Raw genomic sequence first — 115343 nt, 5'->3', positions numbered from 1 at the left:
TTCTGCATGTGCTCGCGGCCCGCACCGCCGAAGGTGCGCAGGGCCTGCGGCAGCTCGGGCACATCGGCCGTGAGGTCGCTCACGATGTGCGCGACGCGTGCACGCGTGCGCGGCCGGTCGTCCCAGTGCGACTTGAGCGCGCCGGCCTGCATCTGCTCGAAGCCCAGTGCCAGCACGCAGTCGGCGTCGCCCAGCGCCACGGCCTGGCGCGCCAGGTAGAGCGCGGTCGATCCGGTCGAGCAGTTGTTGTTGACGTTGACGACCGGAATGCCGGTGAGCCCGACTTCGTACAGCGCCGTCTGCCCGCAGGTCGAGTCGCCGTACACGTAGCCCACGTACGCTTGCTGCACCAGCTCGTAGCCGATGCCGGCATCGGCCAGCGCGCGGCGCACTGCATCGGCCCCCATGTCGGTGTAGCTCGGGCTCGCGCCAGGTTTGGAAAACGGGATCATGCCGACACCGCCGACCAGGACTTTTTCACTCATGGTTTCTCCAGTTCAGTAAAGGGGAAAGAAGGAAGGAAAGTTGCAGGCAGCTCGGTGCCTACAGCTTGCGTGCGATGAGGTCGCGCATGACCTCGTTGGCGCCGCCCACCACGCGCGAGACGCGGTAGTCGGTGAAGGCGCGTGCAATCGGGTACTCCAGCATGTAGCCGTAGCCGCCGTGCAGCTGCACCATGTCGTCCAGGCACTTCCACAGGGCCTCGGTGGCGTACATCTTGGCAATGGCCGCCTCCTGCACGCTGAGCTTGCGGCGCAGGTGTTCGCCCAGGTAGTAGTCGACCAGCGTGCGCACGGCCACCGACTGGGCCTTGACGTCGGCCAGCTTGAACTTCGTGTTCTGGAAATCCCACACGGTCTGGTTGAAGGCGCGGCGGTCCTTCACGTATTCGAGGGTGATGCCGAGCAGGCGCTCCAGCGCAACCGCTGCGTACAGGGCGATGATCAAACGCTCCTGCGCCAGCTCCTGCATCAGGTAGGCAAAGCCCTGGTTCTCTTCGCCCAAACGATTGGCAACCGGAACGCGGACGTTGTCGAAGAACAGCTCGGCGGTATCAGCCGCGGGCTGGCCCACCTTGTCGAGCTTGCGGCCGCGGCGAAAGCCCGCGCGGTCGGCCTCGACCATGACCAGGCTCACGCCCTTGGCGCCGGCGGCCGGATCGGTCTTGCACACCAGCAGCAGCAGGTCGCAACTCAGGCCGTTGCTGATGAAGATCTTGCTGCCGTTGATGACGTAGTCGTCGCCGTCGCGCACGGCGGTGGTGCGGATCGCCTTCACGTCCGATCCGCCGCCCGGCTCGGTGATCGCCACCGCCAGGATCTTCTCGCCACGGCAGATGCCCGGCAGCCACTGCTGCTTTTGCGCCTCGGTGCCAAGCCGCACGATGTAGGGCGCGACGATGTCGGAGTGCAGCGAGAAGCCGGCACCCGACACACCCGCGCGGTGCACTTCTTCGAGCACGACGGCCGCGTGGCCGAAGTCGCCGCCACCGCCGCCGTATTCGGTGGGCACGGTCACGCAAAGCAGGCCTTCGCGGCCGGCCTTGAGCCAGGTCTCGCGGTCGATTTTTCCGGCCCTGTCCCACGCGGCCTGGTGGGGCACGCACTCGCGTTCAAAGAAGCGCTGCGCGCTGGGCCGCAGCATTTCGTGGTCTTCGCGAAAGACCGTGCGATTCACATCCACTGGAGGCTCCTCTCGATGCGTCTGTTGACGGAACTGCGGCTTCGAAAAAATCCTGCCGCCTTGAGGTTCATGATCGCGAGCCAGGCTGGGTAAATCACTAGCCGTATTGGCGAGTCGAGCGGGTGCAGGCGTTCTTTTCTTGATGGCGGCGCGCGCTCAATCCAACTTCGCGCCCGAGATGCGGACCAGCTTCTCGATGAGCGGCCCGCTGTCCTCGAAACCCTGGCGCGCCTCCCTGGCGCTGTTCCCGACACCGATGAGGCCGAAGACCTGGAAGCGCGCCTTCAACTGCGCGCTCTGGATCGCGGCGCGCGCCTCCTGTTCGAGGCGGGCCAGCACGGGCGGCGGCGTGCCGGCGGGCACCATCATGGTCAGCCCGCCGATGATCCGAAACTCCGGGTCGGGAAAGCCGGCCTCGGCCAGCGTCGGCACGTCGGGCAGGTCATCGAGCCGATGCTCACCCACCACAGCCAATGGCCGCAGCCGGCCGCTGCTGACATGCGGCAACAAGGAGCCCGCCGTGGCAAGCGCCCACGGGATATGTCCGCCCACCAGCTCCTGGATCATCGGAGCCTCTCCCTTGTAGGGAACATGGGACATGCCGAGTTGCCGCGATTCGCTGAGGTGTGCGCTCATCAGGTGCCCGGCCGAGCCCACCCCGTAGGAACCGTAGCTGAGCTTGCCCTTGTTGCCCTTGGCCCATGCGATGAACTCCTTCATGTTCCTGGCGGGAATGTCCCTGTGCACCGCCAGCACCAGCGTCGCATCGCAGATGTGCGTCACGAATGCGAGATCGCGGCGCACGTCGTAGGGCACCTTCGAGAACATGTGGTGCGCGTAGTAGATGGGCGTGGTGTGCGTCACCAGCACAGTGTGGCCATCGGCGGGGGCACGGGCCACCGCCTGCGTGGCCAGCATGCCCGACGCACCGGGCTTGTTGTCGACGATGACGACCTGGCCCAGCGCCTTGCCCATGGTCTCGGCGAGCGATCGCGCGATCGCATCGGAAGCGCCTCCGGCCGGCGCGGGCACGACCATGGTGATGGGCCGCGTGGGATAGCCCTGGGCGAAGCCCAGCGCGCTCCAGGCGAAGGCAACGGCGAGCACGAATGTCCGGATGCGGTTCATGGCGGGTTCCTTGCCTGGTCAATGGACCCGAATGGGGCCAGGCGGTTGGCGGATGCGAAACGATCGGACGCGAGAAGAAGCGGCCGTGCTACTCCGGCTGAAGACCCGAGGTGGTGATGTAGTGCTTCCACCGCGCCTGGTCTTCCAGGATGGCTTTCGCGAACTCGGCCGATGCGGCCGGGTAAGCAGCGGTGCCGCGCCGCGTGAAATGCAGGGTGGCTTCGGGCGAAGCCGCGAACTCCACGGCCAGCTTCGAGAGCTTGTCCACGATGGCGCGCGGCGTGCCGGCCGGCGCGAACAGGCCCAGCCAGCTCGTCAGCGTGGCGTCGCCCAGACCCAGCTCGTTCAGCGTGGGTACGTCGGGCAGCGCGGGAACGCGCACCGGGCTCGACACCGCCAGCGCACGCAGCTTGCCGCCCTCCACCTGCGGCACGGCCTGCGACACCTCCAGCATCGCGTAGTCGAGGGTGCCGGAGATCAGGTCGGGCAGCAGCGCGGTCGAGCTCTTGTAGGGAATCTCCAGCGCGCGCACCCGCGCGAGCCCGTTGATCGCGGCCACCATCACCTTGTAGCCGGTGGTGCTCGTGCCGTAGCTGAGCTTGCCGGGCTGGGCGCGCGCGGCGGCCATCAAGGCATCCAGGCTGCGGTACGGCGAGGTGGCCGGCACCATCACCACGATGGGCACCACGGACATGCGAGCGATCGGCACCAGGTCCTTGTTGGCGTCGTAGGGCAGCTTCTTGTAGAGGTAGGGGTTCGCCGTGATCGCGCTGGCCGCGGTCAGCAGCAACGTGTAGCCGTCCGGCGCGGCCTTGGAGACGTGGTCGGACGCCAGGATGCTGTTGGCGCCGGGCCGGTTCTCCACATAGAAGTTCTGGCCGGTCTTCTGGCTCAGGTAGCCTGCCGCCAGCCGCGTGAAGTCGTCGACGCCGGTGCCCGCGCCGCTGACCGACACGATGCGCACCGGGTGCGCGGGGTAAGACGCCGGCTGCGCTATCGCCGGCACGGACAAGCCCAGCCAGGTGCAGCAAATGCCGGCCAGCAGGCACCGTCGATGCCGGGCAGTGAAATCTTTGGGGGTCTTGCGCATGGCCTTGTCTCCTGTTGTTCTGAAAGAAATCAATGCTTGCCGTACAGCGTGACCACGCAGGCGCCGCCCAGGCCCAGGTTGTGCTGTAGCGCCAGCCGCGCACCCTCGACCTGCCGCTTGTCCGCCGTGCCGCGCAGCTGGTGCGTCAACTCGTAGCACTGGGCCAGGCCGGTGGCGCCCAGCGGATGGCCTTTGCACAGCAGGCCGCCGGAAGGATTGGTGACGACGCGGCCGCCATAGGTGTTGTCGCCGTCCAGCACGAACTGCTCGGCGCCACCTTCGGGGCACAGGCCCAGCGATTCGTAGCTCAGCAGTTCGTTGTGCGCAAAGCAGTCGTGCAGCTCGACCACCGGGATGTCCCGCGGATCGACGCCGGCCTGTTCGTAGACCGCGTGCGAAGCGCGCTGCGCCATGTAGCTGCCGACGAAGCCTTTCATGGTCGGCGGCTCGAAGGATTCCTCCGGGTCCGTGACCATGGCCTGCGCCAGGATGGCGACATCGGTGCGCAGGCCATGCCGCCGTGCGAACGCGGGCGAGCAGACGACCGCTGCAGCCGCACCGCAGGTGGGCGGGCAGGCCATCATGCGGGTCATCACGCCTTCCCACATGATCGGGTCGTTCATGACGTCTTCGGTCGTCACGATCTTCCTGAACAGCGCCAACGGGTTGTTTGCCGCATGGCGGCTGGCCTTGGCGCGGATCGCTGCGAAGGTGGACATGCGGGTGCCGTACTGGCGCATGTGCTCGCGGCCGGCGCCGCCGAAGGTCACCAGGTTGCGCGGGATCTCGCCGGCATCGCCGCACAGCGCGTCCTGTATCGGCAGCACGTCGCCGCGCGGGATCGGGCGATCCGGAAAGTTGGAGCGCGTGGCGCCCGGCTGCATCTGCTCGAAGCCCAGCGCCAGCGCGCACTCGACCTGCCCGCTCTGCACCGCCGCACGCGCCAGGTAGAGCGCGCTGGAGCCGGTGGCGCAGGCGTTGTTGACGTTGAACACCGGAATGGCCGTACGGCCCACGCGGTACAGCACGCCCTGCCCGCAACTGGTGTCGCCATAGACATAGCCGGCGAAGGCCATCTGCAACTGCCCGTAGCCGATGCCGGCATCGGCCAATGCCAGGCGCACGGCATCGCTGCCCATCTCGAGATAGCTGGGACCGGCGCCGGGCTTGGTGAAGGGCACCATGCCGACGCCGGCGACCAGAACGTTTTCAGTCATGCGCTTGTTCCTTTTTGCAATTCAGGAGGTGGGCCGCGCGGCGGCCAGGCGGTCCCAGTCGTAGCGGAAGGCGCCGTCGCGCGCGAAGTCGGCCACGGCCTGGGCGTGGTAAGGCGTTTGCATGGCAACGGCTTGCGCGCTGGCCTCGGCCATGAACATCGCGGCGCAGTCGGTCTCGAAGCTCTTGTTGACCAGGTTCTTGGTCATGCCGGCCGCTTCGCGCGGGCCTGCGCACAGGCGCTGCGCAAACGCCCTCGCCTCGGTTGGCAGCGCATCGTCCGCATGGACCGCATGCACGAGGCCCCAGGCCAGCGCTTCTTCTGCCCCCAGGCGACGCGCCGTCAGCATCAGCTCCTTCGCGCGGGACAGGCCCACGATGCGCGGCAGCGTGTGCAGCAGGCCGAAGTCGGGCACGGCACCCAGGCGCGCGAATGAAGCGCAGAACACGGCGCGCGTCGATGCGAGCACGAAGTCGGCCTGCAACGCCAGGCCGAAGCCCGCGCCGTAGGCCGGCCCGTCGACTGCGGCAACGACCGGCACCTCCAGCTCGCGCAAGCGGGTCAGCCACTGGTGCGCCTTGCGCAGCCGGCTCCGCATGTAGTCCGCCGTCGCCACGCTCGGGTCGGTCAGCCGCTCGCGCATGAACTTGACGTCGCCACCGGCCGAGAAGCTGCCGCCCGAGCCGGTGATCAGCAGCACGCGGATCTCGCGGTCGCCCTCGACGCGCGCGATGACGTCGACGTAATCCATCTGCAGTTCGGTGGACAGCGCGTTGCGCAGCGCCGGGCGCTGGTGGCTGAGTTCGGCAATGCCGCCCTCGATGCGCAACTGCGACGCGCGCAGGGTTTCGGTGCTGGTGTCGTTCATGTCCGGGTCTCCTTGTTCGGTTCGGCCTTGGCATAGCGCTCGCGCAGCGCGCGCTTGTAGAGTTTTCCGGTGGGAAGGCGCGGCATCTCGTCGATGAAGTCCACCGAGCGCGGCAGCATGTAGCTCGCGACCTTGCCGCGAAGGAAGGCGATGAGCGCTTCGGCCAATGCCGGCGTGGGCGCCACGCCGGGCGCGGGCTCGATGACGGCCTTCACGGCCTCGCCCATCTCGGCGTCGGGCACGCCGATCACGGCGGCGTCCTGCACGCTGGGGTGCAGGGCCAGCGCATCTTCGATGGCCTGCGGGTAGATGTTCACCCCGCCCGAGATGATCATGTGAAAGAGCCGGTCGGTCAGATACAGGTAGCCGTCCGCGTCCACGTGGCCGATGTCGCCGATCGTGGTCCAGCCCGGGTGCCGCGGGTGCTGGGCCGCACGGGTCTTGCCGGGGTCGCGGTGATAGTGAAAAGGCAGGCTGTCGCGCTCGAAATAGATCAGCCCGTCCTGGCCCGCCGCGAGTTCGTTGCCATCGTCGTCGCAGATGCGCAGCACGCCCAGCACTGCGCGGCCCACCGAGCCGGGATGCGCGAGCGCTTCCCCGCTGTCGATGGAAGTGAGGCCGTTGCCTTCGCTGCCGCCGTAGTACTCGCGCACGATCGGGCCCCACCAATCGATCATGCGGCGCTTGACCTCGACGGGGCACGGCGCCGCGGCATGGATGGCCACGCGGTGGCTGGACAAGTCGAAGGCCTCGCGGGATGCGTCCGGCAGCTTCAGCAGGCGGATGAACATGGTCGGCACCCACTGGCTGTGGGTGACGCGGTAGCGCTCGATCAGCGCCAGCGACCCGAGCGCGTCGAACTTGGGCATGAACACCACGGTGCCGCCCAGGAACTGCGTGTTGGTCGCATAGGACAGCGGGGCCGCGTGGTACAGCGGCGCGGTGGACAGGTAGACCGAATCGGCATCGAACGCGTACCTGTGCATCATCGTCAGGCGCGGGTCTGCCACGTCGTCGTCGAAGCGCGCACGGGCCACCGCGCGCACGATGCCCTTGGGCCGGCCCGTCGTACCCGAGCTGTACAGCAGCGTGCCACCCACCCACTCCTCGGCCAGCCGCTGCGCCGGTGCGGCGGCCACGGCCTGCTCGTAGGACTCCCAGCCGGGGATGGTGCCGTCCATCATCAGCCGGCGCGCGCAGTGCGGCGTGGTGCCGACGAGTTCCGCCGCGACGCCGGCCATCGCCAACGAAGAGATCAACACCTGCGCGCCGCTGTCCTCCACGATGTAGGCCACCTCCCCCGCCGTCAGGTACCGGTTGACCGCCGTCAGCAGCAGCCCCGAGCGGAAGGCGGCCCAGGCCACCTCGAAGCAACGCATGTGGTTCTCCAGCAGCATCGCGATGCGATCGCCGCGGCGCAGGCCCTGGGCGTACAGCACCTGCGCGAGCCGGTTGGAGCGTTCATCCAGTTCGCGGTAGCTGAGGCTCTCGCCGCTGCTGCCGTTGATGACGGCGGGCTTGTCCGGCGTCAGGGCGGCAAAGTCGCCGAGGTAGTTCGCCTTTTTCATGCGGTGCCTCCTGACGCGGACCGGTGTCCACAGTCCTTGTCCATGTCACGCGTTCGACGGGTTCAACTGGCCGCTCAGGTCGGCGTTCGGCGCCGCGCGCGCGACCAGGCCGGGCAGCACCTCGCCCAGCTCGGCGGCGGTCCAGCGGCTGTCTTTCTGCACATGGGGGCCGGCGCGCCAGCCTTCGGCCACCGTGATACGCCCGCCCTTGGCGCCGAACACTCGGCCGGTGACGGCGCTTGAATGCACGCTGCCCAGCCACACGACCAGCGGCGCCACGTTGGCCGCATCCAGCGGATCGAACCCGGCGGCGCCGGCGGGTGCCTTGGGGTTGAGCTGGCCGCTCTTGAAAAGGTCTTCCGTCAGGCGGCTCATCGCGGTCGGGTAGATCGCATTGACGGTCGCGCCATAGCGTTCCAGCTCGCGCGACGCCACGATGGTCATGTTGGCGATGCCGGCCTTGGCCGCGCCGTAGTTGGTCTGCCCCACGATGCCGTACAGGCCGGACGACGAACTGGTGTTGACCACGCGCGCCACGCGCGGGCGCCCGGCCTTGGCCTCTTCGCGCCAGTACGCGGCGGCGTGGCGCATCGGCGCGAAAGTGCCGCGCAGGTGGACGCGGATCACGGCGTCGAAATCGTCGATGTCCATGTTCACCAGCGTCTTGTCGCGCAGGATGCCGGCGTTGTTGACCAGCACGTCGAGCCCGCCGAACGCGGTGATCGCGGTCTGGATCAGCCGCTTTGCGCCCTCCCAGTCGGACACGTCGTCGGTGTTGGCCACGGCCTCGCCGCCCATTGCGCGGATCTCGGCCACCACTTCCTGCGCGGGGCCGTTCATGGCGCCCGTGCCGTCGGGCCTGGCGCCCAGGTCGTTGACGACCACCTTCGCGCCCTGCCGCGCGAACTCCAATGCGTATTCGCGGCCGAGGCCGCGGCCCGCGCCGGTGATGACGGCCACGCGGTCCTTGCACAGTTGCTGCATCTGCATTCCTTTCGTTTCGCTGGGATCGATGTGCCGGACCGGGCGGTCCGCAGCGGCGGTTGCCACACAGGCAATGCCGCATGCATCGATGATGCGAAGCCGAAGGCCGCGAGCCACTAGCCGCGATGGCTAGCCGGCGTTCAGCGCGGCTTGGGGGTTTCCCGCAGCAGCGAGAGATCGCGCATGCGCGCAACCGCTTCGTCGCGCTCGGCGACGCCCAGCTTGCTGTAGATCTTGCGCAGATGCCACTTCACGGTGTGGGGCGTGACGCCCAGCACGCGGGCGATCTTCTTGTTGGGCATGGCCTGTGCCACGAGGTCGAGCACCTCGCGCTCGCGCTCGTTGAGCAGGTCGACAGCAACGCCTTCGGCCGCCGCGCTTGCTGCCACGCCGGCGCCCGCGCGTGCGCGTCGCGTGGTTGCGGCCGCATCCACCAGCCGCTGCGCATAGAACGCGAGCACCGGGTCGAGTGCCGCGTCCGCCAGCAGCGCATCGAGCAGCGACGGCACGTTCGCCGACACGTCCAGCAGGCTGCGCACCAGCCCGAGCCGATGGCCCAGCCGCAAGGCTTCAATCGCCTGCTGGCGCGCGGGCCGCCGGTTGCCGCGCCCCGCCTCCGCGATGGCCAGTTGCAGCCGAAGCGCGGCCAGGATGCGCAACCGGCCGGCCGCCGCGGTGCACTCGATGAGGGGCTTCAGGCAATCGACGGCGCCATCGAAGTCGTTCCAGTGCAGGCACATGTCGGCGCGCGCACGTTCGGTGATGCGCCAGGTTTCGGCGGCCGTGCCCTTGTCCGCATCGGCATGGCGCGCATTCAGCACCTTGATGCGCTCGAACACCTGGTCGGCCTGCGCGGTCTCGCCTTGCTTCAAGTACAGGCGCATGCGCAGGACCAGCGCGTGCGCGAGCAAGCGGTCCAGGCCGTTGCGTACGGCATAGTCTTCCAGGTGGTCGAGGTGGTCCAGCGCTTCGAGGCGCCGGCCCGCCAGCCAGTGTGCGCATGCCAGGACGACGAAGGCACGCAGCACCGCATCGGGAATCGAGGCGCGCTCCAGCACTTCGATGCGGGGCGCCAGCAGGCTGCAGGCGGCTTCGAGTTCGTTCCACTCGTAGAGCACGTCGCTTTGCAGGCCCGCGGCCATGCTGGCCGCGCCGATGCGGGCGGCGCCGTGCCCTTGCGCTTCCTGCAGGACCTCGCGGAACAGGTGCTCCGCCTCGGTCATGCGGCCTTCGAGCGCGTAACTCATGCCCGCGAGGCAGCGCCCGACCAGGCCGCGCCCGGTCGAGGGGGCGTACTGCTGCGCGGCATCTTCCAGCAGCGTGCGGGCCTCGGCGTAGGCGTCGCGGTACATGTGCATCCAGGCCAGCAGGTGGTTGCGCCCGGCGAAGATGGCCTGCGCGTCGTCTGGAATGGCTTCGAGCTGCGGTGCGATCGCCAGCAGGGTCTCGGTGTCGTCGCGCTGAAGCGCCAGGCCGCCGCGCAGCAGCGTGAGGCCCCGGCGCTGCAATGCATCCAGCGTGTCGAACTCCGCTTCGAATTGCGCGATGCTGCCTTCGAGCGCTTCGATGTCGCGCGCATACAGGCGCAGGTACGCGGCCACGAGCCGAAGCCCGAAGCGTGCCTGCACCTGCGTCGCGGGCAGGCGTCGCATGAGGCCGCCCAATGAGGCCAGCTCGCCCCCGGCCAGCAGGTCGAACGCACAGGCCTCCACGATGTCGGCGGCTGCGTGCGCGTCGCCCGCCAGCACCGCATGGCGCACGGCCTCGTCGAAGTGCCCGTGCGCCTCGAACCATCGCCAGGCCGCGCCGTGCAGTGCGCGGCGTTCGTCGCCCGGCAGCCTTTCCAGGCGGGCCAGCAGGATCTCGCGCAGGAGTGGATGCACGCGATACCAGATCTCGCGGTCGTGGCTGCTGACCTGGCTGATGAACAGGTTCTCGCTGTCCATCCGTGCCAGCCGCAACGCCATGCCCACACCCGCGCCGGCATGCGGCAGCGCCAGCAACGCGGCGCACAGGGAGGCGCAGAAACGGTTGCAGACGGCCAGCCGCGTGAGCAGCGCAAGCTCTTCGGGCGGCAGGTGCGCCAGCACCTCGCCTTCGAAGTAGCTGGCGAAGGCCTGCGCATCGCGCACCTGAACCCGGGCATAGGCGGCGCCCTGCTTGGCCTGCATGTCGACCACGAACAGTTGCAGGCCGGCCACCCAGCCATCGGTGAGTTCGTGCAGCACCTGCACATCGCGCTTGTCGATGCTGCCCAGTTGCTCGCGCAGGAAGTGCTCGGTTTCTTCAGCGGTGAAGCGCAGGTCGCGCAGGTCGAACTCGCTCACGAGGCCTTGCGAGCGCAGCCGTGCGAAGGACAGCGGCAAGGCGTTGCGCGAAGCAAAGGCCAGGTGCAGTTTCGGCGGTGCGTAGTCGAGCAGCCATTGCAGCACCTGGAAGATGCGCGCGTCCTCCAGGTGCTGCAGGTCGTCGAGCATCAGCACCAGCTCGCGCGGGCGGGACGAGATGGCCTGCACGACGGTGATCACGGCGTGCTCGAGCGCCGACTCGTCGCTGTCCCGCCCCATCAGGAGCGCCGCCTCGCGCACCGCGTCCGGGTCGACCTCGCCGATGCTGGCCAGCAGGCAGTCGAAGAAGCGCGTGGGCTCGCAGTCTTCGGCGGACAGCGACAGCCAGGCAACGTCGAAGTCCAGCGCCAGCAGTGCCTGCCGCCACGCCACCAGCGTGCTGGTCTTGCCGCTGCCTGCCGGGCCCTGCACGACCACGCAACGCTGGCGCCGGGCCTCCAGCAGCCGCGCCTGCAATGCATCGCGCGGCACCAGCCGGCGCGACGGACGCGGCGGAAGCAGCTTGGTGCTGGCCACCGGCTCGATCCTGCGGTCTGACGCCACCGCTAGGCTGTTGTTCAGGGATTCATCCATGGACACGAAGGAAGAGATTCCTCGCAGTATGGAGCGTCGATGCGCAAATCAGTTTCGCGCGGTGCGCCATTCAGCGGCGATGGTGGGGAGATCGGCGTCCGGCAATTCCTGCGGTGCTCGGGGTATGTCCGGCACGGTGCGGCTGAAGCGCGGCGCCGGGGCCGGCTGCACCACGCCATCGACCTCGACGAAGGTGCCGCGCGCTTTCATGTGCGCATGCTGCGGCGCCTCTGCGAACGACAGCACCGGCGCAAAGCAGACATCGCTGCCTTCGAGCAGGTCGCACCACTGCTGTCGCGTGCGCGACTTGAAGCGCTGCGCGATCTGCACCTTGGCCTGCGCCCATGCGCCGCGGTCGTGCTGGCTGCCGAGCGCTTCGGCATCGAGGTCCAGCTTCTGCAGAAGCTGCGCATAGAAGCGCGCCTCGATCGGGCCGACCGAGATCCATCCGCCGTCCTGGCATTCGTAAACCTCGTAGAAAGGCGCGCCGGAGTCCAGGATGTTGGTGCCGCGCCGTTCGTCCCACAGCCCTGCCGCATGCAGGCCGTAGAAAGAGGTGGCCAGCGAAGCCGCGCCGTCGACGATGGCGGCATCGACGACCTGGCCCTTGCCGGAGCTGCGTGCTTCCAGCAGCGCCGCGAGCACGCCCATCACCAGGTAGAGCGCGCCGCCGCCCATGTCGCCGGCCAGGGCCAGTGGAATCGAAGGCGCCTGGTCTTTGCGGCCGATGGCGTTCAGGGCGCCGGTCAGCGCGAGGTAGTTCACGTCGTGGCCGGCGGCGTGCGCGAGCGGGCCGGTCTGGCCCCAACCGGTCATGCGGCCGTACACGAGGCGTTCGTTGCGCGCCAGGCAGGTCTCAGGCCCGAGCCCGAGACGCTCCGCCACCCCGGGCCTGAACCCCTCGATCAGCACATCGGCGTTCTCCACGAGTTCCAGCACCTGCTCGATGGCCGCGGGCTGCTTCAGGTCGAGCGTTGCGCATCGGCGGTTGCGCAGCAGCAGGTTGTATTTGGCCGGGCGCTTGACGCCCAGGTCGGCCGCTTCGGTGCGGTCGATGCGCAGCACCGTCGCACCCAGGTCGGCCAGCAGCATGCAGGCCATGGGGCCCGGGCCGATGCCGGCAAGCTCCACGATCCTGATTCCTTGCAGGGGTCCCATTCGCTTGTCTCCTTCGATGCGTGGCCACTGCAGGCCACGCTGATTGGTCAAAACTCAGGCAAAGGCCGGCGCAGACAAGCGCAGCCGGACGAAATCGAACAACCCGTCGGGCTGCTCCAGCAGGGCCTGGCCCAGCTGGCGCGCGCATTGCGTCTCGGTGCCCGGCGCGGCCCGCCATTCATGCAGGCGGCGCGTGTACAGGCCGAGCACATGCTCCTCGGTGATGCCGATGGCTCCGAACACGGCGTGGGCGATGGCGCAGGCGCTGCGTGCCGCCTCGCAGGCCCGCAGCTTCGCGGTGGCCGCCAGCAGCGGATCGGGTTGTATGCCCGCCGTGCTGCAGCCCAGGCGTGCGGCCAGCGTGGCCGAATGCGCCTGCTCGCCCAGCACGCTGAGTTCCTGCTGCACGGCCTGGAACTGCGCGATGGGTCGGCCGAACTGCTTGCGGTCGCGCGCGTAGTCGGTCACCAGTTGAAGCACGCGTTCCATCGCGCCCGCCATGCCTGTGGCGTGCAGCGCGTTGCAAAGCGCGACGGCGTCGGCGGTGCCCGCATCGAAACGCATCACCGCAAGATCGGGCGTGTGCCATTGCAAGGTGACCGAGGCCTGCGGGCGCCACGCACCCGGCGTTGCAGCTGCACGCTCGCGCGGCAACAGAAGCCATTCGCCTTGCCAGCTCACGAGCACATGCTGCGCCAGCGCACCGCCGGGCACATCGCGGCAAACGATGGCGCCTGCATCGCCGGGGGAGCCCGGTGCGATCGCGATGGGACCAGCGCCGCGCCGCTCGCCATGACCCGCCGCGGCCAGCAGTGCGCGAGCAACGGCGGTCTCGCCGAAGGGAAGTCCGAGCCCGGCCTTGCCTGCCGCGAACACGAGCGCGAACAGCTCGCGCAGCGACAGGCCCGCACCGCCCTGCTCTTGCGCCACGAGTGCATCGGTGTAGCCGAGCGCGTCGATGGCCTGCCACAGTGCATCGGTGGGCGCGCCGGCTTCGATGGCGCGCAAGCTGTCGTCGGTGCACAGCGCGCGCAGCGGGCGTTCGAAATCGTCAAGGAGTGTGTCGTTCATCAGATGTCCTTGTTTGTGCCGCGCTATCAGCGAACGCCCAGCCCGCGAGCGATGATGCCGCGCATGATCTGGCGCGTGCCGCCGCGCAGAGAAAAACTGGGCGCCAGTTGCGTCACGTAGGCCAGGGTTTGCAACAGGCCGGCCGATGGCACTGGATGGCCGGGTGCGTCGAAGGCCTCCTCGATCCATCCGGGTATCGCCTGTTCGAACTCGGTGCCCAAGTCTTTCACCAGCGAGGCCTCGAACGCGGGATCGAGCCCACGGCCCAATTGCTCCGCCACGGCCATCGACATCGCGCGCAGCACCGCCATGCGACCAGCGATACGCCCCGCGATGACCTGCACGCCGGCAGCCGGCGCCGGGCCCTGGCGCAATTCGGCGAGCCACGCTTCGGCAAGCACCAGGCTGGAGTAGATGCGCTCGGGTCCGCTGCGCTCGAAAGCCAGTTCGGCGGTCACCTGTTGCCAGCCCGCGCCCTCTTCGCCGATCAGTGCATCGGCCGGCAGCTCGACGTCTTCAAAAAGTACTTCGCAGAAATGCCCGTCGCCGCTGAGATCGCGGATCGGCCGCACCGTGATGCCGGGCAGCGACAGGTCGACCAGCAACTGCGACAGGCCCTTGTGCCGGTCTTCAGGCATGCCCGAGGTGCGCACCAGGGTGCACATGTAGTGCGCGCGGTGCGCATTGGTCGTCCAGATCTTGCGGCCGTTCAGGCGCCAGCCGGTGGCGCTGGGAACGGCCCGCGAGCGGACGCCGGCCAGGTCGGAGCCGGTGTTGGGCTCGCTCATGCCGATGCTGGTGAAGAGCTCGCCGCGCGCGATGCGAGGCACGAAGAACGCGCGCTGCGCTTCGGTGCCGTAGCGCAGGATCAGCGGCGCGGTCTGCCGATCCGCGATCCAGTGGGCCGACACGGGTGCGCCCGCCGCGAGCAACTCTTCGAGCAGCACGAAGCGCGCAAAGCTGCTGCGCCCCGCGCCGCCATAGGCCGTGGGCAGCGTCAGGCCGATCCAGCCCTGGCGCCCGAGCGCGCGGCTGAAGTCAGCGTCGAAGCCCATCCAGGAGCGCGCCCGTACGGCCGGCGGCACGCCATGCAGCGCTGATTGCAGGAAGGCGCGAACCGGCGCGCGCAAGGCTTCGTCCTCCGGTGGAATCGCGACCAGCGAGAAAGATTGCAGAGTGTTCAATGGTGTGTCCTCACAGATGCTTCATCGGGTTTTGCCCGCTTCGGGCGATGGATGCGGGCGCCATAATCCGTGTGGCTCCTGCACCGTTCGGCAGCCGCAGCGGGCCACCCGTCACTGCCGCAATCACCGAGACATTCGCCCCCATGGAGCTTCGCCAGTTGCGACAGGTCATCGTCCTGTCGGAGACGCTCAACTTTCACCGTGCCGCGGAACGGCTGCACATGGCGCAGCCGCCGTTGTCCACCTCGATCAAGAAGCTCGAGGAAGAGCTGGGCGTGCTCCTGTTCGACCGGCTCTCCACCGGCCTGCGGCTCACGGCCGCCGGCGAAGCCGTGCTGCAGAACGCCAAGCGCGCGCTGTTCTTCGTCGACGAGGTTCGCCGCGCGGCCCGTGACGGCGTGGCCGGCGAAGAAGGCCTGCTGCGCATCGGCTTCGTCGGCTCGGCCACCTATTCGCTGATGCCGCAGATCGTGCGCAGCTTTCACCGCCAGTACCCGCGCGTGGACCTGGAGATCGAGGAATCGACCACCACCGAACTGCTGCGGCGCATCGAAGACCACTCGCTCGACCTTGCGCTGGTGCGCCACCCCGTGTTGACCCCGACCGCCGCGCAGCTCACGCTGCTGCAGGTTGACCACCTGGTGCTGGCCGTGAGCGCCGATTCGCCCTTCGCGCAGCGCAGCGAGATCGCCATTGCCGAGCTGGAGGGCGAGCCCTTCGTCGCGTACTCGCGCACGCTGGTGCCCACCATGCACGTGCTGACCATGCAGGTGTTCCAGGATGCCGGCGTGCAGCCGCGCATCACCCAAGAGGCGGTGCAGGTTCAAACGATCCTCGGCCTGGTGGAAAGTGGCCTCGGCATGGCGCTGGTGCCGGCAGTGGTGCAGCGGTACGCCAGCAGCGGCGTGCGCCTGATCCCGCTGACCGACATGCCGTCCAAGTACACCGTGGGCATCGCCATGGCCTCGCTGCCCGATGCCCTGACGCCGGCCGCACGCAATTTCATCGCGGTGGCGCATGCGGCCGTTCATCCGTCTGCAACGCAGCCACCGGATCAATCTTCATAGCCGATGTTGGCGGTCTTCACGATGCGCCGGGTCTTCTCGATCTCAGCGCGCTGGAACTCGCCGAAGGCTTGCGGTGCGCCGTAGAACACCGCCCCGCCCTGCAGGGTGATGAAGGCCTTGGCTTCGTCGCTTTCCATCAGCTCTTTGATGGCCTGCGATGCCCGGGCGAGCACGGGCTCGGGCACCCCCGCGGGAAAGAACACACCGGTCCAGGCATACGACTCGTAGCCGGGCGTGCCGCTCTCGCCTACGGTCGGCACCTGCGGCAGTTCCTTGATGCGCTCGTTGGCGGCGACGGCCAGCGCACGCACCTTGCCGCCGCGCACCAGCGGCATCACCGCACTGACCTCGGCCATCGTGTAGTCGATGTTGCCGCCGGCCAAGTCGGTCATGGCGGCCGATGTGCCCTTGTAGGGAACGGCCGTGGCCTTGATCTGGTTGCGTTCGTGCAGCAGCTCCAACGCGACGCGATAGGTGGCGGTGCCGCTGCCGAAGTTGAGCTTGCCCGGCGCCAGGCGCGCGGCGGCCACCAGGTCCTGCAGGGTCTTGAAGGGCGAATTGGCGGGCACGACCAGCACCATCGGAAAACGGGCGATGCGCGCCAGCGGCTGGAAGTCTTTCACCGCGTCGTAGGGCAACTGCCGGAACACGGCCACGTTGGTCACCATCGGCGAGTTGCTGGCAACGAACATGGTGTAGCCGTCGGCCGGTGCGGTGGCCACGGCGCGCGCGGCGATGAAGCTGTCGGCGCCGGGCCGGTTGTCCACGAGGAAAGGCTGGCCGAGCTTTTCGCTCAGGTGCCTGGCCAGGAAGCGCGCGGTGGTGTCGGCGCCGCTGCCGGGCGGCAGCGACACGATGATCTTGACGGGCTTGTCCGGGTAGCCGGCCGCGGCCGCCAAGGTGGCGGCGCAGCCCAATGAAAGCGCCAGCAGCCAGCGCGCGAGCAAAGAGGTCTTCATGTCTCTGGTTCCTTGTAGTTCTTGGCCGGCCCGTTGATTACGGGTCCGTTGTGTCTGTCTTCTTACTCCGCCTCGATGCCCGCGGCCTGCACTGCCCCGGCCCAGCGCTTGAGTTCCGCGCGCAGGTAGGTGCCGAACTGCTCGGGCGACGAAGACTGGAGCATCACGCCCTGCGGCTCGAACTGGCTGCGCAGGCCCGGGTCGGCCACCGCCTTGTTGACGGCGTCATTGAGCGCCTTGACGATGGCCGACGGCGTGCCCCTGGGCACCAGCAGACCGTGCCAGGTGGGTGCGTCGAAGCCCGGAATCAGCGACTCGCCCAGCGCCGGCACGCCGGGCAGCACGCCGATGCGCGTCTTGCCGGCCACGGCCAGCGCGCGCACACGGCCGTCGCGGATGAACGGCAGCGACGAGTTCACGGCGTCGAGCAGAAACTGGGTCTGCCCGCTCATCAGGTCGGCCATGGCGGGTGCGGTGCCCTTGTACGGCACATGCACCGCATCGAGCTTCAGCGCCTGAAGGAACAGCGCGACACCCAGGTGCGTGACGTTGCCCTGCCCGCCCGAGCCGTAGCTGAGCTTGCCGGGCCGCGCCTTCATGTACTGCACGAACTCCTCGATGTTGGCGACGGGCAGGCTCGGGCTTGCCATGAGCACGGTCGGGATCAGCGCGGGCAGCGCCACCGGCACGAGGTCGCGCAGCGTGTCGTAGGGCAGGTTCTTGTGCAGCGCCGGGCTGATGGCCAGGCCTGACGAGTGGTACAGCACGGTGTAGCCGTCCGGCGCCGAGCGCGCCACGAACTCGGTCGCGATGTTGCCGCTGGCACCGGTGCGGTTGTCGACGACTACCGGTTGCCCCAGCAGCTGCGAGAGCCTGAACCCGATGGCGCGCGCCACGACGTCGGTGGGCCCGCCCGCGGCGTAAGGCAGCACCAGCCGGATCGACTTCTGTGGCCAGGCGTTCGGATCGCTGGCTGCGCGGGCCAGCGGCATCGCGGCAAGCGCGCCCGCTGCGGCAAGGATGCGGCGTCGTTGAAAGGACATCTTCATTTCCCCGTATCAGCCACGCGCAGCGGCACGGGCCGCCGCAGCATCGAGAAAGGCATCGAGCGCGGCTTCGTGCGCGGCGGTGTGGTGGGCCAGCGCCTGGAAGCCCGCCGACATCTCCAGCACCGTGTCGAGCCGCGCATGCTGTGCTTCGCGCAGCAGCCGCTTGGTCATGCGCAGGGCATGCGACGGATTGCTGGCGATGCGCTGTGCGAGCCGCAACGCGGTGGGCATCAACGCATCGGGCTCGACCACATCGGAGACCAGCCCCCATTGCAGGGCCTGCGTGGCATCGATGGGATCGCCGGTGAAGGCCATCTCGCAGGCGCGCGACATGCCGACCGCGCGCGGCAGCAGCCACGCGCCGCCGTCGCCCGGAATCAGACCGAGCTTGACGAAGCTCTCGGCGAACACGGCCATGCGAGAGGCGATGCGGATGTCGCACATGCAGGCCAGGTCGCTGCCCGCGCCATAGGCCGGACCGTTGACGGCCGCGATGGTCGGCACTTCGAGGTTGCACAGCGCCAGTGGCAGACGCTGGATACCGTCGCGGTAGGCGTAGCGGCTGTGCACAGACTCGCCCAACCCGCTGCCGACGGTGTCGCGCAAGGTCTTCAGGTTGCCACCCGACGAGAACGCCGTGCCGGCACCGGTCAGCACCACGGCGCGCACAGACAGGTCGCGGTTGACGGTGTCGCAGAGCGCGATCAGCGACTCGACGGCGTCCGCGTCGGACAGTGCGTTGCGGGTCTGCGGACGGTTCATCGTCACCACGGCGACACCGCCGTCGCGCTCGATCCTGAGGAAGTCTTCCATGTCAGTGCGCTTTCGTTTCGTCTGCCGGCTTCATGCGCATCATGCGCAGCGGCGTGTAGGTCAGGACGGTCTGGCCGTGCTGGTTGAGGACCGCATTACGGGTGCGCACGAGGCCGCGCCCCGGCTTGGCGGTCGGGCGACGCTCGATCACTTCGCACTCGACATGGATCGTGTCGCCCACGAAGGTCGGCGCGGCGATGTCGAGTTCGGCATTCAGGAACGCGAGGCCCGTGCCCTGCATGGACGGCGTGATCAGTCCTTCGGCGAAGGCATAGATCAGTGCGCCCGGCACCACCCGGCCCGGAATCGCCATGTGCGCCCGGTCGCTGGTGTCGGTGAACAGCTCCTCGTTCAGCCAGCTCAGGTTGATGAAGTTCACGAGGTCTGCCTCGGTCACGGTGCGGGCGCGGGAACGAAAGCGCATGCCCAATGAGAGGTCGTCAAAATGGAAACCGGTGTTCAGCTGGATCAAGCGGTTGCTCCGTTCGGGTCAAAGGGTCCACATCGCGAGGCTTCAGCTCGCCTCGGAAATCAGTTCGGCGGGCAACAGCGTGGCGCCTTGCGCGGCAAGCGCTTCGATCTGCGCCGTGCTGTAGCCGGCCTCGGCGAGCACCTCGGCGCTGTGCTCGCCGAGCCGGGGCGCCTGGCGCGACACCGCCGGTGGCGAGTCGGACCACCGCGTGGGGATCGCCATGGCACGCAGGCGCCCTTCGCTGGGGTGCTCGACGGTCTCGAAGAAACCCACGGCTTCGAGATGTGGGTCTTGCATCAGCGACTCGAGGGTGTGCATCGGCATGACCGGGATGTCGGCGGCTTCGAACCGTGCGGTCCAGTCGGCCGATGTGCGGGTCTTCATCACCTGGCCGACCAGTTGATACAGCTCGCCGATGTTCTCGGTGCGCCGGCCGATGGTGCTGAAACGCGGATCGGCCTCCATCTCCTGTGCCTTGCCGATCAGGCCGAAGAAGGTCTTCCACTGCTTGTCGTTGTAGATCAGCACGCACAGGTGGCCGTCCAGCGTGGCATAGGGACGGCGGTGCTCGTTGAGCAGCCGCGCATAGCCGGCAGGGCCGATCGGCGGCTCGAAGGTCTGGCCGCCCATGTGGTCGCCGAGAACGAACTGCGCCATGGTCTCGAACATGGGCACGTCGATCGATTGCCCCCTGCCCGTGCGCTCGCGGTGGAACAGGCCCGCCGACACCGCATTGGCCGCGCTCATGCCCACGATGCGGTCGACCATCGCACTGGGAACATAGCGCGGCACGTCGGCGCCCGCGCGCACGCTCAAGGTGGGGATCGCTGTCGCGCCCTGGATCAGGTCGTCATAGGCGGGCTTGGCCGCATAGGGCCCGTCTTGCCCATAGCCGTACACACCGACATACAGGATGCGTGGATTGACGGCGGCAATGGCCGCGTAGTCCAACCCCAGGCGCGCCATGGCCTGCGGCCGGACGTTGTAGATGAGCACGTCGGCATCGGCGGCGAGCCGCAACAGCGCCTCGCGGCCGTCGGGTTGCTTGAGATCCAGCACCACGCTGCGCTTGCTGCGATTGGCGTGCAGGAAGATGCCGCCCATGCCGGGGTTCCGGCCGGGGCCGATGCCGCGAACGGTGTCGCCCCCGGGTGACTCAATCTTGATGACGTCGGCGCCCAGATCCCCGAGGATCTGGGTGGCATAAGGGCCCATCAGCACCGCCGTCATGTCGACGATGCGCACACCTTCGAGCGGCCCGCTCATGGGGAAACCCGGCTTTCCGGCGTCGGCGTTTCAGTGTGAAGAAGGAAGCGATTCACCGCTTTCGGCTTGGTATCCATTCGGTCTCCCGTATCGTTGGAACGATGCTAGGGGAACGGATGTTCGCCGTGAAATACCGTCTTCATGTCGGGCGATACGCGTGGCGTATCGGGTGTTTGCTGCAATGCGCCATGGATCGCGAAGGGCCGCGCAGCAGGCATGCGCGCGTGCGAGGGACGTGCGCGTTGCGCGCTTTCATCGCAGATTCGGCGGGCTCCTTCAATGCAAGTGGTCTCGATCGACTCGCATCATTTCGTGCCCGCACTCATGGCGAAGGCCGTGTGAAACGGCCTCGACGAGGAGTCATGCGGCCTTGCGCAAGAAACCCTGGTTGCCGCCGTTGCGGTTCGGTGCGAAACCGTTGGCCAACAGCGATTCTTCGGTGGTCTTGTAGAACACACCGATCTTCGAGATCTCGCGCGCCTGCTGCGCTGTCGCAATCGGCCGGCCGAACTCGCGCGCGATGCGCACCAGTTGCTCGATCTGCGCGACGGTGCCGATCTTCGCGGTGCGCGTCTGGTTCCACAGCACGTCCTCGGTGCCGCAGCGCACGTGCAGGCCCATGGCTACGCCGAACATGTTCACGGGCAGCACGTTGCGCACCGAGCTTTCGAGCGTGAGCACCGCGCCGTCGGGCACGGCGCGCACGAAGTTCGACAGGTTGTAGATGTTGGGCGCATCCATGCCACCGCTGATGGCCACCCAGTTCATGACCAGCGGGCCCTTGTAGATCCCGCGGCGCATGAGCCGCTCCACCGACTCGAAGCTGTTGATGTTGTAGCACTGGAACGCACTCTGGATGCCTGCCGCGGTGAGGCGGCGGATGTGCTCCTCGACCCAGCCGGGCTGGGCCGGCACCGTCATCTCCTTGTAGGCCTCGAAGATGGCGGGGTTCTCGCGCGAGGTGCCCTTGAAGTCGGCCAGCTCGGCGTGCTCCGTCACGTTCATCTGCGAAGTGTTGACGGTCACCGTGACCTGGTCGGGCGTGGGCTCCAGCTCGGCCAGCATGTGGCGCGTATCGTCGCTCAGCCACTTGGCGGCGGCGCCTTCGCTCTCCGGTGCGAAGCTGATCGACCCACCCACCTGGATGATCATCTCGGGCACGGCCTTGCGCACACCGGCGATGAGCTCGTTGAATTTCGACAGCCGCTTGCTGCCCTTGCCGTCGAGCTCGCGCACATGCAGATGCAGCACGGTGGCACCGGCGTTGTAGCAGTCGACCGCCTTCTGGATCTGCTCGTCCATCGTGACCGGGATTTCCCCCGGAAAGTCGGAAGGCAGCCAACCCGGCGCATAAGGGGCGGCAGTGATGATCAGGGGCTGCTGGTTTTCCGGGAACAGGTGGCCGTCGAGGAAGTTCATGTCGTTGCGTCTCAAAAATGGGATACGTGCGATGTGGATGCCTGAAAAGGCGCGCGTTCAGTACGGCACGTCGCCGACGATGCCGGCGCGCTCCATCTTTCGCGGCGCCGGCCAGTAGTCGTTCAGCGCGTAGTGCTGCGTGCTGCGGTTGTCCCAGACCACCACGTCGCCGGGCTGCCACGACCAGCGCACCTGGTATTCGGGAATGGTGGCGCGGCTCAGCAGGTAGTTCAGCAGCAGTGCAGCGCCCGGTGTCTTGTCGATGCCGTGGCGCACGTTGTCGGGCGTGCTGTAGTTCGCAAAGTGCGTGGTGAAGCTGCCGACGTACAGCACTTTCTCTTTGGTCTCGGGGTGCGTGCGCACCACGGGGTGCTCTACGGGCGGATGGTCTTGCCCCAGCTTCCTGCGTGCCTCGGGCGCCATCACGGCACCGAACGAATGTTCGATGCTGGCCTTGGCGCGCAGGTTGGCGATCTTCTGCTTGATCTCTTCGGGCAGCTCTTCATGCGCCTGCACCATGTTCACCCAGATGGTGTCGCCGCCGATCTCGGGGCACTCGATGCAGCGCAACACCGCACCCATTGCGGGTGCCTGGCGCCACAGGCCATCGCAGTGGTAGGTGTTCTCGTAGCTGTGCTTGTTGTCGCTGCGGTAGATGCGCACGAGGCCCGGATGCTCGGGGTCGCTGCCGACCACGGGGTGGTCTTCCAGCGGGCCGAAGCAGGTAGCGAAGGCGACATGCTCGGCACGTGTGATGTCCTGTCCGCGGAAGAACAGCACTTTGTGCTTGAGCAGCGCGGCGTGGATCTGCGCGAAGGTGTCGGGGTTGCGCGCGGCCTCGCCGAGATGCACGTCCGAAACTTGCGCGCCGATGGCGGGCGTGACGGGGCGGATGTTCATGATTCAGTTCGCCTGGATGTGGTACTTCTTGACGATGGCCGCGTTGCGCTCCGACAGCGTGCGCGTCTCGGCCATCAGCGCGGGCGTGTCGACGCTGACTTCGGGCTCCAGCCCCACGTCGACGAGCTTCTGTTGCACGAGCTGCGACCTTGCCGCCTTGTCGATCGTGGCGTGCAGCCTTGCCATCACGTCGGGCGGCAGCTTGCTGGAGCCGATCACACCGACCCAGCCGCGGAACTGCAGATCAGGAAAGCCGAGTTCGGTGGTGGTCGGAATATCGGGCAGGTAGCGCGAGCGCACGTTGCCGGTGAAGGCATAGGGGCGCAGCTTGCCGCCGCGGATCAGCGGCATCGAGGTCACCATGCCGTCGAACATGATGTCGACCTGGCCGCCCAGGATGTCCTGCAGCGCAGGCGGAGAGCCCGCATAGCCCACGTGCTGCAGATCGAGGCCGGCGCGATCGCTCAGGATCAGCCCCGCGTACTGCGACGTGGTGCCGGGGCTGTAGCTCGCAAAGCTCGACTTGCCCTTGCGTGCCTTCAGTTGCGCGACCAGGCTGGCGAAGTCCTTGGCCGGATAAGAGGCGGCCGTCACGAGCACGATGCCCGAGCGCGCGAGCGATGCGATGGGCACCACGTCCTTCAGCGGATCGAACGGCATCTTCACGATCTGCGGCGTTTCGGCCAGCACGTTGCTCGCTGCGAGCACGATGGTGTTGCCGTCGGGGGCCGCCTGCAGCATGGCCTGCAAGCCGATCGATCCCCCGGCGCCGGGGCGGTTCTCGACGATCACGGGGCGCCCGATGTCGATGGACATCTGTTGGCCGAGCACACGGGCGACGATGTCCATCGTGCCGCCCGGCGGTGCGGGCACGATGAGCCGCATGGGCTTTTCGCCGAAAGCCCACACGCTCAGCGCCAACGACCATCCGGCCAGCGCCAGCGTGGCGCGCAAAAACTGCTTGATCTTCATTTCTGTCTCCGGTTCTTGTGGTGTCGCACCGATGTGCGGACGCCCTCAGTATCTGGCGCGAGGACCGGTGGCGACTTGCTTATCGGGGACAGCAAATTGCCTTTGCGAGACAGCCCATCGTTGCTGCCATGGTCGCCGCGCGGTGCCAGAATCGCGCCCATGACCGAGCCCGCGAGACCGATCTCCCGACTGATGCGCAGCGCCTCCCTGGGTGGCTACGTCGAGCTGGTGGCGTCGCTCGGGCGAGACCCTCACGTGTTCATGCGAACCGTGGGGCTGCACGCGAGGTTTCTGGAAGACCCCGAGACGCTGATCCCCCGCGATGCCGCACGCGAGCTGCTGGAAATCACGGCCCGCGCCACGCAAACGGAAGACCTGGCGCTGCGCCTTGCGGCAAGGCGCAAGCTCTCGGCCCTCGGGCCCATCAGCCTCGTGCTGAGGGAAGAGCCCACGCCCAGGGCCGCCCTGGACACGCTGTGCCGCTACCTGAAGCTGGTGAACACCTCGCTCATCATCCGGGTGGAAGACGCTGGCAGCGTGGTTGTGATCCGGGAAGACTTGCTGCCCAGCCCTGGGCTCGCCATGCGGCAGTCGGTGGAACTGGCCGTGGGCACCCTGTTTCGCATGCTGGGCGACCTGATCGGGCCGCACTGGCAGCCGCTCGACGTGTGCTTCACGCACCGACCGCCCAAGGACGCCTCCGCGCATCGCGCGTTCTTCGGACGCAGCGTCAAGTTCAATCAGGAATTCAATGGCCTGGTCTGCAGGGCGAGCGACTTGTCACGCCCGCGCGAGTCCGCGGACCAGGTGTCGGCGGGTTTCGCGCGCAAGTACCTGGATGCGGCCATGAAGGACCGCACCGAAAGCGCGCAGGAAAGCTGCCGCCAGATCATCCTGGCATTGCTGCCCGGCGGCGCCTGCAGCGCACAGGAAGTCGCGCGCCTTCTGCATGTCGATCGCCGCACGCTGCATCGCCAGCTCGATGCGGAGGGACTCAGCTTCAGCCGCCTGCTCGACGACGTGCGATCGGACCTGGTCAAGCGCCATCTGCGCGAGAGCGACCTGCCGCTGGGCGAAGTGGCCGAGCGGCTGGGCTTCGCCAGGCTCAGCAGCTTCAGCCACTGGTTTCACAACCTCTTCGGCTGCAGCGCCTCGCAGTGGCGCAAGCAGGCCGCCGAGGGGCCGGGATCAACAGTCCGGTAAGAGGCCCTCAGACCGGCTTGCGCAGAAAGCCCTGGTTGCCGCCGTTGCGGTTGGGTGCGAAGCCGTTGGCTTGCAGCGTCTCTTCGGTCGTTTCGTAGAAGACGCCGATCTTCATGATCTCGCGTGCCTGCTGCGCCGTCGCGATGGGGCGACCGAACTCGGTCGAGATGCGCACCAACTGCCTGATCTGCTCGACGGAACTCGCCTTGCCCGTGCGCGTCTGGTTCCAGAGCACGTCTTCGATGCCGCAGCGCACATGCAGGCCCAGCGCGATACCGATCATGTTCACGGGCAGCACGTTCAGCACCGAGCTTTCCACCGTGACCACCGAACCGTCGGGCGCGGCGCGCAGGAAGTTGGCCAGGTTGTAGATGTTCGCCTGGTCCATGCCACCGCTGATGGCGACCCAGTTCATGACCAACGGGCCCTTGTAGATGCCGCGGCGGATCATCCGCTCGATCGTCTCGAAGCTGTTGATGTTGTAGCACTGGAACTCGCTCTGGATGCCGGCGGCCGTCAGACGCCGTATGTGCTCTTCGACCCAGCTCGGATTCGAGGGCACGATCATGTCCTTGTAGGTCGAGTACAGGCGCGGGTCTCCGCGCGACACGCCCTTGAAGTCGTCGATGCCGGCATGCTCCGTCACGTTCATCTGCGTGGTGTTGACGGTGACCGTGACCTGGTCGGGCTTGGGCGTGAGTTCGGCGAGCATGTGCCGCGTGTCGTCGCTCAGCCATTTGGCTGCAGCGCCATCGTCCTCGGGCGCGAAGCTGATGGAGCCCCCCACCTGGATGATCATTTCCGGCACACGTGCACGCACGCCGGCAATCAGCTCGTTGAACATCGACAGGCGCTTGCTGCCCTTGCCGTTGGCCTCGCGCACATGCAGGTGCAGCACCGTGGCGCCGGCCTCGTAGCAGTCCACGGCCTTCTGGATCTGCTCTTCCATCGTGACCGGGATGTCTTCCGGAAAGTCCGAGGGAATCCAGCCCGGCGCGTAAGGCGCGGCGGTGATGATCAGGGGTTGCTGGTTCTCCGGGTAGAGGTGGCCGTCGAGGAAGTTCATGGTGATGGGGCTGCGGGTTGAAAGTTGATGTCGAGCGGGGTTGCGCGACTTCGAAATTCAGTATCCGGTGCACCTTCGCACGAGGCTTGCCAATTTGGGATGTGTATTTGTCAATTTGGGGCAGTGGCCGCCCACCGGCGCATGCAGCTGCATGCATGACGGCGCGTGTCGCGCAAGGCCGGGTGCATCAGGGCTTGTCAGCGCTATTTCCGCAGCCGCGTCGATGGAGCAACTGCGCCAGATACCCGAGGCCACCACGGCCCACAATAAGGCCGTCATCGAGAAACTGAAACTGAAGATCGGCCCCGAATGAAATGCGTGGGGCGCGCCAATGCCCCCATGAAACCTGTCGGCCGATTGATACGCAGCGCCAGCCTCAGCGGCTATGTCGAGCTTGTGAAGTCGCTCGGGCGCGACCCCTACGCCTTCATGCGAACCGTCGGGCTGCGCGCCAGGCTGCTCGAAGAGCCCGAGACCATGATCCCGGAAGACGCGGTGCGCGAGCTGCTGGAGATCACCGCACGCGCCACGCGCACTGAAGACTTTGCGCTGCGCCTGGCGGCACAACGCAAGCTCTCGCACCTCGGCCCGATCAGCCTCGTGCTGCGCGAAGAGCCCACGCCGCGCGACGCGCTCGACACGCTGTGCCGCTACCTCAAGCTCGTGAATGCCTCGCTCATCACGCGCGTGGAAGACACGGGCAGCGTGGTCGTCATCCGCGAAGACCTGCTGCCCAGTCCCGGCCTGCCGATGCGCCAGGCGGTGGAGCTGGCCGTGGGCATCATCTTTCGCATGCTGCGCGAGCTGATCGATCCGCAATGGCGGCCGCTGCAGGTGTGCTTCACGCACCGCGCTCCATCGGACGTATCGCGGCACCGCGCATTCTTCGGCCGCAACGTGAAGTTCAACGAGGAATTCAACGGGCTTGTCTGCTCGGCCACCGACCTGGCCAAGCCGCGCGAACTCATCGATGAAGGCTCTGCCCGGCTGGCGCGCAAATACCTCGAAGCAGGCCTGCGCGACCGCGGCGAGACCATGCAGGAAACCTGCCGCGAGCTCATCCTCGCGTTGCTGCCCGGGGGCGCGTGCACGGTGCAGGAAGTGGCTCGGCACCTTCGCATCGACCGCCGCACGCTGCACCGCCGGCTCGACGCCGAAGGGCTCACCTTCAGCCGCATGCTCGACCAGGTGCGCGGCGACATCGTCAAGCGCCATCTGCGCGACAGCGATCTGCCGTTGGGCGAGGTGGCCGAGCTGCTGGGCTTTTCGGGGCCGAGCAGCTTCAGCCACTGGTTTCGCAAGCAGTTCGGATGCAGTGCGTCCGAGTGGCGTTGATCGATGGCGCCCTCCTCCTTGCTTATCGGGGACATTGATTTGCTGATGCGGGACATCGCGAAGCCCGCGCTTCCCGTCCCGGCGGCACCTCGCAAGAATCCTGTCTTCCTATGCATTCCTCAGGAGACAGATCGTGACCAAGGCCATCCGCTTCTACGAGACCGGCGGTCCGGAGGTTCTGAAGCTCGAAGACGTCGAAGTCGATGAGCCCGGCCCCGGGCAGGCACGCGTGCGCCACAGCCTCATCGCCGTCAACTTCATCGACATCTACTTTCGCACCGGCCGCTATCCGCTGGCGTTGCCCAACGGGTTGGGCTCCGATGCAGTTGGTGTGGTCGAAGCCATCGGACCGGACGTGACCGACATCCGCGTGGGCGACCGCGTGGGCTATCTCATCGGACCGCAGGGCGCGTACTCGCAGGTGCGGGTGATGCCGGCTGACGTGCTGATCCCGCTGCCCGACGGCATCAACGACCGCACGGCAGCCACGCTGATGATGAAGGGCATGACGGCGCAGTACCTGTTCCGTCAGGTCTATCCGCTCCAGGGCGGCGAGACCATCCTGTATCACGCGGCAGCGGGTGGTGTCGGCTTGATCGCCTGCCAGTGGGCACGCGCAATGGGCGTGACGATGATCGGCACCGTCAGCACCGACGAGAAGGCGGCCGTCGCCAAGGCCAACGGCTGTGCCCACACCATCGTCACGTCGCGCGAGAACATTGCGCAGCGTGTGAAAGAGATCACCGACGGCAAGGGCGTGCCCGTGGTCTTCGACTCGGTGGGCAAGGACACGCTCGAAGCCTCGCTCGACTGCCTGCAGCCGCGCGGCTCGCTGGTGAGCAACGGCACCTCGTCGGGGGCCGTGGTCATCGACACCAAGGTGCTCGCGGGCAAGGGTTCGATCTGGCTCACGCGGCCGGCAATGATCCATTACATCCACCCGCGCCCGCACATGCTCGACATGGCGCGCGAGCTGTTCGACCACGTGCTGGCAGGCCGCATCGTGAGCGAGCCGCAGCAGATCTTCGCGCTCGCCGATGCGGCCGAGGCGCACCGCGCGCTCGAAGGCCGCAAGACCACCGGTGCAACGGTGCTCGTGCCGTGAAGCACGCTCAGAACGCGTGTCGGATGCCGACGTCGTAGCCCATCGAACTGCGGGGCTGGAACCCGCCCGTGTTGGTGAAGCCCGGCTGCGGAAAGATCGCGGGCAGGCTCACCACCAGCGGCGTCACGCCCATCACGGTGGGGTTGTTGTGTCCGTCCCGGATGCTGATCCGGGCCACTGACGCATACAGCGCCGTTCGCTTCGACAGGTTGTGCACATAGCTGATCGCGAGCTTGTTGGTGCTGGCATCCGAGTTCGGCACAGCCGCACCGCTGTCGAACTTCACTTTGGCATAGGACACGCGAACCAGGCCCACGCCAACCGGCACCGTGATGCCTATCAAGGCACCGTTGTACCTGTCGCTGACGCGGGCACCCAGCGACGCAGCCCTGTCGTCCTTCACGCGGGACAGTTCGCCAAACAGCTTCGACCACACGAGATCGTAGGACGCACCGAAGTTGATCGTCTTGATCCGCTCCTTGTTGAGCGACGTGTCGGCCAGCGTGCTTTCGCCGTAGGCCAGCGCCACGTCGATGGGGCCATTGGACCATCCGGCCCGTGCGCCCGCATAGCGCCCGCGTTGAGCCGTTGCGGCAGGCGTGGCGGCGCCATCGACCTTGACGTTCTCCGGAAACGCGTACTGCACCTGCCCGTAGAAGCCGGCCAGGTCCTGCGGCAGAAAGTAGCTGATCGCGTTGCTGGTGCGCAGGTAGCTGTCGGTTCCGGCGGAAAGGCCGCCGTTCAGCAAGCCACCCGTGGCCAATGCGCGCGAAGCCGCGATGTTGCTGTTGACGACAGCGATCAGGTTCGTACCCACACCGTTGACGGCCATCGGGTCGAACACCGCGTCATTCCAGAACGATGCGGTGTAGTCGCGGCCCAGGCGCACTTCCCCGAAAGGCCCGCTCAGGCTGAGCGTCGAGCGGCGCCCGAAGTTCAAGGTTCCACCGCCCGTGTCGTTGCTCAACGGCGCCTCGAGCCAGAAGCTCGCGGCCAGGCCACCGCCCAGGTCTTCGGTCCCACGGAACCCCAGGCGGCTCGAACTCAATCCCGAGGGCGAGAGCACCGTCTGACTCTGGCGCATCGTGCGCGTGCCGAACGCCGCGGCGGGGCCATAGGTCGAACTCTTCGTCGAATAGTGGCTGACCCCGGCATCGACGACGCCGAACACGGTCAATGAGGACTGGGCCCCTGCGCTGGCGGCGCAAAGGGACCCCGCAACAAGAACGAAACGTTGGATGAGCATGCCCGGTGTCTCCGATGGCTGTGGATGAAATTTTTCTTGTGGGAACGGGCCCGTGCGCGGCCCGGCGGACCGGCGACTCGATCAGCCGAGTTCGCGAATCAAGGCGTCGGCACCCGGCCAGTCGCCGAACCCCGCTTGCGGGTTCAGGTGCCCGACGGCGCCCAGTTCGACGAGGCGGCTGCCCCACGACCGCGCCAACTCGCGCGCACGCTCGAGCCGCGCAAGCGGATCGTTGCTGCTCGCGGCCACGATGCTCGGGAACGGCAGCGGTGCGCGTGGAATCGGCAACCAGCCGTTGTCCTTCAGCATGTCGATGGCCGGGTAGCCCGCGGGCAAAGGCGTTTCGAGGTCCGCCGGCGTGGCCAGCAGCGCGCCGCGGATGTCGCGCGCAGGATGCGTCGCCGCCCAGTGCGCGACCATGATCGCGCCAGCGCTGTGCGCCACGATGACCACCGGTCCATCGATGCCCTGCAGGGCTCGGTCGATGGCGCCGACGCGCGCCGCGCAGCTCAGCTTGTCGTGTTCGAGCGGGGGCACGCTGCGCACCCGTGGAAGCCGGGCCGCCAGCAGTGTCTGCCAATGGTCGGGCACGTGGTCGCGAAGGCCGGGCACGATGAGAACGGTGGAAGGGATCGAGGTATTCATGGCAGCTGTTCAACGGGGTCGGTCGCCGGCAATGGCCGTGCGTTGCATTCGTCGCGTGCAAGGCGGGCCGTACATCGCGATGCCCCGGATTCTGGTGACGGCCGTGTTCTCCCGATTGACATTGCGCGCCAGCCACTTACCCTTCGGTGCCACTTCAGTGCTCAGGCTTTCGATGTCTTCCCTGGTCCGCGCGGCAAGTCTTACCAACTACAGCGAGGTCGCCCGCGCCAGTGGCCTCGATCCGGTGCGCATGCTCCTGGATGCAGGCCTGAGCCCCAGCGTTCTGCACGAACCCGACCTGATGATTCCGGTCGAGAACGTCGCGTCGCTGCTCCAGTCGTCGGCCACCAGTTCGGGCAATGAGAGCTTCGGCCTGTGCATGGCGGAATCGCGGCGCCTGTCGAATCTTGGGGCGGTTGGCCTGCTGATCCGCGACCAGGCGACCTTGCGGGATTCGCTCGATGTGCTGATCCGCTACCAGTCGCTGCTGAACAGCTCGCTCTCGCTGATGCTCGAAGAGTTCGACCATGTGGTGGTCATCCGCGAGGAAGTCCGGCCCGGCAAGGGGAACCAGGCCACGCGACAACGCATCGAGCTTGCGCTGGGTGTGTTGCTGCGCCTGATGCGCCAGTTTCTCGGCGCGGACTGGCAGCCCCGGCGCGTGTGCTTCGCGCACTCCGCACCGCGAGACCTTCGCACCCATCAACGGTTGATCGGCCGCGTGGTCGAGTTCGATAACGACTTCAACTGCATCGTCTGCGCCAGGGAAGACCTGGCCATGCGCAACCCGTCGGCAGACCCGGCCATGGCGCGCTACGCGCAGCAACTGCTGGACGCATCGGCCAAGCTGCCCACGGACACCATGCTCGACGACGTGCGGCGCACCATCTTGCTGCTGCTCCCCAGCGGGCGCTGCACGATCGAGCAGGTGTCGGACCATCTGGGCGTGGTGTGCCGAACGATCCAGCGCCGCCTGGCGGACGAAGGGCAGACCTTCTCTTCGATCGTCAACGACGTGCGCACGGAGCTCGCCACGCGCCATGTCCTTGAAAGCGACCGTCCGCTGGCCGAGGTTGCGACCTTGCTCGGCTTCTCCGCACCCAGCGGGCTGTCGCGCTGGTTCCATGCGCAATTCGGTTGCAGCGCCAAGGAGAGCCGGGCAAGGCGCAGCGCGGGGCGCCGCCGGGCGGCCTCCCCGCTTGCCGGTGATTGACGCGGAGAATCGGCCCAGCCCCTTCCACGGACACGTACCCTTGGCGACCTTCTCGACGACCGGCTTGACCGGCGCCCCGCGCGACCTTCTGCTCAAAGTGACACCGCCGCGCGTGCCGCGCCACCTGGTGTCGCGCGCCCGCCTCTTGTCGAGCGCCGAAGCGCTGCGGGACTGCGCGGTTCTCGTGGTGCAGGCGCCATCGGGGTTCGGCAAGACATCGCTGCTGGCGCAATGGCGACTGGAGTACCTGAGCTTGGGTCTGCCGGTCGCCTGGGTCTCGGCGCAGAGCCATGACGATCCGGGCCGGCTGGTGCAGAGCCTGGCGCTGGCACTGCGCGCCGCCATGGGGCGCCCTGCCTTCGGCCGTGGCGTGCTTGAGGACGACAGGCCGGGCAACCTCGCCAGCGTCACTGCCCTGCTCTGCGAACTGACGCAGGCGGCCTTGAATGTGGTGCTGGTCATCGACGAGGCCGACCGGCTGCCGGCGGCATCGCGCGAAGCCCTGGCCTACCTGCTGCGCAATGCGCCGCCCAATGTGCGCAGGTTGATCGCGGCGCGACCCGACGGCCGGCTGGACATCGAAGACCTGGTCGCATACGGCCAGTGCGTGGAGATCGGCCCGGCGCAGCTGAAGTTCAGCCTCGACGAAACGCTGCAGCTCGTGCAGGCCCGCTTCGGCGCGCGCGTCGATCGCAACATGGCCGCGCGGCTGCATGAGCTGACGGAGGGATGGCCGCTGGGCTTGCAGCTGGCCATGACGATCATTTCGCGCGGCGCCGATGCCCACGCCGCACTCTCAGACATGACGGCGGCGGCCGGCGAGCTGAAAGGCGAACTCGTGCGGCTGCTGCTGCTTAACCTGGACCCGGACGATCGCGATTTCCTGGTTTGCATCGCTGCGCTCGACCTGCTGCACCCGGATCTCTGTCGGGCTGTGTCAGGTACCGAAGACGCCGCGGCGCGGCTGGCCCGGCTGAACAACGACACGCCGGTCTTCGCCGCCGCAGAAGGCGGCGATTGGCTGCGCATGCACGCCCTGGCGCGCGACGTGCTGCGCCAGCGCTTCACCGCGCTCGATGCCGCCGAGCAGGTCGCGGTGCATGCGCGCGCAGCGCAGTGGCTGGCAGCGCACGACCTGCTCGACGAAGCGGCCAAGCATGCGCTGAGTGCGGGCCAGCACCAGACAGCCTATGAGTTGGCGGAGCGCAGCCTGTACGAGTCCCTCATGCGGCGCGGCCGGCAGGCGGCCGTGATCGAATGGCTCGCGCAGTTGCCCGCCGATGAACTCGACCGCCGCCCGCGCCTGATGCTGGCGGCGGCATGGACGCTTGCCTCCAGCGAGCGGCATGAAGAAGCCCAGCGCTTCGTGGCGCGCATCCTGGTGCAGCCCGACGCCGGCGACGCGCTGCGCTGCGAATGCGCACTCATCCTCGGCGGTGCCGCCGTGTTCGCGGACGACCCCGACCACTTCGTCGCGTTGCATGCGCCGTGGGCCGGCACGGTTCCGCTGACCGAACCGCTGCTGCTCCAGTCGCATGCCAACCGCATGGCGTATCGCGCGCTGCTCGAGGGCGAGCCGGCCCTGGCGCGCTTGCGCCAGCAACAGGCCCCGCGCGGACATTCCGGCCATGGCATCAACTACATCCGGCGCTGGAGTGAACTGGTCATCGGCCTCAGCTATGTCTGGGAGGGGCAGGTCTTGCTGGCCGAGCAACTCCTGCGGCCTGCCGTGGCGAGCGCCGAAGCTGAACTGGGGCGGCGCCATCGCTTCAGCTGCAACCTGGCCGCGCTGCTCGCCGCGGTGGCCTGGGAGCGCGACCTGCCGGGCGACGCCGCGACGCTGCTGGCCGACCGTCTCGACGTGCTCGAACACAGTGGCATGCCCGAATCGCTGCTGCTGGCCTACCGCACAGCGGCCCGCATCGCGGCAGCCGAAGGCGCCGAACACCGCGCGCTGGCGTTGCTGAACGCGTTGGATGCAGCAGGTACCGCGCGGCGCCTGCCTCGGTTGCGCATTGCCAGCCTCGCCGAGCAGGTGCGCCTGCATGCGCGGCACCGTCGCGCCCAGACCTGCCGCGAACTGTGCGAGCGGATCGACGCGCAGTTGGCCGACCCCGCGCTGCCGCAAGGGCCGCTGTGGCGGCGCAGCGTGGAAGCGCTACGCGATGAAGCACACGCCCAGGCGGCCATGGCGGCTGGAGACTGGCCGGACGCCCTGGCGCACCTGATGCGGGCCGATGACCGGGCGCGGCAGCTCAAGCAGGGTGGCCTGCACATCGAGCTGCTCGGGCTGCGCGCCCTTGCGCTCGAACGCAGCGGCCAGGCGTCACAGGCGCTTATCCGCGAAGCGATGGACCTGGCACGTGCCTACGGGCTGCAGCGCGTCTTCTCCGACGCGCACCCCGATCTCGGGGCCTGGGTGGGCACGCTCTCGGCCGAGAGCGCGCAACCCGAGATCACCGTGGCCGTCACCGCCCCGGCGCCGCAGCCGATGCCCGCACCGAGCGCAACGCACGGCACCGTGCTCACGCCCAAGGAAGGCGAGGTGCTGACGCTGCTGGCCCGCAACCTGTCGAACAAGGAAATCGGACGCGCCATGCAGGTGAGCGAAACCACCATCAAGTGGCACGTCAAGAACCTCTTCGCCAAGCTCGATGCGGGCACCCGCGCGCAAGTGGTGCAGCGCGCGCGCATCCTGGGACTGCTCGCCCTCGAGCGCTGAATCAGGGTTACCCCTCCCCTCTCGGCACCCCGCCCCCTCCTGCGAGGAGGGGGCGCCGGAGAGGGGCACGACCTACTCTTCTTGTCAGCACAGGGCATCGCCAACGCGCGGTGTCACACGATCGGCAAAGGAGACAAAAAATGGGTTCGACGAACCAGCCAGCGCCCCCGAACGGGGCACTCGCCGTCCTGACACGCGGCATCGAGGTTCACCCGGTGACCTGCGCCATCGGCGCCGAGTTGCGTCACGTGTCGCTTGCCGATGCGTCGCGCGATGCCGGCCTGGCCGCCGAGATCCGCGCGCTGCTGGTGCAGCACAAGGTGCTGTTCTTTCGCCAGCAGGCGCTCACGCGCAGCGAGCACGTTGCCTTCGCCCGCCACTACGGCGAGCTCGAAGACCACCCGGTGATCGGCAGCGACCCCGAGCATCCCGGCCTGGTGCGCATCTACAAGAACCCCGAGACGCCGGTCGACCGCTACGAGAACAGCTGGCACACCGACGCCACCTGGCGCGAGAAGCCGCCCTTCGGCTGCGTGCTGCGCTGCGTGGAATGCCCACCGGTGGGCGGCGACACCATGTGGGCCAACATGGCGCTGGCCTACGAGAAGCTGCCGGTGCACATCCAACAGCAGATCGCCGGCCTGCGCGCGCGCCACAGCATCGAGGCCACCTTCGGCGCCGCCATGCCGATCGAGAAGCGCCTGGCCCTGAAGGCGCAGTTTCCCGATGCCGAACATCCGGTGGTGCGCACGCACCCCGACACGGGCGAGAAGATTCTTTTCGTCAACGGCTTCACGACGCACTTCACCAATTTCCATACGCCGGCCAACGTGCGCTACGGGCAGGACTACCAACCGGGCGCCGCGATGCTGCTCGCGTACCTCGTGAGCCAGGTCCAGATCCCCGAGTACCAGTTGCGCTGGCGCTGGCAGCCGGGCGACGTGGCCATGTGGGACAACCGTTCGACCCAGCATTACGCGGTCATGGACTACCCGCCCTGCCATCGAAAGATGGAGCGGGCCGGCATCGTCGGCGAAGCGGTCTTCTGAGCGGGCCCCGCCCTGCACTTTCCTTCTCTTTCCCTCTTTTACTTTCTACCGAGGTATCTGCCATGAATTTTCTCGACGGCCATCTGTTCCCCGAAAACCAGCAGCCGCTGATCATTACCGCCGCGCCGTACGCGCCGTCATGGGTGCCCTCCGACTTCCCCGAAGACATCCCGGTCACGATGGAAGACCAGATCCAGAAAGCGGTGGATTGCTACAACGCCGGCGCCACGGTGCTGCACCTGCACGTGCGCGAACTCGATGGCCGGGGCAGCAAGCGCCTGTCGAAGTTCAACGAGCTGATCGCCGGCGTGCGTGCCCGCGTGCCGGAGATGATCATCCAGGTGGGCGGCTCGATCAGCTTCGCGCCCGAGACCGATGGCGCGGCCGCCAAATGGCTGAGCGACGACACGCGCCACATGCTGGCCGACCTCGACCCCAAGCCCGACCAGGTGACGGTGACGATCAACACGTCGCAGATGAATGTGCTGGAACAGTTCGACGTCCGCGACATCAAGGGCACCTCGATGGAAGACCCCGCTGTCTTCAACGCCTACAAGGAGATGACGGTGCCGGCCCAGCCGGGCTGGGCCGAGGAGCACATCCGTCGCCTGACCAAGGCCGGCATCCAGAGCGCCTTCCAGTGCTACAACATCAACAGCTTCGAGTCCGTCGAGCGATTGATCCGGCGCGGGATCTACAAGGGGCCGCTGGTGATGAACTGGGTGGCCATCGGCGGCGGCATGGATGCGCCCAACATCTACAACCTGGCCAACATGACGCGTGCCGTGCCCGACGGTGCGGTGCTCACGGTGGAAAGCTCGGTGCTCAACGTGTTGCCCGTCAACATGATCGGCATTGCCATGGGCCTGCACGTGCGCACCGGCACCGAAGACAACCTCTGGAACCAGTCGCGCACCGCGAAGATCGGCACCGTGGCGCAGATCGAGCAGCTGGTGGCCATCTCGCGCCAGTTCGGCCGCCCGATCGCGACGGCCGCACAGGCGCGCGAGATCTCCAAGATCGGCGTCTTCTACGACACGGTGGAAGAGACGCTGCTCGCCAACGGCTTCGCGCCCAACCGCAACGGTGGCCAGCAGGGATTCCTGCGCAAGGCGGCCTGAGCCGGCCCTGCCCGCCCCTCCCCCACCTCACAGGAAACGCACCATGACCAAGGCCATCCGCTTCTACGAGACCGGCGGTCCGGAGGTTCTGAGGCTCGAAGACGTCGAGGTCGGCGAGCCCGGCCCGGGCCAAGCCCGTGTGCGCCATAGCTACATCGCCGTCAACTTCATCGACATCTACTTTCGCACCGGCCGCTATCCTCTGGCATTGCCTAACGGGTTGGGCTCCGATGCAGTTGGTGTGGTTGAAGCCATCGGACCGGACGTGACCGACATTCGCGTGGGCGACCGCGTGGGTTATCTCATCGGACCCCAGGGCGCGTACTCGCAGGTACGGGTGATGCCAGCCGACGTGCTGATCCCGCTGCCCGACGGCATCTCCGACCGCACCGCCGCCACGCTCATGATGAAGGGCATGACGGCGCAGTACCTGTTCCGCCAGGTCTATCCGCTCCAGGGCGGCGAGACCATCCTGTATCACGCGGCAGCGGGCGGCGTGGGCCTCATCGCCTGCCAGTGGGCACGCGCCATGGGCGTGACGATGATCGGCACCGTCAGCACCGACGAAAAGGCAGCCATCGCCAAGGCCAACGGCTGTGCCCACACCATCGTGACCTCGCGCGAGAACATCGCGCAGCGCGTGCGCGAGCTGACCGACGGCAAGGGCGTACCGGTGGTCTACGACTCGGTGGGAAAGGACACGCTGCAGGCCTCGCTCGATTGCCTGCAGCCGCGCGGTTCCCTGGTCAGCAATGGCACCTCGTCGGGCTCGGTGGTCGTCGACTCGCAAGTGCTCGCTGCCAAAGGCTCGATCTGGCTCACGCGGCCGGCAATGATCCATTACATCCAGCCGCGTTCGCACATGCTCGACATGGCGCGCGAACTGTTCGATCACGTGCTGGCTGGCCGTATCGTGAACGAGCCGCAGCAGAGCTTTGCGCTCGCCGATGCGGCCGAGGCGCATCGCGCGCTCGAAGGGCGCAGGACCACGGGCGCCACTGTCCTCGTACCTTGAACCGCGAGAGACCATCATGACCATGCACCTGCATACACGCCACCAGGGACAGGCCGATGCCGATGGCTACCTGATCGGACCTCGCCAGGCCTGGTTCGCCTTCGGCATGACCGCCGCCCTGATGCTGTTCGACTACATCGACCGCCAGGTGATCGTGTCGCTCTTTCCCCATCTGAAGGAAGCCTGGAGCCTTTCGGACAAGCAACTGGGCGGACTGGCTTCGGCCGTTTCAGTGACCGTGGCCCTGGCCGGCATTCCGGTGGCGCTGGCGGCCGATCGCTTCAGCCGCGTCAAAAGCATCGTGGTCATGGCGTTGGTCTGGAGCCTTGCGTCCATCTCCTGCATGTTCACGGGAAGCTACGGCCAGTTGCTGGCCGCCCGCGCGGTGGTCGGGCTTGGCGAAGCGGGCTATGGCTCGGTCGGTGCGGTGCTGATCGCCAGCCACTTTCCGTCCCGCATGCGCGGCATGCTGATGGCCGCCTTCTTTGCCTGCGCATCGATTGGCTCGGTCCTGGGTGTTCTGCTCGGTGGCGTCATCGCAGCCCACTGGGGGTGGCGCGCCGCGTTCGGAGCCGTGGGTGTTCCGGGGCTGCTGCTAGCGCTGCTGTACCTGAAGGTGCGGGACTACCCCACGGTTTCGCTCACGCCACGGCTGGATCAGGCGGTGCGCTCCCCGCAAGGAACGTTGAGCGCCATCGTCCGGCGGTTGATGGATTCGCGCACGCTGCTCTGGGTGTGCCTGGCGGCACCGGCGCAGGTGATCCTGATCTCTTCGGTCTGGTCCTGGCTGCCGAGCTACCTCAACCGCATGCACGGCCTGGCAACCGACCAGGCCGCCATCCGCGCCGCCATCGTCGTGCTGTGCGGCGCCGCAGGAAGCGTGGTCTGGGGCGCTGTCGCCGACCGCGCGGGTCAATCGCGTCCGCGCGCAAAACTGCAAGTGACGGCGCTGCTGTGCGCGGTCTCCGCGGTGGTGCTGGGCTTTGCATTCGGTGCCCCGTACCTGGGCGTGGTGCTCACCCCGCAGGCGCAGTTCGCGTGGATTGCCGTCGGAGGCTTCTTCATGGCGTGCCTCTCGGGCGTGGTCGTCGCAGTGACCATCGACGTCATCCATCACAGCATCCAGGCCACGGGTGCCTCGGTGCTTTCCTTGTTCCAGAACCTGCTGGGCCTGGCTGCGGGGCCGTTCATCGCCGGCCTGCTGTCCGATGCGTGGTCGCTCCAGATCGCCATGGCGGTGATGCCGGTCTTCGGCCTGTTGTCGGCCGGCCTCTTCGTGGTCGCATCTCGCAGCTACGAGAAGGACTTGCAGCGCGCCAGTGTGTGGGCCACGGACGATGCGGGAAGTGCGCCAACGGTCACGCCCCAAGCGGCTGCGGCCTGAGGCGGGTCAGTGAACCGTGGCGATCGTGAGCTTGATCCGGTCGGCGAAGCTCAATGGACACAAGCATGCATGCCCCAACGACATCCGCCGGCCAGTGCGCCGGAATGTTGTTGCCGCATCGCTGGTTGCCGTTGCCAACCTAGGTCTGGGACAGAAAGGCGTCGGCATCCCCAGCCTCGCACTTCCAATCCGCGAACACGCCGACCAGGTGGCAGCTCGCACATCGGCAGCCGATGTAGTACCAGCGAACGTCGTTGCTGTCCGCGTACAACGCGATGCCCGACAACAGTTCAAACGCCTCCGCATCGCAGATGCACTCGTGGCGTTCAACCTGCGCTTCACTTGCGTACTCGGCGCTGTCTCCCATGAAATGAATGACGCCGCAACGAACACAAGTTCGCCTTGCCACGCCTTCATCTTCATCGGACTCGAGCTTGAACAAGCTGCTGCCGCACGCGCATGCCGAGAGCGAGAACTTGACGGCCGTGTACCCGTTGGCCTTGCTGTAGGCGATGACTTCGGCCTCGATGTCCTGAGGGGTTGAGCCGTACCAGTACTTGCCCTTTTTCTGCAGTGTCATGGCTGGGGTGCCGGGAAGCGGTCCGGCGTTTCGACTTCTGACAACACTACGGTGTATTGCAGGACATCGTGGCGTCGACGTAGTGCTTGCCGTTCGACAGCGGCTTCTCGAATGTCACCTTGAATGATCCAGCGACAGGCTGACCCTTGTAGTTCTTGCTGCAGTTCGACTCCAGGGTGACTTGCGCCTTGGCGACCGCGTCGCTACGAGAGGCCCCTTCTGCCGTTCCACTGACGACAACGGTTTCCGCGAGAGCCACCTGGCTGCCAGCAGATGCGATGAGGGCTACAGCGATGAAACGCAACTTCATGCGAACAAACTCCCTGAGGTTGTGGTGTGTGAATAGCATAGCCACGGAACCCGGCACGGAAGGTAATTGCCTGTAAGTGCCTTGGCTCTTGCCAATGCTGAATGCTGTTGCCGGGGCCTCACGCCAGGCGTGCTGCTGGCTCCCGTGACTCAAGGGATGACGCGGATGGTGGTGCGCGGACGCACGTCGGCCGACGGTACGGTGACGCCCTTGGCTTCGCTGCCGTCGGTCTTCCAGACCAAGGTAGCGCCAGGAAACTCTTCCTTGCGCGTCATTGCATCGGCCTTCTCGGCCAGCACCGCGATGCTGCCCTTTGCTTCGGGGTTCCAGGCCAGTACCTTGACGGCGCCGTACCAGACCACCGGCATCTCGGCATCGAGGCGGCGGTCGGGACACAGGATCACATCGTTCTTGAGCAGCACACGAAGCGCATCGACCTTGACTGCGCGCACACCGGGCGTGGTGCGTTCCTTGGAATGGCCAGGGCAGATGGCCGACGAACGTTCAAGCGTGGCCTCGTAGGTGGTGGTGTCGCTTTGTGCATAGGCGGTGCCTGTGAGAACCAGAGTGGCGGTCAAAGCGAGACGAGACCAAGAGTGGCGATGGGGCATCGATGCGTCCTTCCTGAATGCTTGTTGTGCGCGAATGCCGCAGCAGTATTGCAAAAGCCGCCTCCCGCCATGTCAGTCTGGTACTTACGGCGTTGTCAGTCGGTGCCTCGCGCTGCGGCCACACGTCACAAGCGGCCGCACTCGATCATCTTGAAGAGCTCTCGACAAAACGAAGCCGGCCGGCGGTCATCGTTCGCCGCCCTGCGAGCTTGATTGTCAAGTTTCGTTTGCGAGTGCATCAATCCATTGAGGACTACTGGTCTGCCAATCAAAGTCCTAGGATCAAGCGCAATTTTTCGCAAGGAGCGATTTCATGAGCGACAACAACATCGATGGCAAGGTCGTCGTCATCACCGGCGCGAGCAGCGGACTGGGCGAGGCTACGGCGAGGCACCTCGTGGCACAGGGTGCGCGTGTCGTCCTGGGCGCGCGCCGCATCGACCGGCTGCAGGCCATGGTCGAGGAAATGAAGGCGAACGGTGGCCAGGCGATCGCGGTCGAAACGGACGTCTCCGACAAGGCGCAGGTCCAGCATCTCGTCGATGCGGCGATCACGGCCTTCGGCCGCATCGACGTCTTGATCAACAACGCGGGCCTGATGCCGCATTCGCCGCTCGAACGCCTGAAGGTGGATGACTGGGATCGCATGATCGACGTCAACCTAAAGGGCGTGCTGTACGGCATTGCGGCCGTGTTGCCGCACATGCAGCGTCAGAAGTCGGGGCACATCATCAACGTCTCGTCCGTTGCCGGCCACAAGGTCTCGCCCAACGGCGCCGTGTATGCGGCCACGAAGCACGCAGTGCGCGCGCTGTCCGAGGGGCTGCGCCAGGAGGTGAAGCCCTGGAACATCCGCACGACGGTGATCTCTCCCGGTGCCGTGGCCACCGAGCTGCCCGCCAGTGCGACCGAGCCGGACATCGCCGACGGCATGAAGGCGTTCTACGACGCCACAGCGATCCCGGCGGATTCGTTTGCTCGCTGTGTGGCGTTCGCGCTCAGCCAGCCCGACGACATGGACGTCAATGAAATCCTGTTCAGGCCGACCCGGCAGGCGTACTGAGTAGCCGCGCAGTCACTTATTCCCATCAGGAGCGGAAAGCCTCGAGGCCGCCACGTGGGCCCGGACGCTCATCAGTCGCTGATACCTCATCGTCGCGCGGCTGAAGCCGGCAGCGCGTCATCTTGGGCTCATGGCAAGCCCGTCGAATACGCCGTGCGCGCCGCGGCATGAAACCTCTCATGAAAAAACTGTTGCTGCCATTGGCGTTGGCCGTTGTCTCGATTTCGGGGTGGACTCAATCGACGACTGCGTCGGAGCGAAGCGCTTCTTCGATGAAGAGCGGGACGTCGTCCGCTCCGGTCGACGTGAACGTGTCGCATCGCGAAGACCGCGCCTCGTTCGACGGCGCGCCCGAGCGATTCACCGGACGCGTGCATGTCGAGATGCTGTTCGACCCCAGCGCACCTGCACGTGCCACCGCCGGATCGGTCACCTTCGCGCCCGGCGCGCGCACCGCCTGGCATACACATCCACTGGGCCAGACGCTGGTCATCACCTCCGGCATTGGTCGCGTGCAGTTCTGGGGCGGTCCGGTGCGAGATGTTCACCCGGGCGATGTCGTCTGGATTCCGCCAGGCGTGAAGCACTCGCACGGCGCCTCTTCGACCATGTCCATGACGCACATCGCGATCAGCGAGCAAGCCGACGGCAAGACGGTCACCTGGCTGGAGCAGGTTCAGGACGAACATCCCTCACAGGCCCGCTCGGATCTTGCCGCGATGAACACGGCTGCGCCTGCCGCGGAAGCCTCGGCGGCGCAGAAGCTGTTTGGCGACGTTGCGCCCGGTCTTGCGCAATTGACGGATGACGTGCTCTATGCCGACGTCTGGAATCGTCCCGGCTTGTCCAAGCGCGACCGCAGCCTTGTCACGGTCAGCGCGCTGGTCGCGATGAATCGTCCGGACCAACTGCGCTCGCATCTCGCGCTGGCCCAGCAGAACGGGGTGTCGCAGCAGGAGCTTTTCGAGGCGATCACGCATCTGGCGTTCTATGCCGGATGGCCGAGCGCCGTGACGGCAGCAACGACCGCGAAGGATGTGTTCGCGCGGCAGCGCTCCACCGGTGCGCTCCGCTGAAACGCAGGTCCTTCGCTTTTATTTTTCGAACTTCTTGACTTGTACCAACCGGGAATTTTCAGCTGACAACGGCGGTTGCGCACCGTGCCTGGAACGTTCGAGAACGGAAGAAGAGACGTCACTCAATATAGGTATGGGGGGGTATGCTATTCTTCATCGCATGACGCACACGATCTACGAAAAGCAGAAGCTCATGGCGCGGGTTCGCCGCATCCGCGGCCAGGTCGAGGCCATCGAGCGGGCCCTCGAAAGCGAGGCGGGCTGCGAACAGGTGCTGCATCGGATCGCGGGTGTGCGTGGCGCGATGGCCGGGCTCATGGCTGAAGTGGTCGAAGAGCACATCCGCACCCACCTGGTCGATGCGGAGAAATATCCCGGCGCCCTCGACCCCGACGCTACCGAGCAACTGCTCGAGGTCGTCCGCTCCTACCTCAAGTAAGGCCCCTCATGGCCAGCCTTGCGGACACTGCGGCGCCCCTCGAGCATTCCCACAACTTCCTCGGTGCCACGCATGCAACGAGCGAGCGCAAGACCTGGATGGTCATATGGATCTGCGGCGCCATGATGGCCGCCGAGATCGTCGGTGGCCTGGCGTTCGGTTCCATTGCGCTGGTGGCCGACGGCTTGCACATGAGTACGCATGCGGGCGCCCTGCTTCTTGCCGCGCTTGCCTACACCTACGCTCGCAAACACGCCGGAGACCGGCGCTTCACGTTCGGAACCGGCAAGCTCGGCGACCTCGCGGGTTTCACCAGCGCCATCGTGCTGGCGATGATCGCGCTGCTGATCGCCTACGAGTCGGTCCTGCGCCTGCTCGCGCCGGTGCCGATTCACTTTGCCGAGGCACTACCGATTGCCATCCTGGGCCTGGGCGTGAACGTCGTCAGCGCCTGGCTGCTGAGTGGCGGAGACCATCACCATGGGCATGGCCACGGCACAGCCGACAACGGGCACGGCCATGAAGAAGAAGCGCACGCGATCATGACCAGTGCCGGCCTCATGACCCTGTCGATCTTCGAGGACGGCGTACCCCCGCGCTTCCGGCTGCATGCGGAAACCGGCCCCGCCCCGGCGGCAAGATCGGTCCACATCGAAACGGTGCGCCCCGGCGGTGCACGCCAACGGTTCACCTTGGCCAACCGCGGAAGCTACCTCGAATCGGCCGAGGAGATTCCCGAACCCCATGCCTTCACCGCGCAGCTCCATCTTGGCGAAAGCGAAAGCCACGCGGTCGTGTTCGAGGAGCCCGAGGGTGAGCACGCGCATGGCGCGGCGCACCGGGACAACAACATGCGCGCCGCGGTGGTCCACGTGATCGCCGACGCGGCCGTCTCGGTGCTGGTCATCGTCGGCCTGTTGCTTGCCCGCGCCTTCGGCTGGCTCTGGATGGACCCACTGGCCGGCATCATTGGGGCCTGCGTCATCGCGAGCTGGTCTTACGGGTTGATCCGTGATACCGGTGCGATCCTGCTCGACATGAACCCAGACAGCCGCCTTGCAGACAAACTGCGGCAAACCATCGAGCGCGACGGCGACACGCTGTCGGACCTGCATCTCTGGCGTCTGGGCCCTGGTCACTTGGGTGCGATCGTGTCGGTGCGCACTGCGCGAGGACGCAGCGCCGACTACTACCGAGACCGGCTGGCAGCGTTTTCGTCGCTCTCGCACCTGACCGTCGAGGTGCAAGGCTGAGCCCGCTTCACGTGCAGCACAATCTGGCGATGCCACAGACGCTCCTTCGCCCCACCATGCAACAAACTCAAGCCGCCGATGCGATCGCAACGGCACCGGTCGCAATCCGCACACCTTCGAGCGCCCAGCGTTTGCGCCACGCCAAGCCCGCGCGAAAGTTCGGCCGCCGGCGTCCGAAGGTGTCGGGCTATCGCTTCCTCATGCTGGTCGTGTTCGCGGGCATCGTCATGGTCGACAGCTGGTTCGACCAGCATCTGTCGTCGGTGGTGAGTGCCGATGTCGTCGGCCCGATCTCCATCGTCGTCTGGATCCTCATCCTGCTCGGATCGTTCGATCTCGGCCCCTTCGCCGAAATCAAGAAAGCGATGCGCTGACGCGGCCTCAAGAAGGATTGGGCGTCAACTGAGATGCCAAACGGCGTAGCCCGCGAAGACTAGAGCGTAGATAGCTTTCGATCAGGAGCGCGCGGCCGTTGCGGCCGCACGCTCCCGCCGACAACAACCGCACTCGACTCAGGCGAGGTCGAACCTGTCGAGGTTCATCACCTTGGTCCACGCAGCCACGAAGTCGTCAACAAACTTCTGCTGGCCGTCCGAGCCTGCATAGACCTCCGCGATGGCGCGCAATTGTGCGTTGGAGCCGAAGACCAGATCGACGCGCGTGCCAGTCCACTTGAGCGCGCCCGTCTTGCGGTCGCGCCCTTCGAACAGGTCCCGGGTGTCCGAGGTGGCCTTCCACTCCGTACCCATGTCGAGCAGGTTGGCGAAGAAATCGTTGCTCAGCGTGCCGGGCTTGGCGGTCAGAACGCCGTGCTTTGTCTGTCCGACATTGGCATCGAGCGCGCGCAGGCCGCCCACGAGCACTGTCATTTCGGGCGCCGTCAGCGTCAACAGTTGCGCCTTGTCGATGAGCAGTGCTTCCGCAGCCACGCTGTAGCGAGCCTTCGCGTAGTTGCGGAAACCATCGGCGACCGGCTCCAGCGGCGCGAAGGACTCCACATCGGTCTGCGCCTGCGAAGCGTCCGCGCGTCCCGGTGCGAAGGGAACCTTGACCTCGCGGCCGGCGAGTCGGGCGGCTTGCTCCACGCCTGCGCCACCAGCCAGGACGATCAGGTCGGCGAGTGAAATCTTCTTGCCGCCCGTCTGCGCAGCGTTGAACTCACTGCGGATGCCCTCGAGCACCTGGAGGACCTTGGCCAGTTGCTCCGGCTGGTTGGCCGCCCAATCCTTTTGCGGCGCCAATCGAATCCGGGCACCGTTCGCGCCGCCTCGCTTGTCGGAGCCACGGAACGTGGACGCCGATGCCCAGGCCGTCGAGACGAGCTGCGCCGGGGTGAGGCCCGACGCGAGCACCTTCTTTGTCAAAGACGCGACGTCTTGCGCATCGACCAGCGGATGGTCGACAGCGGGGATCGGGTCTTGCCAGATGAGTTCTTCGGCAGGCACTTCCGGCCCCAGGTAGCGTGCGCGCGGCCCCATGTCGCGGTGAGTGAGCTTGAACCACGCGCGTGCAAAGGCGTCGGCAAGCTGGTCGGGGTTCGCGAGGAAGCGGCGCGAAATCTTCTCGTAGGCGGGGTCCATGCGCAACGACAGGTCGGTGGTGAGCATCGTCGGTGCATGGCGCTTGGACGGATCGTGCGCGTCGGGAATGGTGCCTGCACCGGCGCCACCCTTGGCCACCCACTGATGCGCGCCGGCGGGGCTCTTCGTCAGCTCCCATTCGTAGCCGAACAGGTTCTCGAAGAAGTTGTTGCTCCACTTCGTCGGCGTGGTGGTCCAGGTGACTTCCAGTCCGCTGGTGATCGCATCGCCTCCCTTGCCGGTGCCGAAGCTGTTCTTCCAGCCCAGGCCCTGCTCTTCGAGGCCAGCGGATTCGGGCTCGTGCGAGACGTGCGATGCCGCGGCAGCGCCATGGGTCTTGCCAAAGCTGTGGCCACCGGCGATCAGTGCCACGGTCTCTTCGTCGTCCATGGCCATGCGCGCAAAAGTGTCGCGGATGTCGTGGGCCGCGGCGACCGGATCGGGGTTGCCGTCCGGACCTTCGGGGTTCACGTAGATCAAGCCCATCTGCACTGCGCCAAGAGGGTTCTCCAGGTTGCGCGTGTGCGCGTCGCCGTCGGCCTTGTCGTCGGACGCCAGCACCGCGCCGCTCTTCTCGACACCCTCCGAGCCGTGGGCATAGCGCAGGTCACCGCCGAGCCAGGTCTTCTCGCGGCCCCAGTACACGTCCTGGTCCGGCTCCCACACGTCGGCGCGACCGCCGGCAAAGCCGAAGGTCTTGAACCCCATGGTTTCCAACGCAACGTTGCCCGTGAGAATCAGCAAGTCGGCCCACGAAATCTTCTGGCCGTACTTCTGCTTGATCGGCCAGAGAAGCCGCCGCGCCTTGTCCAGGCTCACGTTGTCGGGCCAGCTGTTGAGCGGCGCGAAGCGCTGCTGGCCGCGGCCGGCGCCACCGCGTCCGTCACCGATTCGGTAGGTGCCGGCGCTGTGCCATGCCATGCGGATGAAGAGCGGCCCGTAGTGGCCGAAGTCAGCGGGCCACCAATCCTGCGAGTCGGTCATCAAGGCGGCGAGGTCTTTCTTCACCGCGTTCAGATCGAGGCTCTTGAACGCCTTGGCGTAGTCGAAATCCTTACCCATGGGATCGGATTTCGATGAATGTTGATGGAGCAGATCGAGACGCAACTCCTTCGGCCACCAGTCGCGGTTCGTGGTGCCGGCACCTGTGGCCTGATTGAACGGGCACTTCGCTTCGGACTTGTCACTACTCTTCATGTGGGGCTCCTGGTTTCTGCAATGCGGGGGGACTTGAATTCTGTGGCAGAAACCTCTTCGGCGGGAATAGAAGCCTCTTATGCCGACGATAGTTCGCACCTGCAGCCGTGCGCGAATTTCGCGCAGCCTGGCAGTTGCATACCGAAGTTCGCGGGAGCTGTCCTGACCGTCAGGCCGACTACAAACTGCGACAGCTTTCTTTCGTGAGACGGGTATAAGCGCGAAACCCTTTGTCCTCCCTCCCCATTGGCCGAAAGAACCCACCATGTCCAGACATCTGCTCAAGCTTCAGCACCTCTTTGCCAAGTTGCAGACCCGGTACGGAGAGAACGACGAGGCTGTGCGCGAGCTCGGTGCCCAACTCGCGGCTTTGGAAATGATCGAAGCCAAGGGCGAAGAACTGCAGGTCGATTCGCACACGCCGCAGGTGGCCGGCAGATTCAGGTCAGGCGCGATCGCTGCCTCGCAGGCAGCCCGACTTCTATAGAAGGGTTGCGCGGCCGAGCATCACGCTCGGTTGCGGGCCCCCACGCCGGGCCCGTCTGAAGCCCTCGTGTGTCGCCTCAGCGATTGCGCCGCAGCGCACTTGCACCGATGCTGCCGCATGACCTCATCGACGACCCCCTTCAGCGCCTCCCCTGCCCTCTGCGGCCCGCTGCGCAAGCCGCGCCAGATGCTCAACGACCAGAGCTACGACGGCCACAAATCCATCCACGACGACAGCATGGCCGAGGGCTTGGGCCTTCGCGCCGGCCCCATCGAAGGGCCGACGCACTTCAGCCAGTTTGATCCGCTGCTGTTCGACATCTTCGGCAAGGCCTGGTTCGAAACCGGCTGTATCAGCGCGCACTACCAGAACATGGTCGTCGAAGGCGAAGAGGTGCGCGCCTTCGTGCAGCGCCCCGCGCCCGGCGAGCGCTTCGTGCGCCTGTGGGCCGAGAAGCGCGACGGCACGCCGGTGCTCACGGGCTCGGCGTCGGTGGGCGATGCGGCCGGCCTGCCGCATGAACTCGAGCAGCGCATCGCCAAGCTGCGCCCGGCCACCGGCCTGGTCATCAACCGCGACCTGAAGGTCGGCCAGCGCGGCGCCGTGACCGAGAAGGTGCGCATGGGCTTCGATCAGCACATGGGCAACTACTACCCCTTCAGCCTTGCCGACAAGCTGCAGGTCATCACCGAGCCAAGCCCGTGGTACATGCCCGAAGGGGCCGCCGGCTCGCCGTGGGGCCGCGCCATCATTCCGTTCGAGATGATCTCCGTGCTGCTGGGCAGCACCGTTGGCGAGGCCGGCTTCAAGGGGCGCGGGCCGGCCGTGGGCCTGTTCGCGGGGCAGCAGATCCGCCTGCTGAAGGGCCCGCTGTTCGTCGATCATCCGTACGAGCTGGAGCGCGAAATCATCGCGTTGAGCGAGAGCGCTCGCACCGAGTCGTGCTGGGTGCGCACCCGCGTCTATGACGGCCAGCCCGGCGCAGCACGCGAGCCGCTGGCCGAGATGATCCTCAATGGCGCGGTGCTGAAAGCGTCTTACGGGAACTACGAGACCGAGGCACGCGAACTGGGCCTTGTTGCCTGACGGCATATTTCAACTAGCTGCAACGCGCAGCTCAGCCGCGCTTGTTACCCGTGGTGCTCTTCCTTCCGATGAGGAGGCTCGCCGTGTGCGTGCGGCGCTGGTGGGTGGTCCACATGCGGATGCGGGGCGGGCTTCGGGTGTTCCTTGGGCGCCGGCGCCGGCCGTTGCGCGTGCAGCGCCTTCTGCTCGTTCGCTCGGCGTGCCGCATCGGCCTGCTGCTCTCGCGCAACCAATGCGGGATCGACCGGCGGCGGACGATGCTCCTGTTCGTTGATCGCAGGTGCTTCCCTTCGGGGTGCTTCAGCACTCGCCTGCACAGGTGCCGGGTGCGGCACCGCGGGCTCTGCTCCCTTGGCCGCGACTGGCGACAAGAGGGGCTGCGGATGCGCCTGAGCCGATGCCGTCGGTACCTGCGGTGGCACCGCGGCCGCTGGCCGTACAGCCTCGGCGGATCGGGGTGCAGCGGACGGATGCCCCGGCATGAACGCCGCGACCGGCTTCGCGCTGGCGGGTACCGGGGCCATGGCATGCACGACAGGCGGCAGTGCAGCCGCAAGATGCGCGCTCGCCGGCACCGCTGCTTCGAATGGCCGGCCACTGGCCGTTGCACTGGCAGGTGCCACCACCGTCACCGTGCGCGTGTTGTTGATGTTCGTGATGTTGGTGACGTTCGTCGTCGTGTTGTTCGTCACGTTGTTGATCGTCGTGTTCTGCACCCGCATGCCGACGTTGGTGACCGGCGGTGCGCTGACGACCACTGCGGGCGGCGTGCCGATGGGCGCCGGCACGATCAGGCCGAGCCGCGAACCAGGTGGCGCAGGAACGAATACGCCCTGCGGTCCGATGGGTGCGAGCCCGGCCACCACGCCGACTGCTGCAACGGACACCGCCAGGCTCAAGCCCAGCGGCGGCGGAATGAATGCGACGCCCGGCGCCGACCAATGTCCGGTGATGAAGACCACGGTGCTGTCGCGATGTTCGTAGTAGGGCTGGACCCATGCGTAACCCGGTTGGGGGGGCGCGGCCCAGCGGCCTGCGGCCCACACCCAGCTGCCCTGCCACGTCCAATAGCCACCGGTCCAGATCGCGCCCTGAAATGGCAGGGGCGTAGGTACCTCCACCAGCATCGGTGGCGGCGCCCACGCCACGGCAATCGGCGGAGGCTGGTACAGCGGCGGATCGACATACACGCTGACCACAGGCGGGGCAACGGCTACTGCAGGCGCGGGCTGAACGGCGACATAGCGCACCGGCTGTGGCTGGACGACGCAGCCTGCGGCCAGGAGCGTCAGGGCCATGCCCGCGAGCTGGGCGACGGAACGTGAAGATGGTTTGTTCATTCAGTCTTTCGATTCGCGTGCGCTGCTGCGCGGAAAGGACCTAACGGGCCGTGAAAAATTGGCGATGACAGAAACGAGGAGAATTTCTCGCCGCCGCAAGTTTTCCTTCTTCGGTCGCAAGCCGTCAGGTCGTGCTCAGGCGATCTCTTCCAAGCGAACTCGGGGCGTCGTCAAACGGATGTGGCGTGCACGGCGAACCCGCCACCAGCGCGGCTGGTGCCTACATGAATCAAGCGCAAAGCACTTCGCGCAGATGCTCGACGAAAGCGCGCGCCGCGTCGGGCAGGCGCCGGCCCGCCATGCTCTGAACCTCGAAATGCCGCTCGTTCATCTCGCGGTCGCGCAAGGGGAGCGCAACGATCGTGTGGTTCTCGAGTTGCTGGCGCAGCGCGAGATCGCCGCAGAAGGTCACGGCCTGGCCGTGGGCTGCGTAGTGCACGAGCGGATAGAGGTGGTCGCTGGTCAAGGCCGCCTCGAGCGGCAGGCTCTGGCGGGCGCAGCTGATGTTGAGCAACTGGCGCAGCGTCGACGTGCTGGCCGGCAGCGCGAGCGGGTAATGCACCACCTGCGCGAGCGACACCTGCCGCCGCGTGGCCAAAGGATGAGACGGCGCCATGATCGCGCGCACGGGCGATGGGTAGCGGATCTCGACGTCCAGTCCTTGCTCCGAACCCAGGCTCACCGTCACGCCGAGGTCGACCAGGCCTTCGCGCACACGGCGTGCCACTTCGCGCTGCACGCACATGTCGAGCGAAAAGCGGATGCCCGGACAGCGCGCCTGAAACGCCGCCACCAGGGCCGGCAAGAACTCGTAGGCAAAGCCCTCGGTCGCAGCCAGGCGCACCTCGCCCTTGCGCAGGCCACGCAGCGCGAGGATGTCGTCGGTCACGCGTTCGATGTCGAGCCATGCGCGACGCGCGTGCGCCGCCAGCAGCTCGCCCGCTGAATTGAGCGCCATGCCACGGGCGCGCCGCTCGAACAGGAGGGTGTCGAGTTCGCGCTCCAGCCTGCCGATCTGGCGGCTCACGGCCGAAGGTGCCACGTTCAATCGCGCGGCCGCTTCGGTGACCGAACCGACGCGCGTCACCTCCAGGAAGTAGCGCATCGACTCCTCCTGCAGCACGCGCTGGTTGATCGTGCGCTTCGCGCGTGCGCCGGCGTTCTTGGAGGCTGAAGGCTTGGAGATGGAGGGTTTCATCGGCGTTCTCTGCATTGCGTTTGCGGCAACGCAACCTTCCAATCATTGTGCTTGCTACACGGCAGGGCGTGCTCCAGCATTTCCCCTCTTCCCTCTACAGAAGGATCTGTCCATGAACACTCCCCATCCGCAAGCGCTGAACCGACGATGGTGCGGTGCCGTCCTCGCAGGCTTGGTCGCATCTCTCGGCACGGCCATGCCCGCCCTGGCGCAGCCGGCCTACCCGGTGCGCCCTGTCACGCTGGTGGTGCCGTATCCGCCGGGCGGCAGCGCGGACACGGTGGGGCGCCTGGTCGGCCAGCGCCTGTCGGTGGAGTTGGGGCAGCCGGTGCTCATCGACAACCGGCCCGGTGCCGGCACCGCGGTCGGCGCGGCCTTCGCGGCAAAGGCGGCACCCGACGGCTACACCCTGCTGCTCGGCTCGGGCTCGACGTTCACGATGAACCCGGCGATCCGCCCGAACCTGCCCTACGACGCCCTCGGGAGCTTCGACCCGATCGCGATCGTCGCGCGCATCCCGCTGATCCTGCTGGCCAACAGGAACGTGCCCATCGGCAACGTCAAGGAGTTCGCCGCGGCGGTGCGCGCAACGCCGGACAAGTACTCGTACGCCTCGTTTGGCACGGGCACTTCGTCGCACTTCACGGGCGAGATCATCCTGCAGGCGGTGGGCGCGAAGATCATGCACGTGCCCTACCGGGGCAGCGCGCCAGCCATGACGGACCTGATCGGCGGACAGGTGCCGTTCTCGGTCGACACCGTCACTGCCGCCCTTCCCCAACTCAAGGGCGGCAAGGTCAAGGCGATCGCCGTGACCACCGCTCAGCGCTCCTCCCAGTTGCCGCAGGTCCCGACCTTCGCCGAGGCCGGCTACCCCGACGTCGATGCCGATACCTGGATCATGTTCGTGGCGCCGAAGGGCACGCCCGCGCCGGTGCGCGAGCGGCTGGAAAAAGCGCTCGCCAAGATCGTCGCCACGCCCGAGGCCAAGGCCGCGCTGCAGGCCCAGGGCGTGGAGCCCGCCTTTGGCGGGGCCGCCGCCTCGGTCGCGCAGATCGAGCGCGAACTGCCGCTCATGCGTGCCGTTGCCCGGCGCGCCAACATCCAGCCCGATTGATCGCGGGACATCACTGAACCCATGACCCATTTCTCTTCTTCCTCTTCCTCCGGGCTTGTCGAGCTCTCCGCAGTCGAGCTGCGGCGGTTGATTGGCACGCGCGCCCTTTCACCGGTCGAACTGCTCGAGGCATGCATCGCGCGCATCGAGCAGCTCAACCCCTTCGTCAACGCCGTGACCGCCACGTGCTACGAGCGCGCCCACACCGAGGCCCGCGCCGCCGAACAGGCCGTGATGCGCGGCGAGCCGCTCGGCCTGCTGCATGGCCTGCCATTGGGCGTGAAAGACCTTGAGCCGACGGCCGGGTTGCTGTCCACCATGGGCACGCCCACCCTGCGCAACCACGTGCCGTCGAAAGACATCGAACTGGTGCGCCGACTGCGCGCGGCCGGCGCGATCGTGGTGGGCAAGACCAACGTGCCCGAGATGGGCGCGGGTGCCAACAGCCGCAATCCGGTATGGGGTGCCACGGGCAACCCCTTCAACCCCAACCTCAATGCCGGCGGCTCATCGGGCGGTTCGGCCGCGGCACTCGCGCTGGACATGCTGCCGCTGTGCACCGGCTCCGACACCGGCGGCTCGCTGCGCATCCCGGCTGCCAAGTGCGGCGTGGTGGGCCTGCGGCCTTCGCCGGGCATCGTGCCCAGCGTGCGCAGAACCTTGGGCTGGTCGCCGATCTCGGTGGTCGGCCCGATGGGGCGGGACGTGGCCGACGCGTGCCTCCAGCTCGCGGCCACGGCGGGCCCGCATCCGGGCGACCCCTTGAGCTATCCGCTGGACGCGGCCGCCTTTCTTCGGCCGGAGCCGCAGGATCTGTCGCGCCTTCGCGTGGCCTGGACCACGGACTTCGGACACTGCGACGTCGACCCTTCGATCCGCCGCACGATGCGCGATCGCATGGGCGCCATGCGCGGGCTCTTCGCGGCCTGCGACGAGGCGGACTTCGACCTGGGCGATGTGCACCGCTGCTTCGACGTGCTGCGCGCGGAGGCCTTCGTCGCCAGCATGCGCGAAGCCTACGAACGCGCACCCGAGAGCCTTGGGCCGAACCCGCGCAGCAACTATGAGATGGGCGCGCGCATGAGCCTGCAGGACGTGGCCTGGGCACAGGCGGAGCAGACGCGCATCCTCCAGCGCTTCCAGAAAGTGTTCGAGAACTACGACCTCGTGCTGTCGCCCACGACGCCGGTGTCGCCCTTTCCCTGGACGCAGCCGCATGCGGCGCAGGTCGACGGCCGGCAGCAGGAGAACTACTACCGCTGGCTCGCCCTGACCTACGTGGTGACGCTGACCACGCACCCTGCGATCACCCTGCCCTGCGGGACCGACGAGGCTGGCATGCCGTTCGGCTTGCAGGCCGTGGGGCGTTTTCGTGGTGACCTTGCGCTGCTGTCGGCCGCGCAGGCGATGGAGCAGGCCTTCGCACCCGATGCACGGCTGCGTCGGCCGCGCCCTGATCTCGCGCGCCTGCGCAAGGCCGAGCCCGCACTCGATTCGATCGTGACCGCGCCGCCCGATGATCGATGTGCCAGCGTGCCTACCGACGGTGCGGCCGCACCGGTCGTCTGACGCCCTCTCGCTGCGCCGTTGCGCGGGGCCATGCGCGGCTGTGCACGGCCCGCTGATCCAACGCGATTCAGGCGTTCGAGGGTCGCGCAAACTCGATCGGCAAATCCTTGAACTGCTTGCGCAAACCCGGCGCAGGCGCCCCGCCCACCACGATGCGCGCAAACGCATCGAGTGGGCTGAAGAAGGCGGGCCGCAGGCGATTGAGCTTGCTTTCATCGACGATCAGAAAGCTCTGCGACGCGCTGCGGATCGCCGCCTGCTTCACCGGCACCTCGTGAAAGTTGGAGCAGCTCACGCCCCGCTCCAGGTCCAGCCCGCCGGCTGAAATGAAGGCCTTGTTCACGCCCAATCGGTTGAGATATTGCAGCCCCTCGTCGGAAAAGAAGGTGGCCGACGACGCGTGGTACAGCCCGCCCAGCAGCATCAGCTGCGTGTTCGGCCGGCGGCTCAGGATCGATGCGATGTTCGTGGAGTAACACACCACGCTCAGCGGCATGTCGGGCGGCAAGGCCTCCGCGAAATGGACCATGGTGGTGCCGCAATCGATGAACAGGCTGTCGTGCGCCTGCACCCACGTTGCGGCGCGTTCGCAGGCCACGCGCTTGTGCGCCGCATGCTGGTCGCTGGCCTCGTCGAGCGAGTACCTGTCGGCGCCCGGCAGCGTGGTCGCAAGCACGTAGCCGCCGAGGGCCGCGAGCGGTGAATCGGCGGCCGACAGGTCGCGGCGGATCGTCATTTCCGTCACGTCCAGCCGCTGGGCGGCCTGCTTGATCGGCAACGGCCCGCCCGCTTCGACGAGCTCCTGCATCTTTGCAAGGCGCAAGGCCCGGGCCTCGGCGCCGGCGGTCTTTCGCATGTTCTGGTTCCTCTGGTCCACAAGCTCGAGTATCGGGCATCGAAAATGTTATTTCAAAAACATCTTGCGCAGTTAAATGTTATTGAAATAACATTCAAGCCAAGACGCCGCCGGCCCTGCACGACGGTATGCACAACGACCGGAGACAAAGAGACATGCCCCTTGCCTGCCTGCCGCTCACGCGGCGCTTGCGCGCCCTGGCGCCCTTCACTCCATGACCTCCACTTCCCTCGTTCGCGCCAGCGGCGCAGTGCGTTCGCGCCCCGTCCCGTCCGCCGCGCCTGCATCGCCCCCGGCTGCTGTCGCCAGCGCCGCCGCGACGGCGCCCGACACCAAGCCGCACCCCATCGCACGCAACACCGCGCAACCCTTCGACTCCGGCTGGTTCGACAACCTCCGCGTCAATCTCTCGGCGGCCGAGCGCCGCGTGGCCACGCTGCCCGGCCGCCGCTCGGTCAAGAAAGATGCGCAGGCCGGCTGGCTGCTCAAGGCCATCAGCTGCATCGACCTGACCACGCTCAACGGCGACGACACGGCCGAGCGCGTGCGCAGGCTCTGCGCCAAGGCCGTGACGCCGGTGCGCCCCGACCTGCTGGCCGCGCTGGGCTTTGCAGACCGCGCGCTGCACACCGGCGCGGTCTGCGTCTATCACCGCTTCGTGGCCACGGCCGTCGATGCGCTCGCGGGCACCGGCATTCCGGTGGCGGCGGTGTCGACGGGCTTTCCGGCCGGGCTGATTCCGCGTGAGCTCAAGCTCAAGGAGATCGAAGCCTCGGTGCGCGATGGCGCGGCCGAGATCGACATCGTCATCACGCGCGAACACGTGCTCACCGGGCAGTGGCAAAAGCTGTACGACGAGATGCGCGACTTTCGCCTGGCCGCGGGCGATGCGCATGTGAAAGCCATCCTTGCGACCGGCGAACTGAAGACGCTGCGCAACGTGGCCAAGGCCTCGATGGTCTGCATGATGGCCGGTGCCGATTTCATCAAGACCTCCACCGGCAAGGAAGGCGTGAACGCCACGCCGCTGGTCACGCTGGTGATGCTGCGCATGATCCGCGCGTACGAAGCCCGCACGGGTTTTCGCGTGGGCTACAAGCCGGCAGGCGGCGTGTCCACCGCCAAGACCGCGCTCGACTACCAGGTGCTCATGAAGGAAGAGCTGGGCCGCGCCTGGCTCGAGCCCGACCTGTTCCGCATCGGTGCCTCCACGCTGCTGGCCGACATCGAACGCCAACTGGAGCACCACGTCACGGGCCGCTACTCGGCCTTTCACCGCCACCCGATCGGATGACCCGATGAGCAGCAGCCAGAACAACAACAGCAGCAGCGTCGCACGCTATTTCGACACCATGGACTACGGCCCCGCGCCAGAGAGCGACACCGACGCCCGCCAATGGCTCGCGCGCCATGCCGAGGGCTTCGGCCACTTTATCAACGGGCGCTTCACCGCTGCATCGGCCGGCCCGCGGTTCGACACGGCCGAGCCGGCCACGGGCCAGCGCCTCGCCGGCATTGCACAAGGCTCCGCGCAGGATGTGGACGCGGCCGTTGCCGCGGCACGCGCCGCGCAGCCCGGCTGGCTGGCACTCGGCGGCCATGGCCGCGCACGGCATCTGTACGCCCTGGCGCGCATGGTGCAGCGCCATGCACGCCTGCTCGCGGTGGTCGAGGCGCTGGACAACGGCAAGCCGATCCGCGAGACCCGCGACCTCGACGTGCCGCTGGTGGCGCGCCACTTCTATCACCACGCTGGCTGGGCGCAGCTGCAGGAGCGCGAGTTCGCCGACCAGGTGCCGCTGGGCGTGATCGGCCAGATCATTCCCTGGAACTTCCCGCTGCTCATGCTGGCCTGGAAGATCGCGCCCGCGCTGGCGCTGGGCAACACGGTGGTGCTCAAGCCGGCCGAGTTCACGCCGCTGAGCGCGCTGCTCTTCGCCGAGCTGGCAGCGCAGGCCGGCCTGCCCGCCGGTGTGCTGAACGTGGTGACAGGCGACGGCGCCACGGGCGCGGCGCTGGTCGCGCATGAAGGCGTCGACAAGATCGCCTTCACCGGCTCGACCGACGTGGGCCGACTGATCCGCGAGGCCACCGCGGGCTCGGGCAAGTCGCTCACGCTGGAGCTGGGCGGCAAGTCGCCCTTCATCGTGTTCGACGACGCCGACATCGATGCCGCTGTCGAAGGCGTGGTCGATGCCATCTGGTTCAACCAGGGCCAGGTGTGCTGCGCCGGCTCGCGGCTGCTGCTGCAGGAAGGCATTGCGGCCGACTTCATCGAACGCCTCAAGCGCCGCATGCAGAGCCTGCGCGTGGGCCCGCCGTTGGACAAGGCGATCGACATCGGCAGCCTGATCGACCCTTCGCAACTCGAACGCGTGCGTTCGCTGGTGGCCACCGGCGTGCGCGAAGGCGCAGCCTGCTACCAGCCGCCGGGCGCGTTGCCCGCGGGCGGCAGCTTCTTTCCGCCCACGCTGCTGACGGGTGTGCACCCCGCCTCCACCGTGGCGACCGAAGAAATCTTCGGGCCGGTGCTGGTGACCATGACCTTCCGCACGCCCGACGAAGCCGTGGCACTGGCCAACAACACGCGCTACGGGCTCGCGGCTAGCGTGTGGAGCGAGACCATCGGCCTTGCCTTGGGCATCGCGCCGCAGCTGCAGGCCGGCGTGGTGTGGGTCAACGCCACCAACCTGTTCGACGCGGGCGTGGGCTTCGGCGGCTATCGCGAATCGGGCTATGGCCGCGAAGGCGGACGCGAGGGCTGCTACGAATACCTGAAGCCGCGTGCATGGGCTGAGCGCAAGCCGCGTTCGGCAACTGCGTCGCTTCAAGCCGCGAACGAGGCAGACAAGGCACCGGCCGCTGCCGGGCTCCCGGTCATCGACCGCACGGCCAAGCTGTTCATCGGCGGCAAGCAGGTGCGCCCCGACGGAGAGTTGTCGTACCCCGTGTTCTCTTCCACCGGCCAACGGCTCGGCGAGGTGGGCAGCGGCAATCGCAAGGACATCCGCAATGCCGTGGCCGCTGCGCGCGCCGCCGCAAGCTGGTCGACTGCCACACCGCACCGCCGCGCGCAGGCTCTGTACTACCTCGCTGAAAACCTCTCGGCACGCGCCGATGAATTCGCCGCGCGCATCGCCAGCCTGACCGGCGTGGCCGCACGCGCCGCGCACGCGGAGGTCGATGCCTCGGTGAGCCGCCTCTTCGCCTACGGCGCATGGGCCGACAAGTACGAAGGCACGGTGCACGTGCCGCCGTTGCGCGGCGTGGCGCTGGCCACTGTCGAAGCCATCGGCGTGGTCGGCGTGGTGTGCCCCGACGAGGCGCCGCTGCTGTCCTTCGTGAGCCTGCTCGCACCGCTGCTCGCCATGGGTAACCGCACGGTGATCGTGCCGGGCGAAAAGCACGCGCTGGTCGCGACCGACTTCTATCAGGTGCTCGAAACCTCCGACCTGCCGGCCGGCGTGGTCAACCTCGTGACCGGCCCTGCCGCGGGCCTTGCGCAGACGCTGGCCGAGCACGACGACGTCGATGCGCTCTGGGTCTTCGGCGCGAAGGAACTGTCGCGCACCGCCGAGCGGCTGTCGATCGGCAACCTCAAGCGCACGCTGGTCGACCATGGCCTGGCCACGGACTGGCACGACGGCGCGGCCGCCGAGGGCCCGCTGTTCCTGCGGCATGCCACGCAGATCAAGAACATCTGGATTCCCTATGGCGAATGAACGTGGCGTGCACACCGAAACCAAGGGAAACCCCCGAATAGCAAACGTTTGCGCAAACGTTTTCCTTAACTAAGAATTGCGACCACAAGAACAGTTCCATTTGCAGGAGACAACATGCTGAAGTCCATCCATCCACTGCTCAACGCCGACGTGCTGTACGCCTTGCGTGCCATGGGCCACGGCGACGAACTGGTGCTGTGCGATGCCAACTTTCCGGCCGACTCGGTGGCGCGCCAGACCACGCTGGGCCGGCTGCTGCGCATCGACGGCGTGGGCACCACCGAGGCGGCGCGCGCCATCCTGTCGGTGCTGCCGCTCGACGAGGCGGTGGACGACCCGGCACGCCGCATGGAAATCATGGGCCAGCCGCACGAGATCCCACCGGTGCAGCAGGAGATGCAGCGCGAGATCGACGCGGCCGAGGGGCGCGTGCGCCCGCTGGGCTCCATCGAACGCTTCGCCTTCTACGAAGCCGCGCGCCGCGCCTACTGCGTGATCGCCACCGGCGAGCGCCGCTTCTACGGCTGCTTCATCTTCAAAAAGGGCGTGCTTGCGCCGCAGGCCTGACCCCATGAGCGTCGTCACTTCCAGGCAGCACGGCGTGGCCGTGCTCGGCATCTTCGTCGCCGACCTTGCATTCCGCGCGTCCAGCCTTCCGGGCGTGGGCCAGACCATCGCCGGCTCGGGCTTCGCGATGGGCCCGGGTGGCAAAGGGTCGAACCAGGCCGTGGCCGCCGCGCGCGCGGGCGCCGTCGTCACGTTCATCTCGAAGCTGGGGCAGGACGCCTTCGGCAATGACGCCCTCGCACTGTGGTCGCGCGAAGGCATCACGCCGCGTGCGCCGCAAGTGGCGGCGCAGCCGACCGGTGCAGCATTCATCTACGTGCATGAAGTCACCGGCGACAACGCCATCATCGTGGTGCCGGGCGCCGCGACGCTGATCGATGCCGCCGACGTCGATGCGGCAGCCGATGCGATCCGCGGCGCGCGCGTGTTCGTCACACAGCTCGAACAACCGGCCGCCGCCGCGCGCCGCGGGCTGGAGATCGCACGCGAGGCCGGCACGGTGACGGTGTTCAACCCCGCGCCCGCCCTGCCCTTCGACGACGCGCTCTATGCGCTGTGCGACTACATCACGCCCAACGAGCACGAAGCCGCCGCACTGAGCGGCATGCCCGTCGAAACCATCGAGGACGCGCGCCGCGCGGGCGACTTCTTCCTTTCAAAGGGCGTGGGCTGCGCGCTCATCACGCTCGGCGACAAGGGCGCCCTGCTGCACAGCGCCAGCGGCTCCGAGCACATTCCGGTGTTCCACGCCGGCGCGGTGAAAGAAACCGCCGGCGCCGGCGACGCCTTCAACGGCGGTTTTGCAACCGCGCTGGCCGAAGGCGCTACCGCCCGCGAGGCGGCACGCTTCGGTGCGGCGGTGGCCGCCATCTCGGTGACACGTGCCGGCACGGCGCCCTCGATGCCCACCCGCGCCGAGGTCGATGCGCTGCTGGGCCAAGCCCTAGCCCAAGCCGTCTGACAGGACCAGGACCCTGCCCATGAAGCTCAAGTTTTCAGACCGCGAACTCAACTTCCTGGTTGGCATCAACGTGCTCATCCTCGTGGTGGCGACGGTGCTCTCCAAAGGAGACTTTCTCGACGTCTACAACTTCCAGTCCATGGGCGGCCAGCTGCCCGAGCTCGGCCTGCTGGCCATGGGCGTGGCGCTGTCGATGATCTCGGGCAACGGCGGCATCGACCTGTCGGGCGTGGCGCTGGCCAACCTGGCGGGCGTGGTGGCCGCCACGCTCGCGCCGCAACTGGCCGCACCCGATGTGTCGCCGTGGCTCTACACCGGCTGGTTCGCCGCCGTTGCGCTGGCGGTGGGTTTGGCGGGCGGGCTGCTGAACGGCGTGCTGATCGCCAAGGCGGGCCTCACGCCCATCCTCTGCACGCTGGGCACGCAACTGCTCTACACCGGCCTGGCCGTAGTGCTCACGGGTGGTTCGAGCCTGCGCGTGGGCGATGCCGAAGCGCTCTCGGCCATCGGCAACGAGATGGTGCTGGGCGTACCGATTCCGTTCGTGATCTTCCTTGCCCTGCTGCTGGCCGTCGGCTGGCTGCTGCGGCAGAGCCCCTTCGGCATCCGACTGTTCCTGCTCGGCACCAACGCCAAGGCAGCGCGCTACGCCGGCATCTCGCAGGCCCGCATGCTGATCGCCACCTATGCGCTGTGCGGCTTCCTCGCGGCCGTGGCCGGCGTGATCATCGCCGCGCGCACTGCCAGCGTGAAGTCGGACTACGGCAACTCCTACCTGCTGATCGCCATCCTCATCACGGTGATGGCGGGTGTGCGGCCGCAAGGCGGCTACGGGCGCATGGTGTGCCTGTTCTTCTCGGCGGTGGCGCTGCAGCTGCTGTCGAGCACCTTCAACCTGCTGGAAATCTCCAACTTCTTCCGCGACTGCGCCTGGGGCCTGTTGCTGCTGTTCTTCCTGGCCTACGGGCGCTTCGGCCTGCAGGACCTGCGTGCCTTTCTTTCCACTGCGCGCACCAGCGCACCGCCGCATCAGCCCCCTCCTGGCGCGACGCAAAGAAACCTCGAGGGCTAGGAGACAAAAGAGATGCTGAAGAAAACAAAGATCGCCTGCACCGCACTCGCACTGACCACCGTGGCCTTTGCCTCGGCACTGCACGCGCAAGGCAAGCCGCAAGACATCGTCACCGTGGTCAAGATCACGGGCATCAGCTGGTTCAACCGCATGGAAGTGGGCGTGAAGGAGTTCGGCGCCAACACGCCGGGCGTGGCCACGCGCCAGATCGGCCCGGCCCAGTCGGACGCCGCGCAGCAGCAACGGCTGGTCGAAGACCTGGTGGCCAAGAAGGTCGACGCCATCGCCGTGGTCTCGATGGACCCGCCCACGCTCGAGCCCGTGCTCAAGCGCGCGATGGAGCGCGGCATCAAGGTCGTGACGCACGAGGCCGACAACCAGAAGAACACCATGGTCGACATCGAGGCCTTCGACAACACGGCCTACGGCGCGCGCATCAACGAACGCCTGGCGGCCTGCATGGGCCAGCAGGGCAAGTGGACCTCGCTGGTCGGCTCGCTGGGTAGCCAGTCGCAGGTGCAGTGGGCCGACGGCGGCGCGTCGAATGCCAAGAAGTACCCCAAGATGCAGCTGGTCGATGCCAAGAACGAATCGCTCAACGACGCCGAGAAGGCCTACGGCAAGGCCAAGGAAATGCTGCGCAAGCACCCCGACCTGAAGGGCTTCCAGGGCTCGTCGTCGCTCGACGTGCTGGGCATCGGCCGCGCCGTGGAAGAAGCTGGCCTGCAAGGCAAGGTCTGCGTGTTCGGCACGGGCCTGCCGAGCGAGGCGGCCAAGTTCCTCGAATCGGGCGCGGTGGGCGGCATCGCCTTCTGGGACCCGAAGGACGCCGGCCTCGTCATGAACAAGGCGGCCAAGATGCTGATCGACGGCAAGACCATCACCGACGGCGCCGACATGGGCGTGCCGGGCTACAACAAGGTCTCGGTCAAGAAGGGCCCGGGCGTCGGCATCATCGTCACGGGCCAGGCCTGGGTCGAGGTCGACAAGCAGAACTACAAGAAGTACGCCTTCTGAGCCTGCGAATCATGACCCTTGCAGCAGCGCCCTCCCCACGCGCCTCGCACGCCCCGGCCGCGCCGGCGGGGCGCCGCGTCTTTCTTGAAGTGCAGGACGTGCACAAGCGCTTTGCGGGCGTGCATGCGCTGCGCGGCATCGACCTCACGATCGAGGCCGGCGAGATCTACCACCTGCTCGGCGAGAACGGCTGCGGCAAGAGCACGCTGATCAAGATCATCTCGGGTGCGCAGCCGCCGAGCCAGGGCCGCATCGTGATCGACGGCAAGCCGCACGATGCGCTGTCGCCGCTGCAGGCGCTCACGCTCGGCATCGAGACGGTCTACCAGGACCTGTCCTTGCTGCCGAACATGAGCGTGGCCGAGAACGTCGCGCTCAGCGAGCAGCTGGTGAGCACCAGCGGCAAGCTGGCACGGCGCTTCGACCGCAAGGCGGTGGCGGCCACGGCCGTGCGCGCGCTGCAGACGGTGAAGCTGCCGACCGACGCCGCCTTCCTGGCGCGCCGCGTCGACGAGCTGCCGATTGCCACGCGCCAGCTGGTGGCGATCGCACGCGCCGTGGCCACGCGGGCGCGCATGGTCATCATGGACGAGCCCACCACCTCGCTCACGCAGAAGGAAGTGGACAACCTCGTGCACGTGGTCGAGGCACTGCGCGCGCAAGACGTGGCGGTGCTGTTCGTGAGCCACAAGCTCGACGAGTGCATGGCCATGGGCGGCCAGGCCATCGTGTTCCGCGACGGCACCAAGGTCGCGCAGGGGCCGATCAAGGACTTCACCAAGGCCGAACTCGCGCACTGGATGACCGGCAAGCAGCTCGATGGCGCACGCTACCGCCACCGCTCGCACGACGGCGACGCGTTGCTGAAGGTCGAGGCGCTGGGCCGCGGCGCGCAGTTCAGCGACGTCGGCTTCACGCTGCACAAGGGCGAGATCCTGGGCATCACCGGGCTGCTCGACTCGGGCCGCAACGAACTGGCGATGGCGCTCGCGGGCGTGCAGGCCGCAGACCGGGGCCGCATCGCGCTCGCCGGAAAAGAGATCGTGCTGAAGACACCCGTCGACGGCATTCGCCAGGGCATCGGCTATGTGCCCGAAGACCGGCTCAGCGAGGGCCTTTTTCTCGACAAGCCGATCCGCGACAACATCGTCACGGCGGTGCTCAACCGCCTGCGCGGCCGCTTCGGCGCGCTCGATGCGCGCCAGTGCCAGGCGCTGGCCGAACGCACGGTGGCCGACCTGCAGATCGCCACGCCCGATGTGGACCGCCCCGTGCAGTCGCTCTCGGGCGGCAACCAGCAGCGCGTGCTGATCGGGCGCTGGCTCGCCATCGATCCGCGTGTGCTGATCCTGCATGGCCCGACCGTGGGCGTGGACGTCGGCTCCAAGGACACCATCTACCGCATCGTGCAGCGGCTGGCCGAACAAGGGCTGGGCGTGATCCTGGTCAGCGATGACCTGCAGGAACTGCTGCAGAACTGCGACCGCATCCTGCTGATGCGCAAGGGCCGCATCGCCCACGACTTCGACGCGCAAGGGCTGCCCGAAAGCGAGCTGTACCGCGCGCTGGTTTCCGATACCCCCTCTCCCGCATTCTCATGACGGCTTCCACCATGCAAGCGCACACCACCGCTGTGCCCGCAACGCCCGAACCCAGGGCGCGCACGTCCTGGCGCCAATGGCTCGCGCAACGCCCCTCGGTCTTCACACTGGCGCTGATCGTGCTGGTGAGCCTGGTGGTGGGCGCGATCAACCCGAGCTTCTTCCAGCTGCCGGTGCTGTTCGACATCGTGCGCGCCTGCACGGTGCTGGGCCTGTTCGCGCTCGGCGTGCTGATCGTGCTGGCCGCGGGCGGCATCGACGTGTCGTTCGCGGCGATTGCCGCGCTCACGATGTACAGCATCACCAAGCTCGTGCTGAACTACTTTCCGGAAGCACCCATCGCGCTGCTGCTGGTGGCGGGCGCGGCCAGCGGCGCGCTGCTCGGCGTGCTCAACGGCCTGCTGGTGCATTGGCTCAAGGCGCCCTCGCTGATCGTGACCATCGGCACGCAGTACCTGTACCGCGGCATCCTGCTGACCTTTGTGGGCACCGTGTTCTTCATGAACGTGCCGCTGCCGATGGATGCCTTCGGCAAGCTCGCACTCTGGCGCTTCGACACGCCGCAGGGCCTGCATGCGGTGCTGCCGGCCACCGTGCTGGTGCTGGTGGGGGCTGCGCTTCTCACCTGGTGGCTGCTGAACCGCACGCTGATCGGCCGCGCGGTGTACGCCATCGGCGGCAGCCTGGCGATTGCGGAGCGGCTGGGCTACAACCTGCGCACCGTTCACATCTTCGTGTTCGCGTACGCGGGCTTCCTGTCGGGCCTTGCGGGCATCGTGCATGTGTCGAGCACGCGGCTGGCCAACCCTTTCGACCTGGTGGGCAACGAGCTGGACGTGATCGCCGCCGTGATCCTCGGCGGCGCGCGCATCACCGGCGGCAGTGGCACCGTGGGCGGCACGCTGCTCGGCGTGGTGCTGGTCACGCTCATCAACAACGTGCTCATCCTGGCGGGCGTGCCGAGCACCTGGCAGAAAGTCATCATCGGGGCCTTCATCCTCGTGGCCGGGGCCTGCTTCGCGATGCGCAAGCAGGGCTGAGGGCTGCTGCAGCGCGCAAGCGCGGCGAAAAGCCGGCCCTATCTGGCCGGCCCGTTCAAAGGGGAACGGACCCACGCGCCGGCCATCGACTTGCATCGGCACGGTCAATCCCGTACGCTGGCTCGACGTCCACGCGCCGCGCCCAAGCCCTAGCAGGCCACCGGGCTGGCCTTCCGGACGCGCAAAGGAGTCCAGCCATGCCAAGCCGATCGAACGGCCTCGCGGCCGAAATGGAAGCAGTGCGAACGCTGGCGCTCGTTGGCGCAGCGGCCGCCGGCAAAAGCTCCCTCGCCGAGGCCTTGTTGTTCAAGGCGGGTGCCATCAAAGCTTGCGGCAGCATCGAGCGCGGCAGCACCGTCAGCGACCACGACCCGCTCGAGCGACGCATGCAGCACTCGCTCAACGCATCGGTGATGCACCTCACGCACGCCGGCACCCGCATCCACTTCATCGACACGCCTGGCGGCCCCGACTTTCTCGGCCAGAGCCTGCCGGCCTTGGAGGCGGTCGAGACGGCGGCGGTGGTCATCAATGCCGCGACCGGCATCGAGCCGATGGCGGTGCGCATGATGGAGTACGCGGCCTCGCGCCACCTCACCCGCATGATCATCGTCAACAAGATCGACTCGCAGGGCGTCTCGCTGGCGGGCCTTCTGGCCGACATCCAGGCGACCTTCGGCCGCGAATGCCTGCCGCTGAACCTGCCCGACGGGGTTGGCAAGCAGGTGATCGACTGCTTCTTCAACCGCTTCGGGCAGTCCGACTTCGGCCCTGTCGAAGCGGCGCACCGCGCGCTGGTGGAGCAAGTGGTCGAGGTCGACGCGGCCTTCGTCGACCGCTACCTCGAAGAAGGCGACGTGAACCCGGCCGAGCTGCACGCGCCTCTCGAGCAGGCACTGCGCGAAGGCCACCTGATCCCGGTGTGCTTCGTCTCGTCGCGCAGCGGCGCCGGCGTGGCCGAGTTGCTGGACGTGATCGTCAAGCTGCTGCCCAACCCCACCGAGGCCAACCCACCGGACTTCATCATTGGCGAAGGTGCCGAGGCCAAGCCCATGGAGGCCAGGCCCGACCCGTCGCTGCACGTGCTGGCGCATGTGTTCAAGGTCACCATCGACCCCTATGTCGGCAAGATGGGCATCTTCCGCGTGCACCAGGGCACGGTCACGCGCGACAGCCAGCTCTACATCGGCGACGGCCGCAAGCCTTTCAAGGTGGGGCACCTGTTCATGCTGCAGGGCAAGGACCACGTCGAGGTGTCGCACGCGGTGCCGGGCGACATCGTGGCGGTGGCCAAGGTCGACGAGATCCATTTCGACGCCGTGCTGCACGATGCGGCCGAAGACAGCCATGTCCATCTCGCGCCGCTGGCGTTCCCGGTGCCGGTGTACGGCCTGGCCGTGGAGCCCAAGCGCCGTGGCGACGAGCAGCGCGCCTGGGAGATCCTCGGCAAGCTCACGGCCGAAGACCCGTGCCTGCGCATCGAGCATGTGGCCGCGACCAACGAGACGGTGCTCTACGGGCTCGGCGAGCTCCACCTGCGCATCGTGCTCGAGCGCCTGCGCGAGGTGTACCGCTTCGAAGTCCAGACGCGGGCGCCGCACATCGCCTACCGCGAGACCGTGACCGCGCCAGCCGCGGGCCATCACCGCCACAAGAAGCAGACCGGCGGTGCCGGCCAGTTCGGCGAAGTCTTCCTGCGCATCGAGCCGATGGCGCGCGGTGCGGGCTTCCAGTTCGGCGACGAAGTCAGGGGCGGCGCCATTCCGGGCCAGTTCATCCCCGCCGTCGAGAAAGGCGTGCGCGAAGTGCTGGCGTGCGGCGCGATTGCGGGCTACCCCGTGGTCGATGTGCGCGTGGTGGTGCACGACGGCAAGCACCACAGCGTCGACAGCAAGGACATCGCCTTCGCGACCGCCGGCCGCAAGGCCTTCATGGCCGCAATCCGCGAGGCCAAGCCGGTCGTGCTCGAGCCGATCGTCCAGATCGAGATTGCCGTGCCCGAGCATTCCGTCGGCGACGTCGTGAGCGACCTGTCGTCACGACGCGGCCTGGTCACCGGAACGTCGGCCGCGGGCGGCGGCACCGTGGCTGTCGGCGGGCAGGTGCCCGAGGCCGAGCTGGCCAACTACCAGTCGCGGCTCAACGCGATGACCAGCGGCCAGGGCCGCTACACCATCGCGTTGTCGCACTACGAAGCTGTGCCGCCGACTGTCCAGCGAACGCTGATGGACCAGTACCGGGTGCACGAAGACGACTGAAAAAGAAATGCGGCGCGGCGCCAGGCAAGGCGCTCACGCCGCGCCTTGCGCTTCCTCGGAGATGGCCGACCAGGCTTCCCATGTCGACATGCGTTGCGCATAGGCCTGCTTCGCGGCGGGCAAACCCGCCTTGCCGAGAAAGAGCCGCAGCGGCGGCGCTTCGGCATCGACGACGGCAAGGATCGCCGATGCCGTCGCGGCCGGATGGCCCAAGACCCGGTTGGCGCTCATCGCCTTGATCTTCTGGCGCAGTTCTTCATAGGCAGGCAGCGGCTCGGCGCTGATCGCGGAGTCGCCACGCCAATCCGTGTCGTAGCCCCCGGGCTCGACGAGCGTCACCTTGATGCCGAAGGCGCCGACTTCCGACGCCAGCGTTTCCGTCAGCCCTTCGACCGCCCACTTGGTCGCGTTGTAGACGCCCGCCGTGGGAAAGGTGATGACACCCGCCACGCTCGATGTCACGAGGACGTGCCCCCTGCCCTGTGCCCGCAGGTGCGGCAGTGCCGCCTGGATGACCCAGAGCGTGCCGAACAGGTTGGTGTCGAACTGCGCGCGCGCCTGCGGTTCGCTGCTTTCCTCGATGGTGCCAAACAAGGCATAGCCGGCGTTGCTGACAACCACGTCCAACCGGCCGAAATGGGCCATTGCCGTGTCGATTGCCGCGAAGACCGCATCGCGATCCGCGACGTCGAGCGTCAGCGGCAGGACCGCGTCGCCGTACCGCGCCACGAGCGGCGCGAGCGACTCGACGGAGCGAGCCGTCGCCACGACCTTGTCGCCGCGCGCCAGCGCTGCCTGCGCCCATACGCGGCCAAGTCCGCGGGAGGTGCCTGTGATGAACCAGACTTTGAATGCCATGAGATCGATGCCCTTTCTGCTCTGAAGTACGGGCCGATGCTAGGTTTTCGAGGCTGGCATCACTATGCTGTTCGTGCCAACCATTAGCTCATTTGCGCCATGCCTTCCTTGCCCCATCTCGACCTTGAGAGCCCGAAAGACGGTGCGACCGGACCGTTGGCGGTCGTCGTTTCCCAGTGCGTCGAAGGGAGCTCGCTGGTGGAGGCCCACAGCCACGCGCGCGGGCAGCTCCTGGGTGTTTGGCGGGGCCTTCTGACGCTGGGCACGGAGTTCGGCAAGTGGCTGGTGCCCAAGGTCCACGCGGTCTGGATACCGCCCGGACAAGCGCACTGGGCCAGCGTGCATGGCCAGGCGGACGCCTGGAGCGCCTACCTTCGACCCGATGCGTGCGAAGGCCTGCCCGCGCAACCCGCCACGCTTCGCATCTCGGCCCTGCTGCGCGAAACCGTGCGGCGCCTGGAAGGCCTCGACGGCGAGCCGAGCGAAGCGATGCGGAACCTGCTCGAACTCGTCGTGGTGAACGAGGTCAGGTCGTTGCCGGTCGAGGCGCTCAGCCTGCCGATGCCCACCAGTGCGCCGCTGGTACGGATTGCGCAAGGGCTCCTGGCGCAGCCCGCGGACGAACGCTCGTTGGACGCCTGGGCCTCGGTGGCGAACATCTCGCCGCGCACGCTCAATCGCCGCTTTCCGATGGAGACCGGGTACAGCCTCGGCGCGTGGCGCCAGCGCGCGCGCCTGCTGCGTGGGCTGGAGCTTCTGGCCGAAGGGCAGTCCGTCACCACCGTTGCGCTTGAACTGGGCTACTGCAACATCAGCGCGTTCATTGCGCTGTTCAAGCGCACCTTCGGCGTGACGCCGACGCGGTACATGCGCAACGCGTGAGCAGGATCTTCATTGCATCGCAGCATGCCGAGGCTCCTGCACATCCATATCCACAGCATATGGAAAACTGAGAGAAAAAGGTATTTCAGAATATAGGAAGGCTTGCCTACGATGCCTGCATGGCAAGCAGAGACAAGCCGCCCTCGCCGTCTTCATCCCGCTGGAAGCACGTCCAGCGCCGCCAACCGTTCAGGCCGGTAGCCATGGCCGCCCGCCGTTGCCGCGGCGACGACCGGCTGCCACGTGGCGCGCCGGCTGCGGAATTCGGGAATGTCCACCATGCCTTTTTCCGCCGCGATGCTGGCCGCTTCCGTCCGCGACGAAGCACCGAGCTTGGCAAGAACACCCTTGACGTGCGTTTTCACGGTACCGACCGCAATGTCCAGTTGACGGGCGATGGTCTTGTTGCACTGGCCGCGCGCCAGGAGCCGCAGGACCTGGTCTTCGCGCGCGGTGAGCTGTTCTCCCACGAAGACCGTTGCCATGCGGTGTGCGAGCTCGGGGCAGACATAGGTGGCGCCCTGCGCCAGCGACTGGACCGCCAGAACCAGTTCGTCGGGCGTGCAGCTGGACAGCACCAGCCCGTCGATGCCGGCACGCAGCGCCGAGGCCGAGGCGTACTCGCGTGCCCGGGAAGCGATCACGAGGATCTTCGAGTGCGCTTTCAGCGATGGGAGTTCAGGCTCCGCGCCGCGCTGCGCCAGTCGCAATCCCGAAGACCAGTCGGTCACGACCACGTGAATGCCCCGGTCCGTTGCCGAGGGCAGGCATTCGACCATCCACGCAAGCCCGGCCCCGAAGAGTGCCGTGCGCACGCCGGCCCGCAACAGCGGCTCGGCCAGCCAGACCAGAACGTTCACCGGTTCCGAAGTTCGATTCCACATGGCATCTCCTTCTCGACCGGCGAAGTCACCGATCCGGAAGAGATGCTCGGCGCGTCGGGCCCGGCGGTCCAGTTAGATGTTGTTGGTGTCGGGCCTCCCGAGGCAAACCCCGGGAGGCCGGGCACACAGGCCCTGCCCCTTGCCTTACTGCTGCTGCGGCGAGGCCATTGCCGCCTTCTCGATGATCGATGCCACGGCGGAGGGCTTCGACTCGTAGATGGCGTGGCTGCCGGGCGACTCGACCACCGTGGCGCCGGCGCGCTTGGACATGATGCGCTGAACGGGCGGCGGGATCATCTTGTCGTCCTTCGACACCAGGTACCAGCTGGGCTTGGTCTTCCATGCCGGCGCGGTGTTCTCGCCGCCCAGGGCTTCCAGGCCCCACGGCACCTGCGCGTTGGCAAGGAACGCGGCGCGTGCGGCCGGCAAATCGCCGGCGAACGAGCTGGCGAACTTCGCCTTGTCGAGCATCAGGAAGCCATCGACCGGCGGCAGGATCGGCGGCACGGGGGCACCGGGCGCCGGATTGGAGGTCAGCGTCTTCACCGACTCGCCCTTGTCCGGGGCGAACGCGGCGATGTAGACCAGGCGCGAAACCTTGGGGTCGTTGCCGGCTTCAGTGATCACCGCGCCGCCATACGAGTGCCCGACCAGCACGACGGGACCGTCCTGCGCCGCGAGCACGGCCTTCGTGGCCGCCACGTCGCCGGCGAACGAGATCGTCGGGTTCTGGACGATGCTGACGTTGTAGCCCTTGGCCTTCAGCAGCTTGTAGACGGGCTCCCAGCCTCCCCCGTCCACGAAGCCGCCGTGAACCAGCACCACGTTGTTGATGCGATCGGTCGCGGCGTTCGCGGCCGGGCTGGAAGCCACGATGCCGACGACCAGGGGCGCGGCGAACAGAGGGGCAAGCAATGCACGGATCTTGAATGTCATGATGAACTCCAAAGTTGAGGAAACTGGGCCCGCCGCCGGTTGTCGGTGGATCGGACCTGCAGGCATCGTCGGCGTCCGGCGCCGGGGTTTCGCCTCTCTTCGCGGCTACCTCCTTGGAGGTGGTCGCCGGGCCGGCGCCAACATCGCGGCCTGCGTTCACCTAACAAGATCTAACGCGCCGTTGTCCCGCCATCGCGCAAGATGGCGCGAAGGCCTTTTGGATCGAACCATGGACAACCCTTCAGACTCCGGCGACGCGGATCTTTCTCCGGGCACAGACAGCGTCGTTGCCGACTTCATCGCCGCCGTGAACGACGGCGACCTGCGCGCCGTGCTCGGCCTGTTCGCGCCCGATGCCCAGGTGAACGACCAGCTGCGCAACTTCTGGGGTATCCACTCGATCTGCGAATGGCTCGAGCGCGAGATCATCGGCGAGCGGGTCAACATCAAGGCGGTCGGCGTACGCGAGCATTACGATGTCGCCATCGTCACGGCCGAGCTGCGCGGAGACTTCGTGGCAACCGGCATGCCGCAGCCGGTCATCGTGGACATCTACTTCACCATCAAGGATGCAAGAATCGTTCGCCTCCAGTTGCTCATGGTCCGCGACGACGATGACGAAGACGCGGACATCCGAAAGGCCCCATGAGCCAGCCCATCGTGGAGTCCGGCGCCCGGTCCGGGGCTGACGCGCGTTGATCGTGAATCACCCTGCCGCACCGCCCGCCGCCAGGTGGCAAGCCACCTTCGGCCCTTTCTTTCTTTCGCCCGATGAACGCCTCCTGCAGCGCGATGGCGTACCGGTAAGGCTTGGCGGCCGTGCCCTCGACCTGCTGGTGGTGCTGGTGGAGAACGCAGGCAGCGTCGTCAGCAAGAAAGACCTGCTCGCGCGCGTGTGGCGCGACGTGGTGGTGGACGAAGGCAGCCTGCGCTTTCACATGCATGCGGTGCGCAAGGCGCTCGGCGATGGCGTTGCGGGCACGCGCTACATCGTGAACACGGCCAACAAGGGCTACACCTTCGTCGCTGGCGTGGAGCGACGCACGACCGCGGCCGAGGCCCGCACGCAGGCCCTGCCTCACCCCGGCAAGGCGTTGCCGTCGCTCGGCTCGGTGATCGTGGGGCGAGAGGGCGACATCGAGGCCATCGTCGCCAACCTGCTGCAGCGGCGGCTGGTTTCGGTGGTCGGTGCCGGCGGCATCGGCAAGACGACAGTTGCCATCGCATCGATCCAGGCCGTGGCGGAACGCTTTGAGCACGACGTCCACTTCGTGGATCTCGCCCAGGTCTCCGCATTGGGCTCGATCCAATCCGCCGTGGCCCATGCGGTGGGTCTGCAGAACGGCATGGACGAGCTTTCCGCCATTGCCGCTCATCTGGCCGAACGCAAGGCGTTGATCGTGCTGGACTGTTGCGAACACGTCATTTCGGCGGCCGCTGAACTGGCCGAGGGCTTGCTGCGCCATTGCCCCCAGGTGCACGTTCTTGCCACCAGCCGCGAGGCGCTGCGTGTCGAGGGAGAGTTCGTCTACCGGCTGCCGCCGTTGGCCTTTCCTCCTCCGGGCGAGGGTGCCAGCGCTGCGGCGGCGCTGGCCTATCCGGCGGTGCGGTTGTTCGTCGAGCGTGCTGCCGCCAGCGGGTCGGGCTTCGAACTGAAGGACAGCGATGCGTTGCTGGCCTCGCAGTTGTGCCGCGAACTGGACGGCATCGCCCTGGCCATCGAACTGGCCGCGGGCCGCATCGAGGCGCTCGGCCTGCAGGCCGTCACGTCGCATTTCGATGCGAGCGCCAGGCTCCGATGGCACGGACGGCGAACGGCCGTGCCGCGCCACCAGACGCTCGGCGCCACGCTCGACTGGAGCTTCCATCTGCTGACCGAAGGCGAAAAGCGCCTGCTGCGCCGGCTCTCGGTGTTTGCCGGAACCTTCCTTCTCGATGCGGCGCTGGGGGTCTGCTGCTTCGACGTCGAGCCATCGGAGGGCATCGAGCTGTTGGCCGGACTCGTCTCGAAGTCGCTCGTCAATGTCGATGCCGGTGGAGCCACGTTGCGCTATGGCTTGCTGGACACGACGAAGTCCTATGGCGGGAAGCGGCTCGAGGAGCAAGGCGAAGCCCAGATGCTGCTCGATCGCTTCTCGCAGTTCTACGGCGACTGGGCCAAGCAGCATGCGGCCCGGCCCTTGCCCAAGGATGCGCTGGAACAGGTTCGGCTGGAGCTGCCGAACTTGAGCGCCGCGATGGCGCTTCACTTTCGCGATGAAGCGCCTTCAGCGGCGGCGGTCGAGCTTGCCGCCTCGTTCTGCCCCCTGCTGCTTCAGCTGTCGATGCTGAAGGAATGCGCGCGCTGGGCCCAGGCCGCGCTGGCCCGGCCGCCTTCGGAGTTCGTCGGCTCCCATGCCGAGGTCCGCTTGCGCGGTGCACTGGGACAGTCGCTCATGTTCGTCGGCGGCGACGGCGACGAAGCCGACAGCGCTTTTCGCCGCGGCATCCAGGTGTCCGAAGAACTCGGAGACCCTCTCGCGACGCTCCACCTGCTCAACGGCCACGCCCTCCTCCTGCACCGGGAGGGGCGGTTTACCGAAGCGCTCGCAACCGCGCGCAAGGCCCAGGCACTGTTGCCCGCGCTGCACGACCCGGAGTGCCACGCCATCGTCGATTCGCTGATGGGTGTCGCGCTCCATCTGGTCGGCCACGTGCATGAAGCCATGGGCCATTGGCAACGGGTCACCGCCTATGGCGCGGGCTCGTCGACGGACACGACCTCCAGGCTGGGCTTCGACTATCACATCCGTGCAATGTGCGGCGTGGCGCGCAGCCTGTGGCTCACGGGGCACTACGCCGAGGCCGTCGCGGTGGCGGAAGAGACGATCGCCAAGGCACGCGACGCGGGCCACGTGGTCACCTATTGCATCGCGCTGATCTGGGCCGGCTCCGTGCATGTCTACCAGGGCAACGTCCGGAAGATCAAGGAGATCGTCGAGACGGTCGAGAGCGTGGCCCGGCAGCATTCGCTGACGCCGTACCTGAGCATCGCGAGCGCGACGCGCGGGCAGATCCTGGTGGCCGAGGGACGATCGGCCGAGGGTGTGGGCCTCATTCGGCGCGCGGTCGAAACGCTGCGGACCAGCCGTTACGAAATGGTCAGCACCGTCTTCCTGACCTTCATGGCCAGAGGCTTGTCCGACCTGTCGCTGCACGATGCAAGCCTTGCCTTGTGCGACGAGATCGCGCAACGCATCGAGACGGGCGGCGACCATCTGCGCATGCCCGACCTGCTGACAACCCGTGGGCACGCGCTGTCGGTGTCGGGCCGTCGCGACGAGGCCCGGGAAAGCTATCTCTCGGCCATCGCGCTGGCGCGGTCGCAAGGCGTGAAGCCCATGCAGGTGCGCGCGGCGGTCGCGCTGGCACGGTTGCTGATCGATATGGGCCGCCTCGATGAAGTCGATGCATTGCTTCGTCCGCACGTCATCGCGGCCGGCGATGAGTCATCGCCTGACCTGGTTCTCGCGCGAAGCCTTCTGGGCTGAGATGCGGGACGGCCCGGATCACTCCGAAAAAAGAGCGTCTCTCAGCAAGTTCCAGGACGCCTGATCGGGCGCGCAGATCAAGCCTCCGCTGAGATGGTCCGGCGTGTAGGGCGAGCCGTCGAAATGCGCGCTGTAGCCGCCCGCCTCCTTGTGGATCAGCCAGCCTGCGGCGTGGTCCCAGGGCATCAGCTTGTAGTAGAGCAGCGCGTGGCAGTGGCCCGCGGCCGCCATCCTGTACTCGTGCGCGGCGCAGCGCATCCAGAAGTTCATGGCGACCTTCGGCAGATTCCGGATCACCGTCGCGCGCAGCGGCGCCGGAATGAAGTTCGTGCCTGCCACCATGTGCATCCGGTCGACCGGCACGGAGGGCGCGACCTTGATCTCGGTAGCGATCGTGCCCTCCCCTTGCCGCCAGGCGCCGCTGCCACGTACCGCGAACGAGGTGTCGTTGCAGACGGGGTCGTGGATGATGCCCATGACGATCTCGCCGCGCACCGTGACCGCGAGCATCGTGCCGAACAGGGGCACGCCGGAAGAGAAGTTCTTCGTTCCGTCGATGGGGTCGACGATGAACGCGAGCTCGGCGGTTGCAATGCGCGACAGCAGGCCGGGGTCGCGGCCGGCCGCTTCTTCACCGATAACGAGCGCACCCGGAAAGAGTTCGAGCAACCGGCGCGAGATTTCGCGTTCGGCCGCTTCGTCGGCATCCGTGACCACGTCGAAGCTGGAAGACTTTTCCCTCGTGTCGTTGGCCATCACGCCAGTGAAGCGCGGCATGATCTCGGCGCGAGCCACGTCGGCCAGGATCTTTCCGAGGTTCGCGGCGTCTTGCAGGGTGAGCGTTTTCATACGAGTTTTTTCCGTAGAACGAAACGGCGGGCGCCTCCGGCGGAATGCTTGCGCGCCGCTGAAGATTCTGACGCCGAACTTCGCATTGGGTGCTTCAGGGTCGCGACATCGCGCTGGTGGCCTCGTCGTCGGCGATGCTGCCTTTCTCCATGTGGGCGTGCAGGGCCAGAGGGGCGATAGGGTTGCCACGCGCGACTGCGCGCTTCAAGCCACGACCGACGGCACATGCTCCGCCAGGAACTCGGCAAACGCACGCACCGAAGGCAACAGGCCCCGCCTCGAAGGTATGAGCAGGCTCATGGTCGCGACGCCGGCCGTCCATTGCGGCAGCACGCGCACCAGCTCTCCCCTGGCGACTTCATCGCGTCCGACATAGCCCGGCAGCGCGACGATGCCGACGCCCTGGCGTGCCGCCGCCTTGAGCGTCGCCATGTCGTCGCTCTCGAGGCATGGATTGAACGGCACGTCGACCACCACGCCCGCATCGCCAACGTCGGTCAGCCGCCAGGCGTGATCGTCCTGCGGGCCCCTCAAGGCGAGCGCGTCGTGCGATGACAGGGCATCGGGGTGATCGGGTATTCCCTTGCGGGCCAGGTAGGCAGGCCCGGCAAAGAGATGCCATGGAAGCCGCGCCAGTGGGCGTTGCACGAGCGTCGAGTCGGGCAGCGGATGCGTGTGCGCGCGCAGGCACAGGTCGAAGCCATCCTGCACCGGATCGACATGCCGGTTCGTTGCGTGCTGCACGATCCGCACACGCGGAAATTGCGTCATGAAACGCGGGATCAATTCCGCCAGCGCCAACTGCGCGAATGCCACCGAGCAGGTGAAGCGGATCGTGCCACTGGGCTCGGCCGTTCGCTGGCGCACGATGCTCTCGACCGACTCGGCCTCGACGAGCATCGCCAATGCGTGGCGATGGACCTCTTCGCCGATTTCGGTCACCACGAAGCGCCTGGACGTGCGCTGGATGAGCCGGGCACCCAGCGAGGCCTCCAGCGCAAGGATGCGGCGGCTGATGCTCGATTTCGGCACGTCGAGCACACGCGCCGCGGCGGTGATGCCCCTGTGTTCGATCACTTGGGCATAGAGATAGACGTCGTTCAGATCAAGCATTCGTGTGTGCTCCTGGGCGCGGGAGGAAAGCGTCCTTGGGTTCTATCAATCGTCCCGTTATAGGGACGATGGATTCCATTTTGGCCAATTGTTGACTGATCGTCCCGTCAATAAAGTTCATCCCACGCCGAGTTGACGTCATTTCGACGAGCCGGCCCAAGGAGCCACAAATGAATCGTCGCAATTTCCTGAATCACTCGAACGCAGCCGTCGCTGCGGTGGCGCTGAGCGCAGGCGCCGGTGCCGTCGCGAACGCTGCAACACCCTCACCCTCAACCCGTCCCACCAAGGAAACCCTCGCCATGAACTCGACCCATCTCTACGACCGCCTGACCCGCGAAAACGCAGTGCTGCTGCTCGTCGATCACCAGATCGGCCTTTACACCGGCGTTCGCGACATCGACACGCTGGAACTGAAGCACCACGTCGTCGGCCTTGCCAAGGCCGCGCTGGCGCTGAAGGTGCCCGTGATCGTCACGACGACCACCGAAAGCATGTGGGGCCCGATGATTCCCGAGCTGGCCGAGGCCCTGCCCGGCATCCAGCGCATCGAGCGCACCACCGTCAATGCGTGGGACGAGCCTCGCGTCGTGGCGGCCGTCAAGGCCACCGGCCGCAAGAAGCTGATCGTGACGGGCGTTTCCACCGACGTCTGCCTGGCCTTCCCCGCCATCTCGGCGATTGCCGACGGCTACAGCAGCTACGCCGTGATCGATGCGTCGGGCGGCTTCTCGAAGACGCAGGTCGAAATGGGCGTTCTGCGCATGCAGCAGGCCGGCGTGATCCCCGTGGGCTATTCGAACGTCGCGGTGGAAATCCTGGCGGACAACGCAGCCCCCGACGCCGAAGCCGTCTACGCCGCGCTGAACATTCCGTTCGGTGGCCTCGTGTATGGCCTGAAGCAGTACTTCTCGCATCGCTGATTGCGCAGGCTCCTCGGTCCGTGCACGCCATCGGCTTGCCGGCCACCGCATCAAGGCTGTCGGCTTGCCGGTGACTTCGGCTGCCGACTGGCGACAGCCTTGAAGCCGCCTTCCAGGAAGGTGCACAGGTTCTCGTACATCGTCGAGAGATCCTTGGATTTGAATTTGCCTCGAGACAGCGTCTCGATCCGTCCCGGCCTCGCGCAGGCCGTGACCATCGCCCCGACAGCGAAGAAGAACGCCTGGTGAAGGGCCTCGCTCGGCACCGTCGGCAGGCTGCGCTGCAACTCGCCCAGGTACTCGCGCGCCACCGCGTTGAAGTGCCGGTCGGTGAGTTCCGTCCACTCCGCACTGCCCCCTGCACTTCCAACAAGCTGCGTGTAGTTGCGCCAACCTGCATCGTTCCTGGAGGCCCGCGCCACGATGGTTCCGACATAGCCCTCCACGAGCGTGCGCACCGGAATCGCAGCCCCCTTGTTGTCTGCGCGTGCCTGCTCGAGAAATGCCAGCCGCTCGGCATTCAGGACTTCGGAGCGTCGCCCCAGCACTCTGTCCATGAGTTCGAGCTTGGAGCCGAAGTGGTAGCCGACCAGCGCGAACTGATAGTCCGCATCGGTCGCGATATCGCGTATGGACGTTCCGTGAAACCCGTGCCGCGCAAAGAGCTTCTCGGCACTGTCCAGGATGCGCTCCCGGGTTTGCTCGCTGTCCGGTCGGGGCTGTGGCGTGCGCTTTTGCGGCGTGCGTGCTTTGGAGGTCTTGGTGCTGGTGGCCATGGATACCGATTCGGAGTGACAGGGCATGGCGCCGTCGCCTGTGGCGGCGTCTTCGGCCCTGAAATGCGGAGCCAGTTTATCCATTCGTGCAAGCAATTGGATTGGTTGAATTTCTTATACGTACGTATAATCAATTGAAGCGGGCAGGCAGGCCAAGCAGCAGCACGCAAATTCCTGGAGACAAGATGACGACGAACCCTCTGCGCGGCTGGAAGGTCGACCGAACCCTGGTAAAGCCCGTTGGCGTCGACCTGAAACGCCCCGAATGCGTTCTGGCCGAGCCCAACGGCGATCTCTGGGCGGCCGACGCTCGCGGCGGCGTGATGCATATCCGACCCGACGGCTCGCAGCGGCTGATCGCACAGCAGGCCGACCCGCATTTCGACAGCACGAGCGACCTGCACGGCCGCTTCACTTCCGGCACGCTACCGAATGGATTGGCCTTCGATGCCGAGGGCAACCTGCTGATCGCCAACTTCGGCACCGACCGGCTGGAGTCGATGCGGCGCGACGACGGCCAATGCACGGTGCTGCTCGACACCATCGATGGCCTACCCATCGGCAAGACCAACTTCGTTCTGCGCGATTCCCGAAACCGGCTGTGGATCACGGTGTCCACGCGCATCAATCCGTGGACGGATGCATTGAAGCCCGGCGTCAGCGACGGCTACATCATCCTTCTCGACGAACGCGGCGCCCGCGTGGTCGCCGACGGATTCGCGTTCACCAACGAGGTACGGCTGGACGCGAAGGAAGAGTGGCTCTATGTCGTGGAGACCGCCGCCAAGCGGGTTTCGCGCCTGAAGGTTGCGGCCGATGGTTCGCTGTCCGGACGCGAAGTGTTCGGCCCACCATCGCTGGGCGCCGGTTCGCCGGACGGCATCGCGTTCGACGCCTTTGGCAATCTGTGGGTCACGATGATCATGTCCGACCGGCTGCTGGCCATCACCCCCGAGGGAGAGGTGCTGGAGCTGCTGGACGACGGCAACCCGCAGGCAAATGCCGCGCTCGAAGCGCATGCCGCCGCCGGGACATTGACGATGGAGGTGATGGCAAAGGCGCACGGCACGCTCGCGCCCTGGATGGCCAGCATCACGTTCGGTGGCACCGACCTGCGGACCGTGTACCTCGGCAGCCTGATGGGCAACATGCTGGCGAGCTTTCGCTCGCCAGTCGCCGGATTGCCGCTGGCCCATTGGCGCTGAGCACTTCCCCTCAAGAAGCCGGGGCAACCGCCCTGCCGCAAATCACCCTGCATCTCACCCAGCAAAGGAGCAATCGCATGTCTTACGAATGGCCCATCGATCCACAAGAACTCTTCCACGAGCGCTACCCCCAGATGGTCAGAGGGCTCGCTCCCGCCGACGTCGATGCGGTGCGCGCGTCGACCAGGCGCATGTGGGTCGACGAGCCCGGTGGCTGGGTGTACGAGTGGTCGCAACTTGCCAAGCGGTACGCGGATGCCGGCCGGCATGACCTCGCAGCGGTCACCTACGGCTGGGCGAAGTTCCCGACGCTTGCCAACGACGCGAGCCGGCGCGCCTTGCAACATCAGCTCGCGCAATACGAGCTGTGGTCCCGCGAGTTCCCGGTCGACCACGAACGCCGCGTGCTGCAGCTTCCGATCGGCGACACGACGACGCCCGTGGCCGTCAACATCTTCTCGCCCAAGGGCGCGCCGTCCGATGCGCCGGTCCTGCTTGCCAGCGGCGGCGTCGACTCCTGGAAGATGGACCTTCCGCTGATCTTCCTCGCCTTCGCGCAGCACGCGGGCCTGCGCGTCATCGCCTTCGATATTCCCGGCACGGGCGAGTCGCAGATTCCCATGTCCGCCGAGAGCGTGCAGATCGTGAGCGGACTGGTGGCCGAAGCGAAGTCGCTCGGCGCGCGCAAGGTCGGCCATCTTGGTATTTCGATGGGCGGTTATTTCTCGGCGCGTTCGGGCCTCGCCGGCGAAGTGGATGCGGCCATCGTGCTTGGCGGCCCCGTCGAAGCGTCTTTCGCGCCCAAGGGCGTCGCGAGCTTCGGCATGTCCGACATCGTCGGCAACGCGCTGGGCTTCAGCCAGCGCCCGCCGCAGGAGGACGTGACGCGCGCGCTCTCCGCCTTCTCGTTGCGCCCGCTGCTCGATCGCCAGACGAATGCACCCATGCTGGTCGTCAATGGCGCGGACGACGTGCATGTCCCGCAACACGACACGCTGGTGTTCGAGGGGCGCAAGGACACGGTGGTGGAACTGCTGGCGAACACCGGCCACTGCGCCGTCACCCGCCTCGACGAGGTCATGCCCAAGATGATCGGATGGATGGCCCAACGCCTTCGGTAGACGGCCGGCGATGGCGGTTCGACGGGCCATCCGGTTTCGATGGCCCGCCCTTCCCTTGCGGAAACGCTACGTCGGATTGATGCTGCGCTGGGTCACAAAGACTTCGACCAGCAGCAGCGCGTAGGTGGCGATCAGCGCGAGCATGGCCACGACGAAAAGCACCGCGACCGGGCGGTCGAAGGCCAGCTCGAGTTCGTTGGCCACGAACAGCGAGCCGATCAGCAGGCAGACGATGACGCCGCACAGCGCCCCCGTCGAGATCGCCCCATTGAGGATCTTGGCGCGGCGATTGAGCGTGCCGAGTTCGGTGTCGATGTCGATGCACTTGGCCGGCACGGCCTCGTCGCGTTCGTCCCGGCACTTGTGCATGCGGTCGTTCACACGCGCAAGGCGGTTCGTGAGGACCGTCAGCGTGCCCCCGATGGCCGCCAGCATGAACGATGGCCCCACGGCCAGTTGGATCACGTGGGAGGTGTCTGCGTGAATACTGAGCATGAGAACAAGGGTAACCGGCGCAACGGTCGGGAACAAGATGTGCCGGGCGGGACTATCCGGTCACCACTTCATGCGCACGCCCAGTGAGCCGTTGATCCCGCTCCTGACCTTGGCATCGCCACCCGAAGACCACAGCTTGCCCACTTCGCCGTACAGGCTGGTCGTCTGATTCAGCGCCAGCGTGAAGCCGCCCGCCAACTCGGTGCTCGTGCCGCCCACGGGCGCGGTGACGTGGGTGATGCTTGCACCGCTCACGAAGCGTGCGGTGTCCGTGCCACGCGAGGTCTTGTAGATGTCGAGGCGACCATACGGCTGCAGCGTGCCGATGCCGGTATCGACCTCGCCCTTGACCCGCAAGCCCGCGCGGGCGATCCAGCCGTTGTCCGCTTGCGGCTGAACCACGGCACCGGCGATCAGCGAGTTGTCCAGGTCCAGATGCTGATGGATGAGCTGCAACTGCGGCTCGATCGCCCAGCCGCTGTTGCCCAGCGCGAAAGACTGCCCTACTTCAATGGACGCCAGAAGGCTGCTGCCCTTGCCCCCCACCCCGGCGCTCCACATCGGCGCCACCGTGTAGCGGTGGCGGCCCGCCTGCAGCACGGCATCGGCATAGAAGCCGCTGTCGCCGGTGTAGGTGCCGTAGATGCCCAAGTACTGGCTGCGCAGATCGTTGCGGCCCACGCCCAGGTTGCTGATGCCGCTGGCGAAACCCTTGACGCGTGCATCGCCGTCGAGCTGGCCGACGTAGAGGCCAGCGCGCCAGTTCGGCGCGGCGATCAGGTCGGTGCCGGCCTGGAAGCCGGTCAGGCGCCCCTTGCTGTCGGGCGAGACGGCGCCGCCCTGCCGGATGTCGATGTCGGTGGACAGCACGCGGGCCCAGGCACGGCGATCCGAACCTGTCGACGCAATGGCCGAACCCTTCGCGTCGTCGTCGCCCACGCGCTTGCGCACATCGCCCAACATCGCGAGGTTGCCCTGGCGCAGTTGGCTGGGCAGCGCGGCATAGAGCGCCGCTTCGGGCCGGTAGGCAATGACGGGCAGGCCTGCCGGGTTTGTCGGGGACACCGCATTGGCGGTGGAACGCAGGTACCAGTTTTCGCCCGCGCCGTTGGCGTCGCCGGGATTGAGCCGGTACTCGTAGGCGCCGGCATCGACGTGGCCGCCGGCCAGAGAGAACGCGTCCTTGGTCGTCTGCGCGGTCGTGGTCGCACCGTTCTGCGCGGTGATGACCTCGATGCCATTGCCGCTGGTCAGCGCACCGAGGCCGCCGAAGTTGACGACCTGCACGCTGGTCTTGCCACTGGCAACCGCCGTGGGGCCGTTGAGGATCAGGCGGTCCGATGGGCCGCCGCCATTCAGGACCGCGCCCAGCTTCAGCACACCGTTGTTGCCCACGTACGGGCCGTTGACGGTCAGGGTCGCGCCCGGCGTGCTGCCGGGCAGAGAGACCGTGCCGCTGTTGGCCAGCGACGCGACCGTCTGGTTGAAGCCTGCGAGATCGAGCGTCGCGCCGGCTGCCACGCTGTGTGCCGACGCCGCGCTGAAGGTGTTGGCCGCGCCCGCCGACAGCGTGCCCTGCGCCACGTTGGTCGCGCCGCTGTAGGTGTTGGCACCCGACAGCGTCAGCGCGCCCGTTCCCTGCTTGGTGATGAAACCGCCCCCGCTGATCGCGCCGCTCAAGGTGGCATTGAAGGCGCCGGTGTCGATGACGGGATCGTTGTTGCCGGTCAGCTTGATCGCATTGGCGATGCGCAGGCCATCGGCGCTGAAGCCCAGCGTGGTGTCGTCGTCCATCGACAGCACACCGGTGCCCAGCGCCTGGTTGTTGCCGAGGTTCAGCCGGCCCTGGCGCAGGGCCGTGCCACCGGTGTAGGTGTTGGCGCCCGAGAGCGTCAACGCGCCCGTGCCGACCTTTTCCAGCGAGCCGCCGGCGCCCGAGATCACGCCCGAGATTTCGGTGCTCGCATTCAGGTTGCCGGTCGTCAGCGCCTTGCCGCCCAGCAGCACCTTGCCGGCGCCCGCCAGTGCGCCGATGGCCATGCCGCCTGTCGTGCCGCCGGAAATATCCAGCGTGCCGTCCGCGCTGGTGACGAGCGATGTCCGCGCCGCCGAGCCGCTGCCCGAGAACGCCACGAACCCGCCGCTGGTCGCGCCATCGCGCGGGCCCGTCGTGATGGTCAGGCTCCCCGGATCGGCGTTGCCGCTGAAGACGAGGCCCGCGCCGCCCGCCACGAAGACGTTGCCGCTGCCCAGTGCACCGGTGACCGAGGTGTTCACGGTGCCGGCCTCGATCAGCGTGCCGCCGCTGTAGCTGTTGAGCGCCGTCATCAACAGCTCGCCGCCGCCGATCTTGCGAAGGCTGCCAGTGCCGCTCATCGTGCCGGCGTAGGTGCCGTTCGTCGGCTGGTCGAAGGTGACCCTGGCGTTGTTGACGATGTCGCCCTGCAGGCTGGTGGTGTCGCCCTGCAGCACGCCGGCCTTGACGGTCGTGCCGCCCGTGTAGTTGTTGGCGCCCTTCAGGACCAGCGTGCCCATGTCGTCTTTCACGAGGCCGCCCGTGCCGGTCAGCACCGACTGGATGGTGGCCGTCATGGCCGCGCCGGAAGCCGTGCCGTCGCCGACCTTGATGGTCGTGGCGGCATTGCCGAGCGTGAGCGCGCCGCCGTTGACGACGTAGCCGTCGGCAAAGAACTGTGCACCGCCGATGCTGACGTTGCCCGCGCCGTTGTCCACGGTGACGGTGCCGGCCTTGCCGCCGAACATGGCGAACTCGTTCTGCGTCCAGGCCTTGTTGAGCTTGCCGTCGGCATCGGTCCAGCCGTCGTTGGGGCTGCGAAGGCCCCAGGTGCCGGAGCCGCCACCGGCCGCGCCATCGCTGTATTTCGTCGGGTCGCCACCGTCCCAGAAGTTGAGTTTGGCGCCCGTGCTGTTGATGAGGTTGACCTCGCCGGCGACCGAGCTCTGCACGTACAGGTCCGCCGCCGCGGCCTTGGCCGGCGACGTTCCGATCGACAGGCCGTTGCCGGTCAGCGTGCCGCTGTACTTCATGAGGCGGTACAGGCCGGGGCCGAAGTTGCCGCCTGCCGACTCGGTGACGTTGAGCGTGCCGTTCAGGGCAAGGTTGCCCTTCACGTCGATGAGGTCGTTGAGTGCACCGCCGGGTGCACCGGCCTGGCCGAGTTCGTAGTTGAGGATGGCGCCGCTGTCCAGGCTCAGCGCGCCTGTGGTCAGCGTGCCAGGGCTGTTGCCGGGTGACAGGATGCCGCCGCTGGCGATGTGGACGGCGCCCGCGATGATGCCGCCACCGGCCAGCGTTGCGCCGCTGTTGACCTGCACTGCGCCGCTGCCGGTCGCGCTGCCCGCGGTGTTGGTCACGCGCAGCGTGCCGGCCGCCACCGTCGTGCCGCCGGTATAGGTGCTGGCGCCTGTCAGCGTGAGCGTGCCGCTGCCGGACTGCGACAGCGAACCCGCGCCGGCCACGGCTCCGTCGAAGGTCACTGCGTTGTTGCGCTTGAAGATGAGCTGCGTGTCGAGGTTGACGTTGCCCTCGATCGAGCCGGTGTTTCCGCCATTGCCGATCTGCAATGTGCCTGCGCCGATCGTCGTGCCGCTGCCGAGGGTTTCGGTCTGTATCGCGCCGGTGACAACGGTGCCGTTCGCGGCACTCAGCTTGAGTTTTCTGGCCGTGACGCCGCCGGTGACCTTCAATGCCTGGCTGGTATTCAAGGTCAACGTGCCGCCACTGTCGAAGTCGCCCAGTTCGGCGATCTGGTTGACGTTGCTCAATGTCGCATCGCGTCCCGAACTGCCGGAGAGCTTGGTGGCCGTGATGGCTCCGGCGGTCTGGGTGATGAAGCCTGTCGAATTGAGTGTCGTGGTCGCGCCGATGACGTCGGCATTGAGCGTCAGGTCGCCGACAACTGTCAGGGCCGTGCTGGTGCCGCCATTGAGCGCGTCGGTGACCGTCAGGGATTGCCCGTTGTTCAGGCGGAAGTCGTTGGCCGAAAAGTGGCCGAGGTTGCTGATCTTGTTGTCGCCGTCGAGGGTTGCGGCCAACACAGAACTTCCCATCAGAGTGCCGGTGATCGAAGAACCCGTTGATTGCTTGATCGCATCGGTCGACGTGAGGACAATCTGCCCGGAGCCCGCGTTGATGCGGCTACGAGCCTGCAGGTCAATCAGGCCGCCGCTGACCATGACGGTCCCGCCCGCCGAGGTGCCTGTTGCATTGATCGTCCCCGCGATCAACACCCCGGTGTCGGAGGACAGGGAGACTTGCCCTCCATTGACTCCGTTGACGTCGATTGAACCTGCCAAGACGACACCACCGCCCTGCGCGTTCATCGTGACGGTTCCGCCGTTGCCGCTGAACCCCTGGGCCTGGATCACACCGCTGTTGCTGACCAGCTGGGCGAACAGCCCCGGCGTTGCGACCGCCTGCAGCACGATCACCCCGCCGTCAGCCTGCAGAGTCCCGACGTTGCTGACGGCCGGTGACCCGGCACTCAAGGCTCCGGTGAGCGCTCCGTTCGCAAGGATGTCGATCAGCCTGTTGCCATCGAACGCCAGCTCCGCATGATCAAGAGCCGAAAGGTTGATGCGTCCCGACTGGGCAACGATGTTGCCGCTGTTGGTCACATTTGCACCCACCAGCGCTACCGAGGCACCGGCCGAAGCCTGCAAGGTGCCGTTGTTGATGACTGCGCTGGAACTGCTGGCGTTCACGTCGAGCAGGTATCGATTTCCGTTCTTCGTGATGTCCAGTGCGGTGGCCAGGAACCCACCTGCATTCACCTGGGCGCCCGGTCCGAAGACGATGCCATTGGCGTTGCTCAGGAAAAGTTGACCGTTCGAGGCGACGGTGCCGTAGATCTGGCTGGGCGTCTGGTTGAGGATTCGATTGATCGAGAGGCTTCCCGTGCCCTGTTGCTCGAAGCTGATCGACGCTGTGCCGCCAAGGTCAAACGTGCTCCAGTTCTGCGCCACCAGCTGCGAAGTCTGTGTCACGGTCATGGTCTGGCCAGTGGTGGTGATCGAACCAATGCCACTGACGATCACACCGCCCCCAGGCAGCGTCGACGGGGGAGGACCGCCAGCTCTAGCGCTCATCGGTATCGCTGCGGCCAGTGCAAGAAATGCCAAAGCAGCCTTCCCCCTCACCCGAACACGCCCGCGCCGCGCCGTGACACGGGCACTGGACGCCCCGCCACCCGGCGCGCGCGCAAGCTCCGAGACGACCTGCAGCATGCCGCTTGCAGAGTTGAAGACAAGGCGGTACGCGCGATTCATTGATTCCCCCCGATTTGCTGAAATGCAGAAACTTGCCGGCCCACAAGCGTGGTGCCGCAATGCCGGGCGCTGGTTGCAGGCAGCACCTCGAAAGCCAGTGCAGGCGAGCCCTGCCACTGCAAGACTGCTCGCTTCACGACCCGGTCGATCGGGCGAAAGATACAGAAAGAAACACTCCGTTGAAATCCCTGAATTCAGGGATAAGCACCCACCATGAAGACACGGCAGGCGCTGCGTTCTTGCCCCAGCCCTTGCGACCCGAAGAGCGTTTTCCGCCGAGCCCTTCAGGTGAGAGTCGACAACGCATCCATGTGTGCACGCGATTGAAAACGACACGACGGATGCGATTCATGGGTTTCTTCTCCTGTTTTTTTCTGGACGAAAAGGGATCTGGCGCACGCCAACGCATGCGCGGGCGGCGCGATCCTAGGAGTTAATCGTGCGCGGCGCATTGGACTAAAGTCCAATGCCGGGCCGGGTGAGGCGGGTCAGCAACGCTGGTGCTGCGCCCCTGCCTTCGTCACCCAACAGGCGTTTGCGGCCCTTCCCGCCTGGCGAAGATCAGGCGCGCATCGAGAGCCGCTTGCGCCCAAGCCTTTCGGTGTGACGTGGCGTGACGTCGCGTCCGCCCGTCTTCGTGTCGTCCGGCACGCCCTGCGGCGACACCGCTCAAACAGGCGCCTTCTGCACCACGACGCCATACCAGCCCAGCCCCCGATAGCTTTCGTACCCCGGCGTCGCCGCGAACGACACCGTGGTGCGCCCATCAGCCGTGCGATAGAAGCCGGTGCGCTGCCCGCCGGTGACGAGGTTGAACCGTTCGGCGAGCACGCCCGCCGAATCCGAACTGGCGATCACGCGGAATGTGGAGTCGACGATCAGGCAGCGTGTGCGCCGCCATTCCTCGTCGGTGAGCCGCACGCCCTTGACGACCGCGCGGGCCTGTGCGGCCCAGTCGAAGAAGATCACCAGCGCGCCCAGCGGCCGGCCGTCGACGGCGCCGCGCTCGCGGATCGCGGTGGCGTAGGTGGCAACGTGCGCGTTGTTCAACAACGGCAAGGCCTCGACGTCGCCGGCAACAAAGTCGGCGCCCGACGGCGTTTTCATCGCCTCCTTGAACCAGCGCGCATTGGCGACGTTCCGGCCCGCGACCGGGTAGCTTTGCGAGCGGCCATTCGAGAGCACGGTGCCCGACGCGTCCACGATCCACAGGTCGAGGTACACGGTGTAGCTGTCGAGAATCACCGACAACCGGCGCGATGCGTGCTCGCGCTGCGGCGCACCGCCACCGGCAAGGCAGTCGACCACGGCGGAATCGGTGGCCCACCAGCGCACGTCGCACGAGCGCTCATAAAGATTGCGATCGACGATGTCGATCATGTTCAGTGCAAGGTCGGCGCAGCGCTGCCCTTCATGCGAGCGCAACCGCTCGATCATGCTGTCGCCCAGGTCGGTCAGCTTCGACAGCGAACCGGCAAGCTCTTTGTTGAGCACGGTGGTGATGTCGGCGATGCGCGTCGACACCTGCTTGACCTGGTTGGCCACCACCGCGAAGCCCTTGCCCGCATCGCCCGCGCGCGCAGCTTCGATCAGCGCGTTGAGCGCGAGGAAGGTGGTCTCGCGGTTGATGTCGTTGATGTCGGAGATTTTTCCGTTGGCCAGCTTCTTGACCTGGTGGGTGAGTCCGACGATTTCCTGCGGATTCGACATGGCATGGCCCCGAGTGGATGACTGGCTGTTCTCCACTGCGGAGCAAATATCAGGCCGGGCGCGCGCGGTGTCGCGCGGCACGGGAGCACCATCGGCGTGCACGCTCGCGTGGGCGAAGCGATGGCGTCAATGGCCGCCATCACCCCGGCACCTCACCACGCAATTACCAGACGCCGGGAAGCAGCCGCCATCGAACACGGCGCGCATAGTCCGCGTACCCCGAAAGCCCGGCTTGCAGCAAGCGATCTTCCAGAGCTGTCCGCACGACCAGAACCACGGAGGCAAGCGCAGCCGGCACCAGCGCCCACCACGAACCCAGCGCAAGCGCCATGCCGAAGAACAACGCGAGCGCCGCGGCATACCCCGGATGGCGAACGAAACGGTAAGGCCCGGTGTCGATCACGTGCTGGTGGCGCTCGGACTGGATACGAACGCCGGGCTCGAAGAACGGATTCACGGCCTGCGCCCATCCGGTCACGACGATCCCCTTAAGCGTCAGGACATAGCCCAGCACCACGACCAGATCAGGCACGCTCGACCAGTGACAGCGCCCGGCATCGAGTGCCCCGACGGGCAATATCGCCGCCATCGCCGGCAGGATGACCGCGAGCAGCGCCTTGTCCCACCCCTTGGTGCCCGGCTGGAAGCGGCTACGCGCGCGATAGATCATCGGGTTGACCCGCGCGATCACCAACGCCGAAACACCGAAGCCCAGGACCAGCACCGCAAGGAACACCCATCCCGGCCGCCAACCGATCGAGCCCGCGGGCAGGAAGATCAGCGCGAGCAATGCCAGCGGCATGCCGATCGCGTAGGCGACCGCCATGCGCGGCGAGATCGGGGGCGGGTCTTTCGGCGCTTCCATGATGTGCTCGACGTGCTCTGCGAAGCACATCATCCGCCTCTTGCGGGCCTCGGCACAAGCCACCTCCGGCAGAGGTGTTGTCCCGAAATGGAACACAACGGCCCTCTTCCACGCTCTTCTCCACGCGGCCATTCATCGATGTATTCTGTGATGCACAACGATTGCATCCGGCACACAGCCACCCACCAGGAGAAAGAGACATGCGCGACTACCTGAAGTTCTACATCGACGGCCGCTGGGTCGACCCCGCCCAGCCGAAGGCCATCGACGTGATCAACCCCGCGACCGAAAAATCGGCCGGCCGGATCTCGATGGGCTCGGCCACCGACGTCGACCGTGCGGTGCGTGCCGCGCGCGCCGCCTTCGCCGACTACTCGCAGACCAGCGTGCAGGAGCGCACCGCGCTGCTCGAACGCATCCTTGCCGAATACAAGAAGCGCTATGCCGACATGGCCGCCGCCATCACCGAGGAGATGGGCGCACCCGCCGCGCTGGCCCGGGACGCACAGGCCGCCATGGGCCTGGCGCATCTGCAGACGGCGCTGGAAGTGTTGAAGAACTACAGGTTCAACGAGGCACGCGGCAGCACGCTGCTGGTGAAAGAACCGATCGGCGTGTGCGGCTTCATCACGCCGTGGAACTGGCCCGTCAACCAGATCGCCTGCAAGGTGGCGCCGGCGCTGGCCGTGGGCTGCACCATGGTGCTCAAGCCTTCGGAGATCGCGCCGTTCTCCGCCGTGATCTGGACCGAGATCATGGACGCGGCCCAGGTACCCGCCGGCGTCTTCAACCTCGTCAACGGCGACGGGCCGACGGTGGGCGCGGCGCTCTCCAGCCACCCCGAGGTCGACATGGTGTCGTTCACCGGCTCCACGCGCGCCGGCATCGAAGTGGCCCGCAACGCCGCGCCGACCGTGAAGCGCGTGCACCAGGAGCTTGGCGGCAAGTCGCCCAACATCATTCTGGAAGACGCCGACTTCCAGCACGCCGTGACGGCGGGCGTGCGCGGCGTGATGGGCAACTCGGGCCAGTCGTGCAACGCCCCCACGCGCATGCTGGTGCCCAACGCGCGCATGGCCGAGGCGCTGGCCATCGCGAAGGCGGCGGCGGAAGCCACCACGGTCGGCGACCCGGCCAGCGGCGCGGCGCTGGGCCCGGTGGTGTCGGCGGCGCAGTGGGACAAGATCCAGACGCTGATCCACAAGGGCATCGAGGAAGGCGCCACGGTGGTGGCCGGCGGCCCCGGCAAGCCCGTGGGCCTGGAAACCGGCTACTACGTCAAGCCCACGGTGCTCGGCCACGTGAACAACCAGATGACCGTGGCGCGCGAAGAAATCTTCGGCCCGGTGCTGACGATCCTGGGCTACGACACGGTCGAGCAGGCCGTCGAGATCGGCAACGACACGCCCTACGGCCTGGCGGCCTACGTGTCGGGCTCGGACCCTGAAGCGACCAGAAAGGTCGCCTCGCGCCTGCGTGCCGGGCAGGTGAACATCAACAGCGCGACCCTCGACCTGAGCGCGCCCTTCGGCGGCTTCAAGCAGTCCGGCAACGGGCGCGAATGGGGCGATCACGCGTTCGGCGAGTTCCTCGAAGTCAAGGCCATGCTGGGCTTCGCGCCGAAGGCCGCAGCAGCCTGAATTGAGCGCGGCCCGCACTGGGCCTGGGCGGGGATAATGGCCGACCGATGATCGTCCGACCCCGCCCCCATTGGCTGCGCATGCTCTTCGTGTGGCGCGGTTCGGTCCTGCCGGACATTGCGCCGCAGTTGCTCTGGACCACCGCCTTCGCGGTTTTGGTGACCGTGCTGCACGGGCAGGTGTTTCACTGGAAGGTGCCGCTCAATTTCGTGCCCTTCTCGCTCATCGGCCTGACGCTGGCCATCTTCCTGGGCTTTCGCAACAGCACGAGCTATTCGCGCTACTGGGAGGCGCGCACGCTGTGGGGCGCGCTGCTCAACGAAACGCGTTCGCTGGTGCGCCAGGCCCTGACGCTGACCGACGCGCCCGCCGAAGCCACCGTGATGACCACGCGGCTCATCGCCTTCGTGCATGCACTGCGCCATCAGTTGCGCGGCAGCGACCCGGCCGCCGACCTGGCGCGCCTGCTTCCGCCGGAAGACTGCGCGCGCCTGCAGGCCGCGCGCTTCAAGCCGGCCGTGCTGCTCTTGATGGTGGGCGAATGGCTGCGCGACCAGCGCCGGCAGGGCAGGCTCGACCCGATGCTGGCCCAGGCCATGGAAGTGCCGCTGGGGCGGCTGACCGAGGCGCTGGGCGGTTGCGAGCGCATCGCGAGCACGCCGATTCCGTTCACCTACGCCGTCATCATCCACCGCACCATCTACCTTTATTGCGTGCTGCTGCCCTTCGGCATGGTGGACGCCATCGGTGCCATGACGCCGGTGGTGGTCGCCTTCATCGCCTACACCTTCTTCGCGCTCGAAGCCCTGGGCGCCGAGATCGAGGAGCCCTTCGGCACCGAACCCAACGACCTTGCGCTCGATGCGATGTCGCGCACCATCGAGGCGACCCTGCGCGAGATGATGGGCGAGCCGCAACCGCCGCGGCAAGACACCCCGCCCGACGCGTACATCCAGACATAGCCATAGCCCGCCACCGCAACCTGCCACCAGGACCCGCCCGCATGACATCGCCCACCCCCGCCGCCCATCCGCACTATGACCGCCTGATCGTGGCGGCGCGCGAGTTGCCTGCCTTGCGCGTCGCCGTGGTTCACCCCACCAACGAGGTGTCGCTCGAAGCGGCGCTCGCCTCCGCGCGGCTGGGGCTGATCGCGCCCGTGCTGATCGGCCCGCGCGCGCGCATCGAAGCGGCCGCGCTGGCCATCGGCGCCAATCCTTCGGACCTCGTGATCGTCGATGCACCGCACAGCCACGCCGCGGCCGACCTGGCCGTTGCCATGGCGCTGCGCGGCGAGGTCGACGCACTGATGAAGGGCAGCCTGCACACCGACGAGCTGATGGGCGCCGTGGTTCGCCGCGAAGGCGGCCTGCGAACGTCGCGCCGCATCAGCCATTGCTTCGTGATGGACGTGCCCGGCCATTCGCAGCCGCTCATCATTTCGGACGCGGCCATCAACATCGCGCCCACGCTCGAAGAAAAGGTCGACATCGTCCAGAACGCGATCGATCTGGCGCATGCGCTGCGGATGCCGGCGGTGCGCGTCGCGCTGCTCTCGGCCACCGAGACCGTCAACGCCAAGGTGCCCTCGACGCTCGATGCCGCCGTGCTGTGCAAGATGGCCGACCGTGGGCAGATCACCGGCGCGCAGCTCGACGGGCCGCTGGCCATGGACAACGCCATCGACGCCGAAGCCGCGCGCATCAAGGGCATCAGCTCGCCGGTCGCGGGCCGCGCCAACGTGCTGATCGTGCCCGACCTCGACGCCGGCAACATGCTGGCCAAGAGCCTGACCTTCCTGGCCGGCGCCTATGCCGCGGGGATCGTGCTGGGCACGAAGGTGCCCGTGATCCTGACGAGCCGCGCCGACTCCGAGCCCGCGCGGCTCGCCTCGTGCGCCGTCGCCTCGATGCTGGCGAAGGCCGGGCGCGAGCGGCTCATCAAGGCGGTGGGCTGAGCGCCCTTCTCTCGCGACTTCGACCGCGCGGCGCCCGGCCCCGCCGACTCATCAGAGCACCGAAGTTTCTTCGACGCCCTCTTCCGCTTCCGCCTGCGCCTCGAAGGCCTGCACGTCGCTCGCCGACAGGGGCTGGCCGATGGGCGCGGCCGCCCGTCCCACCCGCACCGCCGCCATGTCGGCCTCGTTCGGGTATTGCCCGGAGATCCAGTAGTCGAACACGCGGCGCACGATGGGCGCTGCATGCGCTGCGCCGAAGCCTGCGTTTTCGACGATGGCCGCCACCGCGATGGTGGGCGCCTCTGCCGGCGCAAAGGCCATGTACAGCGCGTGATCGCGCTGGCGCGCTTCGAGCGCCTTGCCGCTGGCCCGCGCCTTGGGCCCCAGGCTCACGGCCTGCGCCGTGCCCGTCTTGCCGGCCGAGGTGTACGTCGCACCGGCAAACACGCGGGTGCCCGTGCCGCCCTTGGTGACCGCCACCATCGCATCGCGCACCACGTTGACGTGCTTGCGCGCGTAGCCCAGGTCCTGGGCCGGGGGCTGCACCTGCCGCACCACTTCTCCGGTGACCGTGTCCCTGATGGCCCGCACCAGATGCGGCTGGTAGCGCACGCCGCCGTTGGCCAGCGTGGCATTGGCCGAGGCGAGCTGCAGCATCGTGAAGTTGTTGTAGCCCTGGCCGATGCCCAGCGAAATGGTTTCGCCGGCGTGCCAGGTCTTCATGTCGGGGCGCCGGTACGCGGCGCGCTTCCAGGCCTTGCTCGGCAGCACGCCGCGCGATTCGCCGATCAGGTCGATGCCGGTGAACTGCCCGAAACCCAGCGGCGCCATGAAGTCGTGGATCAGGTCGACGCCCATCTCGCTGGCCAGCGAATAGAAATACGTGTTGCTCGAAAACTGGATGGCGCGGTGCATGTCGACACCGCCCAGCCCGCCCCGGTGGCTGAGGAAGGTGCGGCCGCCGAAGTTGTAGAAGCCGGGGTCGTTCTCGACCTTCTCCGCCGAGCGCGTGCCGGTCTGCAGCGCCGCCATGGCCATGAACGGCTTGTAGGTCGAGCCCGGCGGGTAGGTGCCGCGCAGCGCGCGGTTCAGCAGCGGGTTGTCGATCGATTCGCTCAGTGCCTTCCAGCTTTCGGTGTCGATGCCTTCCACGAACAGGTTCGGGTCGAAGGTCGGCTTGCTCACGAAGGCCAGCACCTCGCCGGTCTTGGGGTCGATGGCGACCAGCGCGCCGCGGCGGTCGCCAAACATATCTTCCACCAGCTTCTGCAGCTTGATGTCGAGCGACAGCATCACCGTCTGGCCCGGCGTGGCCGGTCGGCGGGCCAGTTGTCGCACGGCACGGCCGCCGGCCGAGGTTTCCATCTGCTCCACGCCGGTCTGGCCGTGCAGGGCTTTTTCGTAGCTCTGCTCGATGCCGAGCTTGCCGATGTAGTCGGTGCCCCGGTAGTTGGCGCGCTCCTCTTCTTCCCAGTCGTCCATCGCGTTCTTCTCGCGCTGGTTGATGCGGCCGATGTAGCCGATGACGTGCGACGCCACGTCGCCATGCGGGTAGGTGCGGAACAGGCGCGCCTTGATCTCGACACCCGGAAAGCGATAGCGCTGGGCCGCAAAGCGCGCCACTTCTTCATCGCTTAGGCGGGTGCGGATAGGGATGGAGTCGAAGCTGCGCGAGTCTTCGCGCAGTCGCTGGAAACGGCGCCGGTCCTTGGCCGTGACTTCGACGATGGCGCCCAGCTCTTCCACCGTCGAATGAAGGTCGCCCGCCTTCGACGGCGTGATCTCCAGCGTGTAGGCCGCGTAGTTCGAGGCCAGCACCACGCCGTTGCGGTCAAGGATCTGCCCCCGGTTGGGCACCACCGGCACGATGGCCGTGCGGTTGCTCTCGGCCCGGTCGGCCAGCTCTTCGTGGCGCATGACTTGCAGGTACGCCAGGCGCGCCCCGATCAGCCCGAACCCGAACAGCACCACACAGCCGACCACCACCACACGGCGGCGAAAACGGGAAAGCTCGGCGGCGGCATCGCGGATTTCATTCATCGGAACAGCAGAAAAACTGGGTAAGAGGCCCACGCTGCCCGGAGGTTCCGCAATTCATCCGCCAGCCATCGCATCCCTTTGAAGCTCGATGATGTTCACGCCGTCGCCGAACACTTCGCGCACGAAGGGCAACAGGTGATCGTGGTGCGTGAGAAACACGACCTGCGTTCGCGTCGACAGCTCGCGCAGCGACCGCAGTCCGGCCTTGGCGCGTGCGTCGTCGAAGTTGACGAAGAGATCGTCGGCCACAAAGGGCAATGCCTTCGCGTTCTCCAGATGAAGCTCCAGCGCGGCGATGCGCAGCGCCAGGTAGAGCTGGTCGCGCGTGCCTTCGCTCAGGCCCGAAACCTCGACCACCTGCCCGCTCTTGCGGCGGGCGTAGAGCGCGGGCGTGTCTTTCTCGTAGTCCACACCCAGCTTGGTGAAGTCGCCCAGCGTGAGCTCGCAAAACACCGTGCTGGCTCGCTGAAGCATCGGGCCCTGCTTGCGGTCGCGGTAGCGGTCGATGGCCCACTTGAGCAGCTTGCCCGCCGTCGCGACCTCCAGGTATTGCTCGGCAACCTCGCCCATCGCGGCCAGCGCTTCTTGGCGCCGTGCTTCGGCGGTTGCGGCATTGGCCTGGCCCGCGATGGCCGAGAAAGCCTGCTCCGCGGTCACGCGCTTTTGCACCAGCAGGTTCAGGCGTTCGGTCACGGCGGCAAGGTCATTGCGGGCCTGTTCGAGCAGCCCGATCACCTCGGTCGGGGCGTGTCCCGAAATCTCGGCTTCGATGGCCTCGCGGGTCAGGCCGTCGCCGTCCTGAATGAGCGCCTCGCGCGCCTCGGCCAAATCCTGGCGCAGCGCCCGCTGCCTGTCGGAACGCTCCACGAGCGGCAGCGCCGCGGCCGCGGACTCGACGCCGGCCAGGTCCAGCAAAGGCTTGAGCCGCGCGTGCACGGTGCGCACGCGAAGGCCGGCCTCGCGCTCCTGCGATTGCGCCGCTTGCAGCGCGGTCTCGGCGAGCGCGGCCTTCTGCGCCGCGCTGGTCGTTTCCTGCAGGCGTTGCGACAGGCGCCGGGACACTTCGGGCCAGTCGCCCAGCGAAAGCAACGCAGGGTCCAGTTGCGCCGAGAGCCGCCGCGCTTCAGCCTCCAGCCTTTCCAGGTCGGCCCGCATCGTGTCGATGCGCTCGCGCCGGATGCCGTCCGCCTTGTCGAGCCGGTCTGCCGCCAGGTTCGCGAGTTCGACCGCGCCTTCGGCTTCGGCGAAGGTCGCGGAAGCGGCTTGCAGCGTCGCGCTGCGCAGGGCTGCGGACCACTGGAGCGCCCAGGCCTCGTGCTCGCGCGTGGCCGATTCGGCATTCGCCTTCAGGCTTTCCAGCGCGCGTTGCGCCTGCTTCACCTGCTGCTGCAGTCCGCTCTTTCGGGCATGCTGAGCGTCGGCATGGCTCACATGGAGGCTGGCCGCCGCGCAAAGCGCGGCGAGATCGTCTTCGGCCTGAACGGCCACGGCCGCGCCCTTCAGCGCCGAAGCCAGCGCCTCACATGCACGGCGCGAAGCCGAGGCTTCTTCGTCCAGATCGCGTTGCCGTTGCGCCAGCATGTCCTGTGCTTCGAGCGCGTCCGCCCGCTTGCCGAGCCAGTCGGCGGCATCGTCCAGCGGCATGTCCGTCCAGCCGGCAGCGGCTGCGGCCGTCGACCAGCTCCGGTCGATTTCTTCGAGTGCGGCCGTGCATTTGGCAAGCTGCTGCGCGCAGCGCGGAACGTCGGCCTTCGCCCGTTCCAGCCGCTGCCGGATGCCTTGCAGGGTCGCGGCATCGGTCGCGGTGCCGAGCTGCGAATCGACCAGTTCGTCCGCCAGCCGGATCGCCGCATCGAGCACGGGCGCACCGGCGGCGACCGGCACATCGCCGCGCTTGATCGATGTCCACGTCACATCGCGGTTCGCGCGCGCCTCGTGCACTTCAGTCGGTGTGACCACCTTGTGCGCGTGCTCGAATTGCGCCACCTCGAGTTCGAGGCGGGCCGTTTCGGCGTGGGATTCGTCCAGCTTCTCGCGCGCATGCGCGCACGCCGTCGCGGCTTCGTGGCGCTGGCGTTGCAGCGCCGAGATGCGCGCGGTGGACGGCGCCTCCATGCCGCGCAACGCGTCGACCGGCGCACGCCAGCGGCCCAGTGCGGCCAGCGCGTGGTTCAGCCGCTCGTTGGCCTGCTCGACCCCGACACTCAAAGTCCGCAGCCGGGTGCCGCTGTTCTTGAGCGGCAAGGCTTCGTCGAGCGCCTGCCGCAATGCCATCGGCACTTCCGACGCCTGCAGGCCTTGCAGCTCCGCGAGGTCGCCGTCGAGGTCCGCCGTCTTCTGCCGTACCGCCTCTTCTGCGCTGCGCATCGTCTGGTGCACCGCGCCACGGTCCCGCAGCAGGTTGGAAACGGCCTTCAGCGCCAGCGCCGTCGGCAGGCTGGCGCGAATGCCGGCCTCGTCCCCCGGCCAGCCCAGTTGCGCGGCGGCGGCCCTGGCTTCTTCAAGCAGCCGGTCGACTTCAGCCTGCCGCAAAGGCAGATCGCGCGGATGGTTGACGCACTGGCTTCGCATCGCGTCGAGCGCTTCGATGTCCTTGCGGAACGCCAGCACGCTGCGGTCGAACGACACCTCGTCGCACGCGGCCTGCAGCGTCTTCACGTCGGCGGTGCGCGCCTGCAGGAGAGATTCGGCGGACGCCAGCTCGGCGGCGGCAGCGTTCAGATCGGCAAGGGCACTGGATGGAAATTCGGTCACCTCGCCCTGTTCCGCGAGCGCCGCCAGTTCGGCTTCGCGGCTCTGCAGCTTGAGCAGGAACGGCGCAAGCCGCCGCACGCGCTCCAGCCGGGAGCGCACCGCTTCCAGCGACTGGCGCCGGGCTTCCTCGGTGGAGATCTCGCCGTGCACCTCGTCCAGCGCGCTCCTGGCGTCGCTCCAGACCTTCGTCTTGACCTGTGCGTTCTTGAGTTCTGCGCTGGCTTCGTCCAGGCGCTGCGCGGCCTGCGCATAGTCGCTGCTGGCCTTGCGCGGCGCCCAGAGGTTGCCCGCCTGCTTTTCCAGCGCCTCGCGCACCGGGCCGAGGCTCGCGATGCCGGCAGCCGACTGGAACAGCACGCGCCCGACGTCCTTGGAGCCATCGAGGATGCTCTTGCCACCTTCGACAAGCTGCTCGTGGTCCATGCAGAACATCTGTTCGAAGAAGGCCTTGTCGGCAGTTCCGAGGAACGGCGCGAGATGGTTTTCGGGCAGCGTGGCGTCGTCCGGCGTGCGCAGCGGCGTTCTTCCACGCGCCCGGTGAAAGACCGTGTCGCCCGCTTCGCTTTCCAGCGCGCCGCCAAGGCGCATCTCGGTGAGTGCATGCCTGAAGTCGAGCTTGGTGCGCAGCGGCATGCCGAACAGCAGTTCGGAAATGGCATTGCGCACGGTCGACTTGCCGGCCTCGTTCGGCCCGACGATCACGTGGAAGTCGCACGCGGCTTTGGCAAATTCGATGGACGTGCCATCGAACTTGCCGTACTTGAGAAGTTGCAGTTGCCTGAGGCGCATCGCCGTCACTCCCCGTCCATCAGGCTGGCCAGCAAGGCCGGCGAGACATGCGCGAGCAACGCGCTGAAATCGCCCTCGCGCGCCAGCGCAAGGAAGGGCACGTCTTCCTTCACGTCGGCGGGCACCTTGCCGAAGAAGGGCTGCAGCTCGCTGCGCAACTGTTCCAGGAAGGCCGGGTCGGCCGCTGCCTCGCCAAGAATCTCCTGCAGATCGGCAATCGCGTCCATGCGGGCGCCGACATCGTTTACCGCGTCGAAGGGCCGCGTCGCGAGCTTCACCTTTTCGAGCCAGAGCCGTTCGTTGCCGATGGCCGCGATCTGCCCCAGCACTTCGGCGCGCAGTTCATGCGCCTTGCCGAACAGCGAGCCGTGCGCCCGCGAGCGCCCGACCAGCGTGACCCGAACGGCGCGCGGCACGTGGCTGTCGACCTGCAGCAGGTCTTCGAGCGAACGGCCGACCTGGCGGGCCACGTCGGCCATCGAATGGCATTCCGACGCATCGACCGCCACCGACTCCCAGCGCAGCACGTCGAGGTACAGCCGCTCGACCTGCGTGCGGCCTTCTTCCACCGTCACCAGCACCGCACCGCGGCGGCCGGTCTCGCGGATGTGGCGCCCCTGCAGGTTGCCGGGGAAAACGATCTCGGACTGCTCCGACCAGTGCTGGAACTCGTGCACGTGGCCCAGCGCCCAGTAGTCGTAGCCCCGGGCATTGAGTTCGGCCCGAGAGCAAGGGGCGTAGTTGGCATGCGCGCTGTAGCCCTCCAGCGCCGTGTGCAGCACGCCGATGTTGTAGTAGCCGGCCACGGGCTCCGGGTAGCGCAGCACGAGGTTGTCGGTGATGGCCTTGTCCTTGAAGCTCTGGCCGTGCAGCGCGACCTTCAGGTCGTCCAGCCGGTGCACCTCGGGCTTGCGCGACGAAAAGCTCTGCACGTTGTCGGGCAAGGTGAGCTTTCGGGTCATCTCGCTTTCGGCATCGTGGTTACCGAACAGCACAAACACCCGGATGCCCGCGCGCTTCAGGCGCCCCATCTCCTTGCTGAAGAAGATGCCGGTGTTGTGGTCTTTCCAGTCGCCGTCGTACAGGTCGCCGGCGATCACGACGAAGGCCACCTGCTCTTCGATCGCGCGCTCGACCAGTTGGGAGAACGCGTCGCGCGACGCGTTGCGCAGCAGTGCAGCGGGCGCGTCGGGGTACGCGCTCAGGCCGTGCAGGGGGCTGTCGAGATGGATGTCCGCGGCATGAATGAATTTCACGCGGCCTCGCTTCGTTGATGGTGGGTATCGGGCAACCGCGCATTATCGGTTCCGCTGCATCGGCGCATGGAGCGTGCGGCGCGGGCCGGCGTCACAATCCACCTCTCAGGAGATACACACGATGGACGGTCTGGAAGAATCGGCGGAAGCCGCCAAGGGCAAGCTCGTATACCCCTTCGCGGAGCTTCCGCAACGCGGCAAATCGATCGAGGTGGCGGCCGGCGTGCGCTGGATACGCATGCCGCTGCCCTACTCGCTCGATCACATCAACCTGTGGGCGCTGGACGACGGCGACGGCTGGGCCGTGGTGGACACGGGCGTGCGCACCGAAGAAACCGTGGCCGTCTGGCGCGAGCTGTTCGCCAACTCGCCCGACACGCGCGGCCTGACCCGCGTCTTTGTGACGCACATGCACCCCGACCACGTGGGCATGGCCGGCTGGCTCACGCGCAAGTTCGGCGTGCGGCTGTGGATGACGCGCGCCGAATACATGATGTGCCGCGTGATGGTGTCCGACACCGGCCGCGAGGCGCCCGACGACGCCATCGGCTTCTACCGGCGCGCCGGCTGGGGCGACGCGGCCATCGAGACCTACCGCACGCGCTTCGGCAATTTCGGCAAGCACATCCATCCGCTGCCCGACAGCTTCCGGCGGCTGCGCGATGGCGAGACGCTGCGCATCGGCGCGCACGACTGGCGCGTCGTGACCGGCAACGGCCATTCGCCGGAGCATGCCTGCCTGTACTGCCCTGACCTCAAGGTGCTGATCTCGGGCGACCAGATCCTGCCGCGCATTTCATCGAATGTGTCGGTGTCGCCCGTCGAACCCGACGCCAACCCGATGGGCGACTGGCTCGCGTCGCTGGCCAAGCTCAAGCGCGAGATTCCCGACGACGTGCTGGTGCTGCCATCGCACAACGAGTGCTTTCGCGGTTTGCATGCGCGCATCGACAGGCTGCAGACGGGACAGGAACGCGCGCTCGAGCGCCTGAAGAACGCGCTGAAGACGCCCAAGCGCGCAGTGGATGTGTTCGGCAGCCTGTTCGCGCGCGCCATCGCCGAATCCGACGTTCCGCTGCTGGGCATGGCCACGGGCGAAAGCCTGGCGTGCCTCAACTACCTGCTTCACCGCGGCGAGATCGCCCGCGACACGGACGACGCCGGCATCGACTGGTACCGGGCCATCGCCTCGGCCTGAACGCTGCCGTCAGCGCAGGCCCGGCGCCAGCAGCGTGATCGCCAGCCCTGCGGCGCCACACAGGCCCAGCAGCGGCATCACGCCGATCTTGAAGCGGAACAGCGCCACGGCGGCCACCACCGCGATGACGGCTGAAATCGCATCGAAGTGCCCGCCGAAGCCTTGCGGCCAGAGCACGTGGTACGCGAAGAACAGCGCCAGGTTCAGGATCACGCCCACCACCGCGGCCGTGATGGCCGACAGCGGTGCCGTGAAGCCCTGCCGCCCGTGCGTGGCCTCGATAGCCGGGCCGCCCGCCAGGATGAAGATGAACGACGGCAGGAAGGTGAAGAAGGTGACCACGCTGGCCGCCAGAGCACCCGACAAAAACAGCGCTTCAGGCCCGAGCACCTGCTTGAGCCACCCGCCGACAAAGCCGACGAAGGCCACGACCATGATGAGCGGACCGGGCGTGGTTTCGCCGAGCGCGAGCCCGTCAATCATCTGCGCGCCCGACAGCCACTGGTACTGCTCGACGGCCCCCTGGTAGACGTACGGCAGCACCGCATACGCGCCGCCGAAGGTCAGCAGCGCGGCCTTGGTGAAGAACCAGCCCATCTGCGTCAGCGTGCCGTGCAGGCCTTGCATGGCGACGAGCGCGCCCATCGCGAGCAACCACAGAGCCAGCCCGACGCCCAGCACCTTGGCCAGGTGCGAGCGCGAAAAGCGCGCGTGCGGCGGCGGTGGCGTGTCGTCGTCGATCAGCGCCGGGCCGTAGCTCTTGCTGGCGCTGCCATGGCCGCCGCCGATCGCGAACACCTCCGGGTGCCATCGCGCGCCGAAGTAGCCGATCAGGCCGGCGCCGATCACGATGGCCGGGAACGGGGTGTCGAACGCGAAGATGGCGATGAAGGCCGCGGCCGCGATGCCCCACACCCACCCGTTCTTCAGCGCGCGGGTGCCGATGCGATGCGCCGCATGCACCACCAGCGCCGTCACCGCCGGCTTGATGCCATAGAAGATGCCCGCCACCACCGGCACGTTGCCGAAGCGCAGGTAGACCCACGAGAGCGCGATCAGGATGAACAGCGAGGGCAGCACGAACAGCGCGCCGGCCACGATGCCGCCCCGCGTGCGGTGCATCAGCCAGCCGATGTAGGTGGCCAGCTGCTGGGCTTCGGGGCCGGGCAGCAGCATGCAGAAGTTGAGCGCATGCAGAAAGCGCTTTTCGCTGATCCAGCGCCGGCGCTCGACCAGCTCGGTGTGCATCAACGCGATCTGCCCCGCCGGTCCGCCGAAGCTGATGAAGCCCAGCTTGAACCAGAAGCGCAGGGCTTCGGCGAACGAAACGGGCTGGATCGCCGATGCGGGCACCGGCGCTGCGGGTGGCTGTGAGGTGTCCACGGAGGCCTTCGTCATGGGTCGCACACATTACCAACATGTAATCTCCGCCGGACGACGCGCCGATAAAATTTTTGGCATGTGTCGTTTCCGTGCGTGGCTTCTGTGGGCGTTGATGCTTGCGATTCCCTTCCAGGGGTTCGCGGCCGTGTCCCAGGCGTTCTGCGCGCCGACACCGCCACCATCGGCCGTGCAGGCTGTGCATGCCGCGTCTTCTTCGCATGACCACGCCACGCCGGATGGTGATACCGCCCACAAGTGCGGCACCTGCGGCGCCTGCCAGGCGGCGGCGCTGATGCCTTCGGCATCCGTCGTGGTCTTCCCTCATCTGCCGGCGGCGAACCTGGCGGCGCGGCCCAGCGCCCTGCGGGTCCTTGTGCCCGGCGTTCCCGAAAAACCTCCTCGCGCCTGAGCGCGCCCGTGCCTCTGCACCCGTGATCCGTCGCGGGTGCGGCCGTGCGCGCCCGCTCATCTGGCTCCCGGTTTTTCCCCTCACATACCCCGACATACAAGGAATTTCATGAAAACGCTTCACTCTCTGGCCCTGTTCGCCCTTTCCGTATTCACCGCCGCGAGCGCCAACGCGGCCGGCAGCCATGCGGGCGGCCACGCCGCCGACGACGCCGTGGGCAAGCCCGGCGTGGCGGCGAAGGTCACGCGCACGGTCAAGGTCGACATGACCGACTCAATGCGCTTCACGCCCGCCAACATCGACGTCAAGCAGAACGAGACCGTGCGCTTCATCGTCTCCAACTCCGGCAACCTGAAGCACGAACTCGTGCTCGGCACCGAGAAGGATCTGAAGGCGCACTACGAGGCGATGAAGAAGAACCCCGAGATGGAACATGCCGAGCCGAACATGGTCACGCTCGCGCCCGGCAAGACGGGCGAGATCGTCTGGCAGTTCACCAAGGCCGGCAAGGTCGATTTCGGCTGCCTTCAGCCCGGCCACTACGACATGGGCATGAAGGGTGCCGTGAGCGTCGCCAAGGCGTCCGGCAAGTAGGCCGGCGCGCAGCTTCCATGGGGTCACGGCCCCATGCGGCGGCCGGCGTTGCTGCCGGCCCGTTCGGCCTACCCACCGAACCAGTCCCGCGCCGAGCGGCCCTGGTCCGGTCCCAGCATCGAGAAGCCGCCATCGACCGGAATGTCCGCGCCCGTCACGAAGCGCGCGGCGTCCGAGCAAAGGAACAGCACCACCTGCGCGACGTCGTCGGTGTCGCCCGCGCGGCCCAGCGGATGCATCGGCGCCGCGACACGGTCCGCATGCGCCCGGTCGCCGCCGGCCATGCGGGACAGCGCGTCCGACCACGTCCAGCCCGGCGACACCGAGTTCACCCGCACCCGCCGCGGCGCCAGGCTCGCCGCCTGGTTGCGCGTGAGCTGCAGGATCGCCGCCTTGGCCGCGGGATAGAGCGCCCGCCCCGCCGCGCCGAACTTGCCCCCGACGCTGCCCATGTTCACGACCGCCCCGCCCTGCGCCGCCAATGCGTCGGCGGTCTTCTGCAGCAGCATCGCACCGGAAACGAGGTTGACATCGAGCGCCTGCAGCCATTCGCCGCGCGAAGCCTCCAGCCCCTTGTCGCCGTAGACCACCGCGTTGTTGACCAGGAAGTCGATGCGGCCCGCGCTGGCGAGCACGTCGGCCACCAGCGCATCGAGCGCGGTGTCGGATGCGATGTCGCAGGCCACGAAGCGGCAGCGCGGGCCCAGCTCGGCCTGCAGTGCCTCGCCGCGCACGCTATCGACGTCGACCGCGAACACTTGCGCCCCGCCCTGCACGAAGGCCCGCACGATGGCGCTGCCGAGCATCGCGGCTGCGCCAGTGACGATGGCGACTTTTCCTTCGAGGTTCATGGCGTGGCCTCCATCTGCGCGATCGCGCTGTCGACGTTCATCACATCCGCGAGCATCGCCAGCGTTTCGAGGCTGGCTGCGTGCAGATGCGCGTGTGCGGTGCTGCAGGCATCTGCAACCACCGCCACGTCGTAGCCCAGGTCGCTGGCGTGGCGCGCGCCATGCTCGACCACGTGATTGGTCGCGATGCCCGCAACATAGAGGCGCGAGGCGCCCGTGCGGCGCACGGCTTCTTCGAGCCCGCTGGCCCAGAACGGGTTGTTCCTCTTGTGCGTGACGATGGCTTCGCCCGGCAGCGGCGCGAGTTCGTCATAGAACTCCGCGCCCCACGACCCGTCGAGCACCGCACCCGTTTCGGCCACGCGCCGGAACAGCGTGCAGTTGCGCAGGCAGTCCGCATAGCCGGGCGCGAAGGCGATGCGCACGAAGATCACCGGCACGCCGTTCGCCCGCGCACCGGCGATCAGGCGCGCGGCCGAGGCGATCAGCCGGGGCCGCGCGGGGTCGTCGGCCGCCACGCCCACCCGCACCTTGCCATCGACGTGCAACACGTCGTTCTGGTAGTGCATGGCCAGCAGCGCGGCCGTCACATGAACACCTGCAGGGCTTCGTGCGGCGCGTCGCAGTTGACCAGGTCAACGCGCTTGGTCTGCATGCGCAGTTCGCCGCCTTCGCGCCGCAGGGTGTGCAGCACGCTGCCGCCGAAGCTGCGCTGCTCGGTCTTGCGCCATTCGAGCAGCAGGAAGGTCGAGCGCACGACGCACCCGGTCTCACTGCGCGATTCGAGCGCGATGTTGCCCAGCACATGCACCGTGCGCGTGGGTGGCTGCTGCGAATAGGCGCGCGCCTGTTCGAGCCGCCGCGCCCGCATCGAGCGCAGCAAGGCGTCTTCGCAGAACAGCGACGCGTGGTTGATGTGGTCGGTCTGCCCGTGCACCAGCGGCACCCAGTACAGCCCGTCGGGCGTGAAGAGGCGCTGCCATTCGTCCCAGCGGTGTTCGTCCAGGAGGCGTGCCTCGTGGTGCAGGAACTGGGTGATCTCCTGCTGCTCGTGCCAGTCGTTGAAGTTCATGCTGCACCTCCGGCCTGCACGCCCATGTACGACGCCCAGGCGGCAAACATGTTGCGCGACGGCATCTCGCTGTTGCCGGTGGAGGAGCGCCCGCCCGGCAGGGGCTGGTCGCGCCCGGCCGCGCGGTGCATGCTGACCCAGTCGCCGCCGTCGGAGCCCAACCCCTCCTGCACGCGGTTGTAGGCCTCCAGGTCGTCGGGCATCACGTTCGACGAGGGTGAATTGACGATGTTGGTGTATTTCAGCGTGCGCTGGAAGCTCGCCTCCGGCGCGCCCTTCAGCCTGAAGCTGAAGATCTCGACCAGCGTGCGGTCGACCGACAGCGGCCGGATCACGCGGATCTGCTGGAACGAAGTGTGCGGCGAGCAGCTCGGGTACACGATGGTGTTGTGCCGGTTCACGCGAAGAATCTCGTCGGCACGCTGCGCGCCCTGGCTCGCTTCGAGCGACGCCACGTAGGCCAGGCTCACCGGATCGGTGGGCGGCACGAAGATGCCTTCCATGAAGCCGTGGCCGTGGTCGTAGCCCTTGAGTTCGAGGTTGGCCCAGAACTCCAGCGGCTCGCCGTTGCCGTCGACGATCACCACCTCGAAGGGCTTGCGCGTGCCGGCCGGCATGGCTTCGTACTCTTCCTTGGCCGCGCGCCACGACGATTCGTGCGTGGCCACCGCGTGGATGGTGTCGTGCAGGTTCTCGAAGAAGATCTTCCAGTTGTTGCGCTGGATCACGCGCTGCACGCCGCCGGCCACTTCCACCTCGCCATCGGGGGCGCGGTCGCAGAAATTGTCGAGCGAGGTCGCCACGCCGCCCAGAAACTCCGTCAGCCCGGGGCCGTCTTCGGACAGGCTCGCGAACACGAAGCCGCGATGGCTTGCCACGCGCGCCACCTTGCGCACCGAGTGCGACCCGTCCTTGAGGTCGAGCGCCGTGTCTTCATAGCCGCTGCGCAGCGGCACCGACAGCAGGCTGCCGTCGCACTTGAAAGTCCAGCCGTGGTAGAGGCACCGCAGGAACTTGCCGGCGCTGCCGCTGCCGTCGGGCACGATCTTGGCGCCCTTGTGCGGGCAGCGGTTGTACAGCACGTTCACTTCGCCGTCGGTATGGCGCACCATCACCACGGGCTCGCGGCCCAGGCGCGTGGTGAAGTAGTCGCCGACGTTCGGCACCTGGCTTTCGTGGCCCACGTACAGCCAGGCCTGGCCGAAGACGCGGTCCATTTCCAGCTCGAAGATGGCGGGGTCGGTGTAGACGCGCTTGTGCACGCGGTCAGGCTGCACGAGCGCCTGCAGGTCGATGGTGGTTGTCGTCATGGGGGTGGGTCTCCTGAAACTTCGTCGTCAGATGTCGAGCACCAGGTGCGGCGTCTTCGCGCGCGACACGCAGGTGCACAGGGTCCGGCCTTCGGCCTTCTCGCGTTCGCTGAGGTTGTGGTCGCGGTGGTCGGGAATGCCCTCGACCACATCGACGGCGCACACGCCGCAGTCGCCCTGGCGGCAGTCGTACAAGGGGTCGAGCCCGGCGGCGATGAGCACGTCGAGCAGGCTCTGTTGGGGTGAAACGGTCAGTGTCTTGCCCGAGCGCAGGGTGCGCACCTCGAAGGCCGTGTCGCCCGTCTGTTCGAGGGCACCGGCGAACAGTTCGCAGTGCACGTGGTCGTCGGGCCATCCGAGCGCGCGGGCCGTGTCCACCACGGCCTGCACCATGCCCCGGGGGCCGCACACATGCAGATGGCGGCCCGGTTGCGGGCGCGCCAGCACCGCGTTCAGTGCCAGCCCGCGCGACGGGTCGCCGCCATCGTGAACTACATGCCCGCCCAGCGCGCGCACTTCATGCAGGTAGGCCGTGGACTCTTCGCTGCGGGTGGCGTAGTGAAAGTCGAAGGGCAGCCCTTCGGCCGCCAGCGCCCTCGCCATGCACAGCAGCGGCGTGATGCCGATGCCGCCGGCGATCAGCAAGGGCGGCGCGCTTCCCTTGTGCAGTGCGAAGTCGTTGCGGGGCGGGTGCGTGGCAATGACGGCGCCCTGCGCCAAGCCATGCATCCAGGCGGAGCCGCCCGCGCCTTGCGGCTCGCGGAGCACGGCGATCTCGTAGCAGTCTTCGCCGGTGTGCGGCGCCACCAGCGAATAGGCACGCTGCCCTGTGCGCCCATTGGGCTGGACCACCTGCACGCCCAGGTGCGCGCCCGGCGCGAACGGCGGCAACGCACCGCCTCGCGCATCGCGCAGCACGAAGGACGTGATGGTCGGCGTGAGCGGCTTCACCGCCGCCACCACGAGTTCCAGCATGGCGTCGGCTTCTTTCATCCCAGAGGCAGCGCGGGGTCGGCGATGGTCAGCCCGTTCGACTTCGACCAGCGCGGCATCAACGTGTTCGACGGCTGCTTTTCATCGACCAGCTTGCGCGCGGTTTCCACGCCGGCCACCGGCAGGCCCTGGGTGTCGAGCAGGCCGATCTGCGCGAGCACGCTGGCCTGGTCCCAGTAGATGTGCTCGTGATAAAGCTTGTCGCCCCGAAACTTCACGATGGCCACAAGCGGAATTTCCACCGGCTTGCCGGTGGGCGCGATGCCCGGCAGCATCCAGTCGATCTCGACCGTGTGGGTGAAGCAGAACAGCATTTCGTCGACGATCTGCGTCGCGCCCACGGTGCGCGAGATGGGCGTGAGCCGCGTGTCCGGCGGCGTGCTCGGAATGAAGTGGTGCTTGTAGAAGCGCGACAGCTCCTTGGCCCCCACCCCACCGGTCATGGTCGGGATGTGGTTGACGTAGGGCTCGCTCACCATCGTGGCCATGGTGGCGACCACGTCGCGCGTGGCGAACTCGTACTCGCAGTGCTTGTCCCAGAGCGCCGACAGGTCGTAGACGGGGCCGATGGCTTCTTTGAACAGCGCCATGGAGCGCTGGTGCGCCATCAGGGTGGAAGGCTTGTCGAAATGCTCGCCGCCGGTGCGCGCGAACGCGTGGTCCACGCCGGGGTACACATACATCTGCGCACCCGGCTTGCCGGCGAAGGCGTCGAGCACCTGGGCGCGTGCCTCGGCCGGGCAGAACTTGTCGAGTTCGGCGAAGTGCAGCGCGATCGGGCATTCGATCTTGGGCACCAGGTCGAGCGCCGCCTCGATGCCGACGCCGTAGTAGCCCACGGCCGCGTCCACACCCGAATGCGCGGCCGCCAGGTAGGCCAGCTTGCCGCCCAGGCAAAAGCCCAGCGCGCCGACCTTGCCGGTGCAGGCCGGGTGCGCGCGCAGCGCCTTCACGCTGGCAGTGACGTCCGCAATGCCGGCGGCGATGTCGAACTTCTGGAAGAAGCCGAAGGCGCGCTGCCAGTCTTCCGGCGAATAGCCCAGGTCGACGTTCGGCTCCATCCGCCAGAACAGGTCGGGCGCCAGCACCACGTAGCCTTCTTCGGCATAGAGATCGGCCACCTCGCGCACGTAGTCGTTGATGCCGAAGATCTCCTGGCACAGCACGATGCCGGGGCCGCGCCCCGAGGCCGGCAAGGCCAAGTAGCCGCGAAAGGTCTGGCCGCCGTCGGTGGCCGGGATGTCGATGTACTGACTCATCGTGGGTGTCTCTCGAAGTGGTGGATGTGATGGAAACAGGTGGGGTTTGCGGGGCATTCTGGGCAGCGCCCTCCCCGCTGTCTGTCCATTTCGTGCAGGCCGCCTCGCTGCACAAAGCGGATAGCCGCCCGCCATGGCGGCACGCAGACTCCGACCCGCGCTTCGCATCCCCCACGTCACCCGAATCACCCCGAGAGGAGATTTTTCATGTCGCAGGCAAGCATCAGAACAGCCTTGTTGGCCATCGCCGTCGTCACTGGCGCATCGGCATCACAAGCGCAGGCACCGGCCGTCAAGGTCGGTCTCGCGATGGACCTTTCAGGCCCGTTCGCCGTCGGCGGCGCCGAGGCCAAGGCCGGCTTCGCCGTCGCGATGAAGCAGCTGGGCGGCAAGCTCGGTGGCGTGCCGGTCGAGTTCGTCGAGGCCGACACCGCCGGCAACCCCGAGACGGCCCGGCAGGTGGTCGACCGCATGCTGCTGCGCGACAAGATCGACCTGTTCACCGGGCCCGTCGGCTCGTCGGTCGCGCTGGCCGTGGGCCCACCGCTCTTCGCCGCCAAGGTGCCGTACCTGTCGAGCAACGCGGGGCCGAGCGACTATTCGGGTGCGCGCTGCAACCCGTACTTCTTCGGCGCGTCGTACCCCAACGACGCGTACTACGAATCGGCCGGCAAGTTCGCCTCCGACAAGGGGTTCAAGAAGGTCGCGATGATCGCGCCCAGCTACCCCGGCGGCAAGGACGCCATCAACGGCTTCAAGCACACCTTCAAGGGCACGGTGGGCGACGAGCTGTACACCAAGCTCGGGCAGCTCGACTACTCGGCCGAGCTCGCGCAGATCCGCGCGTCGAAACCCGAGGCGCTCTACTTCTTCCTGCCCGGTGCCATGGGCGTGAGCTTCATCAAGCAGTTTGTTGCCGCGGGGCTGTCGAAAGACGTGGCGCTGATCTCCACCGCGTTCTCGGCCGATGAAGACATGATCCCGGCCGTGGGCGAGCCGATGCTCGGGCTCTTCAACACCGCGCACTGGTCGTTCGACCTCGACAACCCGGCCAACCAGCGCTTCGTGGCCGCCTTCCGGCAGCAGAACAACGGGCGCAACCCGTCGTTCTATGCGGGCCAGGCCTACGACGTGCTGATGGCCATGGACGCGGCCGTGCGCGACATCGGCGGCAAGGTGGCCGACAAGCCCGCGCTGCTCAAGGCAATCAAGGCCGCGAACTACAAGTCGGTGCGGGGCGATTTCCGCTATGGGCCGAACAACTTCCCCATCCAGAACTACTACCTGCGCGTGATCGCCAAGGACGCCAACGGGCGCATCGCCAACAAGGTGATCGGCACCGTGTTCCAGAACTACCAGGACAGCTCGGCCGCCAAGTGCGCGATGAAGTCCTGAGCGTTCAGTGCCTGGCGCCAGGCTCCCGCGAAGTGTCGCGCGGGAGCTGGCCGAAGCGCTCGCGGTAGCAGGCGGCAAAGCGGCTCAGGTGCGAGAAACCGCAGTCGAGCGCGATCTGCGTCACGCTCGTGCCGTCGTGGCGCGCCAGCTGTTCGTGCGCGGCATCGAGCCGCATGTTGCGCAGCACTTCCATCGGCGAAAGATCGCGGTAGCGCCGGAACAGCAGCGCCAGCGTACGGCGGTTGACCCCGGCGGCCTGTGCCACTTCTTCCAGCGACAGCGCGGCTTCGAGATGGCTGCGCATGAACTCCTCGGCCCGCCGCAGTTGCCGCAGGCTGGTGGTTTCCGAGCCGATCCGCAGGGCCTCGTGCTGCCGGCGTACCGAGTTGGGCCGGTGGCACAGCAGGTAGAGCATGAGGTTGTCTTCGCAGTGCGCGAGCCAGCGCGGGTCGTACGGCGAGCTGTCGCTTGAAGCCGGCAACAGCGACGCAAGGTTGGCCACCATGCGGCACCACTGCGTACCGGCAGCATCGTCGAGCCGCAGCGGCATCTCGAAATCGATCTCGCCCACGTCGTGTGAATGGCGCGTTGCGAAGGCGCGGCGGGCCACCTCTTGCAGACGGCTGAGTTCGATCTTCAGCATCAGCTGTTCGCAGTCGGCATGCCAGCGCAGCCGCACCGGCTTGTGCGCGGACACCACCGCGCCCTGGCCAGGGTGTATCTGCAGCGTCTGCCCGCCGGTGTGGATCTCGGCATGGCCCCGCAGCGGCATCTGCACCAGCACAAAGTTGCCCAAGGCATCGGGCTCGATGTCGACGTCGCAGCCATAGCGCAGGATGCACAGCGACAGTGCGCTCAGCTCGGCGCGGCAGAAGATCGCATCGACATTGCCGCGCCCCCAGACGCTGCGGTGCGCCTTCAGCTCATGCGCCACGCGCTCGTGCGTCTCGTCCGCCTCGTGCGAGCGAAAGACCTCGCGCCCGTACAGGGGAGAAAGCTGCTGGCTCGACCATGCGTCCACGAACACTCCTGAGGGCCAAAGTGGGGAAATCGATTGCTTGCGCGCCGGTGGGCGTGCGGGCAATTTACCGGCGCTAGCCGCTTCGTGCCATGGGGAGTTGCCCGAGCGGATGCGGCGGCGCAGCAAGATTCCTGCCAATAACCCTTCGGCCGCGCCGTATTCAGCGGGCATACCGCTTGACCTTCACACCATGTCAATCCTGACACTGGCGTCAATTTCAACGAAGGAGTCCCCCATGCAAGAGTTCGAAATCCAGTCGATGACCTGCGGCGGTTGCGCCAGCCGGGTCGCCCGGGCCATCAAGAACCTGGACGCCCAGGCCCGGATCGAGTTCGACATGCCGACGCGAACGGTGCGCATCGACACCACCGAGGACCGCGCGTCCGTCGTGGCCGCCCTGGCCGAAGCGGGCTATCCGCCGAAGTGATCGATCCGGCACCACGCGTGCCACGCGCACCGCTCGCAACCCCTGCAACCTCTGGTTTCCCGTGAGAGAACCCGAATGAACCACACGCACCCGCACCCGCACCCGCACCATCACCATTCGCCAGGACACCACGCGCATCCACCCGTGCCGCCGCAGCCGGCCCCGGCGGACGGCGCATCGGGCACGGTCTACACCTGCCCCATGCACCCTGAGATCCGGCAGGACCACCCCGGCAACTGCCCCAAGTGCGGCATGACGCTGGAGCCCGTGATGCCGACGCTCGACGAAGGCGAAGACCCCGAGCTGCGGGACTTCAAGCGAAGGTTCTTCTGGACCCTGCCGCTCACCATCGCCGTGACCGTGCTCGCAATGGCCGGCCACCGCCTGCAGTGGTTCGACATGGCCACGCAGAGCTGGGTCGAACTCGTGCTCACGGTGCCCATCGTGCTGTGGGCCGGCTGGCCCTTCTTCGAGCGCGCGGTGCAATCGGTCGTGCATCGCAGCCCGAACATGTGGACGCTGATCGGCCTGGGCACCAGCGCCGCGTTCGTCTACAGCGTCGTGGCCACGCTGGCGCCGGGCGTGTTCCCGGCGTCGTTCGTGTCGATGGGGCGCGTGGCGGTCTACTTCGAGGCGGCCGCGGTCATCATCTCGCTCACCCTGCTCGGCCAGATCCTCGAGCTGAAGGCGCGCTCGCAAACCTCGGCGGCCATCAAGTCGCTGCTGGGCCTTGCGCCCAAGACGGCCCGCCGCATCGGCGCCGACGGCACCGAAGAAGACGTGCCCATCGCCCATGTGCACGTGGGCGACAGATTGCGCGTGCGCCCCGGCGAGAAGGTGCCCGTCGATGGCGTGGTGATCGAAGGCGGCAGCGCGGTCGACGAATCCATGCTCACCGGCGAGCCGCTGCCGGTGACCAAGCGGGTCGGCGACAAGCTCATCGGCGCGACGCTGAACACCCACGGCGCATTGGTGATGCAGTCCGAAAAAGTCGGCTCGCAGACCGTGCTGTCGAGCATCGTGCAGATGGTTGCGCAGGCCCAGCGCTCCAGGGCGCCGATGCAACGCATGGCCGACCACGTGGCCGGCTACTTCGTCATGGCCGTCATCGGCATCGCGGTGCTGACCTTTTTCGCCTGGGGCCTCTTCGGGCCGCAGCCCAGCTGGGTCTACGGCCTCATCAACGCGGTGGCGGTGCTCATCATTGCCTGCCCGTGCGCGCTGGGCCTGGCCACGCCCATGTCGATCATGGTCGCCACCGGCAAGGCTGCGACGCAGGGCATGCTGTTCCGCGATGCCGCCGCGATCGAGAACTTCCGCAAGGTCGATGCGCTCATCGTCGACAAGACCGGTACGCTGACCGAAGGCCGGCCCCGGTTCGAGCGCGCCGTCGCCCTGCCCGGCTTTGCCGAAGACGAAGTGCTGCGCCTTGCCGCCAGCCTGGACCAGGGCAGCGAACACCCGCTGGCGGACGCCATCGTGCGCGCGGCGCGCGAGCACGGCCTTGCGCTCGCCCCGGTCGACGGTTTCGAGTCGAGCAGCGGCATCGGCGTGAGCGGCACCGTGGACGGCCGCAAGCTGGCGCTCGGCAACACGGCGCTGATGAATCAGCTGCACGTGCCGGTCGACAGCCTCAAGCCGCAGGCCGAGGCCCTGCGCGCCGAAGGGGCCAGCGTGATGTTCCTGGCGGTCGACGGCCAGCCCGCCGGCCTGCTCGCCGTGTCGGACCCGATCAAGGCCACCACGCTGGAGGCGCTGGCTGCGCTCAAGGCCTCGGGCATGCGCGTCATCATGGCGACGGGCGATGGTTCGACCACCGCCCGGGCCGTCGCAAGCAGGCTGGGCATCGACGAGGTGCATGGAGAGGTCAAGCCCGCCGACAAGCTGGCGCTGGTGGAAAAGCTGCAGCGCGAGGGCCACATCGTCGCCATGGCCGGCGACGGCATCAACGACGCACCGGCGCTCGCCAGGGCCGACGTCGGCGTGGCAATGGGCACCGGCACCGACGTCGCGATGAACAGCGCGCAGGTGACGCTGGTCAAGGGCGACCTGCGGGGCATTGCCCAGGCGCGCGTCGTCTCCGAGCAGACCATCGCCAACATGAAGCAGAACCTGGGCTTCGCCTTTCTCTACAACGCCCTGGGCGTGCCGCTGGCCGCGGGCGTGTTGTTTCCGTTCACGGGGTGGCTGCTGTCGCCGATGATCGCCGCGCTGGCGATGAGCCTGAGCTCGGCATCGGTCATCACCAACGCGCTGCGCCTGCGGGGCTTCGGAAGCCCGGAGGGCGCGAAAGGTGCGCACGAAGCGCACCGCCACGGCAACTAGCGCGCGGCTTCCATGTGGGTCACGGTGGGCTTGCCCTTCATGACCTCCACATGGAACCGGACCTTGTCGCCGGCCTTCACCCCGTCGAGCATCTTCCTGTCGGCAACGTCGAAGCCCATGGTCATGGCCGGCATGGCGAGGTTCGGAATGTCGCCGTGCTTGAGCACGATCACGCCGCCCGCCGTGTCGATCTTCTGCACGACCGCATCGGTCAGCATGCCGGCTGCCGTTTGCGGCGCCGGCGCGGCGGGCTTCATGGACGACATCGCGTCCTTCGACATCTGGGCCTGGGCCGCAACGGCCGATGCAACGAGCAGCGCGAACGCGAGGGGATGCAGAACTTTCATCGGGTAACTCCTTCGGTGGGTTGAATGGAAACAGCGGGAGAACGGGGGCGCGCAGCATCGCCACGCCGGCGCAACAGGAACCAGGCAGCCGGAACGACCAGCATGCTCAACAGCGGCGCGGTGACCATGCCGCCGACCATCGGCGCGGCGATGCGCGTCATCACCTCCGAGCCGGTGCCGCTGCCCCACAGGATGGGCAGCAGGCCGGCCATCACCACGGCCACGGTCATCGCCTTGGGCCGCACGCGCAGCACCGCGCCTTCGCGGATGGCGGCCAGCAGCGTGTCGTCGTTCATTGGTTCGCCGGCTTCGAGGCGCCGTGCCAGCGCGTTCTTCAGGTAGACCAGCATCACCACGCCGAACTCGGCCGCCACGCCGGCCAGCGCGATGAAGCCCACCGCCGTGGCGACCGAGATCGAATGGCCCAGCGCCCAGATCAGCCAGAAGCCGCCGATGAGCGAAAACGGCACGGCCGCCATCACCAGCGCTGCATCGGCGAACGAGCGGAACAGCAGATAGAGCAGCACGAAGATGACCGCCAGCGTGACCGGCACGACCAGCTTCAGCCGCTCGGTCGCGCGCTCCAGGTACTCGAACTGGCCCGACCACGACACGGCATAGCCGGCGGGCATCTTCACGGCCTTGTCGACGGCGGCCTGCATGTCGTTGACGGCGGAGCGCAGGTCGCGGCCGCGCACATCGACGTACACCCACCCCGACAGGCGCGCGTTTTCGCTGCGCAGCATCGGCGGACCGTCTTCGATGGCGATCTTTGCCACGTCGCCGAGCAGCAGTTGAGCGCCCTTCGCAGTCACGAAGGGCAACTGCCGCAGCCGTTCGAGCGAATCGCGGATCTCGCGCGGGTAGCGCACGTTGATCGGATAGCGCTCGCGGCCCGAGATGACCTCGCCCACGTTCTCGCCGCCGATGGCCGTGGACACCACGGCCTGCACGTCGGCCACCGAAAGCCCGTAGCGCGCGACGGCCAGCCGGTCGACATCGACGTCGATGTAGCGCCCGCCCGTCAGCCGCTCCGCCAATGCCGACGACACACCGGGAACGTTCTTCACCGCCGCCTCGATCTGCGTGGTCAGCGCATCGATGGTGGCCAGGTCCGCGCCCGCCACCTTGATGCCCACCGGGCTCTTGATACCGGTCGCCAGCATGTCGATGCGGTTGCGGATGGGCGGCACCCACACGTTGGTCAGGCCCGGTACCTTCACCGCGCGGTCCAGTTCCTCGACCAGCCTGTCGGCTGTCATGCCCGCGCGCCATTGCGCCTTCGGCTTGAACTGGATGGTGGTCTCGAACATCTCGAGCGGGGCCGGGTCGGTCGCTGTGTCCGCGCGGCCTGCCTTGCCGAACACGCGCGCGACCTCCGGTACGGTCTTGATGAGGCGGTCGGTCTGCTGCAGCAGTTCCGAAGCCTTAGACACCGACAGGCCCGGCAGCGCGGACGGCATGTAGAGCAGATCGCCTTCGTCCAGCGGCGGCATGAACTCGCCGCCCAGCCGCATCAGCGGCACCGCCGTCAGCGCCAGCAGCAAGGCGGCCACCACCAGCGTTCCCTTGGGAAAGCGCAGCACCAGCTCCAGCGCGGGCCGGTACACCGCCATCAGCAGGCGGTTGACGGGGTTGGCGGCCTCGTGCGGAATGCGCCCACGGATCAGGTAGCCCATGAGCACCGGAATCAGCGTGACCGACAGGCCCGCGGCGGCCGCCATCGCGTAGGTCTTGGTGAAGGCCAGCGGCGAGAACAGCCGCCCCTCCTGCGCTTCGAGCGAAAACACCGGCACGAAGGACAGCGTGATCACCAGCAGCGAGAAGAACAGCGCGGGCCCGACCTCCACCGACGCATCGGCAACGAGTTGCCACCGCTCCGGCACGGTGGGCTGCCGGCCGTGCACCGTCTCGAAGGCCTCGATGTGCTTGTGCACGTTCTCGACCATCACGATGGCGCCGTCCACCATCGCACCGATGGCAATCGCGATGCCG

97 protein-coding genes and 1 pseudogene (2 of these 98 cut by a window edge) are annotated in these 115343 nt (G+C 67.2%); 43 read left to right on the top strand and 55 right to left on the bottom strand.

The features are described from left to right. The 12 genes from BLQ28_RS13620 to BLQ28_RS13565 all read right to left on the bottom strand — a co-directional run. Window positions 1-485: the 5' portion of a lipid-transfer protein gene (locus BLQ28_RS13620; protein ID WP_093240020.1), read on the bottom strand. 703 nt of this gene lie to the left of the window's left edge; only the first 485 of its 1188 coding nucleotides appear in the window; its start codon is at window positions 483-485; its stop codon lies beyond the left edge, outside the window. A 58-nt stretch (window positions 486-543) separates the two neighbouring features. Continuing rightward, window positions 544-1683, bottom strand: a complete 1140-nt coding sequence (locus BLQ28_RS13615) for an acyl-CoA dehydrogenase family protein (RefSeq protein WP_093240017.1) — start codon at window positions 1681-1683, stop codon at window positions 544-546. Window positions 1684-1839: 156 nt separating this feature from the next. Next, on the bottom strand, window positions 1840-2811 hold the full coding sequence (locus BLQ28_RS13610) for a Bug family tripartite tricarboxylate transporter substrate binding protein (protein WP_093240015.1): 972 nt from the start codon (window positions 2809-2811) through the stop codon (window positions 1840-1842). A gap of 88 nt (window positions 2812-2899) precedes the next feature. After that, a complete protein-coding gene (locus BLQ28_RS13605; protein ID WP_093240012.1) occupies window positions 2900-3901 on the bottom strand; it encodes a Bug family tripartite tricarboxylate transporter substrate binding protein in 1002 nt (333 codons plus the stop codon). 29 nt (window positions 3902-3930) lie between these two features. Continuing rightward, window positions 3931-5118, bottom strand: coding sequence for a lipid-transfer protein (locus BLQ28_RS13600; protein WP_093240010.1), 1188 nt, complete (start codon window positions 5116-5118; stop codon window positions 3931-3933). 21 nt (window positions 5119-5139) lie between these two features. After that, window positions 5140-5985 carry an enoyl-CoA hydratase/isomerase family protein gene (locus BLQ28_RS13595; RefSeq protein ID WP_093240007.1) on the bottom strand — a complete coding sequence of 282 codons (846 nt, stop codon included), beginning with the start codon at window positions 5983-5985 and terminating at the stop codon, window positions 5140-5142. Continuing rightward, window positions 5982-7553 carry an acyl-CoA synthetase gene (locus BLQ28_RS13590; RefSeq protein ID WP_093240004.1) on the bottom strand — a complete coding sequence of 524 codons (1572 nt, stop codon included), beginning with the start codon at window positions 7551-7553 and terminating at the stop codon, window positions 5982-5984. The genes BLQ28_RS13595 and BLQ28_RS13590 overlap by 4 nt, the downstream gene beginning before the upstream one ends. 45 nt (window positions 7554-7598) lie before the next feature. Then, window positions 7599-8537: an SDR family oxidoreductase gene (locus BLQ28_RS13585; RefSeq protein ID WP_093241636.1), complete on the bottom strand. Its 939-nt coding sequence runs from the start codon at window positions 8535-8537 to the stop codon at window positions 7599-7601. A 140-nt stretch (window positions 8538-8677) separates the two neighbouring features. Further along, window positions 8678-11458: a winged helix-turn-helix domain-containing protein gene (locus BLQ28_RS13580; RefSeq protein ID WP_176801112.1), complete on the bottom strand. Its 2781-nt coding sequence runs from the start codon at window positions 11456-11458 to the stop codon at window positions 8678-8680. A gap of 48 nt (window positions 11459-11506) precedes the next feature. After that, the gene (locus BLQ28_RS13575) at window positions 11507-12616 is read right to left on the bottom strand and encodes a CaiB/BaiF CoA transferase family protein (RefSeq protein WP_093240002.1); all 1110 of its coding nucleotides are present in this window, start codon (window positions 12614-12616) and stop codon (window positions 11507-11509) included. Window positions 12617-12670: 54 nt separating this feature from the next. Next, the gene (locus BLQ28_RS13570) at window positions 12671-13687 is read right to left on the bottom strand and encodes an acyl-CoA dehydrogenase family protein (protein WP_093239999.1); all 1017 of its coding nucleotides are present in this window, start codon (window positions 13685-13687) and stop codon (window positions 12671-12673) included. A gap of 26 nt (window positions 13688-13713) precedes the next feature. Continuing rightward, window positions 13714-14871, bottom strand: a complete 1158-nt coding sequence (locus BLQ28_RS13565; RefSeq protein WP_093239997.1) for an acyl-CoA dehydrogenase family protein — start codon at window positions 14869-14871, stop codon at window positions 13714-13716. A 143-nt stretch (window positions 14872-15014) separates the two neighbouring features. Here BLQ28_RS13565 and BLQ28_RS13560 point away from each other — a divergent pair, with 143 nt between their 5' ends. After that, window positions 15015-15938 (top strand): LysR family transcriptional regulator, encoded by a 924-nt coding sequence (locus BLQ28_RS13560; protein ID WP_371126649.1) that lies wholly within the window; start codon window positions 15015-15017, stop codon window positions 15936-15938. On the opposite strand, the gene BLQ28_RS13555 is transcribed toward BLQ28_RS13560, so the two are convergent. The 8 genes from BLQ28_RS13555 to BLQ28_RS13520 form a co-directional block, all read right to left on the bottom strand. Continuing rightward, window positions 15926-16897, bottom strand: a complete 972-nt coding sequence (locus BLQ28_RS13555; RefSeq protein ID WP_093239992.1) for a Bug family tripartite tricarboxylate transporter substrate binding protein — start codon at window positions 16895-16897, stop codon at window positions 15926-15928. The genes BLQ28_RS13560 and BLQ28_RS13555 overlap by 13 nt on opposite strands. 62 nt (window positions 16898-16959) lie before the next feature. Next, window positions 16960-17940, bottom strand: coding sequence for a tripartite tricarboxylate transporter substrate binding protein (locus BLQ28_RS13550; protein ID WP_093239988.1), 981 nt, complete (start codon window positions 17938-17940; stop codon window positions 16960-16962). Window positions 17941-17955: 15 nt separating this feature from the next. Beyond that, window positions 17956-18759, bottom strand: a complete 804-nt coding sequence (locus BLQ28_RS13545) for a crotonase/enoyl-CoA hydratase family protein (protein WP_093239985.1) — start codon at window positions 18757-18759, stop codon at window positions 17956-17958. A 1-nt stretch (window position 18760) separates the two neighbouring features. After that, a complete protein-coding gene (locus tag BLQ28_RS13540; RefSeq protein WP_093241631.1) occupies window positions 18761-19183 on the bottom strand; it encodes a hotdog family protein in 423 nt (140 codons plus the stop codon). 90 nt (window positions 19184-19273) lie between these two features. Further along, window positions 19274-20497 carry a CaiB/BaiF CoA transferase family protein gene (locus tag BLQ28_RS13535; RefSeq protein ID WP_093239983.1) on the bottom strand — a complete coding sequence of 408 codons (1224 nt, stop codon included), beginning with the start codon at window positions 20495-20497 and terminating at the stop codon, window positions 19274-19276. A 360-nt stretch (window positions 20498-20857) separates the two neighbouring features. Then, window positions 20858-21916, bottom strand: coding sequence for a beta-keto acid cleavage family enzyme (locus BLQ28_RS13530; protein WP_093239980.1), 1059 nt, complete (start codon window positions 21914-21916; stop codon window positions 20858-20860). Window positions 21917-21973: 57 nt separating this feature from the next. After that, the gene (locus BLQ28_RS13525; protein ID WP_093239978.1) at window positions 21974-22816 is read right to left on the bottom strand and encodes a TauD/TfdA dioxygenase family protein; all 843 of its coding nucleotides are present in this window, start codon (window positions 22814-22816) and stop codon (window positions 21974-21976) included. 3 nt (window positions 22817-22819) lie between these two features. Then, the gene (locus BLQ28_RS13520) at window positions 22820-23788 is read right to left on the bottom strand and encodes a Bug family tripartite tricarboxylate transporter substrate binding protein (protein WP_093239975.1); all 969 of its coding nucleotides are present in this window, start codon (window positions 23786-23788) and stop codon (window positions 22820-22822) included. Between the two features lie 159 nt (window positions 23789-23947). Between BLQ28_RS13520 and BLQ28_RS13515 the strand changes: the two genes are divergently transcribed. Next, entirely contained in the window at window positions 23948-24991 is a 1044-nt protein-coding gene (locus BLQ28_RS13515) for an AraC family transcriptional regulator (protein WP_093239972.1), read from the top strand. A gap of 7 nt (window positions 24992-24998) precedes the next feature. Here BLQ28_RS13515 and BLQ28_RS13510 read toward each other — a convergent pair whose 3' ends face one another. Continuing rightward, a complete protein-coding gene (locus tag BLQ28_RS13510; RefSeq protein WP_093239969.1) occupies window positions 24999-26057 on the bottom strand; it encodes a beta-keto acid cleavage family enzyme in 1059 nt (352 codons plus the stop codon). A gap of 339 nt (window positions 26058-26396) precedes the next feature. On the opposite strand from BLQ28_RS13510, the gene BLQ28_RS13505 reads away from it, so the two are divergent. After that, window positions 26397-27392 (top strand): AraC family transcriptional regulator, encoded by a 996-nt coding sequence (locus BLQ28_RS13505; RefSeq protein ID WP_093239965.1) that lies wholly within the window; start codon window positions 26397-26399, stop codon window positions 27390-27392. Window positions 27393-27525: 133 nt separating this feature from the next. Then, window positions 27526-28497 carry a quinone oxidoreductase family protein gene (locus tag BLQ28_RS13500; RefSeq protein WP_093239962.1) on the top strand — a complete coding sequence of 324 codons (972 nt, stop codon included), beginning with the start codon at window positions 27526-27528 and terminating at the stop codon, window positions 28495-28497. Between the two features lie 7 nt (window positions 28498-28504). Here BLQ28_RS13500 and BLQ28_RS13495 read toward each other — a convergent pair whose 3' ends face one another. After that, on the bottom strand, window positions 28505-29743 hold the full coding sequence (locus BLQ28_RS13495; protein WP_093239959.1) for a porin: 1239 nt from the start codon (window positions 29741-29743) through the stop codon (window positions 28505-28507). A gap of 81 nt (window positions 29744-29824) precedes the next feature. Then, on the bottom strand, window positions 29825-30388 hold the full coding sequence (locus BLQ28_RS13490; RefSeq protein WP_093239955.1) for an RBBP9/YdeN family alpha/beta hydrolase: 564 nt from the start codon (window positions 30386-30388) through the stop codon (window positions 29825-29827). Window positions 30389-30560: 172 nt separating this feature from the next. Here BLQ28_RS13490 and BLQ28_RS13485 point away from each other — a divergent pair, with 172 nt between their 5' ends. From BLQ28_RS13485 to BLQ28_RS13460, 6 genes are all read left to right on the top strand, one after another. Next, a complete protein-coding gene (locus tag BLQ28_RS13485; protein ID WP_093239952.1) occupies window positions 30561-31601 on the top strand; it encodes an AraC family transcriptional regulator in 1041 nt (346 codons plus the stop codon). Between the two features lie 40 nt (window positions 31602-31641). Next, window positions 31642-34323, top strand: coding sequence for a winged helix-turn-helix domain-containing protein (locus BLQ28_RS13480; protein WP_093239949.1), 2682 nt, complete (start codon window positions 31642-31644; stop codon window positions 34321-34323). A gap of 200 nt (window positions 34324-34523) precedes the next feature. Further along, entirely contained in the window at window positions 34524-35372 is an 849-nt protein-coding gene (locus tag BLQ28_RS13475) for a TauD/TfdA dioxygenase family protein (protein WP_093241628.1), read from the top strand. A gap of 62 nt (window positions 35373-35434) precedes the next feature. After that, the gene (locus BLQ28_RS13470) at window positions 35435-36493 is read left to right on the top strand and encodes a beta-keto acid cleavage family enzyme (protein WP_093239946.1); all 1059 of its coding nucleotides are present in this window, start codon (window positions 35435-35437) and stop codon (window positions 36491-36493) included. Between the two features lie 43 nt (window positions 36494-36536). Further along, window positions 36537-37508 carry a quinone oxidoreductase family protein gene (locus BLQ28_RS13465; RefSeq protein WP_093239944.1) on the top strand — a complete coding sequence of 324 codons (972 nt, stop codon included), beginning with the start codon at window positions 36537-36539 and terminating at the stop codon, window positions 37506-37508. A 16-nt stretch (window positions 37509-37524) separates the two neighbouring features. Beyond that, window positions 37525-38892 carry an MFS transporter gene (locus tag BLQ28_RS13460; protein WP_371126648.1) on the top strand — a complete coding sequence of 456 codons (1368 nt, stop codon included), beginning with the start codon at window positions 37525-37527 and terminating at the stop codon, window positions 38890-38892. Between the two features lie 139 nt (window positions 38893-39031). Here BLQ28_RS13460 and BLQ28_RS13455 read toward each other — a convergent pair whose 3' ends face one another. From BLQ28_RS13455 to BLQ28_RS13445, 3 genes are all read right to left on the bottom strand, one after another. Continuing rightward, window positions 39032-39472: a hypothetical protein gene (locus tag BLQ28_RS13455; RefSeq protein ID WP_093239941.1), complete on the bottom strand. Its 441-nt coding sequence runs from the start codon at window positions 39470-39472 to the stop codon at window positions 39032-39034. Window positions 39473-39518: 46 nt separating this feature from the next. Next, window positions 39519-39782 carry a hypothetical protein gene (locus BLQ28_RS13450; RefSeq protein ID WP_143012489.1) on the bottom strand — a complete coding sequence of 88 codons (264 nt, stop codon included), beginning with the start codon at window positions 39780-39782 and terminating at the stop codon, window positions 39519-39521. Between the two features lie 149 nt (window positions 39783-39931). Next, window positions 39932-40360: a hypothetical protein gene (locus tag BLQ28_RS13445; protein WP_256327286.1), complete on the bottom strand. Its 429-nt coding sequence runs from the start codon at window positions 40358-40360 to the stop codon at window positions 39932-39934. Window positions 40361-40706: 346 nt separating this feature from the next. Between BLQ28_RS13445 and BLQ28_RS13440 the strand changes: the two genes are divergently transcribed. The 5 genes from BLQ28_RS13440 to BLQ28_RS13420 all read left to right on the top strand — a co-directional run bounded on the left by BLQ28_RS13440 (window position 40707) and on the right by BLQ28_RS13420 (window position 44598). Beyond that, entirely contained in the window at window positions 40707-41456 is a 750-nt protein-coding gene (locus BLQ28_RS13440) for an SDR family oxidoreductase (protein ID WP_093239934.1), read from the top strand. A gap of 179 nt (window positions 41457-41635) precedes the next feature. Next, entirely contained in the window at window positions 41636-42532 is an 897-nt protein-coding gene (locus BLQ28_RS13435) for a (R)-mandelonitrile lyase (protein ID WP_093239932.1), read from the top strand. A 160-nt stretch (window positions 42533-42692) separates the two neighbouring features. After that, window positions 42693-42971, top strand: coding sequence for a metal/formaldehyde-sensitive transcriptional repressor (locus BLQ28_RS13430; RefSeq protein ID WP_093239930.1), 279 nt, complete (start codon window positions 42693-42695; stop codon window positions 42969-42971). Window positions 42972-42979: 8 nt separating this feature from the next. Then, complete coding sequence (gene dmeF, locus BLQ28_RS13425; RefSeq protein WP_093239927.1) at window positions 42980-44224, top strand: CDF family Co(II)/Ni(II) efflux transporter DmeF; 1245 nt, start codon at window positions 42980-42982, stop codon at window positions 44222-44224. 11 nt (window positions 44225-44235) lie between these two features. After that, window positions 44236-44598: a hypothetical protein gene (locus tag BLQ28_RS13420; protein ID WP_093239924.1), complete on the top strand. Its 363-nt coding sequence runs from the start codon at window positions 44236-44238 to the stop codon at window positions 44596-44598. A 138-nt stretch (window positions 44599-44736) separates the two neighbouring features. On the opposite strand, the gene katG is transcribed toward BLQ28_RS13420, so the two are convergent. Continuing rightward, window positions 44737-47001, bottom strand: coding sequence for a catalase/peroxidase HPI (gene katG / locus BLQ28_RS13415; RefSeq protein WP_093239922.1), 2265 nt, complete (start codon window positions 46999-47001; stop codon window positions 44737-44739). Between the two features lie 265 nt (window positions 47002-47266). On the opposite strand from katG, the gene BLQ28_RS13410 reads away from it, so the two are divergent. Then, window positions 47267-47488: a hypothetical protein gene (locus BLQ28_RS13410; RefSeq protein WP_093239919.1), complete on the top strand. Its 222-nt coding sequence runs from the start codon at window positions 47267-47269 to the stop codon at window positions 47486-47488. 117 nt (window positions 47489-47605) lie between these two features. Next, window positions 47606-48574 (top strand): hypothetical protein, encoded by a 969-nt coding sequence (locus BLQ28_RS13405; protein WP_093239918.1) that lies wholly within the window; start codon window positions 47606-47608, stop codon window positions 48572-48574. A 44-nt stretch (window positions 48575-48618) separates the two neighbouring features. On the opposite strand, the gene BLQ28_RS32975 is transcribed toward BLQ28_RS13405, so the two are convergent. Together BLQ28_RS32975 and BLQ28_RS13395 are read right to left on the bottom strand one after the other, a co-directional pair. Then, on the bottom strand, window positions 48619-49914 hold the full coding sequence (locus BLQ28_RS32975) for a hypothetical protein (RefSeq protein ID WP_176801110.1): 1296 nt from the start codon (window positions 49912-49914) through the stop codon (window positions 48619-48621). A gap of 229 nt (window positions 49915-50143) precedes the next feature. Further along, on the bottom strand, window positions 50144-51019 hold the full coding sequence (locus BLQ28_RS13395; RefSeq protein ID WP_371126680.1) for a LysR family transcriptional regulator: 876 nt from the start codon (window positions 51017-51019) through the stop codon (window positions 50144-50146). A gap of 205 nt (window positions 51020-51224) precedes the next feature. Here BLQ28_RS13395 and BLQ28_RS13390 point away from each other — a divergent pair, with 205 nt between their 5' ends. After that, complete coding sequence (locus BLQ28_RS13390; protein WP_176801109.1) at window positions 51225-52229, top strand: Bug family tripartite tricarboxylate transporter substrate binding protein; 1005 nt, start codon at window positions 51225-51227, stop codon at window positions 52227-52229. Between the two features lie 21 nt (window positions 52230-52250). After that, window positions 52251-53798 carry an amidase gene (locus BLQ28_RS13385; RefSeq protein ID WP_093239910.1) on the top strand — a complete coding sequence of 516 codons (1548 nt, stop codon included), beginning with the start codon at window positions 52251-52253 and terminating at the stop codon, window positions 53796-53798. 67 nt (window positions 53799-53865) lie between these two features. Here the strand turns inward: BLQ28_RS13385 and BLQ28_RS13380 are convergent, their stop codons facing one another. Continuing rightward, window positions 53866-54654, bottom strand: a complete 789-nt coding sequence (locus BLQ28_RS13380; protein ID WP_093239907.1) for a DeoR/GlpR family DNA-binding transcription regulator — start codon at window positions 54652-54654, stop codon at window positions 53866-53868. 214 nt (window positions 54655-54868) lie between these two features. Here BLQ28_RS13380 and deoC point away from each other — a divergent pair, with 214 nt between their 5' ends. The 9 genes from deoC to fusA all read left to right on the top strand — a co-directional run bounded on the left by deoC (window position 54869) and on the right by fusA (window position 66892). After that, the gene (gene deoC, locus BLQ28_RS13375; RefSeq protein WP_218121931.1) at window positions 54869-55948 is read left to right on the top strand and encodes a deoxyribose-phosphate aldolase; all 1080 of its coding nucleotides are present in this window, start codon (window positions 54869-54871) and stop codon (window positions 55946-55948) included. A gap of 4 nt (window positions 55949-55952) precedes the next feature. Beyond that, entirely contained in the window at window positions 55953-58376 is a 2424-nt protein-coding gene (locus tag BLQ28_RS13370) for an aldehyde dehydrogenase family protein (protein ID WP_093239904.1), read from the top strand. 114 nt (window positions 58377-58490) lie between these two features. Further along, entirely contained in the window at window positions 58491-58943 is a 453-nt protein-coding gene (locus BLQ28_RS13365) for an RbsD/FucU family protein (protein WP_093239902.1), read from the top strand. Window positions 58944-58947: 4 nt separating this feature from the next. Next, entirely contained in the window at window positions 58948-59904 is a 957-nt protein-coding gene (locus tag BLQ28_RS13360) for a ribokinase (protein WP_093239899.1), read from the top strand. A gap of 19 nt (window positions 59905-59923) precedes the next feature. Beyond that, on the top strand, window positions 59924-60976 hold the full coding sequence (locus tag BLQ28_RS13355; protein WP_176801108.1) for an ABC transporter permease: 1053 nt from the start codon (window positions 59924-59926) through the stop codon (window positions 60974-60976). Window positions 60977-60988: 12 nt separating this feature from the next. Then, the gene (locus BLQ28_RS13350) at window positions 60989-61993 is read left to right on the top strand and encodes a substrate-binding domain-containing protein (RefSeq protein WP_093239894.1); all 1005 of its coding nucleotides are present in this window, start codon (window positions 60989-60991) and stop codon (window positions 61991-61993) included. An 11-nt stretch (window positions 61994-62004) separates the two neighbouring features. Beyond that, window positions 62005-63594 carry a sugar ABC transporter ATP-binding protein gene (locus tag BLQ28_RS13345; RefSeq protein ID WP_176801107.1) on the top strand — a complete coding sequence of 530 codons (1590 nt, stop codon included), beginning with the start codon at window positions 62005-62007 and terminating at the stop codon, window positions 63592-63594. After that, window positions 63591-64634: an ABC transporter permease gene (locus tag BLQ28_RS13340; RefSeq protein WP_093239889.1), complete on the top strand. Its 1044-nt coding sequence runs from the start codon at window positions 63591-63593 to the stop codon at window positions 64632-64634. The genes BLQ28_RS13345 and BLQ28_RS13340 overlap by 4 nt, the downstream gene beginning before the upstream one ends. A 197-nt stretch (window positions 64635-64831) precedes the next feature. Beyond that, window positions 64832-66892, top strand: a complete 2061-nt coding sequence (fusA, locus tag BLQ28_RS13335; RefSeq protein ID WP_093239887.1) for an elongation factor G — start codon at window positions 64832-64834, stop codon at window positions 66890-66892. A 33-nt stretch (window positions 66893-66925) separates the two neighbouring features. On the opposite strand, the gene BLQ28_RS13330 is transcribed toward fusA, so the two are convergent. Next, on the bottom strand, window positions 66926-67750 hold the full coding sequence (locus tag BLQ28_RS13330) for an SDR family NAD(P)-dependent oxidoreductase (RefSeq protein ID WP_093239884.1): 825 nt from the start codon (window positions 67748-67750) through the stop codon (window positions 66926-66928). A 99-nt stretch (window positions 67751-67849) separates the two neighbouring features. Here BLQ28_RS13330 and BLQ28_RS13325 point away from each other — a divergent pair, with 99 nt between their 5' ends. After that, a complete protein-coding gene (locus BLQ28_RS13325; protein ID WP_093239882.1) occupies window positions 67850-68632 on the top strand; it encodes an AraC family transcriptional regulator in 783 nt (260 codons plus the stop codon). 152 nt (window positions 68633-68784) lie between these two features. On the opposite strand, the gene BLQ28_RS13320 is transcribed toward BLQ28_RS13325, so the two are convergent. Both BLQ28_RS13320 and BLQ28_RS13315 read right to left on the bottom strand, forming a co-directional pair. Beyond that, the gene (locus tag BLQ28_RS13320) at window positions 68785-69516 is read right to left on the bottom strand and encodes a response regulator transcription factor (protein ID WP_093239879.1); all 732 of its coding nucleotides are present in this window, start codon (window positions 69514-69516) and stop codon (window positions 68785-68787) included. 144 nt (window positions 69517-69660) lie between these two features. Continuing rightward, the gene (locus tag BLQ28_RS13315; protein ID WP_093241618.1) at window positions 69661-70452 is read right to left on the bottom strand and encodes an alpha/beta hydrolase; all 792 of its coding nucleotides are present in this window, start codon (window positions 70450-70452) and stop codon (window positions 69661-69663) included. A 229-nt stretch (window positions 70453-70681) separates the two neighbouring features. Between BLQ28_RS13315 and BLQ28_RS32970 the strand changes: the two genes are divergently transcribed. After that, a complete protein-coding gene (locus BLQ28_RS32970; protein WP_176801106.1) occupies window positions 70682-71101 on the top strand; it encodes a nuclear transport factor 2 family protein in 420 nt (139 codons plus the stop codon). 52 nt (window positions 71102-71153) lie between these two features. Continuing rightward, window positions 71154-73982 (top strand): ATP-binding protein, encoded by a 2829-nt coding sequence (locus BLQ28_RS13305; protein ID WP_176801105.1) that lies wholly within the window; start codon window positions 71154-71156, stop codon window positions 73980-73982. Between the two features lie 18 nt (window positions 73983-74000). Here the strand turns inward: BLQ28_RS13305 and BLQ28_RS13300 are convergent, their stop codons facing one another. Together BLQ28_RS13300 and BLQ28_RS13295 are read right to left on the bottom strand one after the other, a co-directional pair. Then, entirely contained in the window at window positions 74001-74831 is an 831-nt protein-coding gene (locus BLQ28_RS13300; protein WP_093239874.1) for an inositol monophosphatase family protein, read from the bottom strand. A 204-nt stretch (window positions 74832-75035) separates the two neighbouring features. Further along, complete coding sequence (locus BLQ28_RS13295; RefSeq protein ID WP_093239872.1) at window positions 75036-75944, bottom strand: LysR substrate-binding domain-containing protein; 909 nt, start codon at window positions 75942-75944, stop codon at window positions 75036-75038. A 302-nt stretch (window positions 75945-76246) separates the two neighbouring features. Between BLQ28_RS13295 and BLQ28_RS13290 the strand changes: the two genes are divergently transcribed. After that, a complete protein-coding gene (locus BLQ28_RS13290; protein WP_093239869.1) occupies window positions 76247-76867 on the top strand; it encodes an isochorismatase family protein in 621 nt (206 codons plus the stop codon). A gap of 50 nt (window positions 76868-76917) precedes the next feature. Here the strand turns inward: BLQ28_RS13290 and BLQ28_RS13285 are convergent, their stop codons facing one another. Continuing rightward, window positions 76918-77643, bottom strand: coding sequence for a TetR/AcrR family transcriptional regulator (locus BLQ28_RS13285; RefSeq protein WP_176801103.1), 726 nt, complete (start codon window positions 77641-77643; stop codon window positions 76918-76920). Between the two features lie 185 nt (window positions 77644-77828). On the opposite strand from BLQ28_RS13285, the gene BLQ28_RS13280 reads away from it, so the two are divergent. Further along, window positions 77829-78848, top strand: coding sequence for an SMP-30/gluconolactonase/LRE family protein (locus BLQ28_RS13280; RefSeq protein ID WP_093239864.1), 1020 nt, complete (start codon window positions 77829-77831; stop codon window positions 78846-78848). A gap of 77 nt (window positions 78849-78925) precedes the next feature. Further along, window positions 78926-79969: an alpha/beta hydrolase family protein gene (locus BLQ28_RS13275; protein WP_093239862.1), complete on the top strand. Its 1044-nt coding sequence runs from the start codon at window positions 78926-78928 to the stop codon at window positions 79967-79969. Between the two features lie 66 nt (window positions 79970-80035). On the opposite strand, the gene BLQ28_RS13270 is transcribed toward BLQ28_RS13275, so the two are convergent. The 6 genes and pseudogenes from BLQ28_RS13270 to BLQ28_RS13255 form a co-directional block, all read right to left on the bottom strand. Then, on the bottom strand, window positions 80036-80464 hold the full coding sequence (locus tag BLQ28_RS13270) for a DUF2721 domain-containing protein (RefSeq protein ID WP_093239859.1): 429 nt from the start codon (window positions 80462-80464) through the stop codon (window positions 80036-80038). Between the two features lie 60 nt (window positions 80465-80524). Further along, window positions 80525-85573, bottom strand: a complete 5049-nt coding sequence (locus BLQ28_RS13265) for an autotransporter outer membrane beta-barrel domain-containing protein (protein WP_256327285.1) — start codon at window positions 85571-85573, stop codon at window positions 80525-80527. Window positions 85574-85645: 72 nt separating this feature from the next. Further along, a pseudogene (locus BLQ28_RS33505) lies at window positions 85646-85753 on the bottom strand (ESPR domain-containing protein); the annotation flags it as partial. Between the two features lie 133 nt (window positions 85754-85886). Continuing rightward, entirely contained in the window at window positions 85887-86105 is a 219-nt protein-coding gene (locus BLQ28_RS32620; protein WP_143012486.1) for a hypothetical protein, read from the bottom strand. A gap of 317 nt (window positions 86106-86422) precedes the next feature. After that, a complete protein-coding gene (locus BLQ28_RS13260) occupies window positions 86423-87463 on the bottom strand; it encodes a methyl-accepting chemotaxis protein (RefSeq protein WP_093239854.1) in 1041 nt (346 codons plus the stop codon). Window positions 87464-87626: 163 nt separating this feature from the next. Next, entirely contained in the window at window positions 87627-88328 is a 702-nt protein-coding gene (locus BLQ28_RS13255; RefSeq protein ID WP_218121930.1) for a methyltransferase family protein, read from the bottom strand. Between the two features lie 200 nt (window positions 88329-88528). On the opposite strand from BLQ28_RS13255, the gene BLQ28_RS13250 reads away from it, so the two are divergent. The 3 genes from BLQ28_RS13250 to BLQ28_RS13240 are packed head-to-tail and all read left to right on the top strand — an operon-like array spanning window position 88529 to window position 91925. After that, on the top strand, window positions 88529-89968 hold the full coding sequence (locus tag BLQ28_RS13250) for an aldehyde dehydrogenase family protein (RefSeq protein ID WP_093239850.1): 1440 nt from the start codon (window positions 88529-88531) through the stop codon (window positions 89966-89968). A gap of 47 nt (window positions 89969-90015) precedes the next feature. Beyond that, a complete protein-coding gene (locus BLQ28_RS13245; RefSeq protein WP_093239847.1) occupies window positions 90016-90930 on the top strand; it encodes a bestrophin family protein in 915 nt (304 codons plus the stop codon). Between the two features lie 41 nt (window positions 90931-90971). Then, the gene (locus tag BLQ28_RS13240) at window positions 90972-91925 is read left to right on the top strand and encodes a phosphate acetyltransferase (protein WP_093239843.1); all 954 of its coding nucleotides are present in this window, start codon (window positions 90972-90974) and stop codon (window positions 91923-91925) included. 51 nt (window positions 91926-91976) lie between these two features. Here BLQ28_RS13240 and mrdA read toward each other — a convergent pair whose 3' ends face one another. The 3 genes from mrdA to BLQ28_RS13225 are packed head-to-tail and all read right to left on the bottom strand — an operon-like array spanning window position 91977 to window position 98764. Further along, window positions 91977-93965 (bottom strand): penicillin-binding protein 2, encoded by a 1989-nt coding sequence (gene mrdA / locus BLQ28_RS13235; RefSeq protein WP_093239841.1) that lies wholly within the window; start codon window positions 93963-93965, stop codon window positions 91977-91979. Window positions 93966-94019: 54 nt separating this feature from the next. Beyond that, window positions 94020-97508 carry an ATP-binding protein gene (locus BLQ28_RS13230; protein ID WP_093241610.1) on the bottom strand — a complete coding sequence of 1163 codons (3489 nt, stop codon included), beginning with the start codon at window positions 97506-97508 and terminating at the stop codon, window positions 94020-94022. A gap of 5 nt (window positions 97509-97513) precedes the next feature. Then, window positions 97514-98764, bottom strand: a complete 1251-nt coding sequence (locus tag BLQ28_RS13225; RefSeq protein WP_093239839.1) for a metallophosphoesterase family protein — start codon at window positions 98762-98764, stop codon at window positions 97514-97516. Between the two features lie 121 nt (window positions 98765-98885). Between BLQ28_RS13225 and BLQ28_RS13220 the strand changes: the two genes are divergently transcribed. Beyond that, window positions 98886-99962 carry an MBL fold metallo-hydrolase gene (locus BLQ28_RS13220; RefSeq protein ID WP_093239836.1) on the top strand — a complete coding sequence of 359 codons (1077 nt, stop codon included), beginning with the start codon at window positions 98886-98888 and terminating at the stop codon, window positions 99960-99962. 9 nt (window positions 99963-99971) lie between these two features. On the opposite strand, the gene chrA is transcribed toward BLQ28_RS13220, so the two are convergent. Next, entirely contained in the window at window positions 99972-101360 is a 1389-nt protein-coding gene (gene chrA / locus BLQ28_RS13215) for a chromate efflux transporter (RefSeq protein WP_093239833.1), read from the bottom strand. On the opposite strand from chrA, the gene BLQ28_RS32615 reads away from it, so the two are divergent. Both BLQ28_RS32615 and BLQ28_RS13210 read left to right on the top strand, forming a co-directional pair. Beyond that, complete coding sequence (locus tag BLQ28_RS32615) at window positions 101359-101754, top strand: hypothetical protein (RefSeq protein WP_143012485.1); 396 nt, start codon at window positions 101359-101361, stop codon at window positions 101752-101754. The genes chrA and BLQ28_RS32615 overlap by 2 nt on opposite strands. A gap of 108 nt (window positions 101755-101862) precedes the next feature. Beyond that, a complete protein-coding gene (locus BLQ28_RS13210; protein ID WP_093239830.1) occupies window positions 101863-102348 on the top strand; it encodes a cupredoxin domain-containing protein in 486 nt (161 codons plus the stop codon). Between the two features lie 68 nt (window positions 102349-102416). Here the strand turns inward: BLQ28_RS13210 and BLQ28_RS13205 are convergent, their stop codons facing one another. Genes BLQ28_RS13205 through BLQ28_RS13180 form a run of 6 tightly spaced genes read right to left on the bottom strand, consistent with a single transcriptional unit; the run spans window position 102417 to window position 107833 of the window. After that, the gene (locus BLQ28_RS13205; RefSeq protein ID WP_093239828.1) at window positions 102417-103199 is read right to left on the bottom strand and encodes an SDR family oxidoreductase; all 783 of its coding nucleotides are present in this window, start codon (window positions 103197-103199) and stop codon (window positions 102417-102419) included. Further along, window positions 103196-103789, bottom strand: a complete 594-nt coding sequence (locus tag BLQ28_RS13200) for a cysteine hydrolase family protein (RefSeq protein WP_093239825.1) — start codon at window positions 103787-103789, stop codon at window positions 103196-103198. The genes BLQ28_RS13205 and BLQ28_RS13200 overlap by 4 nt, the downstream gene beginning before the upstream one ends. After that, complete coding sequence (locus tag BLQ28_RS13195) at window positions 103786-104271, bottom strand: aromatic-ring-hydroxylating dioxygenase subunit beta (protein WP_093239823.1); 486 nt, start codon at window positions 104269-104271, stop codon at window positions 103786-103788. The genes BLQ28_RS13200 and BLQ28_RS13195 overlap by 4 nt, the downstream gene beginning before the upstream one ends. Continuing rightward, entirely contained in the window at window positions 104268-105581 is a 1314-nt protein-coding gene (locus tag BLQ28_RS13190) for an aromatic ring-hydroxylating dioxygenase subunit alpha (RefSeq protein WP_093239820.1), read from the bottom strand. Before BLQ28_RS13190 ends, BLQ28_RS13195 begins: the two co-directional genes overlap by 4 nt. A gap of 27 nt (window positions 105582-105608) precedes the next feature. Next, complete coding sequence (locus tag BLQ28_RS13185) at window positions 105609-106574, bottom strand: PDR/VanB family oxidoreductase (RefSeq protein WP_093239817.1); 966 nt, start codon at window positions 106572-106574, stop codon at window positions 105609-105611. Beyond that, complete coding sequence (locus tag BLQ28_RS13180) at window positions 106571-107833, bottom strand: dienelactone hydrolase family protein (protein WP_093239815.1); 1263 nt, start codon at window positions 107831-107833, stop codon at window positions 106571-106573. The genes BLQ28_RS13185 and BLQ28_RS13180 overlap by 4 nt, the downstream gene beginning before the upstream one ends. Window positions 107834-108040: 207 nt before the next feature. Here BLQ28_RS13180 and BLQ28_RS13175 point away from each other — a divergent pair, with 207 nt between their 5' ends. Further along, complete coding sequence (locus tag BLQ28_RS13175) at window positions 108041-109228, top strand: ABC transporter substrate-binding protein (RefSeq protein ID WP_093239812.1); 1188 nt, start codon at window positions 108041-108043, stop codon at window positions 109226-109228. A gap of 4 nt (window positions 109229-109232) precedes the next feature. Here the strand turns inward: BLQ28_RS13175 and BLQ28_RS13170 are convergent, their stop codons facing one another. Further along, window positions 109233-110249 (bottom strand): AraC family transcriptional regulator, encoded by a 1017-nt coding sequence (locus BLQ28_RS13170; RefSeq protein ID WP_093241608.1) that lies wholly within the window; start codon window positions 110247-110249, stop codon window positions 109233-109235. Between the two features lie 235 nt (window positions 110250-110484). Here BLQ28_RS13170 and BLQ28_RS13165 point away from each other — a divergent pair, with 235 nt between their 5' ends. Beyond that, window positions 110485-110676 (top strand): heavy-metal-associated domain-containing protein, encoded by a 192-nt coding sequence (locus BLQ28_RS13165; protein WP_093239809.1) that lies wholly within the window; start codon window positions 110485-110487, stop codon window positions 110674-110676. Window positions 110677-110751: 75 nt separating this feature from the next. Then, entirely contained in the window at window positions 110752-113001 is a 2250-nt protein-coding gene (locus BLQ28_RS13160) for a copper-transporting P-type ATPase (RefSeq protein ID WP_093239807.1), read from the top strand. Here BLQ28_RS13160 and BLQ28_RS13155 read toward each other — a convergent pair. Further along, entirely contained in the window at window positions 112998-113348 is a 351-nt protein-coding gene (locus BLQ28_RS13155; protein ID WP_176801102.1) for a copper-binding protein, read from the bottom strand. The two genes, BLQ28_RS13160 and BLQ28_RS13155, sit on opposite strands and share 4 nt — an antisense overlap. Beyond that, window positions 113345-115343 carry the 3' portion of an efflux RND transporter permease subunit gene (locus tag BLQ28_RS13150; protein WP_093239804.1) on the bottom strand. It continues 1178 nt past the right edge of the window, so the window shows 1999 of its 3177 coding nt (coding positions 1179-3177); its start codon lies beyond the right edge, outside the window — the gene reads right to left on this strand; it ends in the stop codon at window positions 113345-113347. The genes BLQ28_RS13155 and BLQ28_RS13150 overlap by 4 nt, the downstream gene beginning before the upstream one ends.

Source organism: Variovorax sp. EL159, assembly GCF_900100965.1.
Lineage (GTDB): Bacteria > Pseudomonadota > Gammaproteobacteria > Burkholderiales > Burkholderiaceae_C > Variovorax.
The sequence above is the reverse complement of the archived record's forward strand: the minus strand, read 5'-3'. Positions and strand labels throughout refer to the sequence as shown.

Coding starts and splice junctions, on each gene's coding strand:
- BLQ28_RS13610 (WP_093240015.1), bottom strand. CDS start 2,811: ATGAACCGCATCCGGACATTCGTGCTCGCCGTTGCCTTCGCCTGGAGC.
- BLQ28_RS13605 (WP_093240012.1), bottom strand. CDS start 3,901: ATGCGCAAGACCCCCAAAGATTTCACTGCCCGGCATCGACGGTGCCTG.
- BLQ28_RS13600 (WP_093240010.1), bottom strand. CDS start 5,118: ATGACTGAAAACGTTCTGGTCGCCGGCGTCGGCATGGTGCCCTTCACC.
- BLQ28_RS13595 (WP_093240007.1), bottom strand. CDS start 5,985: ATGAACGACACCAGCACCGAAACCCTGCGCGCGTCGCAGTTGCGCATC.
- BLQ28_RS13590 (WP_093240004.1), bottom strand. CDS start 7,553: ATGAAAAAGGCGAACTACCTCGGCGACTTTGCCGCCCTGACGCCGGAC.
- BLQ28_RS13585 (WP_093241636.1), bottom strand. CDS start 8,537: ATGCAGCAACTGTGCAAGGACCGCGTGGCCGTCATCACCGGCGCGGGC.
- BLQ28_RS13580 (WP_176801112.1), bottom strand. CDS start 11,458: ATGGATGAATCCCTGAACAACAGCCTAGCGGTGGCGTCAGACCGCAGG.
- BLQ28_RS13575 (WP_093240002.1), bottom strand. CDS start 12,616: ATGGGACCCCTGCAAGGAATCAGGATCGTGGAGCTTGCCGGCATCGGC.
- BLQ28_RS13570 (WP_093239999.1), bottom strand. CDS start 13,687: ATGAACGACACACTCCTTGACGATTTCGAACGCCCGCTGCGCGCGCTG.
- BLQ28_RS13560 (WP_371126649.1), top strand. CDS start 15,015: ATGGAGCTTCGCCAGTTGCGACAGGTCATCGTCCTGTCGGAGACGCTC.
- BLQ28_RS13555 (WP_093239992.1), bottom strand. CDS start 16,897: ATGAAGACCTCTTTGCTCGCGCGCTGGCTGCTGGCGCTTTCATTGGGC.
- BLQ28_RS13550 (WP_093239988.1), bottom strand. CDS start 17,940: ATGTCCTTTCAACGACGCCGCATCCTTGCCGCAGCGGGCGCGCTTGCC.
- BLQ28_RS13545 (WP_093239985.1), bottom strand. CDS start 18,759: ATGGAAGACTTCCTCAGGATCGAGCGCGACGGCGGTGTCGCCGTGGTG.
- BLQ28_RS13540 (WP_093241631.1), bottom strand. CDS start 19,183: ATGCGCTTTCGTTCCCGCGCCCGCACCGTGACCGAGGCAGACCTCGTG.
- BLQ28_RS13535 (WP_093239983.1), bottom strand. CDS start 20,497: ATGAGCGGGCCGCTCGAAGGTGTGCGCATCGTCGACATGACGGCGGTG.
- BLQ28_RS13530 (WP_093239980.1), bottom strand. CDS start 21,916: ATGAACTTCCTCGACGGCCACCTGTTCCCGGAAAACCAGCAGCCCCTG.
- BLQ28_RS13525 (WP_093239978.1), bottom strand. CDS start 22,816: ATGAACATCCGCCCCGTCACGCCCGCCATCGGCGCGCAAGTTTCGGAC.
- BLQ28_RS13520 (WP_093239975.1), bottom strand. CDS start 23,788: ATGAAGATCAAGCAGTTTTTGCGCGCCACGCTGGCGCTGGCCGGATGG.
- BLQ28_RS13515 (WP_093239972.1), top strand. CDS start 23,948: ATGACCGAGCCCGCGAGACCGATCTCCCGACTGATGCGCAGCGCCTCC.
- BLQ28_RS13510 (WP_093239969.1), bottom strand. CDS start 26,057: ATGAACTTCCTCGACGGCCACCTCTACCCGGAGAACCAGCAACCCCTG.
- BLQ28_RS13505 (WP_093239965.1), top strand. CDS start 26,397: ATGAAACCTGTCGGCCGATTGATACGCAGCGCCAGCCTCAGCGGCTAT.
- BLQ28_RS13495 (WP_093239959.1), bottom strand. CDS start 29,743: ATGCTCATCCAACGTTTCGTTCTTGTTGCGGGGTCCCTTTGCGCCGCC.
- BLQ28_RS13490 (WP_093239955.1), bottom strand. CDS start 30,388: ATGAATACCTCGATCCCTTCCACCGTTCTCATCGTGCCCGGCCTTCGC.
- BLQ28_RS13485 (WP_093239952.1), top strand. CDS start 30,561: ATGTCTTCCCTGGTCCGCGCGGCAAGTCTTACCAACTACAGCGAGGTC.
- BLQ28_RS13470 (WP_093239946.1), top strand. CDS start 35,435: ATGAATTTTCTCGACGGCCATCTGTTCCCCGAAAACCAGCAGCCGCTG.
- BLQ28_RS13465 (WP_093239944.1), top strand. CDS start 36,537: ATGACCAAGGCCATCCGCTTCTACGAGACCGGCGGTCCGGAGGTTCTG.
- BLQ28_RS13460 (WP_371126648.1), top strand. CDS start 37,525: ATGACCATGCACCTGCATACACGCCACCAGGGACAGGCCGATGCCGAT.
- BLQ28_RS13455 (WP_093239941.1), bottom strand. CDS start 39,472: ATGACACTGCAGAAAAAGGGCAAGTACTGGTACGGCTCAACCCCTCAG.
- BLQ28_RS13450 (WP_143012489.1), bottom strand. CDS start 39,782: ATGAAGTTGCGTTTCATCGCTGTAGCCCTCATCGCATCTGCTGGCAGC.
- BLQ28_RS13440 (WP_093239934.1), top strand. CDS start 40,707: ATGAGCGACAACAACATCGATGGCAAGGTCGTCGTCATCACCGGCGCG.
- BLQ28_RS13435 (WP_093239932.1), top strand. CDS start 41,636: ATGAAAAAACTGTTGCTGCCATTGGCGTTGGCCGTTGTCTCGATTTCG.
- BLQ28_RS13430 (WP_093239930.1), top strand. CDS start 42,693: ATGACGCACACGATCTACGAAAAGCAGAAGCTCATGGCGCGGGTTCGC.
- dmeF (WP_093239927.1), top strand. CDS start 42,980: ATGGCCAGCCTTGCGGACACTGCGGCGCCCCTCGAGCATTCCCACAAC.
- katG (WP_093239922.1), bottom strand. CDS start 47,001: ATGAAGAGTAGTGACAAGTCCGAAGCGAAGTGCCCGTTCAATCAGGCC.
- BLQ28_RS13410 (WP_093239919.1), top strand. CDS start 47,267: ATGTCCAGACATCTGCTCAAGCTTCAGCACCTCTTTGCCAAGTTGCAG.
- BLQ28_RS13405 (WP_093239918.1), top strand. CDS start 47,606: ATGACCTCATCGACGACCCCCTTCAGCGCCTCCCCTGCCCTCTGCGGC.
- BLQ28_RS32975 (WP_176801110.1), bottom strand. CDS start 49,914: ATGAACAAACCATCTTCACGTTCCGTCGCCCAGCTCGCGGGCATGGCC.
- BLQ28_RS13395 (WP_371126680.1), bottom strand. CDS start 51,019: ATGCGCTACTTCCTGGAGGTGACGCGCGTCGGTTCGGTCACCGAAGCG.
- BLQ28_RS13390 (WP_176801109.1), top strand. CDS start 51,225: ATGAACACTCCCCATCCGCAAGCGCTGAACCGACGATGGTGCGGTGCC.
- BLQ28_RS13385 (WP_093239910.1), top strand. CDS start 52,251: ATGACCCATTTCTCTTCTTCCTCTTCCTCCGGGCTTGTCGAGCTCTCC.
- BLQ28_RS13380 (WP_093239907.1), bottom strand. CDS start 54,654: ATGCGAAAGACCGCCGGCGCCGAGGCCCGGGCCTTGCGCCTTGCAAAG.
- deoC (WP_218121931.1), top strand. CDS start 54,869: ATGACCTCCACTTCCCTCGTTCGCGCCAGCGGCGCAGTGCGTTCGCGC.
- BLQ28_RS13370 (WP_093239904.1), top strand. CDS start 55,953: ATGAGCAGCAGCCAGAACAACAACAGCAGCAGCGTCGCACGCTATTTC.
- BLQ28_RS13365 (WP_093239902.1), top strand. CDS start 58,491: ATGCTGAAGTCCATCCATCCACTGCTCAACGCCGACGTGCTGTACGCC.
- BLQ28_RS13360 (WP_093239899.1), top strand. CDS start 58,948: ATGAGCGTCGTCACTTCCAGGCAGCACGGCGTGGCCGTGCTCGGCATC.
- BLQ28_RS13355 (WP_176801108.1), top strand. CDS start 59,924: ATGAAGCTCAAGTTTTCAGACCGCGAACTCAACTTCCTGGTTGGCATC.
- BLQ28_RS13350 (WP_093239894.1), top strand. CDS start 60,989: ATGCTGAAGAAAACAAAGATCGCCTGCACCGCACTCGCACTGACCACC.
- BLQ28_RS13345 (WP_176801107.1), top strand. CDS start 62,005: ATGACCCTTGCAGCAGCGCCCTCCCCACGCGCCTCGCACGCCCCGGCC.
- BLQ28_RS13340 (WP_093239889.1), top strand. CDS start 63,591: ATGACGGCTTCCACCATGCAAGCGCACACCACCGCTGTGCCCGCAACG.
- fusA (WP_093239887.1), top strand. CDS start 64,832: ATGCCAAGCCGATCGAACGGCCTCGCGGCCGAAATGGAAGCAGTGCGA.
- BLQ28_RS13330 (WP_093239884.1), bottom strand. CDS start 67,750: ATGGCATTCAAAGTCTGGTTCATCACAGGCACCTCCCGCGGACTTGGC.
- BLQ28_RS13325 (WP_093239882.1), top strand. CDS start 67,850: ATGCCTTCCTTGCCCCATCTCGACCTTGAGAGCCCGAAAGACGGTGCG.
- BLQ28_RS13320 (WP_093239879.1), bottom strand. CDS start 69,516: ATGTGGAATCGAACTTCGGAACCGGTGAACGTTCTGGTCTGGCTGGCC.
- BLQ28_RS13315 (WP_093241618.1), bottom strand. CDS start 70,452: ATGACATTCAAGATCCGTGCATTGCTTGCCCCTCTGTTCGCCGCGCCC.
- BLQ28_RS32970 (WP_176801106.1), top strand. CDS start 70,682: ATGGACAACCCTTCAGACTCCGGCGACGCGGATCTTTCTCCGGGCACA.
- BLQ28_RS13300 (WP_093239874.1), bottom strand. CDS start 74,831: ATGAAAACGCTCACCCTGCAAGACGCCGCGAACCTCGGAAAGATCCTG.
- BLQ28_RS13295 (WP_093239872.1), bottom strand. CDS start 75,944: ATGCTTGATCTGAACGACGTCTATCTCTATGCCCAAGTGATCGAACAC.
- BLQ28_RS13290 (WP_093239869.1), top strand. CDS start 76,247: ATGAACTCGACCCATCTCTACGACCGCCTGACCCGCGAAAACGCAGTG.
- BLQ28_RS13285 (WP_176801103.1), bottom strand. CDS start 77,643: ATGGCCACCAGCACCAAGACCTCCAAAGCACGCACGCCGCAAAAGCGC.
- BLQ28_RS13280 (WP_093239864.1), top strand. CDS start 77,829: ATGACGACGAACCCTCTGCGCGGCTGGAAGGTCGACCGAACCCTGGTA.
- BLQ28_RS13275 (WP_093239862.1), top strand. CDS start 78,926: ATGTCTTACGAATGGCCCATCGATCCACAAGAACTCTTCCACGAGCGC.
- BLQ28_RS13270 (WP_093239859.1), bottom strand. CDS start 80,464: ATGCTCAGTATTCACGCAGACACCTCCCACGTGATCCAACTGGCCGTG.
- BLQ28_RS13265 (WP_256327285.1), bottom strand. CDS start 85,573: ATGAGCGCTAGAGCTGGCGGTCCTCCCCCGTCGACGCTGCCTGGGGGC.
- BLQ28_RS32620 (WP_143012486.1), bottom strand. CDS start 86,105: ATGAATCGCATCCGTCGTGTCGTTTTCAATCGCGTGCACACATGGATG.
- BLQ28_RS13260 (WP_093239854.1), bottom strand. CDS start 87,463: ATGTCGAATCCGCAGGAAATCGTCGGACTCACCCACCAGGTCAAGAAG.
- BLQ28_RS13255 (WP_218121930.1), bottom strand. CDS start 88,328: ATGGAAGCGCCGAAAGACCCGCCCCCGATCTCGCCGCGCATGGCGGTC.
- BLQ28_RS13250 (WP_093239850.1), top strand. CDS start 88,529: ATGCGCGACTACCTGAAGTTCTACATCGACGGCCGCTGGGTCGACCCC.
- BLQ28_RS13245 (WP_093239847.1), top strand. CDS start 90,016: ATGATCGTCCGACCCCGCCCCCATTGGCTGCGCATGCTCTTCGTGTGG.
- BLQ28_RS13240 (WP_093239843.1), top strand. CDS start 90,972: ATGACATCGCCCACCCCCGCCGCCCATCCGCACTATGACCGCCTGATC.
- mrdA (WP_093239841.1), bottom strand. CDS start 93,965: ATGAATGAAATCCGCGATGCCGCCGCCGAGCTTTCCCGTTTTCGCCGC.
- BLQ28_RS13230 (WP_093241610.1), bottom strand. CDS start 97,508: ATGCGCCTCAGGCAACTGCAACTTCTCAAGTACGGCAAGTTCGATGGC.
- BLQ28_RS13220 (WP_093239836.1), top strand. CDS start 98,886: ATGGACGGTCTGGAAGAATCGGCGGAAGCCGCCAAGGGCAAGCTCGTA.
- BLQ28_RS32615 (WP_143012485.1), top strand. CDS start 101,359: ATGGGTCGCACACATTACCAACATGTAATCTCCGCCGGACGACGCGCC.
- chrA (WP_093239833.1), bottom strand. CDS start 101,360: ATGACGAAGGCCTCCGTGGACACCTCACAGCCACCCGCAGCGCCGGTG.
- BLQ28_RS13210 (WP_093239830.1), top strand. CDS start 101,863: ATGAAAACGCTTCACTCTCTGGCCCTGTTCGCCCTTTCCGTATTCACC.
- BLQ28_RS13205 (WP_093239828.1), bottom strand. CDS start 103,199: ATGAACCTCGAAGGAAAAGTCGCCATCGTCACTGGCGCAGCCGCGATG.
- BLQ28_RS13195 (WP_093239823.1), bottom strand. CDS start 104,271: ATGAACTTCAACGACTGGCACGAGCAGCAGGAGATCACCCAGTTCCTG.
- BLQ28_RS13190 (WP_093239820.1), bottom strand. CDS start 105,581: ATGACGACAACCACCATCGACCTGCAGGCGCTCGTGCAGCCTGACCGC.
- BLQ28_RS13185 (WP_093239817.1), bottom strand. CDS start 106,574: ATGAAAGAAGCCGACGCCATGCTGGAACTCGTGGTGGCGGCGGTGAAG.
- BLQ28_RS13180 (WP_093239815.1), bottom strand. CDS start 107,833: ATGAGTCAGTACATCGACATCCCGGCCACCGACGGCGGCCAGACCTTT.
- BLQ28_RS13175 (WP_093239812.1), top strand. CDS start 108,041: ATGTCGCAGGCAAGCATCAGAACAGCCTTGTTGGCCATCGCCGTCGTC.
- BLQ28_RS13165 (WP_093239809.1), top strand. CDS start 110,485: ATGCAAGAGTTCGAAATCCAGTCGATGACCTGCGGCGGTTGCGCCAGC.
- BLQ28_RS13160 (WP_093239807.1), top strand. CDS start 110,752: ATGAACCACACGCACCCGCACCCGCACCCGCACCATCACCATTCGCCA.
- BLQ28_RS13155 (WP_176801102.1), bottom strand. CDS start 113,348: ATGAAAGTTCTGCATCCCCTCGCGTTCGCGCTGCTCGTTGCATCGGCC.